An 85,003-nucleotide genomic window follows, 5' to 3' on the forward strand; every position below is an offset into this window, starting at 1 on the left:
AATTAACCCTGCTCATGGTAATCCTGAAGGCGTTGCCGTTGCGCCAATGCTGGCACAACAAAAACTGCCCAATGAAAAATATGCATCGCAAAATATATCTGCCAAAAGTGAATCTAGCAGCAACGAGAGCACGTTGAACAAAAAACAGCGTTTAGTGAATAGAAAAGTGGCAGAAATGGCACAGTACAATGCCATGCAACTTAAAATAGATAATATGGCGTTAGCGGATAACCATCGCCGTATCGCTTCTAACAGTGCAGCGATCAACTCTAACTCTCAACGTTTAGACTCCGTTCAACATCATCAGGCGGAACAAGATTCACATATTAACGAAAATAAAAAGCAGGCCTCTGCTGGGATCAGCGCCGCCTTTGCTCAGGCTAACATTCCTCAAGTGACCGAGAGTCAACATTTTGCCGTGGGTGCTGGCGTTGGAGGGTACGACAGTGAAAATGCGATCGCCGTCGGCGCATCATTCCATGCAACACAAAATACCATCGTTAAGATGACCGTATCTGACGATACCCAAAATAACTTTGGCTATGGTGCAGGCGTTTCCGTCGGCTGGTAGAGAGTTATGCGTTATTATTATTAAAAACATCATGACATATATAGCTATGATGATTGGAGATAAGCAATGAAAGTACAAAAACTACTGTTAGTCAGCGTTGTTGCTGGATTGATCGCTGGCTGCACGTCTTCCGCGGAGCGAATGGCGAAATGTGAAGCTCAGGGCGTAAGTAAAGATGCCTGTTATATTGCCGAGCAAAATCGCATCAATACCATTAATGCCGCCGCTGAAAAACAGGCGTTAGAAAACGCTCAGCAGCAGTATGGTCAAACAACGCATAAAGCCGTCGTGAAAACGGGCTATGGCGTAACGGTTAAGCGCGGAGCCGATGGCATTGTGACAGTCAACGGTAAACCTGCGGCATTAGATGAAAAAAACGCCGATGCTTCCGTTTATTCACAGGGCATTTATCAGGTGATTTTCTATACCAAAGGGAAAGTTGCGCTGATGGAGAATCGTCAATTTAAAGGCTACTTGAAATAATGCTAAAAGCCGGATGTGGTCAATACAGCATCCGGCGATTAATAGCGGAATAATTAGGCCGCCGGCTCCGCTTTTGACAACGCAGCTAATGTGGCTTCACGACTGGCTAATACACGTTCAACGGTATCAACCACGGCCTGCGTTTGCGGGTCAATCTCTATATTCACCTTATCTCCCAAGCGCTTCACGCCCAGCGTTGTACGCTGCAAGGTTTCAGGGATCAGATGTACGCAAAAACGGCTTTTGGTGACTTCGCCAATGGTTAAGCTGATGCCGTCAATGCCGATAAAGCCTTTGTGCAGCACATATTTCATCAGGTCTGGGCTGGGCATTTTGAACCAAATCTGGCGATTATTTTCTGAGGTCAGGATCTTTACGATTTCAGCGGTGCAAATAATATGCCCTGACATCAAATGCCCACCGATTTCATCGTTAAACTTCGCCGCACGCTCCAGATTCACCACGCTCCCGATCGTGACATCACCTAAATTAGTGATGCGCAGCGTCTCTTTCATCAGATCAAAACTGACCAGTTCGCCTTCAACCTTCGTCACGGTCAAGCAACAACCGTTATGCGCCACCGATGCCCCGAGTTCTAAATCAGGCAGCAGCTCCTGTGGAAACTTCACGACGTGAGTACGGAAATTCGATTTTTCATCAATGGACACGACCGGAGCGGTGCCCTGAACAATGCCGGTAAACATAATGGTGCCTCTGCAATAATGTCTTATCGAAAACAATTGCCTAGCAGTTTGCCGCAAACCATCGATAAAACCAAATCATGAGCGCAATTATCAGCAGATAACCGACCCATCTGCGACAGTTTTCATTCTCTTGTGCTCTATCTGCAGGTAGAATCATTCGTTTATCATTTATACTCGTCATATTTCCGGTCACATGTGCGTCTGACAAGCTATGCTTGTACTCCGCTTCGCGCGTATGGGCCGCGAATTTGGCTGTTTAGATGCTGTTCTCATCACGTTGAGTATCGCATACCCCTCTTCAAGGCTTGCCGTGAAGAGTCTTTTACTTATTTGTGTTTTCTCTCTCATTTAAAATAAAAAGGTGTATACGTGCAGAAGTATTGGATAGAAGCGCGTAGCTTATTGGCTCTGGCTATTCCCGTTATCATTGCGCAAGTTTCACAAACGGCCATGGGTTTCGTTGACACCATCATGGCAGGTGGCGTCAGCGCCACCGATATGGCGGCGGTAGCTGTCGGAACCTCTATTTGGCTACCTGCTATTTTATTCGGCCACGGTTTGCTGCTGGCCTTAACGCCGGTTATTGCTCAGCTAAACGGCGCAGGCCGACGCGATAAAATCGGACATCAGGTACAACAAGGCTTTTGGTTAGCGCTGGCGGTTTCAGCGCTGATCATCGTGGTGCTTTATAACGCCAAGCACATTATCGATATGATGCACAACATCGATCCTGATTTGGCTAACAAAGCCATTGGCTATCTTCATGCGATTATGTGGGGCGCGCCGGGTTATCTGTTCTTCCAAGTGCTGCGTAACCAGTGTGAGGGCCTATCAAAAACCAAGCCGGGGATGGTGATTGGTTTCATCGGTCTATTGGTCAACATTCCGATTAACTACATTTTCATTTACGGGAAATTAGGCGCTCCCGCGCTCGGCGGCGTGGGGTGCGGCGTGGCCACCGGCACCGTTTATTGGGTGATGTACTTCATCATGCGCTGGTATGTACGCCACGCTTCCAGCCTGCGCGATCTGCGCCCTAAACGTATGGAAGCTCCCCAGTGGGCGACGATTCACCGTCTGATTAACATCGGGATGCCGGTGGCGTTAGCGTTGTTCTTCGAAGTCACCTTATTTGCCGTGGTTGCGCTGTTGGTTTCCCCACTCGGGATTGTTTCGGTTGCCGGGCACCAGATTGCCCTGAACTTTAGCTCGCTAATGTTTGTTTTGCCGATGTCGTTAGGCGTAGCTGCCACCATTCGCGTGGGATATCGCCTAGGCGAAGGCTCGGCTGAAAATGCCAAAGTGGCTGCGCGAACCAGTATCGCCGTGGGTATGACGATGGCAGCCTGTACCGCCATCTTCACGGTTATCTTCCGCGAGCCAATCGCCCTGCTCTATAACGACAATCCTGAAGTTATCACCATGGCATCGCACCTGATGCTGCTGGCGGCCATTTACCAGATCTCTGACTCCGTGCAGGTGATCGGCAGCGGCGTGCTGCGTGGGTATAAAGATACTCGTTCTATCTTCTTTATTACCTTTACTGCCTATTGGATCTTGGGGTTGCCTACGGGTTATGTGCTTGCATTGACAGACTATGTCGTTCCCGCGATGGGGCCAAGTGGCTTCTGGACAGGATTCATTATCGGGCTAACGTCTGCGGCCATTATGATGGCGTTGCGCATCCGCTGGTTACAAAATCAGCCTGCTGCATGGATCTTGCAACGTGCGGCGCGCTAATGAACAATTAGCAAAAGCACCGCCGAATATTCGCTGCAATACCAAACCTTCAACGGCATCTTAGATGCCGTTTTTTTCACCCAGATGCGCATATCATCAGCAATCGTGTGAATTTAAGAGGAATTTTTGGCAATCCCCCTTGCCAGTCGTGCCATGTGCCGCTAATATTCGTCTCCGTTGTCTGGCACAGTCAGTATGTCAGCAAGGCAACACAGGATGCGTCCGTAGCTCAGTTGGTTAGAGCACCACCTTGACATGGTGGGGGTCGGTGATTCGAGTTCACTCGGACGCACCATTCTTAAGAGATTATTCGTTGCGTCCGTAGCTCAGTTGGTTAGAGCACCACCTTGACATGGTGGGGGTCGGTGATTCGAGTTCACTCGGACGCACCATTTCTTAAGCGATTATTCGATGCGTCCGTAGCTCAGTTGGTTAGAGCACCACCTTGACATGGTGGGGGTCGGTGATTCGAGTTCACTCGGACGCACCATTTCATAATATTCTCTCTTTTCGTTCCCCTGTTTATCAGACATCCCTATTTTTAGGCTGTATTCCTTAGGCTGTCGTTGTGAAATGTAAGTCCTACCACTGGTATTTCACCCCTACCATACCTTGATATCCCTGATAGCTATTGTTGCCCCACGTGCTGCTGATCTGCCCATAACCCTGCCATTGCTGGGTGATATTTCCGCTGATCCCCACTTTGGCTTCATAACGGTTCGTCGCGGTGGCGTTTTCAAAACGCACCTGATTGAAATCCACGCTGTCCGATGCCGGTTTACCGTTGTACCAGTTCACCTCTACAAACGGCTGCGCACTGTTTAGCACTTGGATATTTTGGCGAGTCAGACGCACACCGACGCGAGTTCTGATACCGTCGTCGCCGTTGGCGTTCACCTCGGTGCCGTTCTGCTCGGTGTGGCCTGAAGTATCATAATGGCTGTAAATCAGCTGTGCTTGCGGAGTGACCATCCAGCGCACTTCTTCGGACTGTTTGAGCGCAATGCCGTAACCGGTTTCGACGGACACATCGGTACCTTGGCTGTTGTAAGACTCCTGCGGCAGATCATCGCCGTTCACATGGTTTTTATACCACGCATGTTGCAACCAGCTGTCCACGTACGCACCGCTAACGCGATCAGCCTGCGCATACCACGTGCCATAGGCTCCTAGGCTGTAACCGTTAACCTGCCCTTTGGCCTCGTAGCCGCTGTTTTGCACGCTAACCGAACTGGTGGAATGGCCGTAAGCCGCCATAATACCGGCGTTAATTTGATCGCCGTCGGCACCGTCAAGCTGGTACAAATCACTACCGACCTGAACCAACGTGGTGTGCGTTTTTTCATCAAACAACGAACCGTTGCTTTTCTGTTTGGTGTAATCGCCCCCCAAGCGCACCCAGCCTTTAACACTATCGCTATCCTGCTGGTTTCGCACGGCGCCGGAACGATCGTAGAGCGTTTGCAGGAACATGTTTTGCGCTGCTTGTTGGTTCGCCAGATAAGCCCCCGGCTCAGGGCGATAATGATTCGGCGGCGTTGGCGTGCTGTCCTGTGATTGTAAGTACCAGTCGCCGTTGCTGGTATTTTTCACCAGATGATATTCATACGCCCCGGCGACCGCTCGCCCAGTGAGATTGAATACGCCATCCGATTGTCCACCTACATCAATGACCTGAATTCCTGTGTTGGTCTGCGCGCCGCTTCCCCCCGCATTTTTCACCGTCACCTGCGTTGTGCCTGAGGTATTACCGGCTACCAGCAGTTTATCGGTGGCCGAGTTATCGCCGCCTAATACGGTTTGCAACGCCAGCACGCCGCCGCCCGTATAGTTGCCAGCCACCGACAACGTATTGCCGATGGATGAGCCCGCCAGCTGCAGCAGACCGTTGTTGGTCAGATTGCCGCTGAGTTTAAGCACCGTGGCCGCCGCCGAGGTATAGGCAGACACACCGTTAAGCGATGCTAAGCTGCCGTTGTTGACGACATCACCGCTGACGGTGCCGTTGCCTGCAAGGGTCGCACCCGACGCCACCGTAACCGCACCGGCGCCATCGGCACCCAGTCGGGCATCTGACTGCGTACCGTCCCCAACAATTAGCGTTCCGTTGTTGATGTTAGTCGTGCCAGAGTAGTCTGGCTGGTAGACCGTCAGCGTGCCGCTCCCGGATTTAACCAAACCGCCGCTGCCGCTGACGCTGTTGGTCAGACTCATATCCGCACTGTTATCGAGCTGCAACGTGCCATTATCGCTGATGCTGGCCGAGCCCAGATTCTGAAGCGCTGTTGCGATAAGCGTAGCGTCCTTACCGATGCTGAAGTTACCGCCGAAAGCGCGGTTATCCGCTGCTAGAGTAATCACTTCGCTGCTGTTGAGCTGAACGGAACCTTTGCCCAGCAAAGTATTGTTCAGCGCTCCGCTGGCGGTCTGGCCGTTGAAAGTATTAAAGGTCAGCAGATCGTTGCTGCCATCAAGCGTGATACTGCCAGTGCCCAGCCCCTGCACATTGTTGAGGCGAGCTTCCGAGCCACCGATGACCAATGTGGTCGCAGAAAGATCGGGGTTTGCACCGTCAATGGTCAGCACCGAGGGATCAATCACTAACTGACCACTGCCCACCAACCGTCCGCTGACGATGCCGCCGTTGGTGTCACCCGCAGCGCGTTGGCTGTCTGTGATAGTCAGATTGCCACCGTTCAGATTCACTATCGTCCCGCTAGCACTGTTCAGTGCGCCGATGCTCTGAGTTTTGCCGTTCAGATCCAACTGGCTGCTGCCCAGCATATCCACCGACGACGTTTTGCCCAGTGAGTGGTCGCCCCCAAGGCGCAAGGTACCGTTGTTGACGGTGGTCTGGCCGGTGTAATCATTGAGAGGGTTATTAAGCGTTACCGTATTCACCACATCCACCAGCAAGCCACCTGCACCGGTTATCTGCGCATGCAGCTCGTTACCACCCAGAGGGGCATTGGCATTTTGTATCAGCGAAACTTGTTGCCCTGCCAGCAACTCCAGTTTGAGCAGGCCGGAGTAGAGGAAAAGCCCGCTCTGCTCCAGCAGATCACTGCCGGTCAGTCCGTAGCCGTAAGTGCCGATCCCCACCACCTTGCCCAACTGAGTCACATCAGCCGTGGTTGGCACCAATGCATTACCGGAACCATCCATCAGCGTCAGATGAGCCGCAGACCCGCTGTTGCTCTGCGACAAGATCAGCGGATCGCCGATGATATCATCCTGCTGTAATAGCGGTTCGCCCTGCGCATTCGCAGGGTTCGGCTGTGAGCCCAGACCATTTACCCAAACTTCACCGCCGTTTAATGCCAGCTTATCAGTCTGAATCAGAGAGTGAGTCAGTACGTCAAAGGTGCTGTTGCCCCCGTTGAGGATCACATTGCCGATCTTCTGTGTTCCCGCGCCTACCGTCTGGTTGGCGGACTGGATTTGCAGCGTGGCATTGGTCAGCGCCTGGGTGTTCGCGCCAGATAACGTGAAGGTTCCCTGTCCCAGGCTAACCAGCCCGGTATAGGCGCTGCCGCTATTGGCACCAAAAGAGAAATGATCCGACGCGCTGTTCATTGCCACGTTCAGCACGCCCTGTCCCGATAGCGCATTAGTGAAAGCGAAGTTGCCGCTGGCTGGGGTCACATTTAATGTGCCGTTGAGCTGCGCGCTTCCAGCACCCAGGTTTTGCGCAGCGATTACCGTTGTTGAACTGCCCGATGTCAGATCCCACAGCCCGCTGAAAGCGCTGTTATCGCCCGAGATGGCTAAATTAGTGGCAGAAATCTGGTTGGTACCATTGCCGCTGATGTTGCCGCTGAGCTGGTTGGCATCACCGTTTACGGTCAGCAAACCGGCGTTATTCACGGCGTTACCGAAGTTGCCATTGCTGAAATTCAGCGCCAGCTTGCTCTGCGGCGCAACTGTTGCTGCTCCGCTGCCCAGCCCCTGTGCATTAGTCAGCGAGAGCGTACCTGCGCTGATCGTGGTAGCGCCGCTGAATGTATTGGCGCTGCCGATAGTGATATTGCCGCTGCCGGATTTCTCCAACGTGCCGCTGCCGCTGAGCGCATTACCGAATGTCCAGCCAGTGTTACTGTCTAGCTGCAGCGCGCCGCCGTTGTTGATGGCTGCGGTACCGAGATTTTGCGCGGCGCTGGCTGTCAGGGTTGTGCCGCTATCGAGCGTAAAGCTCCCGCTAAAACCGCTGTTGTTGCCTGAAAGCAGCACAGCCGAATTGCCCTGAAGATGAGCGTCGCCGGTGCCGCTGAGGGTGTTCACCAGCGTACCGGAGGCATTGTTAAACCGCAGCGCAGTGCCCGTTCCATTGAGATTAACCGTACCGACGCCCAGCCCCACAACATCACTGAGCAAGACTTGCGCGGTGTTGTTGAGCATCACCGCCGCGCTCAGCCCGCTGTTAGCACCGTTTATCGTAGCGGTGCCGCCGTTTAGCGCCAGCGTACCCGCTCCTGTCAGGCTACCGTCGCTTTGACCGCCCTGACTTAGCGTCAGTTTTCCACCGTTAAGATTCAGCGTCGATCCCGTAGCACCGCTCAGGCTGCCGAGAGTTTGGGTTTTGCCGTTGAGGTCAAATCCCGTTGCGCTCGCCAGAATAAGTTTTGACGTCGCCCCAAGGGCGTTGTCACTTCCCGCTACTAACGAACCGCCGCTCACGGTTGTCGTTCCGGTATAGCTGTTATTCACGTTGTTAAGGGTGAGGGTCTTTGTCGCAGAAGCGCTGCCGTTGACATCCAGATTACCGCTGCCGGTGAGCTGGGCGTTGAGCGCTGCACTATTTGAAGAAGCCCCGCAGTCTGGAGCCAAATGCAATGTTTGTCCATTCTGTAAATTCAGCGCTTTCAGGCCGTAGCTCAGATACAGTCCATCGTTATTGCTGCCGCTGGAGAGCATGAAATCATAGCTGCCGTTCGCCACCGTGGTGCCGCCTTCGGTGATCGCCACGGTCTGGGGGTTATTGACCGCCTGACCACGACTGTCGACCAGCCCCAGAGAGGCGGCATTGCCGCTGACCGTGCCGCTAGCTGCAACCAACTGCGTCTGGATTTCACCGTCATCCTGAGCCAAAAGATTCAGGCCTGGTGCAGGCATCGGGTTAGGAATGCCGCTGGTTTCCGGCACATCTACCTGAACCGTACCGCGGGTCAGCGTCAGGTTGGTGACATTCACTTTACCCAGTGGCGTTTGCGGCGGAGTTTGCCCGCTCCACGCCATCGTGCCGCCTTTGAAAGTCAAATTACCGATGCTTTGATCGGTCGACGCTACCGTGGTGGTATTACCCGTATCGAGTTGCAGAGTGGCATTGGTCAGCGCTGCGGTGTTGCCACCGGAGAGGGAAAACTGGCCTTGTCCAAGTTTTATTGTTCCGTTAAAGGTATTGCCGGTCGCCGCGCCAAGGGTGAAGGAATCCGTTGTCGCTGCGAGATTTGCCTGTAAAGTGCCGCCGCCGGTAAGCGCATTATTGAAGGTATAGCTTCCGCCGGTGGGGGCATCAATATGTAATGTTCCGGGTGCAGCCAGCGTGATCGCACCGCTGCCAAGCGTACCGTTGCCGGTTAAGCGCACGGTGCCTAGCGCTATATTTGTGCCGCCGCTGTAGCTGTTAGCTCCCGTTAAGGTGGTTGTACCTGCGCCAAACACATCCACCCGACCGCCACCGTCGATAGTGCCATCGAGTGTCATAGCATTAGTGCGGTTGAAGGCCAGTACGCCATTATTTGTAATGTCGCCCTGCACGCTGCCCGTCGCCGTACCGAAGCCGAGCGAGAGCGTGGAATTAGTGTTTATGGTGGTACCACCGGTGTAGGTGTTGTCGGCCGTTAAACGGATAATCCCCTGCATCGTCAGGTGTCCACTGCCGTCAATCAGTCCGCTGTCGGTCATACCCGCTGTGCCAATGACGGTTCCACCGCCGCTGCCCAACGTAATGGGATGGGCAAAGTCGCTGGTTCCGACGGCAAGAATGGCATTGTTGTTAATGGTCACATCGCTGGTTAATGCCCCAAGCGCGGTATCCGTCACCGTAGAGACTTCCCCGGCATTAATCTGAGTCCCACCGGTATAGGTGCTGTCCCCCGCCAGCGTTAGCGTTCCTGCCCCCTCTTTGACTAAGCCGCCAGAGCCACTGATAGCCGAATTCAGACCACCGCTCAGGCTATCGTTTATCGTCAATGTCGCGCTGCCAAGGTCGATATTGCCATTACCGCTGAGATTCTGTACCTGCTGATTATAATCATTCAGATCCAGAGTCGCGCCTGAACTCACCACAACCGATGAGCTGTTAGCAAACGCGTCTGCGATGCCGGTTTGCAACGTACCGCTCATAATTCGTGTCGTACCGGTATAGGTACTGCTGCTGTCTAAACGGGTAGTGCCATTTCCGGCCTGCTCCACGGCACCGCTACCGCTGATAATGCCCGCAAAAGTGAGGTCATCGCTGCGATTGAAGATTAACGTTGCGTTATTAATAATGTTGTCGTTCACCTCACCGCTGGTTCCGCCATTACCAATTTGCAATAAGGTTCCAGCGTCTAGCGTGGTACTGCCCGTTCCCGAATTAATCAATGTTCCGGTGACGACAACGTTACCATTACTGATATGAATCGCATTGCTCACGGGTAGCGTACCTGAAATGTCCCACTCTTTTCCTGCCGCATCTATATTAAGGAAATTAATGGAATTGCTATTCACATAATTGTTAAATACGCCGATGCTTTGGCTTCCGCCCAATAAATTTAGCTGATTATTAGTTTTATTAACATCCAGCTGTACGTCGCCTGAAATAACCGAACTGGTGTTAAGGTTAATTGTATTATTATCGCCAAATAGTTTTATCGACACACCATGGCTATCATCATCAGGGGTAATAGCTCCCGCGTTATTAATGGTCACGCCACCGCCTGATGTACTTCCCTCAATGACGGTATCCGGCGCAGTAATTATGGCACCTTCATTATTGGTCAGCGTAAACCCCGTACCTATATTTGCCAGAGCGTTCGTATTCCCACGGCCATCAATGGTACCGTTATTGATCAAGGTGAAATTAGACTCATTGGAAAATTCGATCCCTGCATCACCTCTGATAAAACCATTATTTGTCAGAGTATTACCACTTCCTCCAACAAACTTAAAACCGGCTGAGCTCCCGCCCCCAGTAACCGATATGTTTGGATTCACCGTAAAAGTACTGTCCACCACCGAAGCATCAGTTGACACCCCGTTGGTCGGCGAGGTGATATTGCTAGTGACGGTAAAATCCGTTCCCTGAGCATGGGTGATTTGGCACTCAGAAGTGCCGTCAAGACAGCCCGCCGCCGAAGAAGGTAAATCGACGGCGTAAGCGGTAGACGTCCCCATAAGAGAAGAAAGGAGGATAATTTTTAAGGCAATATAAAGTTTATTGAATGGATAGTCGTTCAGAACATATTGTCTGTTTTTTGTTTTCCGACCGTTGTATTCACATAGCATGAGATATTCATCCTATATTTTTGAGGTATAAGCACATTTATCCGCGAGTCGGATGAGTACATATTATTAGTCAATAAAAACAGCCATCGTGAAAAGCAATATATTCTCACCATTCTCTTTTATGGCATGGGCAGGCATGGCAGGATTGGTCACTAGTTAAAGTTATAGCCACAATACGGATAATTGCCACCTCAGAAGTTCAAGATAGAAAACAAAAAAGTCCGCAGACGGCGCTTGTGCTGTATTCGCTGCCGCCGCTGCGGAACTCAATCAGAACGTTTTCAATATCACCGACAGCACTTTGGCATTTACCTTCATCTTCATGTCATCCGGTGCGGCAGCCGAAATATATATGCTAATAACCCCTGCGCTCTTTTCACTGCTGCTCAGCCCTCGCAATGCCGCCGTCATTGGCACCATGAAAGTTGTTTTCATGTTTGTCATATCCATACTGCCGAAAAAGGCAAAGCTATTCACAGGATCTTGGCAAGTTTCGGCGGCGCTGACCTGAGTTTTCTTCTGCATCAAGCTCGGCTTATCCAGAGCAACATTAAAGCTCACGCCCTGAACCGAGGACATCGGCATGATCTCCACCAGCGCATAGTAGCGTTGCTGCTCATCCCCAAACAGCTCCGCTGAATTTTGCAAAGGCTTTGGCAAGATAACTTGGGCGTTAACGATTTGGCCATTGCTCAAATCCGACTGATCGAGCGTGGCATCTAGCTGTAGTGCGGGTAGTGACTGGGCTTTGCCAAGCGTGAAATGTGACGTCGAATCGCCGCTGCCCGTTTGATAGTCATAATCAAAATCGCCCACCTGCGCATAATCTCCGGCGCTGTTCTTCTGCACTGGCTGACCATTTTCATCGACGTAAAACAGGAAAGGCTCGTTTTTCCACAGGCTCAAGCCGGTTTGCGGCTCGGTGGGCAAATTATCGCGTATTTGCTTCGTGCGCCACACCTCCCATAGACGATCAAGATTCGCATGATGCATGAAGAAAACCGGGTCGACAGGAGACAAAAAGTTCCCCATAAAACCCCCGATATCGTTATGCACTTTGTTATGCGGGAAGGCCTCCAGAATTCCAAAACCATGCTGATGGCTGTTGCTATGATTGGGCGCGGATTCACTGCCAAACAGCTCAAAAGAACGCGGCGCTAATGCGTCTAAAATCGTCTCTAGGGAAACCGCGTTTTTGGTCGTGCAATCGAAATTGGGCTGATTTTCAGTCAGCACCCGCGTTTGTCCGCGAGGAAAGAACATCGCGTCTTCAGGTTTTCCATCACCTTCGATACCTCGCCAAAGATCGCGCGGGTACGGGTAATTACGCAGCTGTAATTCATGCATCTGCTGCGGGGTGAATTGCCCCCACAATGTTTCTACAGGATTAAATAATGCTTCTCGAAACTTGGCATAACTATCAATAAACGCCTGATTATCCGGATTCAGCACGCCGTCGAAAAAAGCATCAGGAATGCGCGGTTCCGCCGTCCAGTCCCAGAACGGCATGGCAAAATTGGCATCTCCGCTCAGTTTACGAATGATCTTTTCAAACCACCCCACATACCCACGATGCCAAGGTAAAAACCACCAATTACCATGAGGGCAATCAAGCGTGTGAATTAACGTATGCCGATACCAATTCAGAGGATCTGACGGCGGTAATGCAAGCATTGCCCTGATCCCTTTTTGATAGCTTTCGAGCATTCTCTGCCCTTCTTTGCTATTGAGATTCACACGCGTGTAGCGTCTTTTGGTGTCTGTGGAGGGCATGGCTGAAAATGCAGATTGAAACGGGAGTGCTGCTGCGAGCGTAGTCAGAGTCGTGGCAATAATTAAACGGCGCCGGCTCAGGCTAAAAGGAGATTCACGCTTACTCATATTAAATATCCTTAATAGTAGGATTTTGAGCAAAAAGAATAATATTCTGATTTAAAAGCGATAACCTGCTGCCATCAGAAATAATATTTCGCCTGATGGCAAAAATAAGCATAGAACATTAATCAATCACGGCAAGCCATCTGATATGAATAGATTCAGTTGTTATCTGAAGGAATGTCGAAATTTTATTGCGCAACAAGTTTTTCATCGACGCTACATTTGCGCAGCAATCGTTGTTTTTTTAGCTAATCACGCCCAGAGTGAGGCAAATTCGTTGTCAATTCACAGGTTAAGACCGTATAATACGAAACGTCATTTCAATTGAATGGTTTCAGCCCTTGATCTGTCGCTACGCAAACTACAATTCAAAGATGCTTTCGCGCTTATCAATATCTAAACGCGGAGAACACTTTTCCGCATCCATCCCTCAGCTGTCATCTATTCTTAGTAGTGTTTCAACATCCCGATTACCGACGTTCACACTTTTAGGCAACGTTAACCTTTTAAGCAACATCGTTTTATCGGCTTCATCTCTTGCTTATGGCATCGCCAAGAGCACATTGTTTTTTCAATCCATCACAACTTGCAGAAATTAAACTTCATGAAAAAGACCAAAATCGTATGCACCATCGGTCCTAAGACCGAATCCGAAGAAATGCTAAACAACATGCTGAGCGCAGGCATGAACGTTATGCGTCTTAACTTCTCCCACGGTGATTATGAAGAGCACGGACAGCGCATCAAAAACATCCGCGCTGTAATGGAAAAAACCGGTAAGAAAGCCGCTATCTTGCTGGACACTAAAGGCCCAGAAATCCGTACGATGAAACTGGAAGGCGGCAAAGACGCCGCGCTGACCGCAGGTCAGACTTTCACTTTCACCACTGACCAGAGCGTCATTGGTAACACCAGCCGTGTTGCCGTTACCTACCCTGGCTTCGCCGCTGACCTGAAAATCGGTAACACCGTGCTGGTTGACGACGGTTTGATCGGTATGGAAGTTATCGAAGTTTCAGAAACCGAAGTGGTATGTAAGGTTCTGAACGCAGGCGATCTGGGCGAGAACAAAGGTGTTAACCTGCCGGGCGTTTCCATTCAGTTGCCAGCACTGGCTGAAAAAGACAAGCGTGACTTGGTATTCGGCTGTGAGCAAGGCGTTGACTTCGTTGCGGCTTCATTCATCCGTAAACGTTCTGATGTTATGGAAATTCGTGAACACCTGAAAGCACACGGTGGCGAAAACATCCAGATTATCTCTAAGATCGAAAACCAAGAAGGCCTGAACAACTTCGACGAAATTCTGGAAGCGTCTGACGGCATCATGGTTGCACGTGGTGACCTGGGCGTGGAAATCCCGGTTGAAGAAGTTATCTTCGCTCAGAAGATGATGATCGAAAAATGTAACCGCGCACGTAAAGTCGTTATCACTGCGACCCAAATGCTGGATTCCATGATCAAAAACCCACGTCCAACTCGCGCTGAAGCGGGCGACGTTGCTAACGCCATCCTCGACGGCACCGACGCCGTTATGCTGTCAGGTGAAAGCGCTAAGGGTAAATACCCTCTGGAAGCCGTCAGCATCATGGCAACTATCTGTGAGCGCACAGACCGCGTGATGGAGAGCCGTATCGAGACTCTGCATGACAGCCGCAAACTGCGCATCACTGAAGCCGTTTGCCGTGGCGCCGTTGAAACAGCCGAAAAACTGGACGCACCGTTGATCGTTGTGGCGACCGCAGGCGGTAAATCAGCGAAAGCCGTACGTAAATACTTCCCAGATGCGATGATTCTGGCGCTGACCACTAACCCAGTAACCGCTCGTCAGCTGATCCTGAGCAAAGGCGTGGTTCCTATGTTGGTTAAAGAGATTGCGTCTACTGACGATTTCTATCGTATCGGTAAAGAAGTCGCGGTTGAAAGCGGTCTGGCTCAGAAAGGCGACGTTGTCGTTATGGTTTCTGGCGCACTGGTTCCAAGCGGAACCACCAATACCGCGTCTGTTCACGTTCTCTAATTACATTTATTGTGATTATACAAAGCGCCTAACTCAGGCGCTTTTTTTATTGCTTTTACTGCACAATTCAAACTTAAGCTATTGTTAATCATGATTTTAATTTAAATATAAATCATAAAAAATTAGCCAAAACCACCCCATTATCGCCAACTTAATTTAACTTTTTATTTAAAAATGACGCTTATTTAGACGAACGATCAAAATAAAGCAATTCAGTACAAAAAATGTATTCTCTTCGAAAAAGAGTTTGTGTAATACTCGTTTAGCTATATGGAAATCAACTCAAACTAGAGGGTGTTACAATGAATCGCACTAAATTGGTACTGGGCGCAGTAATTCTGGCGTCTACTATGCTGGCTGGCTGTACAAGCAACGCTAAAATCGACCAACTGTCGACTGATGTTCAGACTCTGACCACCAAAGTTGATCAGCTGAGCAACGACGTTAACGCAATGCGCACTGACGTGCAGTCTGCTAAAGATGAAGCCGCTCGTGCTAACCAGCGTTTGGACAACATTCGCGGTGGCTACAAGAAATAATATTGCTTACGCAATGTGATATAAACACGCTAATGGCACCATTCTTGTGCTGCCATTAGCGTCTTACGAACCCGAATCGAACCAAAGTATGCTCACTCGTGATGTTCATACTCTCCTGATCACCCGCTCTTATGCCCGGATTAGCAGAAATTAAGAATAATTCAAGCACCCAGCTCTCATTTTTGTTTACATCTGTACCGCATTTTTTCCGCCCAAATTAGTCCTGTTCATATAATTAATTTCCAAATCAAAATAAGATGAATCCAATAGAAATGACCTGTTTTCTCTCCTTTTTTTAATCTTTTGGAAAAAGAAGGCGTTTCTTTGAGCGAACGATCAAAATAAAGCGACTTAGTACAAAAAATTTATTCTCTTTAGAAAATGGTTTGTGTAATACTTGTAACGCTACATGGAGATTAACTCAATCTAGAGGGTTTTATAATGAATCGTACTAAACTGGTACTGGGCGCAGTAATCCTGGCTTCTACTATGCTGGCTGGTTGTTCAAGCAATGCTAAAATCGACCAACTGTCTACTGATGTTCAGACTCTGAACACCAAAGTTGATCAGCTGAGCAACGACGTTAACGCAATGCGCGCTGACGTTCAGACTGCTAAAGACGACGCAGCACGTGCTAACCAGCGTCTGGACAACATGGCTGTTAAATACAAGAAATAATATTTCTTGAGTCATGTAATAAAGGCGCACTTTGTGCGCCTTTTTTTATGCCGTCATCTGCACACATCCTCCCTTCCCCTATCAGCCCACTGTATCTCCCTGTTCACCTACAGCAATCGCTATGTCCTGAATCGCATCCATAAAAAAGGGACACCCGCTGGTATCCCTTGAATCACATTACAGCGCGCTAAACGCACGCCATATGCTTTTACTGCATATCCTTGGCAGTCTCAGCCTTGGCTTCGGTAATCTTCACTGCGTTGACGGCAGGCTCAGATTTCACCTCTTGACCATGGTGCACTAAGACGGGCATACCCGAGCGGCGTTTCATCGCCTCATCAAAAACCTGACGATCGGTCAGAGGGCTTTCTGCAAACTTTTTAGCTGCCGGTTTCAGAACAATAGGCATCGTTTGCGGATCGTCTTTCTCTGTGCGTGACAGTGGCTGGTGCACTTCAACATAACGCTTACCATCAGGCTCCACCGAGACTTTCACCGGCGCATTGACGATCTGGACTCGCGTTCCTTTAGGAACGGTTTTAAACAATGCTTCGATATCGTCTGGACGCAGGCGAATACAGCCTGAGCTTACGCGCATGCCAATCCCGAAGTTCGCGTTGGTACCGTGGATGAGATATACGCCCCCCTGAGCGGACAGACGCAGCGCAAACAAACCCATTGGATTTTCTGGACCTGCCGGTACAACCGCCGGCAACGTCACACCTTCGGCTTTATAGTGTTTGCGAATATTTGCCGTTGGCGTCCACGTCGGATTAGCAATGGACTGAGAAACACTGGTCACCATTTCTGGCGTGTTACGCCCCAACTGGCCAATGCCAATAGGATAAACCACGACTTTACCTTCCCCTTTCGGGTAATAGAACAGTCGCATTTCAGCCAAGTTAATCACAATGCCCTCACGCGGCGCGTCGGGCAGCAACATTTGCGAAGGAATAGTTAAAACCGTCCCCGGCGTAGGCAAATAAGGATCGACCCCCGGATTGGCTTCCAACATGCCAAGCAGGCCGATCTGGTAACGAGAGGCAATGTCTTCAAGCGGTTTGCCATTATTTTGTACCGTTACCGTTACGTTTTCACCAATCAAACGGCTGTCCGGTGGTGGCAAGGGGTATTCGGTTGCCTTGGCGACAGACGTCCCTGCCATCCATACCGAAAGCAACATAGTCACAAGAGGTAGTGCACGCTTCATGCTTGATTCCCAGTCTTATTGTTTACCTTCAGGGCGAAGGTCAACTCATCAAATATACAAGGCTGTAGAACTGCCAGTGTTATCAACATTAGTCATACTAACAGCCAGAAAGGAAAAGGCAATTAAAATGCCAGTAAATCAATATGTTACAAAAATACTTTTGCGTTATATTTCAAATTGTTAACGCAGGCGTAGCCAATATGCACAAAACATTGACGCCAAGGAATCAGATTGATCTGGTGTTCACGATATTTACATTTATCGAATGAATAAATCCGCAAATTGTAACGCAGAGGAACTATATTTAATAAGATAACGCGAAACCCGCTATTCGCCATTTACCCTCCTCTTTTAGGTGAACCATGGTGCGCTGCCTGTATATCCTCATCGCTCTGCTGCTCAGCGCTTTCAGCTACGCCGAGCCAGCTAAAACACTGGCGCTGCCAACGGCCATAAAATCGGTATATGGTGATTTCGACACAATGCAGCAGCGCAGAATCATTCGCGTATTGATCCCTTACAGCAAAACCTTCTATTTTTTAGACAATCAGGGCACGCCTCGAGGCCTGATGGTTGAGCTAATGCAAGAATTTGATAAGCAACTGAACAACGGCGTCAAACCGGACAAAAAAATCCATGTGGTACTCATTCCCACCTCTAGGGACAAACTGATCCCCGATTTGCTCGCAGGAAAAGGCGATGTTATTGCGGCAAATCTCACAATGACCCCAGAGCGCCAGCAGTTAGTGGATTTCTCCACGCCGCTGGCCACCGGTGTGCATGAGGTTGTGGTTGCCAACAAACTTCAACCACCGCTGACCACCATCAATGACTTAGCAGGAAAAAGCGTATTTATTAATCCGTCCACCAGCTATATGCAAAGCGTGAGCACATTTAATAAGCAATTAAAGAAACAAGGATTAGCGCCGCTACGGGTCAACAGCGCACCGGGAAATTTTGAGCCGGAAGATATTCTGGAGATGGTTAACGCCAATCTGGCGGGCTATACGGTGGTTGATCGCTACCTCGCGCTGCTGTGGCAAAAAATCTACCCTAATCTGGTGGTTTACGACCATATAGCCCTACGCGAAGATGGCAATATCGTCCTAGCGTGGCGTAAAGACTCCCCTTTGCTGCGCGCTAAACTGGACCCTTTTTGTGCCAGCCATAAGCTAGGAAGCTCTTTTGGTAACCAGCAGGTATATAAATATTTGCGCAGTGTGAAGTGGGTTAAAAGCGCCACCTCTGAAAAGGAACTCACGAAGTTCGCGCAGGTCACCGCGATATTCCAAAAATATGGCAAACAGTACAGCGTGGATTGGCTCTTGATGGTGGCTCAAGGTTATCAAGAGTCACAGCTTGATCAGACCAAACGTAGCCATAGCGGTGCGATTGGCATTATGCAGCTCCTACCCAGCACGGGAAAATCGCTCAAAGTGGGCGATATCACCCAAGCCGATCCCAATATTAATGCCGGGGTAAAATATATTCGCTTTATGCAGGAGCGCTATTTTGCCGACCAGCCGATGGACGATCTCAACAAAATGCTCTTCACCTTTGCCGCCTACAATGCAGGTCCGGCCAAAGTGGAGAAATTACGCAAACAGGCTAAAACTATGGGGCTCGATCCGAACCGCTGGTTTGATAACGTTGAACGCGTCGCGCAATTAAAGATCGGGAATGAAACGGTGCAGTATGTGAGCAATATCTTCAAATACTACATTGCATACACACTGATTACACAAGAGCAGCGAGAAAAGGAGCAGGCCGCCAAGCCTGCTCCACACTAGTTTAATGCTTGATAATGTACATCGTTTGGCTGTAGGCAACATCTTCAGGGTTAGTGATAGGATAGCCCTTCACCCACGGCTTAATCAGACGCCCATTGGTGTACTGATAAATAGGTGCAATCGGAGCTTGCTCGGCAATGATCTGCTCAGCCTGTACGTAATCGGCATTGCGCTTAGCGGCATCGGTTTCTTCACTGGCCATTTTCAGCAGCTTGTCATAGCCGGGGCTAGTAAACTTGGCGATATTGCCACTATGCGTCGACGTCAGTAATGACAAAAACGTCGATGCTTCGTTGTAATCGCCCACCCACGACGCACGTACCACATCAAATTTGCCGGTGTTACGGCTATCGATGTAAGTTTTCCACTCCTGATTGGTTAATTTTACCTGAGCGCCCAGCGACTTTTTCCACATGGATGCCACAGCAATCGCAATCTTTTGGTGATTTTCCGATGTGTTATACAGCAGCGTTAATTTCAGCGGTTTCTTTGGCCCATACCCCGCTTCTTTCAGCCACGCCTTTGCCTGTTTATTGCGCTCAGCCTGCGTCATTTTCTGCATAGCCAACGGCACAGGTTCAAACCCAGCGGTCACATCCGGCGTGAAGTGATACGCAGGCTTCTCACCCGTGCCTAACACTTTTTCCGCAATGATTTGCCGGTCGATGGCGTAGGAAAGCGCGCGACGAACGCGAACGTCATTGAGCGGCGCTTTTTGTGTATTAAACGCATAGTAGTAGGTGCCCAACTGATCCGGCGTATACACCTGATCGGGGATATCCTTCATCAGCTTTTTGTACATATTTTTCGGGAAAGATTCGGTGATATCGATATCATCAGCCAGATAACGCTTGGTCGCCGCCGATTCCTGATTTATCGGAATAAACGTCACCTTGGTCAGCACCGTATTCTTATGATCCCAATAGTAAGGGTTTGGCTTTAAAACGATTTTTTCGTTCACGACCCGCTCTTGCATGGCAAACGCACCATTGCCAACCACGTTTTCTGGCTTAGTCCAATCGTTGCCGTATTTTTCGATGGTCTTTTGTGGGACTGGAAACAGGCTAAAGTTCGCCAGTAGATTCACAAAAAAAGGCACGGGTTTATTCAGTTGCACCACCAGCGTGTGTGAATCCGGTGCGGTAACGCCCAGCTTCTGCACCGGCACTTTGCCACTGATAATTTCGTCTGCATTCGCGATCCCCGCCATTTGTGCGAACCACGCAAAAGGCGAAAGCGTTTTCGGGTCAACTAAGCGCTGCCAACTGTAAACAAAATCGTAAGCCGTGACCGGTTCGCCGTTCGACCATTTGGCGTTCTCACGCAGTTTAAACACATAGCGTTTGTTATCGGCGGTTTGCCAGCTCTGCGCCACGCCCGGCTCTGGCTTCCCGTCGGCACCCTGATTCACCAAACCTTCAAATAGATCGCGGGCAACCTGTGCCTCGGGTAAGCCCACCACTTTGGCTGGATCCAACGACGCGAGCTCATCTTTAATATGACGAACAATCTCCTGCTTATCGGCCAACAGGGTTCCAGCCGGAACCTGTGCAGCCTGTGCGGTAACAAACCCCGAAGCAATCAATGCGGCTAATGCGGTAACACGAAAAAGATGCATGAATAGAACCCTATATATCCAAAGTCATTGGCATGGCCTGCAGCATTTCCTCATTCTGAACACCGTTATCCCCACGTTCGTTATTTTTTGTCGAGTCGAACGTTTTCTGAGGTCAAAAAGTGTGCCTTAATAAGAAGGTTAACAGACGGAAATTATTCAAACTTATTCTACTATCACGGGAAAACTGTTGCATGGGAAATGGTGTAAAACAGATCCGTCCCCGCTCAGAACGCGGGCAAATCAGCGCGGCAGCCATCACCTATGGCCACTCTTTACTCGGCGCACCGCTGCTCTATTTCCCTGCGGTGCAGCCCGATCGTGAGACTGGCCTGATCATTGCGGGCACCCACGGAGACGAAACCACGGCCGTGATTGCTCTTTCCTGCGCATTACGCAGCCTGCAGCCAATGCAACAGCGCCACCATGTTATTCTGGCGGTCAATCCTGACGGCTGCCAGCTTGGGCTACGCGCGAATTCGGCTGGCGTCGATCTTAACCGAAACTTCCCCGCCGCCAACTGGCTACCTGGCACGTCCGTTTACCGCTGGAACAGCGCCAGCAGTGAGAGAGACGTTAGATTATCGACCGGCGACACTGCAGGTTCTGAGCCAGAAACGCAGGCATTGTGCCAGCTTATTCACCGCTTAAAGCCAGCCTGGGTCGTCTCGTTACATGAACCCTTGGCCTGCGTGGAAGATCCGCACCACAGCCTGCTCGGGCAGCAGCTTTCCGCAGACTTTGAGCTGCCGCTGGTCAGCAGCGTGGGATATGAAACGCCGGGCTCATTTGGTAGCTGGTGTGCCGATCTCGGCCTACCCTGCATTACGTTAGAGCTTCCGGCTATTTCAGCCGATCTCGCCAGCGAAAAGTATCTTCCTGCACTGCTGGCGTTGATCGATTACGATTTATAGCCTGCAAAGCTACAGCTGAATGCCGCCGCAGCTAAAGTTCAGCGCTGGCTCAGAATCCTGTGCCAGCCAAGTCGGTCCGTCGAAATCGACAAACTTGGCTGCTGGAGCCAACGGCAATGCGGCGCGGATCGCCCGCGAGGTGCAAATCATACACCCCAGCATAATGGCCATCCCCTCTTTCTGCGCCAAAGAACGTAGCGCCAACGCTTCCGTCAGCCCACCGGTTTTATCCAGTTTAATGTTCACCATGTCATAACGCCCTTTCAGCACCGAAAAGTCACTACAGGTGTGGCAGCTTTCATCGGCACAGATGGGCAAAGGATGAATAAAGTGAGCCAAAGCATCATCCTGTTTCGCGGGCAACGGCTGCTCTAACATGACCACGCCAACATCAGCTAAAAGCTGACAACGTGCCGCCAATCCTTCCGCCTGCCACGATTCATTAGCATCAACAATCAGCGTTGTCTCCGGCACCGCAGCGCGGATAGCCATCAAGCGCTCGGTGATAAGATGATCGTCGAGTTTGATTTTCAGCAACGTTGCGCCTTGCTGAGACAAAGAGAGCGCCGTTGACGCCATCTGTTCTGGAGAACCAATAGACACCGTTTGAGCCATGACTATCTGGGTCGGTTGCGGCACGTTGCACTGCTCCCACAGCGTGGTGTTCGTCTGCTTGCAAACCAAATCCCACAGTGCGCAGTCGACGGCATTGCGTGCCGCGCCGGCGGGTAGGCGCATTTGCAGTTCACGACGATCGATGCCGTTTTCAACCGCCGATTGAACCGATGCGAGCTGCGCCAGCACGCTCTCCACGTTCTCACCATAACGTGCATACGGCGTACATTCGCCGATACCCACCACGCCATCTTGCTCAATCTCAACCACCACGACATAGGCTTCGGTTCGGCTGCCGCGAGCAATCACAAAAGGGGTATGTAAAGGCCAGACTTCTGAATAAAAACGCATCGTTTTCATGCTGATTCCTTAGCTTTTATTAAAGGCGCGAAGCGAGTCATTGATGTCATCGCTGAAGTATTAGCCAATATCACCATGTTACACAAACATTTAAAATTGTTCGTGTATTCAAGGTTATCGTGTTAGCGTAAACTCTAGTTCGTGTTAACTAACTGTAATAGGAAATACCATAATGACGCAGACAGTTCATTTTCAAGGCAACCCAGTTCACGTAGCCGGCCAACTCCCTCAGGCTGGTGACAAAGCGAAGCCTTTCAAACTGGTCGCTAAAGATCTTTCCGATGTTGATCTGGCAAGTCTGGCTGGTAAACGCAAAATCCTGAATATCTTCCCAAGCATTGATACCGGCGTATGTGCCGCATCAGTGAGAAAATTCAACCAACTGGCGAGCCAGACCGAAAATGCCGTGGTGCTGTGCATCTCCGCCGACCTACCTTTTGCTCAGTCTCGTTTCTGTGGCGCTGAAGGCCTGAACAACGTCATCACCCTGTCCACCTTACGCGGCGGTGACTTCAAACATGATTATGGCGTTGCCATTTCAGACGGCCCGCTGGCTGGCCTGACTGCACGTGCAGTCGTCGTTCTGGATAGCAACGACAACGTTGTCTACAGCCAACTGGTCAACGAAATCACCGAAGAGCCAGATTACGACGCGGCTCTGGCTGCGCTGAAATAAACGTTAGCCTGATATAAACTTTAGTCTGATTAAATAAAAACGCGGTGCTGTCTCCAGCCACCGCGTTTTCTTTTTTACGCGTCCTCAGAATCAGGATGCGCTTCTGTATGGCGTCGACTGCTCAATCCATACTCACGGAGTTTATTCGCAATCGCCGTGTGTGATACGCCCAGACGCTTAGCTAATTTGCGCGTACTTGGATAGTTGCGATACAAACGCGTCAACACTGAACGTTCAAAACGCTTACAAATATCGTCGAGCGAGCCATCAAGCACTTCATCACCCAACGCCATTTCTGCCTCAAACTCAGGTAGCACCACATCCTGCGGGCGCAGCTCATACCCTTCTAACTGAGTCAGCGCGCGGTAAATCGCATTTTTCAACTGACGAACGTTACCCGGCCAGCCGTACTGACAGAGAAAACCGTTCAGTTCAGGTGCCAAACGAGGACGCGGCATTCCCTGCTCATCGGCAAAGCGTGACACAAACAGCTCGGTCAACGGCATAATATCCTGAGTACGCTCGCGCAACGGCGGTAAATTCAGCGTAAGTACGTTCAAGCGATAATAGAGATCTTCACGGAATAAGCCGCGCTGCACCAAATCAATGAGGTTTTTCTGCGTCGCGCAAATAACGCGCACATCCACGCTCACCTCATGCTCTTCCCCCACGCGACGGAAGGTGCCATCGTTAAGGAAACGCAGCAGCTTGGTTTGCATACGCGGCGTCATTTCACCGATTTCATCCAGCAATACTGAACCGCCGTTAGCCTGCTCGAAGAAGCCTTTTTTACCTTCCAGCGCGTTAGGATAAGCGCCTGCGGCATGGCCAAAAAGTTCACTTTCGGCGACATCGTCAGGCAATGCCGCACAGTTTAGTGCTAAGAATGGCTGTTTGCCGCGCGGGCTGCGTAAATGACAGGCGCGTGCCAATACATCTTTACCGGTTCCGGTATCACCCACGATCAATAACGGCGCATCCAGCATCGCCAGTTTTCGTGCCTGTTCCAGCACCTGACGCATTTTAGGGCTCACGCCAATGATGTGCTCGAATTCACTGTCGTCGTTAACGGTAAGATTTTGCAGCTGGCGTCCAATGCGCACCGCAGATTTCAACACCACTACCGCACCCACTGGCGCAGACATTTCGCCCTTCTCATCGCCGAGATAGATGGGGGTGATATCCATCAGGTAGTCCTGACCACGGATCACGACTTTTTCCGCGTGCGGAGCAACCGTTTCGTTTTCCAACCAGCGCAAAAAGTTATAACCACCGATCAAACCCCCTGCGGTTTGATTACAGATTTTATCTTCCGTCGTGCCAAACAGCGTCAGCGCAGCCTGATTCGCCAGCTCAACTTTTCCCTTCATATCGATGGAAAAAACCGGCTCAGGCAGTGATTCCAACAGTGCCCACATCGCACGATGTTCACGCTCTGATGGCATGTAAGGCACCGTGCGCACGTCGGTAACACCGCTGATGCGACGAATTTCTGCCATCAACTGACGGAAGACTTCAAAGTCAAGTTCATTAAAATTCAAATAGATACGACCGATGGTATCGATCTCAATCCCGCGCAAATCAATATTACGCGCTGCTAGCAAATCCAGCAGTTCACGGGTTAAGCCGATTCGGTCTTCACAAAAAACTTCCAGGCGCATCAGTTTTGACCTTAATCTGCATATTGCTATGTATAAAAAAACATACGTGTAAAAAACACGAGAGGTAACCAGCTGTCGCTCATACTGATGGGGTCATTGTACGACAACTGAAACAGTAACTGTCAGTATAAGTTGACAGATCTTTCTATTGTTATCCAGCCAGTCATTTCTGATTTATCACAAGACTGACTTTAGGTTACGGTAGTAAAACTATGACAACTTATATAATGAAACTTAAACTAATCATCACAGTTATGACATCATAGCTATACCACAGAATCTTATCACCTATTCATCACCCATTTTAGATATAAATAGGGGAAATGCAGCACATGATCATTCGACAAGCTACCCCAGCAGACTATGACAGCATTTTAGAAATCCAACGGCTGAATACGCCTGAAAATCTGGATGCCGAAAATTTACAACAGGGATACATCGTTTCTCAGATGAGTCGGGCTCAGCTCGAAGCCATCAACGGCAAACTAGGCATCTTAGTTGCCGTGGAGGGTAAAACCGTGGCCGGTTTTGTATGCATGACCGCGACCTGTGCAAAGCCGCACCCACCCGTTATTGACGCGCTGCTTGAAGTTGCAGAGCACAACTCGCTGAATCAGCGCCCGCTAAACCAACTCACGCCTTTCCTTTACGGTCCGGTTTGCATCTCTCGCCGTTTTCGCGGTGCGGGAGTGTTATCACAGCTGTTTGCCGCCGTAAAAGAGCATATGCACCAAAAATATGACGCAGGATTGGCGTTTATTGCTGATGATAATCCACACTCGCTAGTCGCCCATGTTCAAGGACTGGGCATGACCGATGTCACTCGTTTTCACTTCGGTGGAAAAGATTACCACCTTGTGGCATTTGAGGTATAAAGAACGGCTTAGATATTGTTTCAATAAGACTTTTTTAATTAAAAGGATGACTCATTGCCATGACAAATACCTTTTTCGTCACCGCCGAGTGGCTTGCGGCACATTTAGATAATGCGGATGTTCAGCTCATTGACGCCCGTATGGCTCCCGCAGGTCAAGAACACCTGCGCAATATGGAAGCGGAATACCTCGCCTCGCATCTGCCTAGCGCACGATTCTTTGATATCGAAGCCCTATCCGATCACAACAGCCCGCTGCCGCATATGATGCCAACGGCGGAAAAGTTTGCCGCCGATATGCAGGCCCTTGGCATCAGCAGTGAAAAACATCTGGTGGTGTACGACGAAGGGAATTTGTTCTCTGCGCCACGAGCATGGTGGATGCTGCGCAGCTTTGGGGTAAAAAAGGTCTCGATTCTGGCCGGTGGCTTTAACGCTTGGAAAGCACAACAGCTTCCGCTTGAAAGTGGGATGCCAGCGAAAAACCACGCTACTTTTGCCGCCCAGCTCGATCCGTTAGTCGTAAAAAATGCCAACGATGTTTTGTTAGCGACGCAGACTGACAGCGTTCAAATTATCGATGCCCGCCCTGCCGCTCGCTATAACGGTGAAGTGGACGAACCGCGTCCGGGTTTGCGTCGTGGGCATATTCCCACCAGCCGTAACGTGCCTTGGGGCGATCTGGTTCAAGATGGCGCTCTCAAGCCTAACGAGCGGCTAAAAGCCATCTTTACTGACGCAGGCGTTAACTTTGAGCAACCGATTATTGCTAGCTGTGGTTCTGGCGTCACCGCTGCCGTCGTGGTGCTGGCGCTCACCACGCTACAGGCTAACGACGTTGCCCTATATGACGGTTCATGGAGTGAATGGGGAGCCCGAGAAGAACTCCCTGTGAGCAGGTAATATTTCTCTATATACCTGAAAGAATGCGATCGGGTGCACCGTTTTGAACGGCGTATATGCCGCTTGAGGTGCGACGGGGATACAAAACAGATATTGATTACTGCTCATTTAATAGGAATACCACTTCTCCCAGATAATTGGGGGAAGTGGCAAAATAGCGTTGCCAACGTTCTTCCCATACGCCATTTTGTACCAAACCGATTTTAAAAGGGATGTTAAGCCCTCGCAGCGCGGGCAGATACTCCTGATAGCGAGTGACCGTATGTCGCCCTTGATAAGTCTGGATCACAACCTCATCCACGGGGAGCTGATTAAGCTGTTCAACGCTGCCGGTTTTGGCCCAATCGAGTAGCCCCGTAACCCCCAGTTTATAACCCGTTGGCAGTTTGCTTTTAAGTTTTAACAAAAAAACAGAATATTGATCAAGCCGATAGCTGGCAGCATCAAAATCAATCTGAATCCCAACCACATGAGTCCCTGCAGCTTCCCAATTCCGGCACAGTTTCAATAACGCATTTAGCATCGAATCAGGAATATCAAGCGTGGACACCCGCACCGAGATCCACACGTCAGGAACAACGATCGCCGAGTATGGCAAACCCCGTTTGTACAGTGCAGGTTTGCCACGTCGCGTCATAATCTCCGCCTGATGCAGATACAAAACCTGTGCCTGCTTCAGCACGGGCTGCGCGCGAACCGCCGACCAAAGCCAGAAATTGTGATAATTCCCAGCCTCCACTCGCCCTTCGCTGGCATGCACACCGAGGCTAAACAGGAGCGCGATAGCTCCCCAGCACCAGTTCCTCACCAATAAAATCGCAAACGGCTGGCCCACTCACTGCCGGGATAATCATTCTTGAGCTGTAGGAACCACGCTTTACGCGTGTTCTTATCGATATCTTGCTGGTCGCAGTCATTCTCACCCGTCGGGGCGTAGCACATCACCGCGCGATAAAGTGCATAGCTTTTATCTTCAGGAGGCGCATCAGGCATCGCAATGACCTGTTGGTAATGCATTAAACGGCTGACGGAGCGATCGTCATACTGAGATTTAGCCTTGGTTAAATCAGCGGTAATACCATCGTCGTAGCCATTAGGTATCACTAAGTTGGAAACACGAAAGTATTCCCCTAAACAGTTTAATGCACGGGCATCTTTCGGGCGCTGCGCTAGGGTCGTGACAATATCGTCAAGGGAATGACAAACGTACCCCTCTTGGGCATTGCGCCCATCCCAATTGAAATCAGACAGCATCACATCCTGCATATCATCGCGCACAGGTTGCTTAAACAGCTCAGTTCGCGGTTTGTCCTGTAAGTACCCTTGATAGTCGGCGTTAAGCAACTCCTTCGCCAACAACGTATGCAGCGCGATAATTTGCTCTTCGGGGCTTTGCCCTGTTTCAACCTGTTTGCGGAGCAGATCTTGGCTCGCAAGCATCTTCAAGGCGTTTGAACGATAGGTAAGATTTACTACGGGGCTGTTTGCGGCAAAGATATCGTCAACTTTACCCTGCTGAGCCAAGCTGTTGGCCAATTGGTATTGCAGATAATCCTGCTGAATTCGTGAGTGATCGACGGTGAGCAAATGCCGCCAATAGGCTTCAGCATCCGTCCAGCGCGCTAATTCTTGCATGGACAGACCGCGTAATACCTGTTGGCTAAACAACAGCGTATCGTTCACTGCGTCTTTGTCTGCGGAGGCTGCGGCGTTAAGCACTGCGGCGTAGTCATGTTTCAGGTAAAACGCCCATGCGGTTTGCAGATATTCCCAAGCAGGCAACATATCGGCTTTCTCAAATAGCGCTTTATAGCCCGCCAACTCTTCTGCGGTGACCTGCGTCGCTGTCGTCTGCGTCTGATAGTTTTCACGCAGACGTTTTAGTACTTGTGTAAAGGTAACCTGTGGGCTGTTAGGCTCACCAATAAAAGGCGGTTTAAGATATTGATTCCCCAGCAAGCGGGCATCCAATTCATTGATTACAGATTGCAGCGCCTCTGGCGTTGTAGCCTGAGAGATGGCTTTTTCTCCGTTAAAGGCTAACGCATTGTAATCTCCCGTGTACCAATTGATACGGCGGTACAATCCCTGCACTGAATTGACATACTGCCCCGCAGGAAAACTACTTAGATATTCATCCCCTCGCTCTAACGCCAGCGCAGCCGCCGCCTTATTACTTTTTGCGCTGTCAAACATCCCCATATCGTCCACCGCATCCTCTACAATTTGGTTTAGAGCGATACGGAACAACATATACTGCGCAGTTTCGGCAACCCATGGCTGTGAGCTTTGTTTCAAGGCCAAAAATTGTGTCTCAGCGTTTGAAAAATCACCGCGATAAAAAGCATCAATACCCGCTAAATAATCGCGGAATGCCTGAGCGTGAGAGTCTGCGGGGAATGGCTGAGCTGGCAGTGCACTTTCCTCTGCGGAATCACGCAGTAAGCGAACACGTTCATTGGCGAGAGCACGGCGCTGCTCATCGGTAAGAGAATCATCCGCCAACAATTGTTTGAAGAACCGTTGTAACGTGGCGGGATTGTTCGATACCCAGCGCCCACCGTCTACGTTGGTGTAACTTGGCTCCAATGCCACACCATCCAGATTAATGCTCATTTTACGCGCATCAGCCATCAACGCCTGAGCGTCAACGGGGATAACAATGCTGCCCGTTTCGTCAAAGCCGTCCGTCGTTTTGAGGCGGGTAATATAAAATGGAGTCGCACGAGAGGTGCGTTCATCAGTGGTCAGCTGCGGGAAGGGAGATGCGAAATGAAGCCGCTCGGAAGCCAACATCAGTAAATTGCTGCGGGTGTCATTGGCCGGTGCATAAAATGGATAACTCGCCATACTGCATCCTTCAGCCCACCATTCGCACTCATCAACATCCATCGAAGCAAATACTTGATGACTGGCAACCAAAACCACCGCCCCAAAAAACCATTTGTTCTGTTTCACCGACATCTATCCCTTGTGTTCAGCTTGTCGAAAAGTGGTGTTCCACCGAATGCTTAGCGCTTGTATTTCCGGCGCACAGTATATACACAAGAGCATAGGCAAACTATTTAGGTACACTAAAATCAGAATATGGACTCACGGTAGGTTGAATCTATACACCCGCCCATATCGCCCCCTGCGAACCAATCTTAATTACCGCTGGGAAGCAGTTCTTACGCTTGGTTAATGTATTAACATAAAAATATCGCTAGTAATAGGACTGCACATCGCAACCCCGTCGCTTCAAGATCCTCAAAGAGTTTAATCGGAGAGCTACTAATGTTTTGAATTTTATCACCGCAAACATCATGAGTTAATGGCTCACCGGGATCATCACACAGCCTCAAATTTTTTTTGTGCAGATTCAATCAGCCTTGTTTGAATATTTTGCCATATACTCAACTGAGAGGGATTCAGCCTCTGACATCTCTTTTTTTGTTAATTTATGCCCTACACTCTCTTGGGATTTTTTAGCTTCAATTTTGCCATTTTTATATGCGACAGCATACCAGGCATAAGCCTCTTTGTAATCGAGAGGCAAATCATTCATTTTATTTTCGTAAATTAAAGCCAAGTTATTTTGTGCTTCCACCTGACCTTGCCGGGCTGACTTAACTAAAAGCGAAAAAGCCTTTTTGTTATCTATTGATAATCCACCAATGCCTTTTAAAATAAAGTAAGAAAGGGTGTTTTGTGCTTCCGCTGAGCCATTTTTTGCTGCCTTTTGAAGCCATTTCGCGGCTTCAACATCATTCTTTTTTACACCTAGGCCTAAATAATAAATTCTGCCCAAGTTAAATTCCGCCATTGATTGAGGCTCATGTTCGGACTTTATAAATAACTCACGAGCCTTTTGATAATCTTTAGGCACGCCAAGCCCCGCAACATAAAGCCGGCCTAAATTTGCCTGAGCTATGGAGTTATTTTTTTCTGCAGCGACCTGATACCAGCATGCTGCTTGTTTATAGTCCTGATCGACGCCTCTCCCATGCTCATAGGCGAATCCAACATCAGATTGTGCATCGACTAAACCTTGTTTTGCCGCATCCATATATAGTTTAAACATTTTTATATAATCTCGAGGCACTCCTTGCCCTCTGCTATATAATATCCCTAAGGAGTACTGAGCATTAGAAAACCCTTGATTAGCGGCTTTTTCAAACCATTTCGCCGCTTGCTCATAATTACGCTCAACGTTTTCTCCATAATAAAAATTGCGGCCTAGAGCTTCCTGCGCAACAACATCGCCCTGATTAGCCTTTTGTAGTAGAATCTCGAATTCAGTTGGTTTTAAATAATGATAAACTCCAACGGCAGATATACATACCACAACAAAAATAAAACAGATTATCAATGCCTTTTTCATTATGCCCTCCAAAGCACTTGGGGTTTACCCTAGGGTTTATTTTCCTTCTTTGTTATTTAGTTCGGATCTTGTTTTAAGACTTAACGTTACTCCACATAACATGCCAATGCTTGCTCTTGGCCAACCGCTGTCGTGAATACAGTCCGCTCTCCTCGTCGTACTACCGCCCTGCAACCGAATCTGCTGTGACCGTCGCACTAGGTTATCTTCATTCAATTAATTACTTTATCGAGTATTTAAAAAAACTATAAACTCATATTATGACCATCGTCTAATCCATTTGAACACTTCTTTTTCCAAGGTGGAATCACAAATAGACATTTCAGAAATAACAATACCATCCTTTAAAATCATTTTTACATTTGAGTTTTTATCTTTAAATTTAATTAATTCAGACCCATAACACTCTTTATCTTTTAACTCTATGTTTTCAAAATAAATGCAATATAGCCTATCGTTAAAAAAATCCAATTTCACTTTACCCCCCACATTTAGTAGGAAAGTTATCTGTAATTAACGTGGCAAAAATATGCATCGTCATGCCAATACCATAGCTGTCGTATTTCATCGAATTCATTATCTTTAGAATACATTACACCTGCATTCTCAAAAAATATTTCATTTCATTCATTGAGTTAACCCCATAGAATTTAATACCTCCACCACTATCTAATGGATATAACATTGATAGCAGTAAACAACCAATCATTCTAATATCAATTATTTTAATCATTCTGAACAATCCACTCACCACTCACAAGTTAATACTGGCCTAACTAACTTTGAATTAATTAACCACCCAAGGCCATGGAGTTCTCAGATGTAATATTTCCATGTGCAATGAACATCTTTTTTAGTTATTGCTTAAAATTATAATAACATTCTTACTCGTTAATAATTTTATATGCTGTAGAAGATGCAACACTCATCTTATAATAAACCCTGTAGTTCTAAAACCTTGAATTACATTAGCTACATATCGAGTCATAAGCTACCTTTTTTTTTGCAACTTACATATTACGTTCTGAATCAATTCATCATCATCATTAAAATCACTTAATAATGATTCTAAAATAGGTATAAAATTTCTATCTCCAAGACTTTCTACGGCCTTAATTATATCGTCATAAACAATTTTTTGCTTCAATTCCTGTTTCAACACAGTAATAACTCTCATATCATGGCACCTTGCTAATCCAGTGATTGCTTCACCTTTAATTTCTGAGTTTGGATCAGAAAACATTTCAAAAAAACAATCTCTAATTTCTTTTGTATCATATTCGTTAGAATTAATGGCAAAAGCAGCCCAATTTTTGACCTCATCACTTTCATCATTACAAAGACTAACTAATAAAGGTATTGTTTTCTCATCATTTATAAACGAGAGCGCAAACGCGGTAGCCCTTCTAACATAAACTGATTTATTATTAAAAGTCATGGAGCAGTATTTCATTAACAATGTATAAAACGAACTATTTTTATTACAGCGATGGGCCATGGATTCAATAGCGGTAGAACGAACCATCGCACTTTTATCTTCAATTGCAAGTTTGGTTAATATATCAAACGCAGTTTGCTCTTCTTTTTCTGAAATAAAATTTATTTGGCCTAAAATAAATACGCCTAATTTTCTTTTCTTGTAATCACTGCTTTGGCAAAACGTGTTCGCCAATTGAATAACCTCATACCCACCTCTTAATTGTAATTCCCTTGCAGCTGCGAGTTGCTCCATTGAGTTTGAGCTACTAAGTGAGAAGACCAAAATATCATTACTTGCCTTCTTATATTTAGAAAATAATAATATTTCTTTCTCTTCTTTTTGTGCTTGGTTTCTATTTTTGCTCATGAAACATTCTCTTTATCTCTTGTTACCGCCTTTAAAATGTTTTGGCTCTCTGCATCCCCGAGCTTTTTATGTTCCCTTGGCGGCTGCGGCACTAATTTTGCCACTATCAATTAATTCTTGTAAGACACCACATCTCTCAGGTTTCTTCCTCCACTTAAAGCACAATCGCTTACTATATCATTAAATTGAGCAGCAATACCTGTATCAACCTGATTCCCAGGTGCAGCCATTGCAGCAATATTATCCCAAGAGTTAGAGGCCATATCAGAAATGCCATTTGCCGCCCCCCTTATTGCTTGCTGTCCTTCTGGAGTTGATAAGACCACTGTCGTAACAAAAACTGTAGAAATCTATGCAACTGCTGCTGCGCTTATATAGTAGCCACCAATAACTAAAGGTACAAACAACCCTAATGGATCAACCCCTAATATGGGATCTAAATGATACTGATACAAATTCCCTCCCTGCCAGCCATGTCCGGTTTGCTTCACTCACTGCATTTTGCCGGCTTTCGCCCTCCAGCCGGTGTTGGTTATCATCGTCGTAGCGGTCCGTCCTCTTGGCATACATCCGGCTCACCCCTTCCGGGATACGATTCGTTTTCCCCGTCAGCCTGCTGTGCCTGTGACCTCCCATCACAAAAATTATGAACTTGAAAATTCAGTTGTTAGGGATAACCATCGTATCGTACAAATAAGGGAACTCTACTTTTAACCCATGCTAAAATGGAGTTATTTTTAAAGCATACATTTGTATCATTTATCTTCCCGCAATTTCCAAACGCATCAAAATACACATCACAAATTTTATTATCTTTAGAGGTAATACGAACACCCCACCGTAAGTCATTGGCATTTTCATGTTCAAAATAATCGATATTCAGCATTTTCACTATTTCATTACGCAAAGGAGAATCCTGCACGTTATTTATTTCAATTTTATAAATGTAGCGCGCCAACAACTGCTCAAAACTCATTGAAACATTCGTTGAAATATATTCAGGATAATAAATAACCTCTAATTTATTCACGACACCGGTATCGCACAAAGTACTTATTTCTTTCTCTACCTTTCCCTCTGCGCCCTTTACACACAAAAATAGAAATATACTTAAGACTATTTTATCCATAAACACGCTATTCCTCATCAATATTTCAAAGATCCGTCGGAATGATAACTACTACTTTTATTATTTTTTTTGATGCATTATTTTAAATTTTTTGCCGCATGTGTTTCAGCACCAGTAATGACTCTTTTTCTTCTGCATTATCCTATTGTGAATCAGGAGTATTAACGTGAGCCCTATAACTCTTATCCATGCCATTTAAATTGACATAGGATTCGGGGAGGAAAAGGTACCATAGCATGGGTTAGTTCTTCTGAAGAGGATCCATTTTCAGACATCGACAGGCCAAGCGTGGCTCGCTCTGTTACCCCTGCCCCCATATTTATGTTAGTAAAAGATTCTAATCCCAAAAGTGGTCAATACTACTTATCGGCTCTAGTGAATAAATATATGAGTTAATTCCCCCCCAACCAGCCCAATCTGATCCTGAGTAATATCCCGCTCCTACCTCGGATTTTAGTAACGATGGCGGTTGTAAGACAGGCCGCTTTCCTCGTCGTGCCCTACGCTCCATGCCACTCAGTTGTTCGTGTCTACCAGAGCCAGCCCGCTCATCCTTAGTCTTTTACTCGTGTTTTAATGTCAATATTTTGTGTATTTAAACAGTTGCCAACATCATTGTTGCTTTTTCAATCTTTTGCTCTTAAGTTCTTCTAGCATAGTTTCAGCTATTCCATGATCTTTTTTTGCGGCTAACCCCATCCAGTAAATCGCTTCATTTAAGTTATAATATTTTGCAAATTCTGGATCATCATATGATAAAAAAAATCCATAATTATATTGAGCAACGTTATTCCCCTGACATGCAGCTCTCTTTAAAAATCGCATTTGCTCATCAATATCATTTAGAGTAAAGGAATAGTATTGATACAATCGAAATGATGCATTGGCATCTCCATTTAATGATTTAACTTCAAGTTCTGTCTTGTCCTTTTCACTTAAATCGTAGATCGAAGGAGTCGATGATATTTCAGTCTGTATATTTTTATTCTCAACATTCTTATTAGGCATGTCATTCCCGTATGCTCTAAAAGAAATAGTAAAAATAATTATGGACATATGAAATAAAAATGACTTCATTTTGTATCTCCTGGCTTGCCACCTCAATAGAAGAAAGAACATCATCATAGGGCGCATATATTACTCAATTACCGATATCAATTTCCGTTATAATATTACTAGCAACTTCATCAAGTGATACAGATTCTGTAGGGACAGTATATATTGCATCTGGTTATATAACCCCATTCTCGAATTAATGGCAGATATAAAAACCAGGATATATTTTGATGGTTATAAAAAATCTCTGAAAAAACCAGATACCCACTTTATAAATTTTCCTTATCATAAAACAACCACTCATCGCTACCGATAGGTAGCCTGGATATTAAATTTATTTTAATTCTTACTGCTGAATCCCAGCTATCCACCGTCCTAATCTTGTTGAAATGGATGACCTCTCGGATTAACAGGAAAAATAAAATGCCTGACTAGCAGCGCTGAGTTGCAGCAATTAAATAGGGTGGGTAACAGATACAGCACTATTTACTGAAGCGAACGTGCCAAGATGAACAGTTTTATTACCTAATGTAGTAGCCGCTTGAACAGTAACCTTTCATATTATGGCAGTAATGTAAAATTAAAAATGGATTCAGAATTAAATTTCAAAAATATCTGGTAAGCAAAACTCTCTTAAATGTGACAAATGAATGTGGGCATCCATTTTTTTGATTTTTTTTACATCCATTGCCCCACCTAATATTACTGCAGGTACAAATCCAAAAACTTCATTTTCAGCCAAAGGACCATGTATCTTAACAGCCCTCTCGAAAATATGCTCTCCGTCCTCACCATCGATATCTAAATCCTCGGGAGATAGTGAGGTAATTAATGATTTAACGTTCAAATCCAACCGCCGCTCATCCTTTTTATATCTATTTTTTTTCACGGATATAATTTTATTTATGTAGCACGTTACAGTGGTATTGCATCCAGTATTCTCTCCAAAAATAAATAATTTACCAAACCCGGTTTTTGCAATCACATGATAAGAGTCTAGTTCCTCAAACGGCGTGCCTTCTAACCACAGATCCAAAAGGTCTTCATAATCATCAGGGTTTACCAGACTAAATAAACCATTTTTATATGAACTCCACCCCTCAGACTTCCAGTAATCCAGCAAGATATCAGGAAGAATACCAGTCCATTTGTTTATGATTTCCATTGGAACCTGAATGCTTGAAGTCGCTTCACCAAAGTCATCAATTAGGCAATTAAAATATTCATCACGCATTATTCCCCCTTGCAGATTTCCAGTTTAACATTCATTTTATCACTTCCATTAACGCTTCTGTGGATGGTCTGAATTGTAAAATCACATATCGAAATACTCCGGTAGATGGATGTAATCTTACAATGTAAACGTAATCCTGTTGACATGCATGACTCCGCGAATTAACAAAAAAAGAAACCGTCTGATGGACAGCTGTAGTGGCAGTACAGTGTTACACTTACGTACGCTCGGGCACGCTACCGCCGATGCATCCTCCGTGTGCTAGGCAAGATGACAATAAATTCTATCTATGAAAACATAGCTTTCGGGTGGCTAACCACAGAGTAATTTAGTTCTCTCAACGGAGAACTTGATTCAAATCTTTGATTCAAACATATCTAAATTTCATTTTTCAGAGAATAAACACCTCCGTTTATTATTATATATTTATCAGAAATGTTTCACCTAAATGCATGCCAACCACAATTATAAATTCCATTTAATATTACTATATAAACCAGTTCTTCCGTGGCAGTGATGTTGTTAGATTTCTTATCCGACTTAATCTTTCCAAGCACAAGAAATCGTACTATTGCCAAGAATATCATTCTTGAAATTATCATGTTTTTCTAAAAAATAAATATGTGCATCATCAAAGTTTGGTGCCTCTCACTCGCCTTCACCTGAAGAAATAACAACACATAAATTCAGAAGTGAAATATCCCGATAACTTATATTTAATTTCTATGACTATCGATAAAGTGAGGTAATGGAAAGAGGCTTTGAGAAGACACTGGTTTATATTTATTCGGCACAAAAAAATGCTCCTAAACAGTGAGGAGCATTTTTCGGTTACACATCTCAGGGGACGATCGGGCTACGATTCTTTGGCTTTCTTCGGCGCCACGCGTTTCAACTGCGTGATAAGCTCTTTGCGGAAATCACCCAAGCGCGGTTTATCATTTTCTAGCCACGGCAGTGGACGACAGAGCTCCATCGCTTTAATTCCCAGACGAGCCGTTAGCAAACCCGCACCAATACCTTGGGCTGCTCGTGCAGACAAGCGCGCGGCCAGATCTTGTGATATCCAGTCCATGCCCACTTCTCGCACCAGCTCAGACGCACCAGCAAAGGCAATGTTCAGCAGCACTAAGCGGAACAGTCGAATTCGGCTGAAGTAGCCAAGCTCAATGCCATAAAGCGCCGCAATGCGGTTGATCAAGCGAATGTTACGCCAAGCGATAAATGCCATATCGACCAGCGCTAGCGGGCTGACCGCAATCATTAACGTTGACTCCGCTGCGTAGCGGCTGATTTCGCGCCGAGCCTGAACATCCAATACGGGCTGCACCAACTTGCAATACAGTTCCACCACTTCACGGTCATTATGGGTTTCATGCAGCGACGCCTGCCAACGCTGCACCGCCGGATGGCTCTGATCGAGGTTTGCCTGTTGCATCAGCTTTTCGCAGAACGCTTTTCCCTGACCAATGCCGTGGCTGTGCAACAAATCGCGAGCAACATCACGCTCTTCGGCGCGCTGACGTAAACGGTAAAGACGGCGCCATTCCGTCACCAGCGATCCCACGCCTGCCACTACAATCAAACCACCGGCGACGGTGCCACCCAGCGCGATCCAGTCTTGCTGAACCCATGCCTGATGAAACCATTGTACCCCCTGCGCGATGACGCTTACGCCAAACAGTGCCAAACCGGCACCAACCATACGCCGCCACAGGCTGCGTTTAGGTTTGAGTGCGGCATTAATGATGCCTTCAGCGCGTCCCTCCTCCTGCTCTTCTGCCAGCACTTCTGGTTCGGCTGGCAAAAAATTATCAGCCTCTTGTGCCACAAACTGTTGGCTGGCTTTGAGCACCACCTCTGGCTCCGGTGCCAACGGTTGATCGAACTCAATTCTTGGTTTTATCGGTTCGCTCATCGCAATTTATCTCCCAATAAAAACTCCATCACGCTATCCATACGGATGTGCGGCAATGGGCTATCCACATTCATGCTTTGCGGGCGAAAATCTTCAAAATGAAATCCCTGTTTTTGCCAGAATTCATTATTTGGCAAACGTGCCGGAACCTCTCCGGGGAAGACCGTCAGAGGTTGGTCATCAACCAATCGATGCCCTTTCAGCGCAGGGATTTTCTGCCCGTGGTGATCGACTAAGCCACTCTGTGTTGCCTGTACCGAAGCGATACCGGCGCAGTCCATGCTAATACCTTCAAACGCGGCATTCTGCCACGCGTCTTGTACCAACTGCTGGAGCAAAGAAACCAAATTTGCATGCTGATCGGCCGTGACGTGATCGGCTTTGGTGGCGGCAAACATCAGCCGATCAATACACGGTGAAAAGAGTCTGCGATATAGCGTGCGTTTGCCATAGTGGAAGCTCTGCATCAGCTGAGTGAGCGCTAAGCGCATTTCATTAAACGCCTGCGGTCCACTATTGAGCGGCTGTAGACAATCCACCAGCACAATCTGGCGATCAAAACGCACAAAGTGTTCTTTATAAAAGCCTTTCACAACTTCATTGCAATAATAGTGATAGCGTGAGCGCAGCATGCCAATATTGGTATGTTTATCTGCCTGAGCCAATTTTGACTCACCCACATCAACCACCTGCGGCCACGGGAAAAACTGTAACGCTGGCGCGCCAGCCAGATCGCCCGGTAAAACAAAGCGCCCTGGTTGAATAAAGTGCTGCCCTTCGTTTTTACAACGAAGCAGGTAATCGGTGTATGCCTGCGAAATTGCCGCCAACTGTTTTTCATCGGCCGGAGCCAGTGGGTCGCACTTTGCGCACAGCGCCAGCCATTCCGCCGCCCACTCTTTGCGTTGCCCTTGTAGCAGTCCGTTCATCTGCCGCGACCAGCTCAGATAGTCCTGCTCCAGCATCGGTAAATCCAGCAGCCATTCCCCCGGATAATCAACGATTTCCAAATACAGGGTCGATGTATCTTTAAAATGGCGTAACAACGAATCGTTACTGCGGAACTTAAGCGCTAAACGGATCTCACTCACGCCGCGCGTTGGCGTTGGCCACATAGGTGGCTCACCGTAAAGTTGTGATAGCCCTTCATCATAGGTAAAGCGCGCCACGCCGAGATCGCGCTGCGGCACGCGCTTAGCGCCTAAAATGCGCTCTTCACGCACGGCAGAAAACAGCGGTAAACGAGCGCCGCTGTGAATATGCAAAAGCTGATTAACCAGAGAAGTGATAAATGCGGTTTTTCCGCTTCGGCTTAGCCCAGTCACCGCCAATCGTAAATGGCGGTCGACACCACGGTTAACCAAAGACGCGATTTCATTTTGTAGCCTTTTCATTCCTCTCCTTACACGCAGCCGTTATGGTTTTTCAGCTCCGTGACGATAACGGGACGTTGCCTGACGAACCGCTCGCTGTAATAAAGGTTCTAATCCCCATATTAACAACCAACGCAGTGGCCGCCACGTCACATAACGCAATACACCGGCGGCAATACCGGCTGGGGCAAAGGTGAGCCCCAAAAGTAAACCGTTTTTCAGCAGACCAGGCAGATAACGCCGAGCCTGACGGCCACCTGCACGCAGCATATCAGCAGGTTTAAATTGACTCATTGTTTTCCCCCTAGCCCTTGGCGAATAAATTTATAGATCGCGGAAACGGCGATTTACGCCAAAGGTTTCCGAGGTGACATAGCGCTCTATTCGGCGCAAGCGTTGCTCACATTCGTTGAGATCTACCGTAACCACTTGCATTTGCTGGCGTGCAGTGGGTTGCTGTGCGCCGCTCAAATCGGCAGAGCTCGCCGTTGGCAGCGTCATCGCCAGCACCATGTACAAAATGGCGGTGATGATAAACAGGCCGCAAAAAATCGACAGCACCGCCATAACGCGAACCAGTGCGACCGGCACGCCCATGTATTCAGCCAAGCCAGCACAAACCCCTTTCACGACGCCGCGTTCTGGAATGCGATACAATTTTTTACCGCTCATTGGCATTGTCATTAAGCGTCCCTCCAGTTTGGATGTTCGGCATCCAGAATGGATTCGAGTGCACTAATGCGCTGACGCATACGCTGCGCTTCTTCATTCAGTTGTGCTAAACGCTGAACTTCTTGCGCTTGCAGCACGCTGTCATTTTGCTGACGATTGCTGTAGTGCAGCCATAGCCAGACGGGTAATACAAACAAAACAAAAATGGTCAGAGGGATGGCAAGAAAAAGGTAGCCCATCATGAATTCCTTATTATTCGCGTAAAGCCGTTTATTCGAGTAACGCTGTTAGCAACAGTCTATTCCTTTTCCGGAGTTATAGACGCATTCCATAACTCCGGTGATTCGATTACCCATCGCGCTTATTCAGGGCGATTCATTTTGGCTTTCAACGCGGCCAGTTGTTGGCCGATTTCATCATCGGCTTTGAGATCGGCAAACTCTTGATCTAGTGATTTCTTTTTGCCTAAACCCATGGTTTCCGCTTCGGCTTCCATATGGTCAATACGGCGCTCAAACTGTTCAAAACGCGCCATTGCTTCGTCTAGTTTGCCGCTGTCTAACTGGCGACGAACCTCTCGAGATGAAGCGGCAGCCTGCTGGCGCAGAGCCAAAGCCTGCTGGCGAGCACGCGTTTCTGTCAGCTTGCTTTCCAATTCAGTGATTTCACGCTTCATACGATCCAACGTTTCTTCCACGTTGCTCACTTCATGACGCAGCGTAGTTAATAAATCACTAACACGCTGTTTTTCGATTAATGCCGCACGTGCCAAGTCTTCTTTATCTTTACGCAGCGCTAACTCGGCTTTTTCCTGCCACTCATTCAGCTGGGTTTCACCCTGCTCAATACGGCGCATCAGCTGTTTTTTCTCCGCTAAAGCCCGAGCGGAAGTCGAACGCACCTCTACCAGAGTATCTTCCATTTCCTGGATCATCAGGCGAACCAGCTTCTGTGGATCTTCTGCTTTATCCAGCAAGGTGTTGATGTTGGCGTTTACGATGTCGGCGAAACGAGAAAAAATACCCATGATTACTATCCTCATTATTCGGCGTGCATTCAGTCGGCACATCCGTTGTTAAAATGATTTACTGCCTCGCAAAGATATAATCAAGTATCGTGCCAACTTTGCAATTAATCGTATTTCACTGTTATTTAAAGAATAATTAAAAAACATTGCCACCTAGGGGTAAAACATGGTGTGATGATTTTAACTAACAGATGGTGAAATTCACTAAGCGGAGAGTGGCGATGTCAGACAATATTGAAAACATGCTCGGTCAAGCCAATAGTTTTCTTGAGGTGTTAGAGCAGACGTCACAGCTGGCGAAGCTAAATAAACCGGTACTGATCATCGGTGAGCGCGGTACGGGTAAAGAGTTGATTGCCCACCGCTTACATTATTTGTCTCATCGTTGGCAGGGGCCGTTTGTATCCCTGAACTGCGCAGCGCTTAACGATAATTTGCTGGACTCCGAGCTTTTTGGCCATGAAGCCGGTGCATTTACCGGGGCGCAAAAACGCCATCTAGGACGATTCGAGCGTGCCGACGGCGGGACGCTATTCTTGGATGAACTGGCGACTGCGCCGATGTTGATTCAGGAAAAACTGCTGCGAGTCATCGAATATGGTCATCTGGAGCGCGTGGGCGGTAGCCAACCGTTGCAGGTCGATGTGCGTTTAGTCTGTGCAACTAATGCGGATTTACCCGCGTTGGCTGCTGAGGGCACTTTTCGCGCGGATCTGTTAGACCGACTGGCCTTCGACGTTATCCAACTTCCCCCACTACGCGAACGTCGCAGTGACATCATGCTGCTCGCTGAACACTTTGCCATGCAAATGTGTGGCGAATTGGGTTTATCTTTTTTCCCCGGATTCAGCGATGACGCGCGGGAAACGCTGCTGAATTACTCTTGGCCGGGCAATATCCGTGAACTGAAAAACGTCGTGGAGCGTTCGGTTTATCGGCATGGCGACTCACCAGAGCTGCTGGACGCGATCGTCATTAATCCTTTTAAGTCCCAAATTGTCGCGTTGCCGCAACCACCGTCTGGCGACCCCGCGGCGGTCAGTGCGTCACAGCAGCCTACTCTCCCTCTCGATTTGAAAGAGTGGCTGGCGGCAAGCGAAAAGCAGATTATCATTCAGGCGCTGCAGCAAAGCCGACACAATCAGAGGCAAGCCGCTCAATTATTAAATCTTACCTATCATCAGCTGCGTGGGATCATGAAAAAGCTGGACATTCAGGGCTGACGGCAGGCGCTCGGATAGAAGCACAAAGACGAGATTGGACATTGAGGCAAAAAAAAAGCCAGCACCCGGCTGGCTATAAAGTAGATCTGGAAGCAATGTGAGCAATGTCGTGCTCTTAAGAGAAGTGAATGCCCTGAGGAGGCGTCTCTAAAGAACGATTGAATGATAATAGTTATCAGTACGATCTGTAAAGCATTTTGTTGGGAATTTTTCTTATTTGTATGTAGCCCGTGCGTCGCATCACACTACAGGCGCTTTCCCGCACTGAATATTTGCTATAAAACCCGCTGATTTGCGGTTTCTAACATATGCTTATCGATAGGATTGGTTAAGCATGAGGCAAATAACCCTATCGCTTAACTGGAATGATTGGGCTGCCAGCCAATGTACGTTACACTAAACACTTTGCTCAACAACCTCTTGAAGCGTTTATGCGTGGTCTAAAAACCCTGATGCTGGCATTAAGTTGCCTGTCTGCCGTTGCGACAGCAGCCGATATTGCCCCTACGACCCAACTCAAACCGCTGCCGGATATCCGTCAGAGCGGTTTTATTTATTGTGTCAGCGGGATACTCAATACCTTCAACCCGCAAATGGCCAGCAGTGGTCTGACCGTCGATACTCTGGCTGCGCAGCTTTACGATCGTCTGCTAGACGTTGACCCTTATACCTACCGTTTAATCCCTGAATTAGCACAAAGCTGGGAAGTGTTAGACGGCGGCGCAACCTACGTGTTGCATCTGCGTAAAGATGTGCCTTTCCAGACCACCGACTGGTTTAAACCTACGCGCAAGATGAACGCCGACGACGTGGTTTTTAGTTTCAACCGCATGTTTGATCCCAAGCATCCGTACCACAACGTGAATGGCGGTCACTATCCTTATTTCGAAAGTCTCCAATTTAGCGACGCCGTGCAAAGCGTGCGCAAACTGGATAACTCGACGGTTGAAATTCGGCTGAAACAGCCCGACGCATCTTTCTTATGGCACTTAGCCACCCACTACGCGCCGATCCTTTCCGCCGAATACGCCAACAATCTGGCTAAAAAAGGAAAGGAAGAAGAAATTGACCGTCTGCCCGTGGGTACCGGTCCGTTTATGCTGAATGAGTATCACGCGGGACAATATATCCGTCTGGATCGCAATGACGCGTTCTGGAAAGGCAAACCTCGTATGCCTCAGGTGATTATCGATCTCGGTGCCGGGGGCACTGGACGTTTATCCAAACTATTGACCGGCGAATGCGACGTGCTGGCCTATCCCGCCGCCAGCCAGCTCAGTATTTTGCGCGATGACCCTCGCCTGCGCCTTACGCTTCGCCCAGGGATGAACGTTGCTTATTTGGCATTTAATACGCGCAAACCGCCGCTGGATAATCTTGATGTGCGCCGAGCTATTGCCTACTCGATTAATAACCAGCGCCTGATGCAGTCAATCTATTATGGTACGGCGGAAACTGCCGCGTCTCTGCTGCCTCGTGCCTCTTGGGCGTATGATAGCGAAGCTAAAATCACTGAATACAATCCTGAAAAATCACGTGAGTTGCTGAAGCAGGCCGGCGTCACCAACTTGCATCTTCAGCTTTGGGTACCGACCGCCTCTCAGGCCTATAACCCAAGCCCGCTAAAAACCGCAGAGCTCATTCAGGCTGACATGGCGCAGGTGGGCATTAAAGTGAGCATCGTTCCGGTTGAAGGCCGTTTCCAAGAAGCGCGCTTGAGCGATATGAGCCATGACATGACGCTTTCTGGCTGGGCGACCGACAGTAATGACCCAGACAGTTTCTTCCGTCCGTTGCTGAGCTGCGCCGCCATTCAGTCGCAGACTAACTTAGCGCACTGGTGCGATCCCTCATTCGATTCTCTGCTGCACAAGGCATTGTTGTCACAACAGCTTTCTCAGCGCATCGAAGACTATCAGGACGCACAAAAAATTCTCGAAGAACAGCTACCGATTCTACCGTTGGCCTCATCATTGCGTCTTCAGGCCTATCGTTATGACATCAAAGGACTCGTATTGAGCCCATTTGGTAACGCGTCATTCGCCGGCGTCTATCGTGAAAAACAACCCGAGCCCGAAGTGGCTAACGATCCTGACGCAGGCCCACCAACGTCTGCCGCAGATGCCCCTGCCAGCGCGGAGGATAAACCATGATTATCTTCACTTTGCGTCGACTGCTGTTGCTGTTGGTCACGATATTCTTTCTATCGCTGGTCGGCTTTAGCCTGCTCTATTTCACGCCACATGCGCCGCTTGGCGGAGCATCGCTGATTGATGCATACAGCTTTTACGTGCATAGCCTATTTCAAGGTGACTTTGGTGTTTCCAGCATCAACGGCCAACTGATCGTGGAGCAACTGAAAGAAGTCTTCCCAGCCACCATGGAGCTATGCATTTTGGCCTTTATGTTGGCATTGATTGTCGGTATTCCTCTGGGGATTATCGCCGGTCTGCTACGGGGAAAATGGCAAGACGGCGCCATCAGCGCGTTGGCGCTGTTTGGCTATTCGATGCCGGTTTTCTGGCTAGCCATTTTGTTGATGCTGTTCTTTTCGCTGCATCTAGGATGGCTGCCGGTATCAGGCCGCTACGATCTGCTCTATCCGATGAAAAACGTGACCGGTTTTGCCTTAATTGATGCTTGGCTGTCGGACTCACCTTATCGTGATGCCATGCTGATGAGTGTCGCTCGCCATATCATCCTGCCCGTTACTGCGCTTGCGCTGGTTCCAATGACCGAAGTGATCCGCCTAATGAGGATCAGTACCGATAACGTCGTCAGCCAGAATTATATTAAAGCCGCCGCTACGCGTGGTTTGACCCGATTTACCATTATCCGTCGTCATGTGTTGCATAATGCGCTGCCGCCGATTATCCCGAAGCTGGGACTACAGTTTTCCACCATGCTGACACTGGCGATGATTACTGAAGTGGTATTTAGCTGGCCGGGGCTAGGCCGCTGGATGATTAACGCCATTCGCCAGCAGGATTTTGCTGCTATCTCTGCGGGCGTGATGCTCGTCGGTTCTCTGGTGTTAATCGTGAACGTGCTGTCTGATATCGTGGGCGCACTGACAAATCCATTGAAACATAAGGAATGGTATGCACTTCGATAACGTATACCGCGAAAAACGCGTACCTAGCCCACTGCGTCAGACGTGGCTGCATTTTCATGCCGATACGCTCGCCATGATTGGTCTGTACGGCGTACTGCTGCTGATAGCGCTATGTTTCTTTGGCAGCATGCTGGCGCCGTATGCGCTAGACCAACAATTTCTCGGCTACCAACTGCTGCCACCGTCGTGGTCGCGTTACGGGAACGTGTCATTTTTCCTCGGCACCGACGATTTAGGCCGCGATATTCTTAGCCGCCTGTTATGCGGTGTTGCGCCGACATTTGGCTCTGCTTTGATTGTCACCATCGCCGCCAGTATTTTTGGTGTGATTATCGGTATTTTGGCCGGTGTGACGCATGGTTTACGCTCGGCGATCCTGAATCATATTCTGGATACGCTGCTCTCAATCCCTTCCCTGTTGCTAGCGATTGTCGTCGTCGCTTTTATGGGACCGCGTCTGGAACACGCTATGCTGGCCGTGTGGCTAGCACTGTTACCACATATGGTGCGCGAGGTTTATACCTCGGTACACGAAGAGTTGGAAAAAGAGTACGTCGTTGCCGCACGTCTAGACGGCGCATCCACGTGGTTCATCCTCTGGGATTCAGTATTACCTAACATCGCTGGCGTACTGGTGGGTGAATTCACCCGTGCCCTTTCGATGGCAATTTTAGATATCGCGGCACTCGGTTTTCTCGACCTCGGGGCGCAGCTGCCGTCTCCCGAGTGGGGGGCAATGCTAGGCGATTCGCTGGAGCTGGTGTATGTCGCTCCATGGACGGTTATGTTGCCGGGCGCGGCTATCATGATAAGCGTGCTGCTGGTGAATTTATTAGGCGACGGAATGCGCCGAGCGATCAACGCAGGCGTGGAATAGGAAGCAAAATGCCGTTACTTGATATTCGTAACCTGACAATTGAATTTATGACTGCCGAAGGGCCGGTCAAAGCCGTCGATCGCGTGAGTCTTACGCTAACCGAAGGTGAAGTGCGCGGATTGGTGGGCGAATCCGGCTCAGGAAAAAGTCTGATTGCCAAAGCAATCTGCGGCGTCACCAAAGATAACTGGAAAGTAACCGCCGATCGTTTCCGCTTTGATGACATTGATTTACTGCGCCTGACGCCACGTCAGCGACGCCGCTTGGTCGGCCATAACGTGTCGATGATTTTTCAAGAGCCACAGTCCTGTTTGGATCCCTCTGAAAGCATTGGTAAACAGGTTATTCAGGCGATTCCCGGCTGGACCTACAAAGGTCGCTGGTGGCAACGATTCCACTGGCGCAAGCGTCGCGCCATTGAGCTGCTGCACCGCGTCGGCATTAAAGATCACAAAGATATCATGCGCAGTTTTCCGTATGAGCTTACCGAAGGCGAATGCCAGAAAGTGATGATCGCTATTGCTTTAGCAAACCAGCCGCGCTTGTTGATTGCTGACGAACCGACCAATGCGATGGAGCCCACCACTCAGGCACAAATTTTCCGCCTGCTGTCGCGCATGAATCAAAACAATAACACCACCATTTTGCTGATCAGTCATGACCTGCAAATGATGAGTAAATGGGCCGACCGCATCAACGTCATGTACTGCGGGCAAACGGTAGAAAGCGCCACCTGTGAAGAGATTTTGGTCACCCCACACCATCCTTATACGCAGGCGCTGATTCGTGCGATGCCAGATTTTGGCCGCGCATTGCCACATAAAAGCCGTCTCAATACGCTGCCGGGTGCCATTCCGTCGCTCGAGCATTTGCCTATTGGCTGTCGACTAGGACCGCGTTGTCCTTATGCGCAGAAAAAGTGCATTGAAACGCCGCCGTTGCGAACCGTTAAAGCGCATAAATTTGCCTGCCACTTCCCGCTCAACATGGAGGAGACGCAATGAGTACGCTACTGGAAGTGCATAATCTGCAAAAGACTTTCCGCTATCGCACCGGCTTGTTCCGCCGTCAGAATCTTGAAGCGGTTAAACCGGTAAGCTTTACGCTGCGAGAGGGACAAACGTTGGCCATCATCGGCGAGAATGGTTCGGGGAAATCGACGCTGGCAAAAATGCTTTCCGGTATGATTGAGCCCACCGCTGGCGACATCGTGATTGATGATAAACAGCTGCACTACGGTGATTTTCGCTATCGGAGCCAGCGCATCCGCATGATTTTTCAAGATCCGTCGACGTCGCTCAATCCTCGCCAGCGTATCGGTCAAATATTGGATGTGCCGCTCCGGTTAAACACGGAGCTAGATGCACCCGAACGCGAGCAACGCATCAATGAAACGCTGCGTCAGGTCGGCCTGCGTTCAGACCATGCTTACTACTACCCTCACATGCTGGCATCAGGACAGATTCAACGTATTGCGCTGGCGCGCGCGTTAATTTTACAGCCGCAGGTGATTGTGGCGGATGAAGCGCTGGCGTCGCTAGACATGTCGATGCGCTCGCAGATCATTAATTTGATGTTAGAACTACAACAAAAGCATGGTATCGCCTATATCTATGTGACTCAGCATTTAGGCATGATGAAACACATCAGCGATCAGGTGATGGTCATGCATCATGGTGAAGTGGTAGAACGCGGCAGCACTTCTGAAGTATTGGCTGCACCGCTGCATGAGCAGACTAAACGCTTAATCAATAGTCATTTTGGCGAGGCGTTAACGGCGGATGCATGGCGCCGCGACGGCGGAGTTTTCTAATCAGCTGTTTTAGCACCAATAACAGCCTAGAAATCAACCACTGATCCGAGCAGAGCATCAAAAGCATTCCACAGTGAATCAAGCGTGATAGAATCGCTCGGTTTAGTTTTATTAACACAAGTGCTGGACGGATTAACAAACGTGTTTCTTTTTGCACCACTCTGTTTTCCGCCGCATATAACAGTTTGCATTTAGTTCCCCGAATTCATTGAGGCTGCTTATGGCTGCAACGAGGATGAAGGGTAACGCAAACCAAGACTACAAGGATTATTGTATGGGTTTTCTTACCGGTAAGCGCATTCTGATCACTGGCGTAGCCAGTAAACTCTCCATTGCCTACGGTATCGCACAGGCTATGCACCGTGAAGGCGCTGAGCTGGCTTTCACCTACCAGAATGACAAACTGAAATCTCGCGTAGAAGAATTCGCCGCTCAGTTGGGTTCTAATCTGGTTCTGGCATGTGACGTAGCAGAAGACGAAAGCATCGATGCGATGTTTGCTGAGCTGGCAAAATCTTGGCCTAAATTCGACGGTTTCGTTCACTCCATTGGTTTCGCTCCAGGCGACCAGTTGGACGGCGACTATGTGAATGCGGTCACGCGCGACGGTTTCAAAATCGCTCACGACATCAGCTCTTACAGCTTCGTTGCGATGGCAAAAGCTTGCCGCACCATGCTGAATCCAGGCGCTGGTCTGCTGACTCTGTCCTATCTGGGTGCAGAGCGCGCTATCCCTAACTACAACGTTATGGGTCTGGCTAAAGCGTCTCTGGAAGCAAACGTACGCTATATGGCAAACGCCATGGGCCCTGAAGGCATCCGTGTTAACGGTATCTCCGCAGGTCCAATCCGCACTCTGGCTGCATCCGGTATCAAAAACTTCCGTAAAATGCTGGCACATTGCGAAGCCGTTACGCCTATTCGTCGCACCGTGACCATCGAAGATGTGGGTAACTCCGCAGCCTTCCTGTGCTCTCCACTGGCGGGCGGTATCTCCGGTGAAATCCTGCACGTTGATGGTGGCTTCAACATCGCGGCAATGAACGAGCTGGAACTGGATTAATTTCCTACCGTTTGTTCTGCACGACAAATCCCCGGCCTAGGCTGGGGATTTTTTTATGTTAGCTTCTCATCCCCTGCAGTTATTCCTTTTCAACCTAGCCTATTCCTTAACAATATTTCATCTGCCAACCACATTAAGCAAGGATAGTAGGCTGTTTCATAAAGGGTTCACCCTTTTTTCGTAAGATGCCTGAAGGATACACCATGGAGCGATCGACTTCGCCGCTTACGGTTTTTAGCTCACGCTCTTCCTCATCGCACGATGTGGATAATAGCCTGCCTCTGACTCAAGGGCGCTTTGCCCTGTTTGACCAACACACTGAACGTGAGGCTTATTTCCAGTTAGTGGGGGATGCCTATACCCAGCTATTAGGCGTAGCCCCTAACATCACACGCGAGCACTCGCTTTCACACTATGATCGCTTAAGCATTGCGCTCACTGTCGCGCAGGTTTCACAGGTGACGCCGTTGAGCACGTTCTACGCCAAACAGCTCGCCCCGCTGCACTGCCCGCATAACACGCGCGAGAGTAATCAGCGACTGGCGCAGATCACCGAACATGCACGGCTCTTGGCATGGGATCCTACCCGCAGCAGCAAGCAAAACCTGCGGGCGCTACGTGCCGTTAAGCTCTCTTACCCTGATATTGTGACTCTCTCGCAAATTATCGGTCTGGTATGCCTGCAAGCGAGACTCATTGCGGGAACATCTGCGCTCTCCGGTCATCCGCTCCCTTCCGAGCCGACGATATTTCCCCCTTTGGAGCTTAGTGCGTTACCCGCAGAATTATCTGCCGCATGGCGGCCTTGGCTGCCACTGGGTGTGGATGCTTCGCTGTCTCCCATTGCGGTATGCGGCGCTCCCTCAGGACTGGCCATCGCGCTGATGCTTATCAACATGCACAACGGCGAAGCGGCCGACGTGAGTACTCAGTTATTCACCGACGGATATAACTGTAGTGACCGCCTACGCCAGCCGCTACGCGAGTTGGCATTTTTAGTCAGCGCTCGACTGAACGGTTGTCGTCGCGGTAGTCAACATCATGCACGGCGCTATCTGTTGCTAAGTAAACATCGCTTACAAGCCGATGCCGTGTTGGCCGATCCTGTTAGTGCTATTGCCCAATGTAGCCGTCGCGAACGCGCTATTATTCAGGCCAGTATTACCCTTTCCCAAACGCCCTACCGATTCACTCCTGCACACGTCGCATCCTTGAGCCAATCAGGACTCACCCACGGCGAAATTCTTGAGCTCATTATTGCCCTTGCTACCGCGGCTTGGAGCCAGAGGTTACTTGTTTCGCTGGGGGAATGAACTGTTTTAGCAGAATCGCTGAACATTTCACCCACAGTCGAAACGGGGGCTTGCTCATAGGGGCTGATTCGCGTAAAAATGTGAACCGCCCTTGAGGTCACTCACTTCATCCACCTGCCGGAATCTACGTTTCAATACTATGTTTCAGGATAACCCGCTGCTCGCACAGCTTAAACAGCAACTGCATTCCCAGACTCCACGCGTTGAAGGCGTCGTAAAAGGGACCGACAAAGGCTTTGGCTTCTTGGAAGTTGACGCTCAGAAAAGCTATTTCATTCCGCCTCCGTACATGAAAAAAGTCATGCACGGTGACCGCGTTCTGGCTGCTGTTCACACTGAGAAAGATCGTGAAGTTGTTGAGCCGGAAGAGTTGGTTGAACCTTTCCTGACTCGCTTCGTTGGTCGTGTGCAGAAAAAAGACGGTGACAACCGACTGTCCATCATTCCTGATCATCCGTTACTCAAAGATGCCATCCCTTGCCGGGCTGACAACACGGTGACGCATGAATTTAAGCAAGGCGACTGGGTCGTTGCTGAAATGAATCGCCATCCACTGAAAGGCGATCGTACCTTCTTTGCCAATATCACCACCTACATCACCGACGGTGGCGATGATTTCGCGCCATGGTGGGTGACTCTCGCGCGCCACGGTCTGGATCGCAGTGCGCCTGAATGGTCTGGTAGCGAAATGCATGAAGAAGGTTTACAGCGTGAAGACCTCACCGCACTGCCGTTCGTCACCATCGATAGCGCCAGCACGGAAGATATGGATGATGCGCTGTATGTGCAGGAGACTGAAGAGGGTTCTCTGGCGCTGACAATCGCTATCGCCGATCCAACGGCTTATGTCGAGCAAGGTTCCGAGCTGGACAAAATCGCTCAGGTACGTGCATTCACCACTTACCTGCCCGGCTTTAATATCCCGATGTTGCCGCGCGATCTGTCAGATGACCTGTGCTCATTGCGCGCCAACGAACGTCGTCCAGCGTTGCTGTGCCGCGTAACCGTCGCGCAAGACGGTGCGATCTCTGACGATATCCGCTTCTTTGCCGGTTGGATTGAGTCCAAAGCGAAACTGGTCTACGACGAAGTTTCAGACTATCTGGAAGGCGTGGGTAGCTGGAAACCAGAGAACGCGCAGATTGAACAGCAGGTGCGTTTGCTGCATCGTTTAGCCGATTCGCGCTCAAACTGGCGCCAACAGCACGCATTGGTATTTAAAGACCGTCCTGATTACCGCTTTGTTTTAGGTGAGAAAGGCAGCGTGGTGGATATCATTGCCGAGCATCGCCGTGTAGCAAACCGTATCGTTGAAGAGTGCATGATCACCGCCAACGTCTGTGCTGCTATCGTCCTGCGCGATCGCTTGGGCTTTGGTGTCTATAATACCCATTCTGGTTTCGCCCCGGCGCTAGTTGAACAAGCCGTGAGCATTTTGCAAGCCAACGATGTGGCGGCTAATGCCGAAGCATTGCTGACGTTGCAAGGCTTCTGTGAGCTACGTCGCCATCTGGATTCGCTGCCGACGACGTTCCTTGATAGCCGTGTGCGGCGTTTCCAGACGTTTGCCGAAATCAGCACTGAGCCTGGCCCGCACTATGGCCTAGGTTTGGAGGCTTACGCGACCTGGACCTCGCCGATTCGTAAATACGGTGACATGGTCAATCATCGCTTGCTGAAGGCATTAATTGCCGACAAACCGGCTCAGCGCCCCGATGAATCTATCACGGTGCAAATGGCAGAACGCCGCCGCTTGAACCGTATGGCCGAGCGTGACGTCGGGGATTGGCTATATGCACGCTTCCTGAAAGACAAAGTTGATCCAGCAATTCACTTCAATGCTGAAATCATCGACATCTCTCGTGGCGGAATGCGCGTTCGTCTGGTTGATAATGGTGCAATAGCGTTTATCCCATCGTCCTTTATTCATGCTGTCCGCGACGAGTTGGTGTGCAGTCAAGAGACTGGCAGTGTACAGATTAAAGGTGAAACCGTGTATCAAACCGGTGATAACCTGCAGGTCTATCTGACAGAAGTTCGTATGGAAACCCGTAGCATTATTGCTAAACCTGTAGCGTAATGTGACGCCCCGCCCAATCCTCCGTGTGCAGGATTGGGCGGAATATTTTTCTCAGGGTTTATCCATTCTGATCCGTCCCAATCCGGTGCAAATTCTAAGCTGACTCAGCGCCCGTTGCTTCCCTATCCTGCTCTCTACGCTATTTCAGCGTCTGTTTGCTACCCACTCTCGCGCGGGTTGATGACGAGATTATTCCTATTCCCCTCTCAATTATTGACTGTTACGCAAAGGTGTTGTGATTCATATCACCTATTTTATAAAAATAAAGAGTGTGATAATTACTTCAGTCGCTAACGAATTTATTGAATAACAACACGGCGTCCATTTTTCACTGCGCCGCTTGAGGAGTTTGCATTATGAGCAAGATTTTCCTAATCAATGGTATGAAAGCTTTCGGTCACTCTAAAGGGCAACTGAATACCACGCTGCATGAAGTTGCCAAAGAAACGCTGTCTGCATTGGGTCATGAAGTGCGTGAAACCACTATCGATCACGGCTATGAAGTAGAGCAAGAAATTGAAAATTATCTGTGGGCCGACGTGGTGATTTATCAGATGCCAGGCTGGTGGATGGGTGAGCCGTGGATCGTGAAAAAATACATCGATGAAGTCTTCACTGAAGGTCACGGCCGCCTGTATGCCAGCGATGGTCGTACCCGTTCTGATGCCAGCAAAAAATATGGTTCAGGCGGTTTAATTCAGGGTAAGAAACATATGTTGTCTCTGACCTGGAACGCACCACAGGAAGCGTTTGACGATCCGGATCAGTTCTTCCACGGCCAAGGGGTTGACGGTTTGTACATGCATTTCCACAAAGCCAATGAATTCTTGGGTATGACCCGCCTGCCAACGTTCCTGTGTACCGACGTTATCAAGAATCCAAACGTTGAACACAATATCGCTTGTTACCGCGATCATTTAGCGACCGTTTTCGCTCAAAAATAAGGCATCGCCATGATTACCGTTATAGCTGAAATCAAAGTTCGATCTGGCCATCTCGATGAGATCGTTAAACGTTTTCAAGCCTTGCAGGCCGAAGTGTTAGCTGAAGAAGGTTGCTATCAGTACGCACCGTTGACTGACATGCTGCCAGCCATTGAGCCGCAAACCTTAGCACCAGATACCATTTTCATGCTTGAGCGTTGGGAATCTCATGCGCATTTAGATGCGCACCTGAAAACAGCGCATATGGTTCGCCACCATAAAGAAACGCAGGATCAGGTTGAATCCGTGACCCTGCGTATTTTGACCGATCGCTCAGCGATCTCTACCCAAAAATAATTCGAGTTGCATTGACCCGACAAGCGTTCGCTCGTGAGTCCCAAGGAGGGGAAGCATAACGAACGCAGCCAGCAAAATGCAGTTTGAACGATTCTGGGTATAACGATTTATTGCCGCTGTGTCTGTTTATTTTAGCCGCTGATTTTCAGCGGCTTTTTTGTTGCTAGCCTTTGGCTTTCAGCGCGGTCAACTCAGCAATGCGCATAATAACCGAAACGGCTTTTTCCATGCCTTCGAGCGTGATGAACTCGTGTTTGCCATGGAAATTATAGCCACCGGTAAACAGATTCGGACAAGGCAGGCCGCGGAATGAAAGCTGAGCACCATCTGTACCGCCGCGAATCGGACACATGATTGGCTCAATGCCAACATCGTGCATCGCCTGCTGCGCTAGCTCAATGATATGTGGATGTTTTGCCACTTCATCACGCATGTTGTAGTAGCTGTCATCCAACGTCACTTCAATATAGCAGTCGCGATGGAGACCTTTGCCCACCTTTTTGGCTATATCCATAATGGTTTTCTTACGTGCTTCAAAACCTTCACGGCTGAAATCACGCACGATGTAATGCATTTCGGCTTTCTCTACCGTGCCTTTCATCGAAGCCAAATGATAGAAGCCTTCATAGCCTTCGGTATTCTCAGGCGTTTGTTCCGGTGGTAATTCGTTATGGATACGTGCCGCCAGCGACAATGCATTCACCATCACGCCCTTTGCCGTTCCCGGATGCACGTTGTTGCCTACGATCTTGATAGTGACCGATGCGGCATTGAAATTCTCGCACTCCAATTCGCCCACGCCGCCGCCATCCACGGTGTATGCCCACTCCGCGTCAAAGGCCTCCACATCGAAAAACTGTGCGCCCTTACCCACTTCTTCATCCGGCGTAAATGCGATGCGGATATCACCATGAGGTACGTTATTGTGTTTAAGACGTAGCATCGCCGTCACGATTTCGGCAATCCCCGCTTTATCATCAGCCCCCAGCAACGTTTTACCATCGGTGGTGATCAGCGTCTGACCAAGCAACTGGTGCAATACAGGGAACATCACAGGCGACAGCACTTCGTCACCAATACCCAACGCAATATCTCCACCGCGATAGTTTTCGACGATTTGTGGATTAACATTTTTGCCACTGGCGTCAGGGGCCGTATCTAAATGGGAGATAAAACCGATCGTCGGCGCTTTCCAGCTAACGTTAGAGGGCAGCGTTGCCATCACGCACCCGTGATCGCTTAAGGTAACCTGTTCAAAGCCTAATTCGACTAATTCTGCTTTCAGCGCCCGTGCTAACTTCATCTGACCATCGGTACTCGGGACCTGACGAACGCCGGATTTTGACTGTGTGTCGAAAGAAACATAATTAAAAAAGCGGTCGAGTAAGTTATTCATAAAGTGTCTCGCAATAATTCATTATTCGTCACAGTCCGCATCATTCTTGCTGCAGGGGGGCAAAGAAGGAAGGACAAGTGCCGCGTAGGATAAATAATCGACTAGTGGGCGAGCCAAACAACGTCAAGCGTGGACTTTTGCAAGGCGATTGCACTGTAAAACCCTAAATCATTCGAGTTGCAGGAAGGCGGCAATTGAGTGAACCCCGATGAGCTTACTCTCGGTAAGTGATTCGGGTGAACGAGCGTAGCCAACGCGCATGCAGCTTGAAGTATGACGGGTATACATCTCATTATGGGAAAAACCCCTTGCCCTCATCATAGGTTTTACATTATGCGGAGGCGACAAAACTGAAATATTGCGTCAGGTCATTTTTAGCTGAAGTTAAACAAAGTAAAGAAAGTAAAGAAAGTAATACTGAATAAAAATAGCCGTTTCACAGGATTTTTGCCCCATTCGAGGTAAATTAGTGCATCATGGTGGCTGTAAGGCGGGAAAATCAGGATTTATTAGCGGGCTGGCTTTTAATTATAGTTCACACAGTCTATCATTCGCGCCTTAATTTTTGATTGGCGCCGCTGGTTTTGAGCTGCCTGACTCATTGATCTAGCTTGAGTCTACCTGCTCTTACCTTTCAGCGATGAAAGGGATAACAGTCTTTTCAGCGGCGGTTCTATCTGCAATTCACACCGGGATAGAGTAGCAAATAAATGACTGAGATATCCTCTCTAGGTTCTAACGCAGCATCACAGCCTGTTGTCCGTTTGGCAGGTATCCGCAAGTCTTTCGATGATAAAGATATCATCACTGACCTTGACCTCACGATTAATCATGGCGAGTTCTTGACCATTCTCGGCCCTTCTGGCTGCGGAAAAACCACCGTTTTGCGTCTTATTGCCGGTTTGGAAGACGTCGATGACGGTCGAGTGATTCTGGACGGTGAAGATATCACTCACCTCCCCGCTGAACAGCGACACGTAAACACCGTATTTCAAAGTTATGCGTTGTTTCCGCATATGACCGTGCTCGACAACGTCGCCTTTGGCCTACGTATGCAAAAAAGACCCGAGGCAGAAATTAAGCCGCGCGCTTTGGAAGCGTTACGCATGGTTCAGTTGGAAGAGTTTGCTCAGCGTCGTCCTCATCAGCTCTCTGGTGGTCAGCAACAGCGTGTCGCCATTGCGCGCGCGGTAGTAAATAAGCCAAGGGTGCTCCTGCTGGATGAGTCACTCTCCGCGTTGGATTACAAGCTACGTAAGCAGATGCAGAACGAGCTTAAAGCGTTACAGCGTAAGCTGGGGATTACCTTTATCTTTGTCACGCACGATCAGGAAGAAGCACTGACGATGTCCGACCGTATCGTGGTGATGCGCGACGGTAAAATCGAGCAGGACGGTACGCCGCGTGAGATTTATGAAGAGCCGAAAAATCTGTTTGTCGCCAGCTTCATCGGAGAAATCAACATATTCGATGCGGAAGTGCTGCACCGCGTTGATGAGCATCGCGTGAGGGCCAATGTTGAAGGTCGCGAGTGCAATATTTATGTGGATGCGGCAATGGAAGTCAGCCCTGGCGATAAACTGAACGTGTTACTTCGCCCTGAAGACGTGCGCGTTGAAGAAATACACCACGGTCAGCATGTCGATGGCATCATCGGCTATGTCCGCGAGCGTAACTATAAAGGTATGACGCTGGAATCAACCGTCGAACTGGAAAACGGCAAGATGGTGCTGGTCAGCGAGTTCTTTAATGAAGACGATCCCGATGTGGATCATTCACTGAATCAAAAAATGGCCGTGACTTGGGTCGAAAGCTGGGAGGTGGTGCTGGCTGATGAAGAAGTCGCGTAAGTATTTCCAGAATGTGGTGATCACCGGCGTGGTCGCTTGGCTGGTGCTATTCGTCTTTATGCCGAATCTGATGATTATCGCCACCAGCTTCCTAACGCGTGATGACGCTCATCTGGTCAAGATGGTGTTCTCTCTCGATAACTACACGCGTTTATTTGATCCGCTGTATGCCGAAGTGTTGTTGCACTCGCTCAATATGGCCGTCATCGCCACGCTATGTTGTTTGGTGATCGGGTATCCTTTTGCCTTTATTCTTGCTCGCCTACCCGAGAGAGTACGCCCTCTTCTGCTGTTTTTGCTGATTGTTCCATTCTGGACAAATTCACTCATACGTATTTATGGCCTGAAATTATTTCTCAGCACCCGTGGTTATCTGAACGAGTTTCTTTTGTGGACCGGAATTATCGATACGCCTTTACGGATTATGTATACACCAGAAGCGGTTATTCTGGGGCTGATTTATATCCTATTGCCGTTTATGGTGATGCCGCTCTATTCCAGTATTGAGAAACTCGATAAATCAGTGCTGGAGGCCGCACGTGATTTGGGGGCTAATAAGCTACAAACCTTTATTCGTATTATTATCCCATTAACCATGCCGGGGATTGTTGCAGGCTCATTGTTGGTCATGCTGCCATCATTGGGGCTGTTCTACGTCTCTGACCTGCTGGGCGGTGCGAAGAACCTCCTGATTGGCAACGTGATAAAAAGCCAGTTCCTAAATATCCGCGACTGGCCCTTCGGCGCGGCGACCAGCATATGTTTAACGCTGGTGATGGGAATTCTGCTGTATATCTATTATCGCGTCGGGAAATTAATGAATAAAAAGGTGGAACTGGAATGATCGGACGCCTGCTGCGCGGTGGATTTATGTCCATCGTCTATGCCTATTTATATATTCCTATTATTATTCTGATCGCTAACTCGTTTAATAGCTCTCGTTTTGGCATCAATTGGAAGGGATTCACCTTCGATTGGTACAGCACGTTGATGAACAATGACAGCTTGCTGCAGGCCGCAGGTCATTCGATCACGATGGCGGTGCTCTCTGCCACCTTTGCGACGCTGATCGGCTCACTGACCGCCGTAGCGCTGTTCCGCTATCGCTTCCGCGGCAAACCTTTTGTCAGCGGAATGCTATTCGTTGTGATGATGTCACCGGATATCGTGATGGCGATTTCGCTGCTGGTGCTGTTCATGCTACTGGGGGTTTCTTTAGGCTTTTGGTCACTGCTGTTCTCGCATATCACCTTCTGCCTGCCCTTTGTCGTGGTCACCGTATATTCACGCCTAAAGGGTTTTGACGTGCGTATGCTGGAGGCGGCCAAAGATCTTGGCGCTAGCGAAGTCATTATTCTGCACAAAATTCTTTTGCCGCTCGCCATGCCTGCTGTCGCAGCTGGCTGGTTACTGAGCTTCACGCTATCCATGGATGATGTGGTTGTTTCCTCATTTGTGACCGGCCCAAGCTATGAAATTTTACCCTTGAAAATCTACTCAATGGTGAAAGTGGGCGTCTCTCCAGAGGTCAACGCGCTGGCAACCATCCTGCTAGTATTATCGCTGGTTCTGGTACTAGGGAGTCAGTTCATACTGCGCGACAGGACGGCATCCAAGCCACTTTAATTAAGAATACTGATTCAACATGAAAGGCGCCCAGAGCGCCTTTTTTGCATTCCTGTGCTAGCTTTAGTGCAAGACAACTCGGTTTACATTGTTCATTACAACATCGGTTGTGACTCAAAACTGTTTTAGCTCAATGCATTGTCGTTAACCCATTTGCAAATGTGATACGTGTCTCAATTTGTCATATAATTCTCACCCAGGGATTTTCAATATCAAACGACAGCGTGCCGTGAGGGAACATAGCTAAATGCTGATGTTAACGGGGCTAAAATGGCGTCTTCTAAAAAAATCGGGCTGATAGCGTGTACCGGTATCGTCGCAGGTAACATGATGGGGAGCGGTATCGCCCTCCTACCTGCGAACCTCGCCAAAATTGGTTCTATCGCTCTCTTCGGATGGTTTATTACATTGATCGGTGCCATGTCATTGGCATATGTGTTTGCACGTTTAACCACGCGCGATCCACAGGTTGGCGGACCTATCGCCTATGCTGGCCGTTTAGGCCCCGCATTTGGCTTCCAAACCGCCGTGCTGTACTACCATGCTAACTGGATAGGTAATCTCGCCGACTGTCTTGCCGGTGTCGCCTATCTTTCGGTCTTCTTCCCCGCGCTTAATCAGCCGATCCCTGCTGGTATTGCCAGTATCGTCATTATCTGGATTATGGCGTTGGTGAACATGATGGGAGGCAACTGGGTGAGTCGCTTGACCACGCTGGGACTGATCCTCGTCCTCGTTCCCGTCATTGGTACCGCCGTCGCCGGCTGGCATTGGTTTGACCCTACGCTGTATCAGGCGAACTGGAATACCTCCGGCCAAGCGGACAGCAAAGCGATTATGCACAGCATCCTGATTTGCCTATGGGCGTTTGTCGGCGTGGAATCCGCGGCCGTCAGTTCGGGTCTGGTGAAAAACCCGCAGCGCACCGTTCCTATCGCAACCATGCTGGGTACCGCATTAGCTGGGATTGTGTATATTCTGGCAACACAGGTCATGAGCGGGATGTTCCCAGCTGAAGTGATGTCGAAAACCGGTGCGCCTTTCGCCGCCAGTACCTCGATGATGATTGGCTCATGGGCTGCGCCAGTGGTATCTGCCTTTACCGCATTTGCCTGTTTGGCAGCGCTGGGCTCGTGGATGATGTTGGTCGGTCAGGCCGGTGTTCGCGCTGCGCGCGACGGAAACTTCCCTAAAATATACGGCGAAGTGGATAGCCACGGCGTGCCGCGTAAAGGCATCATCCTCTCGGCCATAAAAATGACGTTGTTGATGGCATTCATGACCTTCATGAGTGCGAAAGGCAGCAACTCTTCCGATATTTTTGGCGAGCTTATTGGCATCGCGGTTCTGCTGACCATGCTGCCGTATTTCTACTCCTGCGTGGCGTTAATTCGTATGGAAGGAGCATCGCTGAAAAATATCGTCAGCGTTATGGCAGCGACATTAGGCTGTATTTTCTGCTTCGTCGCATTGTCTGGGGCAGAAAATATTAAGCTGACGGCAACCTTTATTATCAGCTTAAGCATTTTGATGTTCTATGCCCGTAAACAAGGGGAACATGAGAAAGCCTATGCGATCCAACAAAAGCAAAATCCACCGCCAGACGATCGGCTAGGCTAAATTGACATCTGTCTGCCGCCAATGGGATGCATTGGCGGCGGAAACCCATTTATTTGCCACGGCCCGTAAAACCTAATCCATCCCCTTGCTTTACCCCACGCCCCCCCGCTCCTATAATGGCCGCCCTGATGGTACAACTCCCGCGAAAACATGTGTTCTTGTCGAAGTGTTCCATGCAGGACCCATAGAGATTTTCTCTTTATTTCGACCTTCACTATAGGGATACGCTGAATGAAAAAGTGGTCACCTCTGGTAGCCGCAGGTTTGTTGGCTTTGGGAGTTAATGCCGCAATCGCTGCCGATGCGCCGAAAACGGAAAATGACAATAATACTGTCTATTTCTATAACTGGACTGAATATGTGCCGCCGGGACTGTTAGAGCAGTTCACCAAGGAAACCGGCATCAAGGTGATTTATTCCACCTACGAGTCCAATGAAACCATGTATGCCAAGCTGAAGACGTATAAAAGTGGTGCATACGATCTGGTGGTTCCTTCCACTTATTTTGTTTCCAAAATGAGTAAAGAAGGCATGCTGCAAAAGATCGACAAATCTAAGCTAAGCAACTTCCATAATCTGGACCCGAATCTGCTGCACAAGCCTTTCGACCCAGAGAATGACTACTCCATTCCCTATATCTGGGGTGCAACCGCGATTGGTGTTAACTCGGATGCCATCGATCCTAAAAGCGTCACCAGTTGGGCTGACCTATGGAAGCCAGAATATAAAGGTAGCTTGCTGCTCACCGACGATGCACGCGAAGTTTTCCAAATGGCTCTGCTGAAACTGGGATACTCAGGTAACACCACTGACCCTAAACAGATCGAAGCGGCTTATGAAGAGCTGAAAAAGCTGATGCCAAACGTGCTGGCTTTTAACTCTGATAACCCTGCTAACCCCTACATGGAAGGCGAAGTCAATCTGGGGATGGTCTGGAATGGCTCGGCATACGTTGCACGTGAAGCTGGTACGCCGCTAGAGGTGATTTGGCCGAAAGAAGGCGGGATTTTCTGGATGGACAGCCTATCTATTCCCGCTAACGCGAAGAATCCTGAAGGTGCCTTGAAGCTGATTAACTTCCTGCTTCGCCCTGATATTGCGGTACAGGTTGCCAAAACTATCGGCTATCCAACACCGAACTTAGCGGCTCAGAAGATGCTGCCAGCATCCATCTCTGGCGATAAATCACTCTACCCTGATGCTGACACCATCGCTCATGGTGAGTGGCAAAACGACGTGGGTAGCGCCAGCGAAATTTATGAGAACTACTTCCAGAAGCTGAAGGCAGGCCGCTAAAGCATCTTCATCACCTTTTGCCCTCAGTCCATCATAAAGCGGGCCCAGTCGTTCTGACTGAGCCCGCTTTTTTTAGCCTATTTTTCTAAGCCAACTATTCTCAGCCACCTCGCTTTCGGTTAAGCGATAGTCACCTTCTTATCTAAATACACGTCCTGCACCGCGTTGATTAACGCGACGCCATCCTTCATCGATTTTTTGAACGCTTTACGTCCCAAAATCAACCCCATGCCACCGGCACGTTTATTGATCACCGCGGTTCGCACCGATTCTTGAATGTCATTTTCACCAGCAGCACCGCCGGAGTTAATTAAACCGGCACGCCCCATATAGCAATTCGCCAACTGATAGCGCACCAGATCGATTGGATGGTCGGTGGTGAGTTTGGTATACACTCGCTCATCGGTATAGCCAAATTTAACGGCTTTATAGCCACCGTTATTTTCAGCCATTTTTTGCTTCACAATATCGGCCCCAATCGTTGCGGCCAAATGGTTAGCCTGCCCAGTTAAATCGGCGCTAGAGTGGTAATCTACGCCATCTTTAACAAATGCTGGATTTCGCAGGTAAGCCCATAGCACCGTAACCATGCCCAACTCATGCGCACGTTCAAAAGCCGCTGAGATTTCTTCAATTTGGCGGCGTGACTCTGCTGAACCAAAATAAATCGTTGCCCCTACGGCCTGAGCACCCAGATTAAACGCCTGTTCTACGCTGGCATACAGAGTCTGATCATACTGCGTTGGATAGCTTAACGTTTCGTTGTGGTTCAGTTTGACCAAGAAAGGAATTTTATGTGCATAGCGACGCGAAACCGCGGCTAATACGCCGTAGGTTGACGCCACGCAGTTACAGCCAGCCTGAATAGCCAGCTCGACAATATTCTTTGGATCGAAATAGAGCGGGTTAGCTGCAAAGGAAGCCCCAGCAGAGTGTTCCACGCCCTGATCGACAGGTAGGATAGAAAGATAACCCGTACCCGCTAAGCGCCCTGTGTTATACAGATTTTGCATGGCGGCGAGCACTCGCGGCGAGCGGTTATTGTCGATCATCACACGATCAACAAAATCGGCACCGGGGAGATAGAGCTGGTCTGATGGAATAGTCGTGCAGCGATGTTCGAGCAGGGAATTGGCTTCTTTACCTAATAATTTAGCGATATCAGTCATAACTAACTCCGTCTTGGCTCTGGGCATCAGCTCAGAGCAATGAGTAAAATTATCTATCACTTACTTAACAACAAGACTTACAAGATACGCGTATCCGCCCAAGCGGACTAAAACGAACGGTCATAATCATAAGCCACAAGCGCGTGAAACGCCGACGCAGACATCTCGTGGTAGCCAAAAGGATACAACGTCACCCTGTCTTTTGGCCCGAGATGGCTGACATTCACCATAGCAAATTAATCCAGCTCACTTTTAGGCCAGCATGCTTAAACTATTCACCAGACAAAAGGATGAGATAAAAAAAGCTTCAACAGAATGCTGAAGCTGGATGTGAAACGCCTAAATTCTCACGGTCTTACTTAAGACACCGTTTTAAACGCCCGAATTTTTTGCAGATGCTGCGACAGGCTTTTAAATTTGTGCGTCTGCTGTTCGTCCCACACAATTTCATAGAAAGGCTGCAGGTGCTCTGCGCTACGTTGGCTATTTAGCACTTCATCGTGACGAGAAAGCACCGCCAAACAGCGCTCGCGATTTTTTTCCCGAAAGTTCTCCACGCACTTGGTCGCAATATCTAAATACTCTTCAGGCCGATCAATCTTACCCATCATATTTTCTTGCGGGAACAGATTCGGGTTAAACATCACCTGACGAATACCGCATAAATAGCCGATGCGTTCTGCCCAGAAACCGCCAAGGCCTACGCCGCAAATCAGCGCATGATTATCGCCAGCCTGCTGCACAACTTTATCCACATCTTTCAGCAGGTGCTGCATATCGTGGCGCGGGTGTCGAGTACTGTAGCTAATCAAACGCACATCGGGATCGATGAACTGCAGCTGCATCACTTTTTCGTGATTACCTGGACTGGTGGAATCAAAACCGTGAAGATAAATAATCATGTTCTCACTGCTCCCAAACAGCGGCTAACGTCATGCCGCCTTGCGTTATTGTGATTTAAGCGCCGGTATTTATGCTTTGCTGTCCACCCAACGCTGATGAAGCTGCTCTAATTCTTGATGCGCCGCTTTCCAGCGCGGTGAAGCCATCAGCTCTTCACGCGTTAATTTACCATTATGATACAGCGAGCTAACACGCTCTGCGGTGATCGGTGCCAAATTATCCAACACGCTGACGGCACCCTCTCGGTGATTGCACACCAAAATCATGTCGCAGCCCGCGTCTAGCGAAGCCTGACCACGCTCTGCGTAGCTCCCCATGACAGCAGCACCTTCCATCGACAAATCGTCAGAGAAGATCACGCCGTTAAAGCCTAGCTGTTGGCGTAATACCTGCTTTAGCCAGTATGGAGAACCGCTTGCAGGGCGCGCATCGGCCTGCGGATAAATCACATGAGCGGGCATTACGGCGTCCAGTTTACCGCGCGAATTCAGCTGGTTAAAAATAACCATATCATGATTAATGATTTCTTCCAGCGGACGAGGGTCAATTGGCGTTTCTTTATGCGAATCGGCGGTCACTGCACCGTGACCGGGGAAATGTTTGCCGGTGGTTTTCATGCCTGCTTCATGCATACCATCAATAAAACTTTCCGCCATACGCACTGCGATTTCTGGCTTTTCATGGAACGAGCGTTCGCCAATCGCCGCGCTGCCGTGGCCTAAATCCAGCACCGGTGCAAAGCTGATATCGATATCCATGGCTATCATTTCGCAAGCCATGAGCCACCCCGCTTCTTGGGCTAATCTGCGCCCTTCGGCATCGCTATTTAACGCAGCAAAAGACTGAGCCGCGGGTAAACGGGTGAACCCCTCACGGAAACGCTGAACGCGGCCTCCCTCCTGATCGACGGCAATCACTAGGTGATTACGCGATGCAGCGCGGATTTGGCGTACCAGCTCACGAAGCTGTTGCGCATCATGGAAATTACGGGTGAATAGAATTAATCCCCCGACCAGCGGATGCTGCAAAATCTCACGTTCTTCGGCATCCAACTCATAGGCTGCCACATCCAACATTACTGGACCCACAAGGAATCTCCTTATCAATTTAACTTTGCGGCGCGCATTGACGCCTTCGCTATGTTGTCACGTGCGGCGTTACTGGCTAGCATCCCGCTTCTCTCTGAGCGAGCAACTGTGATAGCAACAGATTGGCGGCCTCACGAAATGAATTCTGTTTTGATTGCTGCCAGCGCACTTCATACCATAACCACGCCATATAATCGACGCGGGGTAACCAGCATTGAACATGTTGTTGCAATTTTTCTATGTCTGCGTAACCGCCTGCCCGCACATACAAATCGGTAAAATAGCGCTGCTGCGGTTCCCCCCAGCCGAAACTACGATACATCGCCGCCAGATCCAACGCGATATCACCTACCGCGGCATATTCCCAATCGATAAGGCGCAGCCCACTGGATGTTTGAATGATATTTCCCGGATGGATATCCATATGCAGTAGCGCGAATTTAAGCGGCATAGGTAACGCACGCGACTGCCAATATTGATGAATGCTGAGCGCTTGCGGAGTGAAACCGTGAGGTGAACTTAACTGATAATAACGCTGGCAATGACGGTGAAAATCGCGTGCTTGGCCCGTTGGCTTAAGCCGATGTAACGCCACTATTTTTTCTGCTAACGCTGGCAGATGAGAAAAGCAATTGGTATCAGTGAGTGCTTGGCCGTGAATCCATTCGGTAATCAACCAGCCAGCGTCAATGCCTAAGCTCAGTGGCGCAATAGCGGCATCAGCGGCTAACCTCAGCGCACGTGATTCACGCTTGCGATTGATACCTAGCTGTGTTTTTTGTTGCGTTTGTGGACGCAGCAGATAGGCATGGCCCTCGGGCGTTGAAACTTTCCAGTTAATGCCGGTCAGCCCTTCAACTTGAGATATTTGCCACTCTTGTGGGTCAACCAACGAAAAACGGCGGGCCAGAACGGCCCGCACGGAAGTCAGTGATGATTCAAACACGTTCGACATAGGCTCAACGAGTCACTACCCCATTACCCGACCAAATGATTTCGCCGGTTTGAACCAACATCAGCTGCATCGCAATTTTGGGTGATTGCACATCGCCGTCTACCGCGCTATACAGCACATACTGTGCATTAACGATACGCGCCAGACCAATCGCCTTACGGCGTGAACCTAAACTATCTTCTGCGGATAACCCTAACGACTGTTTAGCACTAGTCACTTGGTTAGCTGGAACCAGCGTGAATTTATTGCCCTGCTGCAGCGCCTTTTTCAGCTCCGCGGTCGCGTTGGATACCTGAATACTTCCGTTAGTTTGGTTTTGTACGTTGTCGACTAACAATACGCTACCCGCAGTCACATCCGGTGAGCCCAGCATCTGATTAATCAGCGGCGTTAAGCTTGCGTTCCAGTTAAAGCTCTGCACCTTCGGCGGCGTTGGTACGGTGGTAACCGGTGGCTGTTCTACCGGCGTAGTGGGCGCGGTGACAGGAGGCTGAGTTTGCGTTGGTTGCTCCGGTTCGGTCGTTGTTTCACTGCCCTGCTTTGTCGGGAGTTGACAGCCCGCCAGCAGCAACGCGGCAAACGCCACAGATAAAAACTTTTTCATCATCCCTCTCCCATGAGGTATTGGCCAAATTTACAGATAGAGGTAAAGACGAACCTGTTTTGCGCGGGTATTGGCACTGGTCGATTCCAGACGGATATTCTGCCCTGGTTTTAACGTAATGGTGCGCGGCGGCTCGTGGGGGAAAATATCCAGTCCCTTCACATCATACCAATAGAAACGGTAGTTAAGCGTAATCGGCTTTTGTTCCTGCCCGTAGCTCACATTGGCATACGCAACCGGGTAGATATCTCCCGAAGAAACCGTTGGATTGTCCGCCGTGATGCCTGCAGTCAGCACAGAAGGATCCATCACTACCCGCTGTCCATCACTCACGGCAATATGACTCGGCGTGCTACAGCCAGCCAAGAGTGCCAACGGTAAGAACGCCGCCAGAGCAAAACCAGTGAATGAAACGCGCATAACGATGAACTCCGGTTAATGACATTGTGTTATAGCAAAACAGGAACGCTAAAGGTTAGCGAGCAAGCAACGGACCTAATGCACGGCCACCCAGCAGATGCATATGGATGTGGTAAACCTCTTGCCCTGCATGACGATTACAGTTGATGATCAGGCGGTAACCATCTTCAGAAATCCCTTCCTGCTGTGCAATTTTCGCCGCCACGGTGATCATGCGCCCCAGCGCAGCTTCGTGTTCTGGCTTAACGTCGTTAACCGTAGGGATCAGCTGATTGGGGATAATGAGAATATGGCTTGGCGCCTGCGGAGAGATATCTCGGAATGCAGTGACTAAATCGTCCTGATACACGATATCAGAAGGGATCTCACGACGAATAATTTTGCTGAAAATAGTTTCTTCTGCCATGACAAATATCCTTAAAGAATCAATAGAGATAAAAATCTAGTGCTTGCAGTATGAGTAGAGCGCGCTCGGCTTTCAAGCTTGAGTAGGAGACAAATCGTCAAGTGCGGGAAAATCAGGCGATAATGATACGATTAACTCCCGCTTTTAAAAGGAAGAAGGCGCAGCTCTAAACTGCGCCCTTGGGTTTAAGCTCTTGGATCGCTTTTAGAGCGGATCCACTTTCAGACACGAAACCGCATGCCGGAAGCTGCCTTCCATCAGCGGACGCGTCAACGCACATTCAGGCCCCGCGATCGGACAACGAGTGCGGAAAATACAGCCTGACGGTGGATTAATAGGAGAAGGTAATTCCCCTTCCAACAGCTGGATTTTCTTGTTGCGCTCCAGATCAGGATCGGGAACGGGTACCGCAGACATCAGCGCTTTCGTATAAGGATGCTGAGGATTGTGGTACACCTCATCATAGGTTCCCAACTCAACGGCATGCCCTAAATACATCACCAAAACGCGGTCGGAGATATGTTTCACCACGGCTAAATCATGAGCAATGAAGATGAGAGATAGCCCCATTTCGCGCTGCAATTGCTGCAATAAATTAACGACCTGGGCCTGAATGGATACATCAAGTGCAGAAACCGGTTCGTCACAGATGATCAGCTTAGGTTCAAGGATCAACGCACGCGCAATCCCGATACGTTGGCATTGACCGCCGGAAAACTCATGTGGGTATCGGTTAATCAAGTTAGGCAATAGCCCGACTTTCATCATCATATTTCTGACGCGATCTTTCACTTCCTGACGCGACATTTTCGGATGATAGGTTTTCAACGGCTCGGCGATAATTTCACCAATGGTCATTCGCGGATTTAACGACGCCAACGGATCTTGGAAAATCATCTGGATATCATTACGCACTTCGTGCCAGTGCTTAGCATCCATCCCTAGCAAATCTTTGCCCAGCCATGCAACGCGTCCATCGGTGGCTTTGACCAAACCAATGAGCGCGCGCGCAAAGGTCGATTTACCGCAGCCGGACTCCCCTACCACGCCTAAAGTTTCCCCTTCGTACAAGCGTAGGGTGACACCATCAACGGCTTTCAGGGTTTTTGCGGGCTGCCAGAACCATGCTTTATTATCTTTAACGTCGAAGTGCACTTTCAGATCGGTCACTTCGAGCAATACTTTTTTATTTTCGCTGCTCTGACTCATGCCAATTCCTCCACCGTTCTAAAGCAGGCTCGTAGGCGTCCTTCACCAAAACTTTCCAACGGCGGCATCTGCATGCACTGCTCAGTCGCATGTGGGCAGCGCGGTTGGAACGGACAGCCTTTTGGCAAACGCAGCAGATTAGGAGGATTACCGGGGATCGTTAACAAAGATTCGTTTTCGCCATCCAAACGAGGAACCGCATTGAGTAAGCCAATCGAATAAGGATGGCTTGGCGCATAAAATACGTCACGCGCTTGACCATATTCCATGGTTCGCCCCGCATACATCACCAGCACTTTGTCACAAATACCAGCGACAACGCCGAGATCGTGAGTAATCATAATAATCGCGGTGTTAAATTCGCTTTTCAGCTCATTAAGCAGCGTCATGATCTGCGCCTGAACCGTCACATCCAGCGCCGTCGTTGGTTCATCGGCAATCAGCAGTTTAGGCCTGCACAGTAACGCCATCGCTATCATTACGCGCTGGCGCATACCACCTGAAAACTCATGCGGAAACATGCGCATACGCTTACGCGCTTCTGGCATTTTAACCGCATCCAACATCCGAACTGACTCTTCAAACGCCTGCGCTTTGCTCATGCCTTTGTGCAGCATCAGCACTTCCATCAGTTGCTCCCCTACCCGCATATACGGGTTGAGTGACGTCATCGGATCTTGGAAGATCATCGCAATTTCTTCGGCGCGTAGCTTGTTGAGCTGTTTCTCCGGTAAGTTGAGGATCTCGCGCCCGTTGAACAATGCGGAGCCACCGATGCGGCCGTTTTGTGCCAACAGCCCCATAAGCGCAAACGCCGTTTGGGATTTGCCAGAGCCAGACTCACCAACGATGCCGAGGGTTTCACCCGCGCGCAGCGAGAAGTTTAAATCGTTTACCGCCGTCACATCGCCGTCATTCGTTGAGAACGTCACACGAAGATCTTTTACCGCGAGCAGTCGCTCAGCGCTTTTATCTGTTGTCATCATCGTAGAACTCCTTAACGGTCTTTCGGGTCGAGGGCATCACGCAGACCGTCGCCGATAAAGTTGAAACAGAACAGCGTCACGACCAGAAACGCAGCCGGATACATCAGCAGCCATGGCGAAACTTCCATTGAGTTCGCACCGTCGCTTAACAGTGCCCCCCAGCTGCTTAGCGGCTCCTGTGTCCCCAATCCTAAGAAACTTAGGAAGGATTCAAACAGGATCATGCTTGGCACTAACAGTGATGCATAAACAACCACCACACCCAGCACGTTGGGAACAATATGACGAGTCACGATTTTTCGCGTAGAAACACCGCCCACCAGCGCCGCTTCAATAAACTCTTTGCGCTTCAGGCTCAGCGTTTGGCCACGTACGATACGCGCCATATCCAGCCATGACACCATACCGATAGCGACAAAGATCAGCAGGATATTTTGGCCAAAGAAGGTCACCAGCAGGATCACGAAAAACATAAATGGAAAGGAGTTGAGAATTTCCAGCAAACGCATCATCACGGAATCGGTTTTACCCCCGATATAACCCGCCATGGCACCGTATAAAGTCCCTACGACGACAGCAACCAATGCCGCAGCAATACCGACCATCAGAGAAATTCGGCCACCAATTGCCACACGCACCAACAGGTCGCGCCCAGAGGAATCCGTACCAAAGTAGTGCCCAGACTCCATATCCGGCGCTGCTGACATCATGCCCCAATCAGTATCGTCATAAGCAAACTGCGACAGCATAGGCGCAAAAACCACAAATAGCGCGATCAGACCAAGTACGAACAGACTAGCCAGCGCCGCGCGGTTATGAACAAAACGACGGCGCGCATCTTGCCATAGGCTACGGCCTTCCACTTCGAGCTGTTCGCCGAAGCTTTCGACTACCTGCGCATTTTTTTTATTCAGTAACATATGCGATCTCCCGAATCAGTAGCGAATTTTCGGATCGATGACGGCATAAAGCACATCGACAATCGCGTTAAACAGAATGGTCAGCGCGCCAACCAAAATAGTGAGGCTTAAAACCAAGGAATAGTCGCGGTTCAGCGCACCGTTAACAAACAGTTGACCAATTCCCGGTAAGCCATAAATAGTTTCAATCACCATTGAGCCGGTAATAATACCGACGAAGGCTGGGCCTAAATAAGAGAGCACCGGCAGCAGAGCGGGTTTCAGCGCATGACGTAAAATGATGCGGCGCATTGGCAAGCCTTTAGCGCGCGCGGTACGAATAAAGTTGGAGTGCAGGACTTCAATCATTGATCCACGCGTAATACGCGCAATGCTGGCAATATAAGCCAGAGAGAGCGCCACCATCGGCAGGATCATGAATTTAAGCGCACCGCCATTCCAACCACCGCCCGGTAACCACTTTAACTGAATCGCAAAAATTAATACCAGTAACGGCGCTACGACAAAACTCGGTATCACCACACCGGTCATGGCTACCCCCATCACCGCGTAGTCCCATTTGCTATTTTGTTTAAGCGCAGCCAATACCCCCGCCGTCACGCCTAAAACGACCGCCAAGATAAATGCAGCAAAACCTAATTTGGCAGACACAGGAAACGATGCACTCACTAAATCGTTTACCGAATAATCTTTATATTTAAAGGAAGGACCAAAATCACCGTGGCCTAATTGCACCAGATAATGGCCGTACTGTTTCCAGATAGGGTCGTTTAAATGATATTTAGCTTCGATATTTGCCAAAACTTCAGGTGGCAGTGCACGCTCGCCGGTGAACGGACTCCCAGGCGCCAAACGCATCATAAAGAAAGAGATGGTGATCAGGATGAAAAGTGTCGGTATTGCTTCTAGCAAACGACGAAAGATAAATTTTAACATTGCCCTAGCCCTGCGCTTCAGCCTTGAGGCTGATTATATTTTTGAACAGTGGCGGAGTTTCCCCCGCCACAACTGCATCTATTCCCGTCATACTTCATGTTGTGAGCGTCAGCTGCTCTCACTTATTCCAGCCACTTACCTGAGTATGCTTCTGGGAATAAGCGCTCTTGCCAACTACCCGTAACGCGAATTATTTGGGGTAATATCTATTATCAACGCCGTAGGAATATCACTACGACGTTGATGCAGCGAGTATTTTAGTGCTCAATAATGTACAGGTTTTTGTCGTAAACGTTATCTTGCGGGTCTTTGCCGGTATAACCACCCACGTAAGGTTTCACCAGACGCGCATTCACGTAATAGAACACAGGGACGATAACGGAGTCTTTATCCAACTGCTGTTCAGCTTGCTGATAGACGCCCGCGCGAGCTTCTTTGCTATTAGTTTGCAGAGCCCCCGCCATAATTTTGTCGAAAGCCGCGCTCTTATAGTGCGGGGTGTTACTGCTGCTGTCAGACAGCATCATGTTTAAGAAGGAGCTAGGCTCGTTGTAGTCAGCACACCAGCCAGCACGAGAAACATCGTAGGTGCCCTGATGACGGGTATCGAGGAAGGTCTTCCACTCTTGGTTTTCTAACTTAACGTTAACGCCCAAATTCTTTTTCCAAATCGATGCTGCGGCAATAGCCAACTTTTTATGCAGATCGGAAGTGTTGTAGAGCAGATTAAACGTTAAGGGTTTATCTGGGCCATAACCGGCTTCAGCCAATAGTTTTTTGGCTTCCTCATTACGTTTTTCCTGTGACCACCCAAACCATTCTGGCGGCGTCAACTTAGCTCCGTCTGTATAAGGAGGCGTGAAACCATAGGCTGGCAGATCGCCCTGATTTTTCACTTTATTAACGATGATATCGCGATCCAAACCTAATTTTAGCGCTTCACGCACGCGCTCATCATTAAACGGTGGTTTCTGGTTATTAATCTCATAGTAATAGGTACACAGATACGGATCGGCTTTAACTTCGTTCGGGATCTCTTTTTTCAATTTCTGGAACAGCTCAATCGGCATGTTGTTATAGGTGAGATCGATTTCGCCGGTACGGTAGCGGTTAACGTCAGTCACTTCAGACGCAATAGGCAGGAAGGTAACTTTATTAATTACCGTTTTCGCGTTATCCCAATATTCGGGGTTACGTTCCAAAACAATACGTTCGTTGACCACCCAATCTTTTAATTTATAAGCACCGTTGCTGACGTAATTTTCAGGCAGCGTCCATTTGTCGCCAAATTTTTCAACGGCCTCTTTATTCACCGGCTTCATCGCATAGTGGGAAGTCATCTCAGCCAAGTACGGCACCGGTTCAGTTAACGTCACTTGGAAAGTCTTATCGTCCAGCGCCTTAACGCCCAGCGTCGATTTGTCTTTTTTGCCTGCGATGATATCGTCTACGTTCTCAACGTGTGCGTACTGCAAATAGCTCGCGTAAGGTGACGCCGTTTTAGGATCGACAATACGCTGCCAGCTATACACAAAGTCTTCAGCAGTCACTGGCTTACCATTAGACCATTTAGCATCTGGGCGAATGTGGAAGGTCCAAACTTTGAAATCTTTGTTGTCCCAACTTGCCGCTGTGCCTGGAATCGTTTTACCCTGAGTATCGTGCTGAGTCAGGCCTTCCATTAAGTCATTAGTAACGTTGTTCTCTGGCACGCCTTCAATTTTATGCGGATCGAGAGATTGAACTTCCGAACCATTATTTTTGACTAACTCTTGCTTGGCCGCGAGTTTCACGCCGGCCGGTACATCCGCAGCTTGAACCTGTGCCGCAGTGAAAATACCGAGTGCAGCCATAACGCTTACGGCTAATAAGTTCTTTTTGATGTGTTTGCTCATTGTATACCCACTCCCCATTTATAGAATGCTCGTCAGAGCACGCCAACTGTTGTTATTCCCCTTGGTGTTGAGAACGACATCGCAGATTCAGTCACCGCGTTATTGCCGTTCAAAAAAACCTGGGTTGAGATTTATCTCCATATCAGCAAGGAACGAATTTGTTGATACGGAATGTGGTAGTAAAAAGACCTCTATCTTTTATGCCGAGAACGCAAGGTCAGCACGTTCTCTGGATGATCATGAATGAATCCGCGACTCACACCATTCTCATAACGATAAAGATGGCAGCAGAATGTTTTATCATCGGCCTAAAGCACAGTGATTAAGCCCAAAAGCTAACAGATGGTTAAAATCACTGCGAATTATTTTTATTAAAATGTTACGCAATTCTCTAAATTTTATTTTTGGCCTCTCAACAGACTGCACCGGAGGGATCAAAAGATCAATGTTAACTCGCTGATATAACATAATATCTTTTTATCATGTGCTGAGATAAATCGAATCATTCAGGCTTGGTGTTACTTATGAAGCAATACACCGCTTAATGAGTAAATGTAAGAATATTCAACCACCCATGATCCCATGAGCGTTTTATACACGCACTCTTTGGTAGATATGACAGAATGTTGTGATGTGATTTTTTGCACAAAAAATGTGCACATTAAATCACTGAGTCATCGTAAGGATGATGCGAAACTATTGAAATTCAGCAGATTTATGATTTGAAAAAGTGATTGGTAATATTTTTGTCTGCGCGTTTTTTTAGATAAAAAAACCGCCATTGGCATGGCCAACAGCGGTTTTATAAAACGTCGATAACGATCGCCTGAGCTTATAGCAAACCAGGGAAAATAGAACGCAGGCCGGTGACGATAAACTCAATACCTAACGCCATTAATAGCAAGCCCATAATTCGCGTGATAACGTTAATTCCCGTTTGGCCTAAAAGGCGGACGAGTAAGGGTGCCGCTCGAAATAACAGCCAACAGCAAAAGGCAAAAACGATGATTGCGACAGAAAAACCAAGCAGGTTCTGCCACCCATGATAGCGAGAGCTCCAAACAATCGTTGAGCTGATCGCCCCCGGCCCCGCCATTAGCGGCAGCGCCAGCGGTACCACGCCGACGTTTTCTCGGATCGCAGTTTCTGATTTTTCTTGCTTGTTCTGCTTATCCTCACCCAGCTTGCCGCTAATCATCGACATTGCAATGGTTACGACCAAGATCCCACCCGCAATTCGGAAAGAATCGATCGAGATACCAAAGAACATCAGTATCGAGTCGCCCAGTAATAGAGAGGAGATAAGAATGATGGCAACTGACATGTTGGCTGTCAGATTGGTTTTATTACGCGCAGCAACAGCCTGATAGCTCGTCATGCTGATAAACACGGGCAAAATGCCCACCGGGTTCACCAGCGCAAAGAGCCCGACAAAAAACTTAATATAACCAGATAAATCCAGCAAAGACTGGCTCACCATGCTCTCCAAAAACCATGTTAAATAACGCTTCTGTCATTCAAGGCATCATTACGTGGAACAATGCCAACAAATAACAAGAAAAAGGATACGTTCTTGCGGCGCTAATGTAATGGAAATACAGGCCTTGATCTATGCTCTAAGACTAATTTCTTGCAGCTGGTTTGTGGATGGCAGAAAAACGCCCAAATGTTGCTAAAATGTTTTATTTTATCGATACTTCGCTGCAAAATTCAGTGTACTTGGTTACTAATGAGAAACCGTCTCAATCTCACATTGCTGAAAGGTGTCAGCTTGGTATTTTTGTGATGCATATCACAAAACAACTACCCAAGAATGGTTAAGCTCAGTATCACAGTAAAGGGCTGCTATCATCATTCAGCCCACTGATTAGCAGAAAGCCAAACTGTTCAAGTTTAACACAGGCTTTACTTCTCCACTGCTAGCTAAGCTGTTTTAGCAAATCAGCCAACAGGAACTTTTCAATGCATGTAGTTTCTGAAAGAAAGCGCATTTATCTGTCTATACTTGTTGCTTGTGCGGCTCATTGACTAAAAAAGTTTAACATTATCAGGAGAGCATTATGGCTGTAACCAATATCGCTGAACTGGATGCGTTAGTAGCGCGTGTAAAAAAAGCCCAGCGTGAGTTTGCCAATTACACTCAAGAGCAAGTCGATAAAATCTTCCGCGCCGCCGCTCTGGCAGCCGCTGATGCCCGTATCCCATTGGCTAAATTAGCCGTTGAGGAATCAGGTATGGGTATCGTGGAAGATAAAGTGATTAAAAACCACTTCGCTTCTGAATATATCTACAACGCGTATAAAGATGAAAAGACCTGCGGTATCCTGTCTCAGGACGATACTTTCGGTACCATCACTATCGCAGAACCTATCGGCATCATCTGTGGTATCGTTCCAACCACAAACCCTACCTCTACAGCAATCTTCAAGGCACTTATCAGCCTGAAAACGCGTAACGGTATCATCTTCTCCCCGCATCCTCGTGCAAAAAATGCAACGAATAAAGCGGCAGATATCGTGCTACAAGCGGCTATCGCAGCGGGCGCACCTAAAGACATCATCGGCTGGATCGATCAGCCTAGCGTTGAGCTGTCTAACCAACTGATGCACCACCCAGATATCAACCTGATTCTGGCCACTGGTGGCCCAGGCATGGTGAAAGCGGCATACAGCTCTGGTAAACCGGCTATCGGCGTAGGTGCAGGTAACACTCCGGTTGTTGTCGACGAAACCGCCGATATCAAACGTGTTGTAGCCTCTATCCTGATGTCTAAAACCTTCGATAACGGCGTAATCTGTGCTTCTGAACAGTCTGTTATCGTAGTGGATTCTGTTTATGATGCAGTGCGTGAGCGTTTTGCTACTCACGGCGGCTATATGCTGCAAGGTAAAGAATTGAAAGCCGTTCAGGATATCATCCTGAAAAATGGCGGTCTGAACGCGGCTATCGTTGGTCAGCCTGCAACTGAAATCGCGAAAATGGCGGGTATCACCGTTCCTGCAACCACCAAGATCCTGATTGGTGAAGTCAAAGTGGTTGACGAATCAGAGCCATTCGCTCATGAAAAACTGTCGCCAACGCTGGCCATGTATCGTGCCAAAAACTTCGAAGAAGCCGTCGCTAAAGCTGAAAAACTGGTTGAGATGGGCGGCATTGGCCACACCTCTTGCCTGTATACCGATCAGGATAACCAACCTGAACGTGTGAATTACTTCGGCGAAAAAATGAAGACTGCACGTATTCTGATTAACACCCCTGCTTCTCAGGGTGGTATCGGTGACCTGTATAACTTCAAACTTGCTCCATCGTTGACTCTGGGTTGTGGTTCTTGGGGTGGTAACTCCATCTCTGAAAACGTCGGGCCTAAACACCTGATGAACAAAAAAACCGTAGCGAAGCGAGCAGAAAACATGTTGTGGCATAAACTTCCGAAATCTATCTACTTCCGCCGTGGCTCCCTGCCAATCGCGCTGGATGAAGTAGCATCTGACGGTGCAAAACGTGCCTTCATCGTGACTGACCGCTTCCTGTTCAACAATGGCTACGCAGATCAGATCACGAAGGTCCTGAAAGGCCACGGTATCGAAACTGAAGTGTTCTTCGAGGTTGAAGCTGATCCAACGCTGAGCATCGTTCGTAAAGGTGCAGAGCTGATGAACTCCTTCAAGCCAGACGTGATTATCGCGCTGGGCGGTGGTTCACCAATGGACGCTGCAAAAATCATGTGGGTGATGTACGAGCATCCAGAAACTCACTTCGAAGAACTGGCACTGCGCTTTATGGACATCCGTAAGCGTATCTACAAATTCCCTAAAATGGGCGTGAAAGCGAAAATGATCGCAGTCACTACCACTTCAGGTACCGGTTCAGAAGTCACTCCGTTTGCCGTTGTTACTGATGATGCGACAGGCCAGAAATACCCATTAGCTGACTATGCACTGACGCCAGATATGGCCATTGTTGATGCTAACTTGGTCATGAACATGCCGAAATCACTGTGTGCCTTCGGTGGTCTGGATGCGGTAACTCATGCTCTGGAAGCTTATGTTTCTGTACTGGCTAACGAATACTCAGATGGTCAAGCACTGCAGGCATTGAAACTGCTGAAAGAAAACTTGCCAGCAAGCTATGCAGAAGGCGCTAAAAACCCGGTTGCTCGTGAGCGTGTCCATAACGCAGCAACTATTGCCGGTATTGCATTTGCCAACGCCTTCTTAGGTGTGTGTCACTCAATGGCCCATAAACTGGGTTCTGAGTTCCACATCCCTCACGGTTTGGCTAACGCCCTGCTGATCTCTAACGTGATCCGCTATAACGCGAATGACAACCCAACCAAACAGACTGCCTTCAGCCAGTACGATCGCCCTCAGGCTCGTCGTCGTTATGCTGAAATCGCAGACCACTTGGGTCTAAGTGCTCCGGGCGACCGTACTGCAGCTAAGATCGAGAAACTGTTGGCCTGGTTGGACAGCATCAAAGCAGAGCTGGGTATCCCTGCATCTATCCGCGAAGCTGGCGTTCAGGAAGCAGATTTCTTGGCTAAAGTAGACAAACTGTCTGAAGATGCGTTCGATGACCAGTGTACCGGTGCTAACCCGCGTTACCCACTGATCTCTGAACTGAAGCAGATTCTGATGGATACTTACTACGGCCGCGAATTCAGTGAGTCGCTTGAAGTTGAAACGGTTAAAGCTCCAGCCGCGAAAGCGGAAAAGAAATCTAAAAAATAATTAGACTCTTCTTATAGAAAAACCCGCCGATGGCGGGTTTTTTTTGTCCTGTGATCGGTTAATTACTGTTTAATCTATTTTTATAATTTTTAAAACTCATATCTTCTATTTTAAAACTCTATCGCAGCATGGATGAGAATAAAATATAAATAAAATTTATGTATGAAGTAAGAAAGTTGAAATTCGCCGTTTAACAGCCTTATAAAGACGCCATAGTCGGTAAAATGTTAGCTAACTAGACTCAGCGCTAGATAAATAGAAGCGGCGATAGCCACATTAATAGGAAGGAGTCTCGCGGAGTAAGCGCACGCCCAGAAGCTGACGTGCGCTTTATGTGTGGTCTTATCTCTCGGTGACCTGTGTAGCGTCGTCAAATATCACGCTAGCGCATCTTTGTAGTGTTTACGGCATACCGATACATAGCTTTCATTGCCACCGATAACGACCTGCTCACCGTCTTTCAGCGCATTGCCATGCTCATCCAAGCGCAAAACCATATTCGCCTTGCGACCGCAGTGACAAATGGTCTTAAGTTCAACAAGCTTGTCAGCCCAAGCTAATAGATATTGGCTACCACCAAACAGCTCACCGCGGAAATCAGTCCTCAATCCATAACACAACACGGGAATATCGAGAGAATCCACAACGTCGGAAAGTTGGTTTACCTGATCTTTGGTTAAGAACTGGCACTCATCAACCAAGACACAGTTGACCGGTAGAGATTCATTCTCTTGGCGAATCATGTCAAATAGCGCCGTTTGGCTATTATATAGCTGAGCCTGTGAACTCAGGCCAATACGTGAGCTGACCTTCCCTACCCCAAAGCGATTATCAATTTCTGCAGTAAATACCAAAGTACGCATTCCTCGTTCCTGATAGTTGTAGGAAGACTGGAGTAACGCCGTTGATTTACCTGCATTCATCGCTGAATAATAAAAATATAGTTGTGCCACAACCTGCCCTGAGCCCCCATTTAGAATTGCGTAACGGGCGCGATTTTATCACAGCCAGCACGACGATGATGGGACAAAATTAGGTAAAATGCTGATTGTCTAACTGAGATATTCTTAAAGCCCGTATCTATATCAATATCTGTTAAAACAATATTTTGGCCAAAAATGAGTGCGACATCACTTAATCAAACAAAATCATTCCCACACAAACTCTGTTTTTGCTAATTGATAGAACTGCAACTATAAAGAGGTTTAGCACTCCGAAGCTCTGATAATCGTCACGCTTTACTCTCTTATATGTCGCGATGAATTCGGTTACATGAGTATGGACTGCTTAAAACCTGTAGATTTAATCAACAAAAAATATCCACTGATGGCACATAGCAATGAGGCTTGTAGGTATATATTTTAATAGTCACCTCTATCGGTTTTGCTGGTAATGGGTCTATTGTAATCTGAATAACAAGCGGCTATATTCGTTGTAGTGTTTAAAGAGGCATTATTTGCTTATATTACGAAATATTTTGCTAATCTTACAAAATTCACTATTGCGTTAAATAAACTGGCACTCTATTATAATCGAGACGCCCCCCCACCAATATAATTTGAGATTAGGACAATGAGCGAAGCATTAAAAATTCTGAACAACATCCGTACTCTTCGTGCTCAAGCTAGAGAATGCTCTTTAGAAACTCTGGAAGAAATGCTGGAGAAGTTGGAAGTTGTCGTAAAAGAACGTCGTGAAGAAGATAGTCAGGCTCAAGCAGAAATCGAAGAGCGTACCCGCAAACTGCAGCAATATCGCGAAATGCTGATTGCAGACGGTATCGACCCTAACGAATTGCTGCAGAGCATGGCTGCTGGTAAAGCACCTGGTAAAGCTAAGCGCGCTGCGCGTCCAGCTAAGTACCAGTATGTTGATGAAAATGGCGAGACTAAAACCTGGACCGGCCAAGGCCGTACCCCAGCTGTTATCAAGCACGCTATTGAAGAACAAGGTAAGTCTCTGGACGATTTCCTGCTGTAATCTTCCTCGCGAATATTACAACTGAATCAGCCTAAATAGCCCCTAATGGGGCTATTTTTTTACCCGCAATCCGCTGTCATTTCAATATCCCACTCCTCACGGTTTCCCCGCCCGTTTATAAACTTAAAGATTGAGGATATGACGCCACTATTCTGTGTCATTTGACATCATCGCTAAACAACAACGCGAACTGGTTATGAGAGCCTCAGCGCTCAATTCTGGAGTGTAAATTCCATTCTCGGAAACCAACTGGCTGAATGAAACCGTATCAACAGCGTGAGGCCAATGATGAAAAGATCTCCTCTGGTTTAATTTTTACATTCTCTATCTTTCTTCATTCTTTGCTGTGCAGAGAATAGCTCAGAAGCGGAATCCTTTTTCGTTCGCGGATAGTGCAGGCAGGCTTTAAGTAATAAACATCAGAAACTATGGTTATATTGATATAATGAATCTTCAATCTGGCTAATTTTTTTCCACGCAAGTCCGCCATTACCACAAAAGAGGTATGGGATTGTTCCCGAATAAGCGAGCGCAGACGAGAAGATTCCTGAATGACTAACATGATTGAAGAAGGTATCGCTTTAGTAAAGCAAACTGACCCTTGACTTAGTTTGTTACCTGCACAGAGATATTTAGACAACATTTAAATTAAACCGCATCTAGTTTGTGACAATTATTTACCTTGAAAACTATTCACTCTTTATCAATAAGAAATTTACCAAATAAAAAAGGGATGCACATGCATCCCCTCTATCACGATATCGCTTAGCTAGTAGCTATTCGTCATTTAAGTCCAGTGACTTTAACCAGCTGGTGAATTCCTTGCCTAAAGAGCCATGGCGCATGCCGTATTCCACGAAGGCTTGCATGTAGCCCATTTTGTTGCCGCAGTCGTGGCTTAAGCCTTTCAGATGATATGCTTCAACGGTTTCTTTCTTCATTAACATGGCAATGGCATCTGTGAGCTGAATTTCCTCACCCGCACCTGGAGGTGTCTTAGAAAGCAGAGGCCAAATTTCTGGAGACAGGACATAGCGTCCAACGATGGAAAGGTTTGAAGGTGCCTTGTCACGCGCAGGCTTCTCTACCACCGCTTTCATCGGAGTACTTTCACCGGGCTTCAGATCCACACCGCTGCAATCTGCAACGCCGTAGTTCGACACATTTTCCATCGGTACTGGCTCAACCATAATTTGGCTGTGACCGGTTTCTTCGTAGCGTGACAACATTTCACTTAGGTTATCTTTGCTCAGATCCGAAGTGTACTCATCCAAAATTACATCTGGCAGGATAACAGCGAACGGCTCATCACCAACCAATGGATAAGCACATAGGATTGCATGCCCAAGCCCTTTAGCCAGCCCCTGACGCACTTGCATAATCGTGACGTGCTTAGGACAAATAGATTGAACCTCGGCGAGCAACTGGCGTTTTACACGCTTCTCCAGCATAGCTTCTAATTCAAAGCTGGTGTCAAAATGGTTTTCAATAGAGTTTTTTGAAGAGTGAGTAACCAGAATAATCTCGTTAATACCCGCAGCAATACACTCATTAACAACATACTGAATCAGCGGCTTATCGACCAACGGAAGCATCTCTTTCGGGATAGCTTTGGTTGCTGGCAACATGCGAGTTCCAAGTCCGGCAACAGGTATAACAGCTTTTCTGATTTTTCTTACTGACGTTGACATACAACCTCTCTAATCGTTTAGCTCTATGTTCATTTCCGTTCTTCTTCCGGACATGAATGCTAATTACCAGCGCGAGTATATCAGTTCGTAGTTTGTGCGCATTAATTTCAAGGCAATTACAGATTGATTGAAGATATTACAAGCAAACATGCTGCTAGATTATTAATTGCCCATCAATGCCTCATTCTTGGAAGCAGATAAAACTGAAAACAGGCTTATTATTGCGGAGATGTCAGCATCAACTTTAAATGTCCACCTGCGCCCCAAATCTGGCTCTGCCAGTGGCTACAGCGTTGGCTAACCTGATTGACATGGATTGACCCCATGGTTCCTAGCGGAACACCGCTGCTCAGCTGTATCAAATGCTCTCCGGCATGAATTTTGGCATGCAGCCCTGCCGATACCAGGATCAGATTTTGCAATTGCGTGTGGTAATAGCCCGCCAGCAAGGGAAACTGCCCTTCAAGGTTTGCCTGTCGCAGCAGTTGATTCACCTGTTTTAGAATCGTCGACATCTGAGGCAAACGCTGCTGTTGATGCGCTAACTGTTCCTGTAACAACCCGTTAAAAATCGCACGAACCATTAATGCCGCTAAAATGCCGTTTTCCCCCGCCCGCGAAATGTCTAAACAATAAAAAGCCAGATCGGTATCAGATAAAGGCGCAATATCTAAAACCAGCCCCAGATTATTGAATGAAGTCAGTTGGCGATAATTGACCTTACAGCCACAAACCGTCTGCTGAACCGGCGGCTGCAGCTGTTTCAGTAGCCGAGCGGCATATTCAGGATCTCGGCTCAGCAATTCCCAATCATGCGCCAATTCATCTTTTTCTAACGCGGGAGAATCAAACAAATCGGGGTAAAAACATGACAGTAATGTTTCTTGCAACCGACTCAGATCGGTTATTGGCTTGAGTAAAACGTCACGCACACCTAGCCGCATCGCATTCGCGACATCAGCCATTTCTTCAGTGGCTGAAATCACAACCACCGGCGTTTGAAAACCTTTTTCTCTTAGCCGCTTTACGAATTCAATCCCGCCCATTTCTGGCATCGCCAGATCGCATAAGATGGCATCGGGGATATATGAATCCAGTGAGCTTAATGCCTCTATTCCGTTGGCGGCCTCTTGAACTAAGGCGCCCTGGGCTTGGAGGTATCCGGCAAGTACACAGCGAAAAACAGGATCGTCCTCAACGATCAAGATCCGCTTACTTTCCAGTGGCTGCGCCATTTATAACCTCCTTTCACTAGTGCTCCTTCTATTTTGGCTCAAGATGTGCCCTTGTGCCGCATAGATATTTCTGTAATCACGTGTTTTGCGGGCTATTACGCACATTTAACTAAAAGATCTATTCGTTACAAAGATTTACTAGGTATTAGCCAAAACACAGTCTCCGTCATTCCTTCATAGCCGCTGCGATAAGGATTCGCTACCATAGTGCCCATATTTTTGTTTTAGCTTTGAGGTCAACTCATGCTCTCGTCATCTATTTCTTCATCCCTCAGTGATGATGCGCTGTGCCCGTGCTGCAGTGGCAAAACCTACGCACAGTGCTGTGGCCCGATTATTGGCGGCCGATCGATTGCCGTCGAACCCGAACAGCTGATGCGTTCGCGCTATACCGCCTACGTGATACACAACGCCGACTACCTAATTGACAGCTGGCATCCTGATTGCCAAATGCAGAGCCAACGTGCCGCAATAGAAGAGAGTTTTTCTGGCACCGAGTGGCTTGGGCTGACCATTGTTAAAACCGCCACAGGGAAAAATGCAGATGAAGGCTTCGTCGAATTCTTTGCCCGATACACTTCTGAGTCCGAGCAACAAAATAATTCGATTCATGAATGTTCGCGCTTTATTCGTTTGAATCAACGTTGGTATTATGTAGATGGAACCAAACCACAGGTTGGCAGAAACGATCCCTGCCCTTGCGGTTCAGGTAAAAAATATAAGAAATGCTGTGGGCAGTAAGCTCATTAGCAACAATAAATCGTCGTACAGACAGGAAACCAACACATGTCACAGCCCGTTGTTCAACGCAAAGTGCTTCGTACCATCTGCCCTGATGCGAAAGGTCTGATCGCGAAAATCACTAACATTTGTTACAAACATCAACTTAATATCATCCAAAATAATGAGTTTGTTGATCACCTTACCGGACGATTTTTCATGCGGACGGAACTGGAAGGGATTTTCAACGACGAAACGCTACTTGCCGATCTCGATGGTGCATTGCCTTCCGGCTCCGAGCGCGAACTGACCGTTGCTGGACGTCAACGCATTGTGGTACTGGTCACTAAAGAAGCGCACTGTCTTGGCGACCTGCTGATGAAAAGTGCGTTTGGCGGATTAGACGTTGAAATTGCAGCAGTCATCGGTAATCACGCCACGTTGCAGTCATTGGTTGAACGTTTTGATATTCCTTTCACCTTAGTGAGCCATGAAGGGCTATCGCGCGAAGAGCATGATGCCGCTATGGTGGCTGAGATTAAAAAACACGCCCCTGACTATGTCGTGCTGGCTAAATATATGCGCATACTGACGCCCGACTTCATTAGCCACTTCCCAAATCAAATCATTAATATCCATCACTCTTTCCTTCCCGCGTTTATTGGTGCTCGACCTTATCATCAGGCCTACGAGCGCGGAGTGAAGATCATCGGCGCAACGGCGCATTTCGTGAATAACGATTTGGATGAAGGTCCAATCATCATGCAGGACGTGATTAACGTCGATCACACCTATACCGCGGATGAAATGATGCGCGCGGGACGCGACGTTGAGAAAAACGTGCTGAGTCGTGCACTTTATCGTGTGCTAGCACAACGCGTATTTGTTTATGGGAATCGGACGGTTATATTCTGATTGTCGATTTTTGCTCTGCATTTTGTTCATACAAAAAGCGTTAAGTGCAAAAAAACGGCAAACGAAATATTTTTTACCTCCCAATGCTTTACAGCGCGGCGCGATTTGTTATTATGCGCCCCGCTTCCGCTAATAACGGAGCGACGAAAAATCTGGTGGGGTTCCCGAGCGGCCAAAGGGAGCAGACTGTAAATCTGCCGTCTCAGACTTCGAAGGTTCGAATCCTTCCCCCACCACCATCTTCTCTTCCAGAGTCGATAAAAAGCTGTCAGCCACGGCTTTCCGGAGAAAACCGGATAACAATTCGCAACCACGAATTTCGTGGTGGGGTTCCCGAGCGGCCAAAGGGAGCAGA

The 85,003-nt window shown here is 48.4% G+C and carries 70 protein-coding genes, 5 tRNA genes and 1 pseudogene (1 of these 76 cut by a window edge); 36 read left to right on the forward strand and 40 right to left on the reverse strand.

All coding sequences use genetic code 11. The annotated features are described in order from the left end of the window. Both HMPREF3091_RS13890 and HMPREF3091_RS13895 read left to right on the forward strand, forming a co-directional pair. Window positions 1–571 (forward strand): YadA C-terminal domain-containing protein (locus tag HMPREF3091_RS13890; protein WP_210403562.1); only part of this gene is annotated, 571 nt, incomplete at its 5' end. Between the two features lie 66 nt (window positions 572–637). Further along, window positions 638–1,054: a hypothetical protein gene (locus tag HMPREF3091_RS13895; protein WP_070716480.1), complete on the forward strand. Its 417-nt coding sequence runs from the start codon at window positions 638–640 to the stop codon at window positions 1,052–1,054. A gap of 53 nt (window positions 1,055–1,107) precedes the next feature. Here the strand turns inward: HMPREF3091_RS13895 and HMPREF3091_RS13900 are convergent, their stop codons facing one another. Further along, window positions 1,108–1,758: a riboflavin synthase gene (locus HMPREF3091_RS13900; RefSeq protein WP_070716483.1), complete on the reverse strand. Its 651-nt coding sequence runs from the start codon at window positions 1,756–1,758 to the stop codon at window positions 1,108–1,110. Window positions 1,759–2,127: 369 nt separating this feature from the next. Between HMPREF3091_RS13900 and HMPREF3091_RS13905 the strand changes: the two genes are divergently transcribed. The 4 genes from HMPREF3091_RS13905 (at window position 2,128) to HMPREF3091_RS13920 (ending at window position 3,988) form a co-directional block, all read left to right on the forward strand. After that, a complete protein-coding gene (locus HMPREF3091_RS13905; protein ID WP_004093182.1) occupies window positions 2,128–3,498 on the forward strand; it encodes an MATE family efflux transporter in 1,371 nt (456 codons plus the stop codon). 218 nt (window positions 3,499–3,716) lie between these two features. Continuing rightward, window positions 3,717–3,793 (forward strand) — tRNA-Val (locus HMPREF3091_RS13910). Between the two features lie 20 nt (window positions 3,794–3,813). Further along, window positions 3,814–3,890, forward strand: a tRNA-Val gene (locus HMPREF3091_RS13915). Between the two features lie 21 nt (window positions 3,891–3,911). Then, window positions 3,912–3,988 (forward strand) — tRNA-Val (locus HMPREF3091_RS13920). A gap of 92 nt (window positions 3,989–4,080) precedes the next feature. Here the strand turns inward: HMPREF3091_RS13920 and HMPREF3091_RS13925 are convergent. After that, window positions 4,081–10,875 carry an autotransporter outer membrane beta-barrel domain-containing protein gene (locus HMPREF3091_RS13925; protein WP_168168190.1) on the reverse strand — a complete coding sequence of 2,265 codons (6,795 nt, stop codon included), beginning with the start codon at window positions 10,873–10,875 and terminating at the stop codon, window positions 4,081–4,083. 381 nt (window positions 10,876–11,256) lie between these two features. After that, complete coding sequence (locus HMPREF3091_RS13930) at window positions 11,257–12,867, reverse strand: tyrosinase family protein (RefSeq protein ID WP_070716488.1); 1,611 nt, start codon at window positions 12,865–12,867, stop codon at window positions 11,257–11,259. Between the two features lie 601 nt (window positions 12,868–13,468). Here HMPREF3091_RS13930 and pykF point away from each other — a divergent pair. The 3 genes from pykF to HMPREF3091_RS13945 all read left to right on the forward strand — a co-directional run bounded on the left by pykF (window position 13,469) and on the right by HMPREF3091_RS13945 (window position 16,098). Next, window positions 13,469–14,881, forward strand: a complete 1,413-nt coding sequence (pykF, locus tag HMPREF3091_RS13935; RefSeq protein WP_070716490.1) for a pyruvate kinase PykF — start codon at window positions 13,469–13,471, stop codon at window positions 14,879–14,881. A 302-nt stretch (window positions 14,882–15,183) separates the two neighbouring features. After that, a complete protein-coding gene (locus HMPREF3091_RS13940) occupies window positions 15,184–15,420 on the forward strand; it encodes a major outer membrane lipoprotein (protein WP_004093174.1) in 237 nt (78 codons plus the stop codon). Between the two features lie 441 nt (window positions 15,421–15,861). Beyond that, window positions 15,862–16,098, forward strand: a complete 237-nt coding sequence (locus HMPREF3091_RS13945) for a major outer membrane lipoprotein (RefSeq protein ID WP_004093172.1) — start codon at window positions 15,862–15,864, stop codon at window positions 16,096–16,098. A 208-nt stretch (window positions 16,099–16,306) separates the two neighbouring features. Here the strand turns inward: HMPREF3091_RS13945 and HMPREF3091_RS13950 are convergent, their stop codons facing one another. Beyond that, window positions 16,307–17,308 (reverse strand): L,D-transpeptidase family protein, encoded by a 1,002-nt coding sequence (locus tag HMPREF3091_RS13950; protein WP_070716491.1) that lies wholly within the window; start codon window positions 17,306–17,308, stop codon window positions 16,307–16,309. A gap of 362 nt (window positions 17,309–17,670) precedes the next feature. Between HMPREF3091_RS13950 and HMPREF3091_RS13960 the strand changes: the two genes are divergently transcribed. Then, window positions 17,671–19,098, forward strand: a complete 1,428-nt coding sequence (locus HMPREF3091_RS13960) for an MltF family protein (protein ID WP_070716495.1) — start codon at window positions 17,671–17,673, stop codon at window positions 19,096–19,098. A 1-nt stretch (window position 19,099) separates the two neighbouring features. Here HMPREF3091_RS13960 and HMPREF3091_RS13965 read toward each other — a convergent pair whose 3' ends face one another. Beyond that, window positions 19,100–20,716 (reverse strand): peptide ABC transporter substrate-binding protein, encoded by a 1,617-nt coding sequence (locus tag HMPREF3091_RS13965; protein WP_070716497.1) that lies wholly within the window; start codon window positions 20,714–20,716, stop codon window positions 19,100–19,102. Window positions 20,717–20,907: 191 nt separating this feature from the next. Here HMPREF3091_RS13965 and mpaA point away from each other — a divergent pair, with 191 nt between their 5' ends. After that, window positions 20,908–21,627, forward strand: coding sequence for a murein tripeptide amidase MpaA (gene mpaA, locus HMPREF3091_RS13970; RefSeq protein WP_070716499.1), 720 nt, complete (start codon window positions 20,908–20,910; stop codon window positions 21,625–21,627). A gap of 9 nt (window positions 21,628–21,636) precedes the next feature. On the opposite strand, the gene ycjG is transcribed toward mpaA, so the two are convergent. Then, window positions 21,637–22,602 (reverse strand): L-Ala-D/L-Glu epimerase, encoded by a 966-nt coding sequence (gene ycjG / locus HMPREF3091_RS13975; protein WP_070716502.1) that lies wholly within the window; start codon window positions 22,600–22,602, stop codon window positions 21,637–21,639. 172 nt (window positions 22,603–22,774) lie between these two features. On the opposite strand from ycjG, the gene tpx reads away from it, so the two are divergent. Continuing rightward, window positions 22,775–23,278, forward strand: a complete 504-nt coding sequence (gene tpx, locus HMPREF3091_RS13980) for a thiol peroxidase (protein ID WP_004093161.1) — start codon at window positions 22,775–22,777, stop codon at window positions 23,276–23,278. Window positions 23,279–23,352: 74 nt separating this feature from the next. Here the strand turns inward: tpx and tyrR are convergent, their stop codons facing one another. Beyond that, entirely contained in the window at window positions 23,353–24,939 is a 1,587-nt protein-coding gene (gene tyrR, locus HMPREF3091_RS13985; protein WP_070716504.1) for a transcriptional regulator TyrR, read from the reverse strand. A 332-nt stretch (window positions 24,940–25,271) separates the two neighbouring features. On the opposite strand from tyrR, the gene HMPREF3091_RS13990 reads away from it, so the two are divergent. Together HMPREF3091_RS13990 and sseA are read left to right on the forward strand one after the other, a co-directional pair. Beyond that, the gene (locus HMPREF3091_RS13990; RefSeq protein ID WP_070716506.1) at window positions 25,272–25,814 is read left to right on the forward strand and encodes a GNAT family N-acetyltransferase; all 543 of its coding nucleotides are present in this window, start codon (window positions 25,272–25,274) and stop codon (window positions 25,812–25,814) included. A 59-nt stretch (window positions 25,815–25,873) separates the two neighbouring features. Then, window positions 25,874–26,716, forward strand: coding sequence for a 3-mercaptopyruvate sulfurtransferase (gene sseA, locus HMPREF3091_RS13995; protein ID WP_004093158.1), 843 nt, complete (start codon window positions 25,874–25,876; stop codon window positions 26,714–26,716). 97 nt (window positions 26,717–26,813) lie between these two features. Here the strand turns inward: sseA and HMPREF3091_RS14000 are convergent, their stop codons facing one another. From HMPREF3091_RS14000 to pspA, 16 genes and pseudogenes are all read right to left on the reverse strand, one after another. Next, complete coding sequence (locus HMPREF3091_RS14000) at window positions 26,814–27,551, reverse strand: DUF3142 domain-containing protein (protein ID WP_070716507.1); 738 nt, start codon at window positions 27,549–27,551, stop codon at window positions 26,814–26,816. After that, window positions 27,521–29,680, reverse strand: a complete 2,160-nt coding sequence (locus HMPREF3091_RS14005) for a PA5441 family protein (RefSeq protein WP_070716509.1) — start codon at window positions 29,678–29,680, stop codon at window positions 27,521–27,523. The genes HMPREF3091_RS14000 and HMPREF3091_RS14005 overlap by 31 nt, the downstream gene beginning before the upstream one ends. A 397-nt stretch (window positions 29,681–30,077) precedes the next feature. Then, window positions 30,078–31,079: a tetratricopeptide repeat protein gene (locus HMPREF3091_RS14010; protein ID WP_070716511.1), complete on the reverse strand. Its 1,002-nt coding sequence runs from the start codon at window positions 31,077–31,079 to the stop codon at window positions 30,078–30,080. Between the two features lie 991 nt (window positions 31,080–32,070). Next, complete coding sequence (locus tag HMPREF3091_RS14020) at window positions 32,071–32,925, reverse strand: HEAT repeat domain-containing protein (RefSeq protein ID WP_070716516.1); 855 nt, start codon at window positions 32,923–32,925, stop codon at window positions 32,071–32,073. 110 nt (window positions 32,926–33,035) lie between these two features. Further along, window positions 33,036–33,188 (reverse strand): polymorphic toxin type 34 domain-containing protein, encoded by a 153-nt coding sequence (locus HMPREF3091_RS22690; RefSeq protein WP_168168191.1) that lies wholly within the window; start codon window positions 33,186–33,188, stop codon window positions 33,036–33,038. 404 nt (window positions 33,189–33,592) lie between these two features. Continuing rightward, a complete protein-coding gene (locus HMPREF3091_RS14025; RefSeq protein ID WP_083321432.1) occupies window positions 33,593–34,054 on the reverse strand; it encodes a hypothetical protein in 462 nt (153 codons plus the stop codon). A gap of 352 nt (window positions 34,055–34,406) precedes the next feature. Next, window positions 34,407–34,552: pseudogene (locus tag HMPREF3091_RS23075) on the reverse strand (RHS repeat-associated core domain-containing protein); the annotation flags it as partial. A 114-nt stretch (window positions 34,553–34,666) separates the two neighbouring features. Then, entirely contained in the window at window positions 34,667–35,131 is a 465-nt protein-coding gene (locus tag HMPREF3091_RS14030) for an SEL1-like repeat protein (protein WP_070716674.1), read from the reverse strand. A gap of 248 nt (window positions 35,132–35,379) precedes the next feature. Continuing rightward, complete coding sequence (locus HMPREF3091_RS23080) at window positions 35,380–35,481, reverse strand: DUF6258 family protein (protein ID WP_371328690.1); 102 nt, start codon at window positions 35,479–35,481, stop codon at window positions 35,380–35,382. Between the two features lie 227 nt (window positions 35,482–35,708). Further along, window positions 35,709–36,344 carry a GAD-like domain-containing protein gene (locus tag HMPREF3091_RS14035; RefSeq protein WP_070716517.1) on the reverse strand — a complete coding sequence of 212 codons (636 nt, stop codon included), beginning with the start codon at window positions 36,342–36,344 and terminating at the stop codon, window positions 35,709–35,711. 856 nt (window positions 36,345–37,200) lie between these two features. Further along, window positions 37,201–38,262, reverse strand: coding sequence for a YcjF family protein (locus HMPREF3091_RS14040; RefSeq protein WP_004093153.1), 1,062 nt, complete (start codon window positions 38,260–38,262; stop codon window positions 37,201–37,203). Next, complete coding sequence (locus HMPREF3091_RS14045) at window positions 38,259–39,656, reverse strand: YcjX family GTP-binding protein (RefSeq protein WP_004093151.1); 1,398 nt, start codon at window positions 39,654–39,656, stop codon at window positions 38,259–38,261. The genes HMPREF3091_RS14040 and HMPREF3091_RS14045 overlap by 4 nt, the downstream gene beginning before the upstream one ends. A gap of 21 nt (window positions 39,657–39,677) precedes the next feature. Continuing rightward, window positions 39,678–39,929, reverse strand: a complete 252-nt coding sequence (locus tag HMPREF3091_RS14050) for a phage shock protein PspD (protein ID WP_004093148.1) — start codon at window positions 39,927–39,929, stop codon at window positions 39,678–39,680. Between the two features lie 30 nt (window positions 39,930–39,959). After that, on the reverse strand, window positions 39,960–40,319 hold the full coding sequence (pspC, locus tag HMPREF3091_RS14055) for an envelope stress response membrane protein PspC (protein WP_004093146.1): 360 nt from the start codon (window positions 40,317–40,319) through the stop codon (window positions 39,960–39,962). After that, window positions 40,319–40,546 carry an envelope stress response membrane protein PspB gene (pspB, locus tag HMPREF3091_RS14060; RefSeq protein WP_035503467.1) on the reverse strand — a complete coding sequence of 76 codons (228 nt, stop codon included), beginning with the start codon at window positions 40,544–40,546 and terminating at the stop codon, window positions 40,319–40,321. The genes pspC and pspB overlap by 1 nt, the downstream gene beginning before the upstream one ends. Before the next feature lie 122 nt (window positions 40,547–40,668). Beyond that, entirely contained in the window at window positions 40,669–41,334 is a 666-nt protein-coding gene (pspA, locus tag HMPREF3091_RS14065) for a phage shock protein PspA (protein ID WP_035503465.1), read from the reverse strand. A 221-nt stretch (window positions 41,335–41,555) separates the two neighbouring features. On the opposite strand from pspA, the gene pspF reads away from it, so the two are divergent. From pspF to HMPREF3091_RS14120, 11 genes are all read left to right on the forward strand, one after another. Then, entirely contained in the window at window positions 41,556–42,557 is a 1,002-nt protein-coding gene (gene pspF, locus HMPREF3091_RS14070) for a phage shock protein operon transcriptional activator (RefSeq protein ID WP_070716519.1), read from the forward strand. A gap of 431 nt (window positions 42,558–42,988) precedes the next feature. Continuing rightward, window positions 42,989–44,710 (forward strand): ABC transporter substrate-binding protein SapA, encoded by a 1,722-nt coding sequence (gene sapA / locus HMPREF3091_RS14075; protein WP_246839996.1) that lies wholly within the window; start codon window positions 42,989–42,991, stop codon window positions 44,708–44,710. Then, on the forward strand, window positions 44,707–45,672 hold the full coding sequence (gene sapB, locus HMPREF3091_RS14080) for a putrescine export ABC transporter permease SapB (RefSeq protein WP_004093129.1): 966 nt from the start codon (window positions 44,707–44,709) through the stop codon (window positions 45,670–45,672). The genes sapA and sapB overlap by 4 nt, the downstream gene beginning before the upstream one ends. Further along, on the forward strand, window positions 45,659–46,549 hold the full coding sequence (gene sapC / locus HMPREF3091_RS14085) for a putrescine export ABC transporter permease SapC (protein WP_004093127.1): 891 nt from the start codon (window positions 45,659–45,661) through the stop codon (window positions 46,547–46,549). Before sapB ends, sapC begins: the two co-directional genes overlap by 14 nt. A gap of 8 nt (window positions 46,550–46,557) precedes the next feature. Continuing rightward, window positions 46,558–47,553, forward strand: coding sequence for a putrescine export ABC transporter ATP-binding protein SapD (gene sapD, locus HMPREF3091_RS14090; RefSeq protein WP_004093126.1), 996 nt, complete (start codon window positions 46,558–46,560; stop codon window positions 47,551–47,553). Further along, window positions 47,550–48,362 (forward strand): putrescine export ABC transporter ATP-binding protein SapF, encoded by an 813-nt coding sequence (gene sapF / locus HMPREF3091_RS14095; RefSeq protein ID WP_004093125.1) that lies wholly within the window; start codon window positions 47,550–47,552, stop codon window positions 48,360–48,362. The genes sapD and sapF overlap by 4 nt, the downstream gene beginning before the upstream one ends. A gap of 274 nt (window positions 48,363–48,636) precedes the next feature. Beyond that, window positions 48,637–49,425, forward strand: coding sequence for an enoyl-ACP reductase FabI (fabI, locus tag HMPREF3091_RS14100; protein WP_035503461.1), 789 nt, complete (start codon window positions 48,637–48,639; stop codon window positions 49,423–49,425). Window positions 49,426–49,628: 203 nt separating this feature from the next. Next, complete coding sequence (locus HMPREF3091_RS14105) at window positions 49,629–50,738, forward strand: peroxidase (RefSeq protein ID WP_070716523.1); 1,110 nt, start codon at window positions 49,629–49,631, stop codon at window positions 50,736–50,738. A 139-nt stretch (window positions 50,739–50,877) separates the two neighbouring features. After that, window positions 50,878–52,818 carry an exoribonuclease II gene (locus HMPREF3091_RS14110; RefSeq protein WP_070716526.1) on the forward strand — a complete coding sequence of 647 codons (1,941 nt, stop codon included), beginning with the start codon at window positions 50,878–50,880 and terminating at the stop codon, window positions 52,816–52,818. A gap of 356 nt (window positions 52,819–53,174) precedes the next feature. Continuing rightward, window positions 53,175–53,762, forward strand: coding sequence for an NAD(P)H-dependent oxidoreductase (locus tag HMPREF3091_RS14115; RefSeq protein WP_070716527.1), 588 nt, complete (start codon window positions 53,175–53,177; stop codon window positions 53,760–53,762). A 9-nt stretch (window positions 53,763–53,771) separates the two neighbouring features. Then, window positions 53,772–54,098 (forward strand): putative quinol monooxygenase, encoded by a 327-nt coding sequence (locus HMPREF3091_RS14120; protein WP_070716529.1) that lies wholly within the window; start codon window positions 53,772–53,774, stop codon window positions 54,096–54,098. A 163-nt stretch (window positions 54,099–54,261) separates the two neighbouring features. On the opposite strand, the gene pepT is transcribed toward HMPREF3091_RS14120, so the two are convergent. Further along, the gene (gene pepT / locus HMPREF3091_RS14125) at window positions 54,262–55,494 is read right to left on the reverse strand and encodes a peptidase T (RefSeq protein ID WP_008813710.1); all 1,233 of its coding nucleotides are present in this window, start codon (window positions 55,492–55,494) and stop codon (window positions 54,262–54,264) included. Window positions 55,495–56,204: 710 nt separating this feature from the next. Here pepT and potA point away from each other — a divergent pair. From potA to potD, 5 genes are all read left to right on the forward strand, one after another. Further along, the gene (gene potA, locus HMPREF3091_RS14130; protein ID WP_004093112.1) at window positions 56,205–57,344 is read left to right on the forward strand and encodes a spermidine/putrescine ABC transporter ATP-binding protein PotA; all 1,140 of its coding nucleotides are present in this window, start codon (window positions 56,205–56,207) and stop codon (window positions 57,342–57,344) included. Further along, a complete protein-coding gene (potB, locus tag HMPREF3091_RS14135) occupies window positions 57,328–58,188 on the forward strand; it encodes a spermidine/putrescine ABC transporter permease PotB (protein ID WP_004093110.1) in 861 nt (286 codons plus the stop codon). Before potA ends, potB begins: the two co-directional genes overlap by 17 nt. Beyond that, window positions 58,185–58,970, forward strand: coding sequence for a spermidine/putrescine ABC transporter permease PotC (gene potC, locus HMPREF3091_RS14140; protein WP_070716531.1), 786 nt, complete (start codon window positions 58,185–58,187; stop codon window positions 58,968–58,970). Before potB ends, potC begins: the two co-directional genes overlap by 4 nt. 270 nt (window positions 58,971–59,240) lie before the next feature. Continuing rightward, a complete protein-coding gene (gene cadB / locus HMPREF3091_RS14145) occupies window positions 59,241–60,590 on the forward strand; it encodes a cadaverine/lysine antiporter (RefSeq protein ID WP_004093103.1) in 1,350 nt (449 codons plus the stop codon). A 231-nt stretch (window positions 60,591–60,821) separates the two neighbouring features. Beyond that, the gene (gene potD / locus HMPREF3091_RS14150) at window positions 60,822–61,886 is read left to right on the forward strand and encodes a spermidine/putrescine ABC transporter substrate-binding protein PotD (RefSeq protein WP_070716533.1); all 1,065 of its coding nucleotides are present in this window, start codon (window positions 60,822–60,824) and stop codon (window positions 61,884–61,886) included. 119 nt (window positions 61,887–62,005) lie between these two features. Here the strand turns inward: potD and fbaB are convergent, their stop codons facing one another. From fbaB to HMPREF3091_RS14215, 13 genes are all read right to left on the reverse strand, one after another. Then, window positions 62,006–63,055 (reverse strand): class I fructose-bisphosphate aldolase, encoded by a 1,050-nt coding sequence (fbaB, locus tag HMPREF3091_RS14155; protein ID WP_070716535.1) that lies wholly within the window; start codon window positions 63,053–63,055, stop codon window positions 62,006–62,008. A 359-nt stretch (window positions 63,056–63,414) separates the two neighbouring features. After that, window positions 63,415–63,957 (reverse strand): alpha/beta hydrolase YcfP, encoded by a 543-nt coding sequence (gene ycfP, locus HMPREF3091_RS14160; RefSeq protein WP_070716536.1) that lies wholly within the window; start codon window positions 63,955–63,957, stop codon window positions 63,415–63,417. A gap of 69 nt (window positions 63,958–64,026) precedes the next feature. After that, window positions 64,027–65,046 carry a beta-N-acetylhexosaminidase gene (gene nagZ, locus HMPREF3091_RS14165; protein ID WP_008813717.1) on the reverse strand — a complete coding sequence of 340 codons (1,020 nt, stop codon included), beginning with the start codon at window positions 65,044–65,046 and terminating at the stop codon, window positions 64,027–64,029. A gap of 76 nt (window positions 65,047–65,122) precedes the next feature. Further along, window positions 65,123–66,001 carry a phosphotransferase gene (locus HMPREF3091_RS14170; protein ID WP_070716538.1) on the reverse strand — a complete coding sequence of 293 codons (879 nt, stop codon included), beginning with the start codon at window positions 65,999–66,001 and terminating at the stop codon, window positions 65,123–65,125. A 4-nt stretch (window positions 66,002–66,005) separates the two neighbouring features. Next, window positions 66,006–66,605 carry a penicillin-binding protein activator LpoB gene (gene lpoB / locus HMPREF3091_RS14175; protein ID WP_070716539.1) on the reverse strand — a complete coding sequence of 200 codons (600 nt, stop codon included), beginning with the start codon at window positions 66,603–66,605 and terminating at the stop codon, window positions 66,006–66,008. 30 nt (window positions 66,606–66,635) lie between these two features. After that, the gene (locus HMPREF3091_RS14180; protein ID WP_004093087.1) at window positions 66,636–67,025 is read right to left on the reverse strand and encodes a YcfL family putative periplasmic lipoprotein; all 390 of its coding nucleotides are present in this window, start codon (window positions 67,023–67,025) and stop codon (window positions 66,636–66,638) included. A 55-nt stretch (window positions 67,026–67,080) separates the two neighbouring features. Next, a complete protein-coding gene (hinT, locus tag HMPREF3091_RS14185) occupies window positions 67,081–67,431 on the reverse strand; it encodes a purine nucleoside phosphoramidase (protein ID WP_004093085.1) in 351 nt (116 codons plus the stop codon). A 204-nt stretch (window positions 67,432–67,635) separates the two neighbouring features. Further along, window positions 67,636–68,640: a murein tripeptide/oligopeptide ABC transporter ATP binding protein OppF gene (gene oppF / locus HMPREF3091_RS14190; RefSeq protein ID WP_004093083.1), complete on the reverse strand. Its 1,005-nt coding sequence runs from the start codon at window positions 68,638–68,640 to the stop codon at window positions 67,636–67,638. After that, complete coding sequence (locus tag HMPREF3091_RS14195; RefSeq protein ID WP_004093081.1) at window positions 68,637–69,626, reverse strand: ABC transporter ATP-binding protein; 990 nt, start codon at window positions 69,624–69,626, stop codon at window positions 68,637–68,639. Before HMPREF3091_RS14195 ends, oppF begins: the two co-directional genes overlap by 4 nt. 11 nt (window positions 69,627–69,637) lie before the next feature. After that, window positions 69,638–70,546 carry an oligopeptide ABC transporter permease OppC gene (gene oppC / locus HMPREF3091_RS14200; protein WP_004093079.1) on the reverse strand — a complete coding sequence of 303 codons (909 nt, stop codon included), beginning with the start codon at window positions 70,544–70,546 and terminating at the stop codon, window positions 69,638–69,640. Between the two features lie 15 nt (window positions 70,547–70,561). Further along, window positions 70,562–71,482, reverse strand: a complete 921-nt coding sequence (gene oppB / locus HMPREF3091_RS14205; protein ID WP_004093077.1) for an oligopeptide ABC transporter permease OppB — start codon at window positions 71,480–71,482, stop codon at window positions 70,562–70,564. 257 nt (window positions 71,483–71,739) lie between these two features. Beyond that, on the reverse strand, window positions 71,740–73,377 hold the full coding sequence (oppA, locus tag HMPREF3091_RS14210; RefSeq protein ID WP_070716541.1) for an oligopeptide ABC transporter substrate-binding protein OppA: 1,638 nt from the start codon (window positions 73,375–73,377) through the stop codon (window positions 71,740–71,742). An 832-nt stretch (window positions 73,378–74,209) separates the two neighbouring features. Next, a complete protein-coding gene (locus tag HMPREF3091_RS14215; RefSeq protein WP_035503488.1) occupies window positions 74,210–74,854 on the reverse strand; it encodes a YchE family NAAT transporter in 645 nt (214 codons plus the stop codon). A 583-nt stretch (window positions 74,855–75,437) separates the two neighbouring features. Here HMPREF3091_RS14215 and adhE point away from each other — a divergent pair. Continuing rightward, window positions 75,438–78,107, forward strand: a complete 2,670-nt coding sequence (gene adhE / locus HMPREF3091_RS14220; RefSeq protein WP_070716543.1) for a bifunctional acetaldehyde-CoA/alcohol dehydrogenase — start codon at window positions 75,438–75,440, stop codon at window positions 78,105–78,107. A gap of 377 nt (window positions 78,108–78,484) precedes the next feature. Here the strand turns inward: adhE and HMPREF3091_RS14225 are convergent, their stop codons facing one another. Continuing rightward, on the reverse strand, window positions 78,485–79,060 hold the full coding sequence (locus HMPREF3091_RS14225; protein ID WP_008813725.1) for a thymidine kinase: 576 nt from the start codon (window positions 79,058–79,060) through the stop codon (window positions 78,485–78,487). A 619-nt stretch (window positions 79,061–79,679) separates the two neighbouring features. Here HMPREF3091_RS14225 and hns point away from each other — a divergent pair. Then, window positions 79,680–80,087, forward strand: a complete 408-nt coding sequence (gene hns / locus HMPREF3091_RS14230) for a histone-like nucleoid-structuring protein H-NS (RefSeq protein WP_004093062.1) — start codon at window positions 79,680–79,682, stop codon at window positions 80,085–80,087. Between the two features lie 776 nt (window positions 80,088–80,863). On the opposite strand, the gene galU is transcribed toward hns, so the two are convergent. Together galU and rssB are read right to left on the reverse strand one after the other, a co-directional pair. Then, window positions 80,864–81,778 carry a UTP--glucose-1-phosphate uridylyltransferase GalU gene (gene galU, locus HMPREF3091_RS14235; protein ID WP_004093061.1) on the reverse strand — a complete coding sequence of 305 codons (915 nt, stop codon included), beginning with the start codon at window positions 81,776–81,778 and terminating at the stop codon, window positions 80,864–80,866. Window positions 81,779–81,996: 218 nt separating this feature from the next. Beyond that, entirely contained in the window at window positions 81,997–83,013 is a 1,017-nt protein-coding gene (gene rssB, locus HMPREF3091_RS14240; RefSeq protein ID WP_004093060.1) for a two-component system response regulator RssB, read from the reverse strand. Window positions 83,014–83,256: 243 nt separating this feature from the next. On the opposite strand from rssB, the gene HMPREF3091_RS14245 reads away from it, so the two are divergent. From HMPREF3091_RS14245 to HMPREF3091_RS14260, 4 genes are all read left to right on the forward strand, one after another. Beyond that, a complete protein-coding gene (locus tag HMPREF3091_RS14245) occupies window positions 83,257–83,754 on the forward strand; it encodes a YchJ family protein (RefSeq protein WP_070716546.1) in 498 nt (165 codons plus the stop codon). Window positions 83,755–83,799: 45 nt separating this feature from the next. Then, window positions 83,800–84,648: a formyltetrahydrofolate deformylase gene (gene purU / locus HMPREF3091_RS14250; RefSeq protein ID WP_004093058.1), complete on the forward strand. Its 849-nt coding sequence runs from the start codon at window positions 83,800–83,802 to the stop codon at window positions 84,646–84,648. A 154-nt stretch (window positions 84,649–84,802) separates the two neighbouring features. Then, a tRNA-Tyr gene (locus HMPREF3091_RS14255) sits at window positions 84,803–84,887 on the forward strand. An 84-nt stretch (window positions 84,888–84,971) separates the two neighbouring features. Further along, window positions 84,972–85,003: transfer RNA gene (locus HMPREF3091_RS14260), tRNA-OTHER, on the forward strand; it runs 52 nt beyond the window's last position.

It is taken from the genome of Hafnia sp. HMSC23F03 (assembly GCF_001816025.1).
GTDB lineage: Bacteria > Pseudomonadota > Gammaproteobacteria > Enterobacterales > Enterobacteriaceae > Hafnia > Hafnia paralvei.

Coding starts and splice junctions, on each gene's coding strand:
- pspF (WP_070716519.1), top strand. CDS start 41,556: ATGTCAGACAATATTGAAAACATGCTCGGTCAAGCCAATAGTTTTCTT.
- HMPREF3091_RS14020 (WP_070716516.1), bottom strand. CDS start 32,925: ATGAGCAAAAATAGAAACCAAGCACAAAAAGAAGAGAAAGAAATATTA.
- HMPREF3091_RS14120 (WP_070716529.1), top strand. CDS start 53,772: ATGATTACCGTTATAGCTGAAATCAAAGTTCGATCTGGCCATCTCGAT.
- sseA (WP_004093158.1), top strand. CDS start 25,874: ATGACAAATACCTTTTTCGTCACCGCCGAGTGGCTTGCGGCACATTTA.
- sapC (WP_004093127.1), top strand. CDS start 45,659: ATGCACTTCGATAACGTATACCGCGAAAAACGCGTACCTAGCCCACTG.
- HMPREF3091_RS14030 (WP_070716674.1), bottom strand. CDS start 35,131: ATGAAGTCATTTTTATTTCATATGTCCATAATTATTTTTACTATTTCT.
- sapD (WP_004093126.1), top strand. CDS start 46,558: ATGCCGTTACTTGATATTCGTAACCTGACAATTGAATTTATGACTGCC.
- HMPREF3091_RS13990 (WP_070716506.1), top strand. CDS start 25,272: ATGATCATTCGACAAGCTACCCCAGCAGACTATGACAGCATTTTAGAA.
- HMPREF3091_RS14010 (WP_070716511.1), bottom strand. CDS start 31,079: ATGAAAAAGGCATTGATAATCTGTTTTATTTTTGTTGTGGTATGTATA.
- HMPREF3091_RS14035 (WP_070716517.1), bottom strand. CDS start 36,344: ATGCGTGATGAATATTTTAATTGCCTAATTGATGACTTTGGTGAAGCG.
- hns (WP_004093062.1), top strand. CDS start 79,680: ATGAGCGAAGCATTAAAAATTCTGAACAACATCCGTACTCTTCGTGCT.
- cadB (WP_004093103.1), top strand. CDS start 59,241: ATGGCGTCTTCTAAAAAAATCGGGCTGATAGCGTGTACCGGTATCGTC.
- HMPREF3091_RS22690 (WP_168168191.1), bottom strand. CDS start 33,188: ATGGCCTCTAACTCTTGGGATAATATTGCTGCAATGGCTGCACCTGGG.
- ycfP (WP_070716536.1), bottom strand. CDS start 63,957: ATGATTATTTATCTTCACGGTTTTGATTCCACCAGTCCAGGTAATCAC.
- HMPREF3091_RS13895 (WP_070716480.1), top strand. CDS start 638: ATGAAAGTACAAAAACTACTGTTAGTCAGCGTTGTTGCTGGATTGATC.
- potB (WP_004093110.1), top strand. CDS start 57,328: ATGAAGAAGTCGCGTAAGTATTTCCAGAATGTGGTGATCACCGGCGTG.
- HMPREF3091_RS14005 (WP_070716509.1), bottom strand. CDS start 29,680: ATGTCGGTGAAACAGAACAAATGGTTTTTTGGGGCGGTGGTTTTGGTT.
- fbaB (WP_070716535.1), bottom strand. CDS start 63,055: ATGACTGATATCGCTAAATTATTAGGTAAAGAAGCCAATTCCCTGCTC.
- tpx (WP_004093161.1), top strand. CDS start 22,775: ATGACGCAGACAGTTCATTTTCAAGGCAACCCAGTTCACGTAGCCGGC.
- ycjG (WP_070716502.1), bottom strand. CDS start 22,602: ATGAAAACGATGCGTTTTTATTCAGAAGTCTGGCCTTTACATACCCCT.
- adhE (WP_070716543.1), top strand. CDS start 75,438: ATGGCTGTAACCAATATCGCTGAACTGGATGCGTTAGTAGCGCGTGTA.
- sapF (WP_004093125.1), top strand. CDS start 47,550: ATGAGTACGCTACTGGAAGTGCATAATCTGCAAAAGACTTTCCGCTAT.
- HMPREF3091_RS14115 (WP_070716527.1), top strand. CDS start 53,175: ATGAGCAAGATTTTCCTAATCAATGGTATGAAAGCTTTCGGTCACTCT.
- HMPREF3091_RS14105 (WP_070716523.1), top strand. CDS start 49,629: ATGGAGCGATCGACTTCGCCGCTTACGGTTTTTAGCTCACGCTCTTCC.
- mpaA (WP_070716499.1), top strand. CDS start 20,908: ATGGGAAATGGTGTAAAACAGATCCGTCCCCGCTCAGAACGCGGGCAA.
- purU (WP_004093058.1), top strand. CDS start 83,800: ATGTCACAGCCCGTTGTTCAACGCAAAGTGCTTCGTACCATCTGCCCT.
- pspC (WP_004093146.1), bottom strand. CDS start 40,319: ATGACAATGCCAATGAGCGGTAAAAAATTGTATCGCATTCCAGAACGC.
- HMPREF3091_RS14025 (WP_083321432.1), bottom strand. CDS start 34,054: ATGGATAAAATAGTCTTAAGTATATTTCTATTTTTGTGTGTAAAGGGC.
- rssB (WP_004093060.1), bottom strand. CDS start 83,013: ATGGCGCAGCCACTGGAAAGTAAGCGGATCTTGATCGTTGAGGACGAT.
- oppB (WP_004093077.1), bottom strand. CDS start 71,482: ATGTTAAAATTTATCTTTCGTCGTTTGCTAGAAGCAATACCGACACTT.
- lpoB (WP_070716539.1), bottom strand. CDS start 66,605: ATGAAAAAGTTTTTATCTGTGGCGTTTGCCGCGTTGCTGCTGGCGGGC.
- pspA (WP_035503465.1), bottom strand. CDS start 41,334: ATGGGTATTTTTTCTCGTTTCGCCGACATCGTAAACGCCAACATCAAC.
- oppA (WP_070716541.1), bottom strand. CDS start 73,377: ATGAGCAAACACATCAAAAAGAACTTATTAGCCGTAAGCGTTATGGCT.
- pspB (WP_035503467.1), bottom strand. CDS start 40,546: ATGGGCTACCTTTTTCTTGCCATCCCTCTGACCATTTTTGTTTTGTTT.
- HMPREF3091_RS14040 (WP_004093153.1), bottom strand. CDS start 38,262: ATGAGCGAACCGATAAAACCAAGAATTGAGTTCGATCAACCGTTGGCA.
- HMPREF3091_RS13930 (WP_070716488.1), bottom strand. CDS start 12,867: ATGAGTAAGCGTGAATCTCCTTTTAGCCTGAGCCGGCGCCGTTTAATT.
- HMPREF3091_RS13900 (WP_070716483.1), bottom strand. CDS start 1,758: ATGTTTACCGGCATTGTTCAGGGCACCGCTCCGGTCGTGTCCATTGAT.
- HMPREF3091_RS14195 (WP_004093081.1), bottom strand. CDS start 69,626: ATGATGACAACAGATAAAAGCGCTGAGCGACTGCTCGCGGTAAAAGAT.
- pepT (WP_008813710.1), bottom strand. CDS start 55,494: ATGAATAACTTACTCGACCGCTTTTTTAATTATGTTTCTTTCGACACA.
- potA (WP_004093112.1), top strand. CDS start 56,205: ATGACTGAGATATCCTCTCTAGGTTCTAACGCAGCATCACAGCCTGTT.
- hinT (WP_004093085.1), bottom strand. CDS start 67,431: ATGGCAGAAGAAACTATTTTCAGCAAAATTATTCGTCGTGAGATCCCT.
- HMPREF3091_RS13945 (WP_004093172.1), top strand. CDS start 15,862: ATGAATCGTACTAAACTGGTACTGGGCGCAGTAATCCTGGCTTCTACT.
- HMPREF3091_RS14180 (WP_004093087.1), bottom strand. CDS start 67,025: ATGCGCGTTTCATTCACTGGTTTTGCTCTGGCGGCGTTCTTACCGTTG.
- HMPREF3091_RS13960 (WP_070716495.1), top strand. CDS start 17,671: ATGGTGCGCTGCCTGTATATCCTCATCGCTCTGCTGCTCAGCGCTTTC.
- pykF (WP_070716490.1), top strand. CDS start 13,469: ATGAAAAAGACCAAAATCGTATGCACCATCGGTCCTAAGACCGAATCC.
- HMPREF3091_RS13965 (WP_070716497.1), bottom strand. CDS start 20,716: ATGCATCTTTTTCGTGTTACCGCATTAGCCGCATTGATTGCTTCGGGG.
- HMPREF3091_RS13950 (WP_070716491.1), bottom strand. CDS start 17,308: ATGAAGCGTGCACTACCTCTTGTGACTATGTTGCTTTCGGTATGGATG.
- HMPREF3091_RS14170 (WP_070716538.1), bottom strand. CDS start 66,001: ATGTCGAACGTGTTTGAATCATCACTGACTTCCGTGCGGGCCGTTCTG.
- sapA (WP_246839996.1), top strand. CDS start 42,989: ATGCGTGGTCTAAAAACCCTGATGCTGGCATTAAGTTGCCTGTCTGCC.
- HMPREF3091_RS14110 (WP_070716526.1), top strand. CDS start 50,878: ATGTTTCAGGATAACCCGCTGCTCGCACAGCTTAAACAGCAACTGCAT.
- fabI (WP_035503461.1), top strand. CDS start 48,637: ATGGGTTTTCTTACCGGTAAGCGCATTCTGATCACTGGCGTAGCCAGT.
- galU (WP_004093061.1), bottom strand. CDS start 81,778: ATGTCAACGTCAGTAAGAAAAATCAGAAAAGCTGTTATACCTGTTGCC.
- HMPREF3091_RS14050 (WP_004093148.1), bottom strand. CDS start 39,929: ATGAGTCAATTTAAACCTGCTGATATGCTGCGTGCAGGTGGCCGTCAG.
- tyrR (WP_070716504.1), bottom strand. CDS start 24,939: ATGCGCCTGGAAGTTTTTTGTGAAGACCGAATCGGCTTAACCCGTGAA.
- HMPREF3091_RS13925 (WP_168168190.1), bottom strand. CDS start 10,875: ATGGGGACGTCTACCGCTTACGCCGTCGATTTACCTTCTTCGGCGGCG.
- potC (WP_070716531.1), top strand. CDS start 58,185: ATGATCGGACGCCTGCTGCGCGGTGGATTTATGTCCATCGTCTATGCC.
- oppF (WP_004093083.1), bottom strand. CDS start 68,640: ATGAGTCAGAGCAGCGAAAATAAAAAAGTATTGCTCGAAGTGACCGAT.
- sapB (WP_004093129.1), top strand. CDS start 44,707: ATGATTATCTTCACTTTGCGTCGACTGCTGTTGCTGTTGGTCACGATA.
- potD (WP_070716533.1), top strand. CDS start 60,822: ATGAAAAAGTGGTCACCTCTGGTAGCCGCAGGTTTGTTGGCTTTGGGA.
- oppC (WP_004093079.1), bottom strand. CDS start 70,546: ATGTTACTGAATAAAAAAAATGCGCAGGTAGTCGAAAGCTTCGGCGAA.
- HMPREF3091_RS13940 (WP_004093174.1), top strand. CDS start 15,184: ATGAATCGCACTAAATTGGTACTGGGCGCAGTAATTCTGGCGTCTACT.
- HMPREF3091_RS14045 (WP_004093151.1), bottom strand. CDS start 39,656: ATGAAAAGGCTACAAAATGAAATCGCGTCTTTGGTTAACCGTGGTGTC.
- HMPREF3091_RS14245 (WP_070716546.1), top strand. CDS start 83,257: ATGCTCTCGTCATCTATTTCTTCATCCCTCAGTGATGATGCGCTGTGC.